92 protein-coding genes, 2 tRNA genes and 1 pseudogene (1 of these 95 running past the window's edge) are annotated in these 112,186 nt (G+C 66.1%); 54 read left to right on the top strand and 41 right to left on the bottom strand.

The window, feature by feature from the left end; translation table 11 throughout:
• The 3 genes and pseudogenes from GGR45_RS09940 to GGR45_RS09930 all read left to right on the top strand — a co-directional run.
• A pseudogene (locus tag GGR45_RS09940) lies at positions 1-159 on the top strand (electron transfer flavoprotein subunit alpha/FixB family protein); the annotation flags it as partial.
• A gap of 117 nt (positions 160-276) precedes the next feature.
• Complete coding sequence (locus tag GGR45_RS09935) at positions 277-732, top strand: hypothetical protein (protein WP_175311476.1); 456 nt, start codon at positions 277-279, stop codon at positions 730-732.
• Between the two features lie 73 nt (positions 733-805).
• Positions 806-1,855, top strand: coding sequence for a LacI family DNA-binding transcriptional regulator (locus GGR45_RS09930; protein ID WP_246358139.1), 1,050 nt, complete (start codon positions 806-808; stop codon positions 1,853-1,855).
• 115 nt (positions 1,856-1,970) lie between these two features.
• Here GGR45_RS09930 and GGR45_RS09925 read toward each other — a convergent pair whose 3' ends face one another.
• The 3 genes from GGR45_RS09925 to GGR45_RS09915 form a co-directional block, all read right to left on the bottom strand.
• Positions 1,971-3,098, bottom strand: a complete 1,128-nt coding sequence (locus tag GGR45_RS09925; RefSeq protein WP_175311475.1) for a glycoside hydrolase family 68 protein — start codon at positions 3,096-3,098, stop codon at positions 1,971-1,973.
• Positions 3,099-3,128: 30 nt separating this feature from the next.
• The gene (locus tag GGR45_RS09920) at positions 3,129-4,496 is read right to left on the bottom strand and encodes an MFS transporter (protein WP_175311474.1); all 1,368 of its coding nucleotides are present in this window, start codon (positions 4,494-4,496) and stop codon (positions 3,129-3,131) included.
• Between the two features lie 143 nt (positions 4,497-4,639).
• On the bottom strand, positions 4,640-4,957 hold the full coding sequence (locus GGR45_RS09915) for a metalloregulator ArsR/SmtB family transcription factor (RefSeq protein WP_175311473.1): 318 nt from the start codon (positions 4,955-4,957) through the stop codon (positions 4,640-4,642).
• Between the two features lie 84 nt (positions 4,958-5,041).
• Here GGR45_RS09915 and GGR45_RS09910 point away from each other — a divergent pair, with 84 nt between their 5' ends.
• Positions 5,042-5,950 (top strand): acyl-CoA desaturase, encoded by a 909-nt coding sequence (locus GGR45_RS09910; protein ID WP_175311472.1) that lies wholly within the window; start codon positions 5,042-5,044, stop codon positions 5,948-5,950.
• A 52-nt stretch (positions 5,951-6,002) separates the two neighbouring features.
• On the top strand, positions 6,003-6,446 hold the full coding sequence (locus GGR45_RS09905) for a hypothetical protein (RefSeq protein WP_175311471.1): 444 nt from the start codon (positions 6,003-6,005) through the stop codon (positions 6,444-6,446).
• 6 nt (positions 6,447-6,452) lie between these two features.
• Here the strand turns inward: GGR45_RS09905 and GGR45_RS09900 are convergent, their stop codons facing one another.
• Positions 6,453-8,651 carry a S9 family peptidase gene (locus tag GGR45_RS09900; RefSeq protein WP_246358138.1) on the bottom strand — a complete coding sequence of 733 codons (2,199 nt, stop codon included), beginning with the start codon at positions 8,649-8,651 and terminating at the stop codon, positions 6,453-6,455.
• A 203-nt stretch (positions 8,652-8,854) separates the two neighbouring features.
• Between GGR45_RS09900 and GGR45_RS09895 the strand changes: the two genes are divergently transcribed.
• Positions 8,855-10,216, top strand: a complete 1,362-nt coding sequence (locus GGR45_RS09895) for an FAD/NAD(P)-binding protein (RefSeq protein WP_175311470.1) — start codon at positions 8,855-8,857, stop codon at positions 10,214-10,216.
• A gap of 130 nt (positions 10,217-10,346) precedes the next feature.
• Here the strand turns inward: GGR45_RS09895 and GGR45_RS09890 are convergent, their stop codons facing one another.
• Positions 10,347-11,861 carry a tryptophan halogenase family protein gene (locus GGR45_RS09890; protein WP_175311469.1) on the bottom strand — a complete coding sequence of 505 codons (1,515 nt, stop codon included), beginning with the start codon at positions 11,859-11,861 and terminating at the stop codon, positions 10,347-10,349.
• Positions 11,862-12,093: 232 nt separating this feature from the next.
• Here GGR45_RS09890 and GGR45_RS09885 point away from each other — a divergent pair, with 232 nt between their 5' ends.
• Together GGR45_RS09885 and GGR45_RS09880 are read left to right on the top strand one after the other, a co-directional pair.
• A complete protein-coding gene (locus GGR45_RS09885) occupies positions 12,094-14,619 on the top strand; it encodes a TonB-dependent receptor domain-containing protein (RefSeq protein WP_175311468.1) in 2,526 nt (841 codons plus the stop codon).
• Between the two features lie 64 nt (positions 14,620-14,683).
• Positions 14,684-15,706, top strand: a complete 1,023-nt coding sequence (locus tag GGR45_RS09880) for a LacI family DNA-binding transcriptional regulator (protein ID WP_175311467.1) — start codon at positions 14,684-14,686, stop codon at positions 15,704-15,706.
• Positions 15,707-15,771: 65 nt separating this feature from the next.
• Here GGR45_RS09880 and GGR45_RS09875 read toward each other — a convergent pair whose 3' ends face one another.
• The gene (locus tag GGR45_RS09875) at positions 15,772-16,197 is read right to left on the bottom strand and encodes an organic hydroperoxide resistance protein (RefSeq protein WP_175311466.1); all 426 of its coding nucleotides are present in this window, start codon (positions 16,195-16,197) and stop codon (positions 15,772-15,774) included.
• A 110-nt stretch (positions 16,198-16,307) separates the two neighbouring features.
• Here GGR45_RS09875 and GGR45_RS09870 point away from each other — a divergent pair, with 110 nt between their 5' ends.
• Entirely contained in the window at positions 16,308-16,754 is a 447-nt protein-coding gene (locus GGR45_RS09870) for a MarR family winged helix-turn-helix transcriptional regulator (RefSeq protein WP_175311465.1), read from the top strand.
• Between the two features lie 148 nt (positions 16,755-16,902).
• Here the strand turns inward: GGR45_RS09870 and GGR45_RS09865 are convergent, their stop codons facing one another.
• The 3 genes from GGR45_RS09865 to GGR45_RS09855 all read right to left on the bottom strand — a co-directional run bounded on the left by GGR45_RS09865 (position 16,903) and on the right by GGR45_RS09855 (position 21,924).
• A complete protein-coding gene (locus tag GGR45_RS09865; protein WP_175311464.1) occupies positions 16,903-19,296 on the bottom strand; it encodes a hypothetical protein in 2,394 nt (797 codons plus the stop codon).
• 186 nt (positions 19,297-19,482) lie between these two features.
• Entirely contained in the window at positions 19,483-20,346 is an 864-nt protein-coding gene (yghU, locus tag GGR45_RS09860; RefSeq protein ID WP_175311463.1) for a glutathione-dependent disulfide-bond oxidoreductase, read from the bottom strand.
• A gap of 75 nt (positions 20,347-20,421) precedes the next feature.
• Complete coding sequence (locus GGR45_RS09855) at positions 20,422-21,924, bottom strand: ArnT family glycosyltransferase (RefSeq protein WP_217497952.1); 1,503 nt, start codon at positions 21,922-21,924, stop codon at positions 20,422-20,424.
• Positions 21,925-22,202: 278 nt separating this feature from the next.
• Between GGR45_RS09855 and GGR45_RS09850 the strand changes: the two genes are divergently transcribed.
• From GGR45_RS09850 to GGR45_RS09830, 5 genes are all read left to right on the top strand, one after another.
• Complete coding sequence (locus GGR45_RS09850) at positions 22,203-23,102, top strand: glycosyltransferase family 2 protein (RefSeq protein ID WP_217497951.1); 900 nt, start codon at positions 22,203-22,205, stop codon at positions 23,100-23,102.
• Positions 23,077-23,877, top strand: coding sequence for a ChbG/HpnK family deacetylase (locus GGR45_RS09845; protein ID WP_175311462.1), 801 nt, complete (start codon positions 23,077-23,079; stop codon positions 23,875-23,877). Before GGR45_RS09850 ends, GGR45_RS09845 begins: the two co-directional genes overlap by 26 nt.
• A gap of 43 nt (positions 23,878-23,920) precedes the next feature.
• Positions 23,921-24,442 (top strand): RNA polymerase sigma factor, encoded by a 522-nt coding sequence (locus GGR45_RS09840; protein ID WP_175311461.1) that lies wholly within the window; start codon positions 23,921-23,923, stop codon positions 24,440-24,442.
• Positions 24,439-25,374, top strand: a complete 936-nt coding sequence (locus GGR45_RS09835) for a FecR family protein (RefSeq protein WP_175311460.1) — start codon at positions 24,439-24,441, stop codon at positions 25,372-25,374. The genes GGR45_RS09840 and GGR45_RS09835 overlap by 4 nt, the downstream gene beginning before the upstream one ends.
• 85 nt (positions 25,375-25,459) lie before the next feature.
• Entirely contained in the window at positions 25,460-27,718 is a 2,259-nt protein-coding gene (locus GGR45_RS09830) for a TonB-dependent receptor (protein WP_343051169.1), read from the top strand.
• Here GGR45_RS09830 and GGR45_RS09825 read toward each other — a convergent pair.
• From GGR45_RS09825 to GGR45_RS09745, 17 genes are all read right to left on the bottom strand, one after another.
• Positions 27,696-28,592 (bottom strand): glycosyltransferase family 2 protein, encoded by an 897-nt coding sequence (locus GGR45_RS09825; protein ID WP_175311459.1) that lies wholly within the window; start codon positions 28,590-28,592, stop codon positions 27,696-27,698. The genes GGR45_RS09830 and GGR45_RS09825 overlap by 23 nt on opposite strands.
• Positions 28,589-29,500 carry a polysaccharide pyruvyl transferase family protein gene (locus GGR45_RS09820; protein ID WP_175311458.1) on the bottom strand — a complete coding sequence of 304 codons (912 nt, stop codon included), beginning with the start codon at positions 29,498-29,500 and terminating at the stop codon, positions 28,589-28,591. Before GGR45_RS09820 ends, GGR45_RS09825 begins: the two co-directional genes overlap by 4 nt.
• Positions 29,497-30,573: a glycosyltransferase gene (locus GGR45_RS09815; protein WP_175311457.1), complete on the bottom strand. Its 1,077-nt coding sequence runs from the start codon at positions 30,571-30,573 to the stop codon at positions 29,497-29,499. The genes GGR45_RS09820 and GGR45_RS09815 overlap by 4 nt, the downstream gene beginning before the upstream one ends.
• On the bottom strand, positions 30,570-31,484 hold the full coding sequence (locus GGR45_RS09810; protein WP_175311456.1) for a galactosyltransferase-related protein: 915 nt from the start codon (positions 31,482-31,484) through the stop codon (positions 30,570-30,572). Before GGR45_RS09810 ends, GGR45_RS09815 begins: the two co-directional genes overlap by 4 nt.
• Entirely contained in the window at positions 31,481-32,623 is a 1,143-nt protein-coding gene (locus tag GGR45_RS09805; protein WP_175311455.1) for a glycosyltransferase, read from the bottom strand. Before GGR45_RS09805 ends, GGR45_RS09810 begins: the two co-directional genes overlap by 4 nt.
• A complete protein-coding gene (locus GGR45_RS09800) occupies positions 32,620-34,635 on the bottom strand; it encodes an HAD-IIB family hydrolase (RefSeq protein ID WP_175311454.1) in 2,016 nt (671 codons plus the stop codon). The genes GGR45_RS09805 and GGR45_RS09800 overlap by 4 nt, the downstream gene beginning before the upstream one ends.
• 238 nt (positions 34,636-34,873) lie before the next feature.
• A complete protein-coding gene (locus GGR45_RS09795; RefSeq protein ID WP_175311453.1) occupies positions 34,874-35,929 on the bottom strand; it encodes a patatin-like phospholipase family protein in 1,056 nt (351 codons plus the stop codon).
• A 52-nt stretch (positions 35,930-35,981) separates the two neighbouring features.
• Positions 35,982-37,892: an alpha-L-fucosidase gene (locus tag GGR45_RS09790; RefSeq protein WP_175311452.1), complete on the bottom strand. Its 1,911-nt coding sequence runs from the start codon at positions 37,890-37,892 to the stop codon at positions 35,982-35,984.
• Between the two features lie 23 nt (positions 37,893-37,915).
• On the bottom strand, positions 37,916-40,228 hold the full coding sequence (locus GGR45_RS09785) for a GH92 family glycosyl hydrolase (RefSeq protein ID WP_175311451.1): 2,313 nt from the start codon (positions 40,226-40,228) through the stop codon (positions 37,916-37,918).
• Positions 40,225-41,649 carry a glycoside hydrolase family 125 protein gene (locus GGR45_RS09780; protein ID WP_175311450.1) on the bottom strand — a complete coding sequence of 475 codons (1,425 nt, stop codon included), beginning with the start codon at positions 41,647-41,649 and terminating at the stop codon, positions 40,225-40,227. Before GGR45_RS09780 ends, GGR45_RS09785 begins: the two co-directional genes overlap by 4 nt.
• A complete protein-coding gene (locus tag GGR45_RS09775; protein ID WP_175311449.1) occupies positions 41,646-44,162 on the bottom strand; it encodes a glycoside hydrolase family 3 C-terminal domain-containing protein in 2,517 nt (838 codons plus the stop codon). Before GGR45_RS09775 ends, GGR45_RS09780 begins: the two co-directional genes overlap by 4 nt.
• Positions 44,162-46,744 (bottom strand): beta-mannosidase, encoded by a 2,583-nt coding sequence (locus tag GGR45_RS09770; RefSeq protein WP_175311448.1) that lies wholly within the window; start codon positions 46,742-46,744, stop codon positions 44,162-44,164. The genes GGR45_RS09775 and GGR45_RS09770 overlap by 1 nt, the downstream gene beginning before the upstream one ends.
• 293 nt (positions 46,745-47,037) lie before the next feature.
• Positions 47,038-48,042 carry a DUF3667 domain-containing protein gene (locus GGR45_RS09765; protein WP_175311447.1) on the bottom strand — a complete coding sequence of 335 codons (1,005 nt, stop codon included), beginning with the start codon at positions 48,040-48,042 and terminating at the stop codon, positions 47,038-47,040.
• 76 nt (positions 48,043-48,118) lie between these two features.
• Positions 48,119-49,750 carry a Na+/H+ antiporter gene (locus GGR45_RS09760; RefSeq protein ID WP_175311446.1) on the bottom strand — a complete coding sequence of 544 codons (1,632 nt, stop codon included), beginning with the start codon at positions 49,748-49,750 and terminating at the stop codon, positions 48,119-48,121.
• 310 nt (positions 49,751-50,060) lie between these two features.
• Positions 50,061-51,089: a glycosyltransferase family 4 protein gene (locus GGR45_RS09755; protein ID WP_175311445.1), complete on the bottom strand. Its 1,029-nt coding sequence runs from the start codon at positions 51,087-51,089 to the stop codon at positions 50,061-50,063.
• 18 nt (positions 51,090-51,107) lie between these two features.
• Positions 51,108-51,995, bottom strand: a complete 888-nt coding sequence (locus GGR45_RS09750) for a UDP-2,3-diacylglucosamine diphosphatase (protein ID WP_175311444.1) — start codon at positions 51,993-51,995, stop codon at positions 51,108-51,110.
• Positions 51,996-52,285: 290 nt separating this feature from the next.
• Complete coding sequence (locus GGR45_RS09745) at positions 52,286-55,060, bottom strand: TonB-dependent receptor (RefSeq protein ID WP_246358137.1); 2,775 nt, start codon at positions 55,058-55,060, stop codon at positions 52,286-52,288.
• 284 nt (positions 55,061-55,344) lie between these two features.
• Between GGR45_RS09745 and GGR45_RS09740 the strand changes: the two genes are divergently transcribed.
• The 12 genes from GGR45_RS09740 (at position 55,345) to GGR45_RS09685 (ending at position 71,637) form a co-directional block, all read left to right on the top strand.
• Positions 55,345-56,091 (top strand): copper homeostasis protein CutC, encoded by a 747-nt coding sequence (locus GGR45_RS09740; RefSeq protein WP_175311443.1) that lies wholly within the window; start codon positions 55,345-55,347, stop codon positions 56,089-56,091.
• 116 nt (positions 56,092-56,207) lie between these two features.
• On the top strand, positions 56,208-56,945 hold the full coding sequence (locus tag GGR45_RS09735; RefSeq protein ID WP_175311501.1) for a GntR family transcriptional regulator: 738 nt from the start codon (positions 56,208-56,210) through the stop codon (positions 56,943-56,945).
• Positions 56,946-56,949: 4 nt separating this feature from the next.
• Complete coding sequence (locus GGR45_RS09730) at positions 56,950-57,978, top strand: SIS domain-containing protein (protein ID WP_175311502.1); 1,029 nt, start codon at positions 56,950-56,952, stop codon at positions 57,976-57,978.
• A complete protein-coding gene (nagA, locus tag GGR45_RS09725) occupies positions 57,975-59,114 on the top strand; it encodes an N-acetylglucosamine-6-phosphate deacetylase (protein WP_175311442.1) in 1,140 nt (379 codons plus the stop codon). The genes GGR45_RS09730 and nagA overlap by 4 nt, the downstream gene beginning before the upstream one ends.
• Positions 59,111-62,014 (top strand): beta-galactosidase GalA, encoded by a 2,904-nt coding sequence (gene galA / locus GGR45_RS09720; protein WP_175311441.1) that lies wholly within the window; start codon positions 59,111-59,113, stop codon positions 62,012-62,014. The genes nagA and galA overlap by 4 nt, the downstream gene beginning before the upstream one ends.
• A gap of 55 nt (positions 62,015-62,069) precedes the next feature.
• Positions 62,070-64,520, top strand: coding sequence for a phosphoenolpyruvate--protein phosphotransferase (ptsP, locus tag GGR45_RS09715; RefSeq protein WP_175311440.1), 2,451 nt, complete (start codon positions 62,070-62,072; stop codon positions 64,518-64,520).
• Positions 64,517-66,226 (top strand): N-acetylglucosamine-specific PTS transporter subunit IIBC, encoded by a 1,710-nt coding sequence (gene nagE, locus GGR45_RS09710; RefSeq protein ID WP_175311439.1) that lies wholly within the window; start codon positions 64,517-64,519, stop codon positions 66,224-66,226. Before ptsP ends, nagE begins: the two co-directional genes overlap by 4 nt.
• Positions 66,227-66,348: 122 nt before the next feature.
• A complete protein-coding gene (locus GGR45_RS09705; protein ID WP_246358136.1) occupies positions 66,349-67,134 on the top strand; it encodes an IclR family transcriptional regulator in 786 nt (261 codons plus the stop codon).
• A 141-nt stretch (positions 67,135-67,275) separates the two neighbouring features.
• Entirely contained in the window at positions 67,276-68,361 is a 1,086-nt protein-coding gene (locus GGR45_RS09700) for a DUF475 domain-containing protein (RefSeq protein ID WP_175311500.1), read from the top strand.
• A gap of 77 nt (positions 68,362-68,438) precedes the next feature.
• On the top strand, positions 68,439-69,230 hold the full coding sequence (locus GGR45_RS09695) for a Crp/Fnr family transcriptional regulator (protein ID WP_175311437.1): 792 nt from the start codon (positions 68,439-68,441) through the stop codon (positions 69,228-69,230).
• Complete coding sequence (locus GGR45_RS09690) at positions 69,227-69,427, top strand: hypothetical protein (protein ID WP_175311436.1); 201 nt, start codon at positions 69,227-69,229, stop codon at positions 69,425-69,427. The genes GGR45_RS09695 and GGR45_RS09690 overlap by 4 nt, the downstream gene beginning before the upstream one ends.
• A gap of 131 nt (positions 69,428-69,558) precedes the next feature.
• Positions 69,559-71,637: a M3 family metallopeptidase gene (locus tag GGR45_RS09685; RefSeq protein WP_246358135.1), complete on the top strand. Its 2,079-nt coding sequence runs from the start codon at positions 69,559-69,561 to the stop codon at positions 71,635-71,637.
• 128 nt (positions 71,638-71,765) lie between these two features.
• On the opposite strand, the gene GGR45_RS09680 is transcribed toward GGR45_RS09685, so the two are convergent.
• From GGR45_RS09680 to GGR45_RS09660, 5 genes are read right to left on the bottom strand one after another with little or no spacing between them, the layout of a single operon-like run.
• Complete coding sequence (locus GGR45_RS09680; RefSeq protein WP_175311434.1) at positions 71,766-73,844, bottom strand: glycoside hydrolase family 97 protein; 2,079 nt, start codon at positions 73,842-73,844, stop codon at positions 71,766-71,768.
• Positions 73,841-75,454 (bottom strand): alpha-glucosidase, encoded by a 1,614-nt coding sequence (locus tag GGR45_RS09675; RefSeq protein WP_175311433.1) that lies wholly within the window; start codon positions 75,452-75,454, stop codon positions 73,841-73,843. Before GGR45_RS09675 ends, GGR45_RS09680 begins: the two co-directional genes overlap by 4 nt.
• Positions 75,454-77,247 carry an alpha-amylase family glycosyl hydrolase gene (locus tag GGR45_RS09670; protein ID WP_175311432.1) on the bottom strand — a complete coding sequence of 598 codons (1,794 nt, stop codon included), beginning with the start codon at positions 77,245-77,247 and terminating at the stop codon, positions 75,454-75,456. Before GGR45_RS09670 ends, GGR45_RS09675 begins: the two co-directional genes overlap by 1 nt.
• Positions 77,244-78,785, bottom strand: coding sequence for a tryptophan halogenase family protein (locus tag GGR45_RS09665; protein ID WP_175311431.1), 1,542 nt, complete (start codon positions 78,783-78,785; stop codon positions 77,244-77,246). The genes GGR45_RS09670 and GGR45_RS09665 overlap by 4 nt, the downstream gene beginning before the upstream one ends.
• A 54-nt stretch (positions 78,786-78,839) precedes the next feature.
• Positions 78,840-81,578, bottom strand: a complete 2,739-nt coding sequence (locus tag GGR45_RS09660) for a TonB-dependent receptor (protein WP_175311430.1) — start codon at positions 81,576-81,578, stop codon at positions 78,840-78,842.
• A gap of 205 nt (positions 81,579-81,783) precedes the next feature.
• Here GGR45_RS09660 and GGR45_RS09655 point away from each other — a divergent pair, with 205 nt between their 5' ends.
• Entirely contained in the window at positions 81,784-82,815 is a 1,032-nt protein-coding gene (locus tag GGR45_RS09655) for a LacI family DNA-binding transcriptional regulator (protein WP_175311429.1), read from the top strand.
• Positions 82,816-82,845: 30 nt separating this feature from the next.
• The gene (locus tag GGR45_RS09650) at positions 82,846-84,327 is read left to right on the top strand and encodes an MFS transporter (RefSeq protein ID WP_175311428.1); all 1,482 of its coding nucleotides are present in this window, start codon (positions 82,846-82,848) and stop codon (positions 84,325-84,327) included.
• A 94-nt stretch (positions 84,328-84,421) separates the two neighbouring features.
• On the opposite strand, the gene GGR45_RS09645 is transcribed toward GGR45_RS09650, so the two are convergent.
• From GGR45_RS09645 to GGR45_RS09625, 5 genes are all read right to left on the bottom strand, one after another.
• Positions 84,422-85,717, bottom strand: a complete 1,296-nt coding sequence (locus tag GGR45_RS09645) for a sensor histidine kinase (RefSeq protein WP_175311499.1) — start codon at positions 85,715-85,717, stop codon at positions 84,422-84,424.
• A gap of 35 nt (positions 85,718-85,752) precedes the next feature.
• On the bottom strand, positions 85,753-86,472 hold the full coding sequence (locus GGR45_RS09640; RefSeq protein ID WP_042483248.1) for a response regulator: 720 nt from the start codon (positions 86,470-86,472) through the stop codon (positions 85,753-85,755).
• 85 nt (positions 86,473-86,557) lie between these two features.
• On the bottom strand, positions 86,558-87,073 hold the full coding sequence (locus GGR45_RS09635; protein ID WP_246358134.1) for an EF-hand domain-containing protein: 516 nt from the start codon (positions 87,071-87,073) through the stop codon (positions 86,558-86,560).
• A gap of 116 nt (positions 87,074-87,189) precedes the next feature.
• On the bottom strand, positions 87,190-88,431 hold the full coding sequence (locus GGR45_RS09630; protein WP_175311427.1) for a TetR/AcrR family transcriptional regulator: 1,242 nt from the start codon (positions 88,429-88,431) through the stop codon (positions 87,190-87,192).
• 166 nt (positions 88,432-88,597) lie between these two features.
• Positions 88,598-89,503, bottom strand: a complete 906-nt coding sequence (locus GGR45_RS09625; RefSeq protein ID WP_175311426.1) for an acyl-CoA thioesterase — start codon at positions 89,501-89,503, stop codon at positions 88,598-88,600.
• Between the two features lie 137 nt (positions 89,504-89,640).
• Between GGR45_RS09625 and GGR45_RS09620 the strand changes: the two genes are divergently transcribed.
• From GGR45_RS09620 to GGR45_RS09605, 4 genes are all read left to right on the top strand, one after another.
• The gene (locus tag GGR45_RS09620; RefSeq protein ID WP_175311425.1) at positions 89,641-89,817 is read left to right on the top strand and encodes a hypothetical protein; all 177 of its coding nucleotides are present in this window, start codon (positions 89,641-89,643) and stop codon (positions 89,815-89,817) included.
• 165 nt (positions 89,818-89,982) lie between these two features.
• Entirely contained in the window at positions 89,983-91,128 is a 1,146-nt protein-coding gene (locus GGR45_RS09615) for an AI-2E family transporter (RefSeq protein ID WP_246358146.1), read from the top strand.
• Positions 91,129-91,186: 58 nt separating this feature from the next.
• Positions 91,187-91,263 (top strand) — tRNA-Asp (locus GGR45_RS09610).
• A gap of 81 nt (positions 91,264-91,344) precedes the next feature.
• A tRNA-Asp gene (locus tag GGR45_RS09605) sits at positions 91,345-91,421 on the top strand.
• A gap of 170 nt (positions 91,422-91,591) precedes the next feature.
• On the opposite strand, the gene GGR45_RS09600 is transcribed toward GGR45_RS09605, so the two are convergent.
• The 4 genes from GGR45_RS09600 to GGR45_RS09585 form a co-directional block, all read right to left on the bottom strand.
• On the bottom strand, positions 91,592-91,795 hold the full coding sequence (locus GGR45_RS09600; protein ID WP_175311423.1) for a DUF2842 domain-containing protein: 204 nt from the start codon (positions 91,793-91,795) through the stop codon (positions 91,592-91,594).
• On the bottom strand, positions 91,792-92,325 hold the full coding sequence (locus GGR45_RS09595) for a 5-formyltetrahydrofolate cyclo-ligase (RefSeq protein WP_175311422.1): 534 nt from the start codon (positions 92,323-92,325) through the stop codon (positions 91,792-91,794). Before GGR45_RS09595 ends, GGR45_RS09600 begins: the two co-directional genes overlap by 4 nt.
• Positions 92,326-92,544: 219 nt before the next feature.
• On the bottom strand, positions 92,545-92,859 hold the full coding sequence (locus GGR45_RS09590) for a cell division protein ZapA (protein ID WP_175311421.1): 315 nt from the start codon (positions 92,857-92,859) through the stop codon (positions 92,545-92,547).
• Positions 92,859-93,056 (bottom strand): hypothetical protein, encoded by a 198-nt coding sequence (locus GGR45_RS09585; protein WP_175311420.1) that lies wholly within the window; start codon positions 93,054-93,056, stop codon positions 92,859-92,861. The genes GGR45_RS09590 and GGR45_RS09585 overlap by 1 nt, the downstream gene beginning before the upstream one ends.
• Before the next feature lie 188 nt (positions 93,057-93,244).
• Here GGR45_RS09585 and gap point away from each other — a divergent pair, with 188 nt between their 5' ends.
• From gap to GGR45_RS09570, 3 genes are read left to right on the top strand one after another with little or no spacing between them, the layout of a single operon-like run.
• Complete coding sequence (gene gap, locus GGR45_RS09580) at positions 93,245-94,255, top strand: type I glyceraldehyde-3-phosphate dehydrogenase (protein WP_175311419.1); 1,011 nt, start codon at positions 93,245-93,247, stop codon at positions 94,253-94,255.
• Entirely contained in the window at positions 94,255-94,731 is a 477-nt protein-coding gene (locus GGR45_RS09575) for an MOSC domain-containing protein (RefSeq protein ID WP_221235829.1), read from the top strand. The genes gap and GGR45_RS09575 overlap by 1 nt, the downstream gene beginning before the upstream one ends.
• Complete coding sequence (locus GGR45_RS09570) at positions 94,728-95,927, top strand: phosphoglycerate kinase (RefSeq protein WP_175311418.1); 1,200 nt, start codon at positions 94,728-94,730, stop codon at positions 95,925-95,927. Before GGR45_RS09575 ends, GGR45_RS09570 begins: the two co-directional genes overlap by 4 nt.
• Before the next feature lie 40 nt (positions 95,928-95,967).
• Here GGR45_RS09570 and GGR45_RS09565 read toward each other — a convergent pair whose 3' ends face one another.
• Complete coding sequence (locus GGR45_RS09565; RefSeq protein ID WP_175311417.1) at positions 95,968-96,486, bottom strand: TlpA family protein disulfide reductase; 519 nt, start codon at positions 96,484-96,486, stop codon at positions 95,968-95,970.
• A 123-nt stretch (positions 96,487-96,609) separates the two neighbouring features.
• On the opposite strand from GGR45_RS09565, the gene GGR45_RS09560 reads away from it, so the two are divergent.
• From GGR45_RS09560 to nuoL, 19 genes are all read left to right on the top strand, one after another.
• On the top strand, positions 96,610-96,855 hold the full coding sequence (locus GGR45_RS09560) for a ribbon-helix-helix protein, CopG family (RefSeq protein WP_175311416.1): 246 nt from the start codon (positions 96,610-96,612) through the stop codon (positions 96,853-96,855).
• The gene (locus tag GGR45_RS09555) at positions 96,852-97,178 is read left to right on the top strand and encodes a type II toxin-antitoxin system PemK/MazF family toxin (RefSeq protein ID WP_175311415.1); all 327 of its coding nucleotides are present in this window, start codon (positions 96,852-96,854) and stop codon (positions 97,176-97,178) included. Before GGR45_RS09560 ends, GGR45_RS09555 begins: the two co-directional genes overlap by 4 nt.
• 38 nt (positions 97,179-97,216) lie before the next feature.
• Complete coding sequence (locus GGR45_RS09550; protein ID WP_175311414.1) at positions 97,217-98,125, top strand: class I fructose-bisphosphate aldolase; 909 nt, start codon at positions 97,217-97,219, stop codon at positions 98,123-98,125.
• A gap of 104 nt (positions 98,126-98,229) precedes the next feature.
• Entirely contained in the window at positions 98,230-98,913 is a 684-nt protein-coding gene (gene thiE / locus GGR45_RS09545; RefSeq protein WP_175311413.1) for a thiamine phosphate synthase, read from the top strand.
• Positions 98,914-99,150: 237 nt separating this feature from the next.
• Complete coding sequence (locus tag GGR45_RS09535; protein WP_175311412.1) at positions 99,151-99,762, top strand: M23 family metallopeptidase; 612 nt, start codon at positions 99,151-99,153, stop codon at positions 99,760-99,762.
• Between the two features lie 72 nt (positions 99,763-99,834).
• Positions 99,835-100,398 carry an elongation factor P gene (gene efp, locus GGR45_RS09530; protein ID WP_007403968.1) on the top strand — a complete coding sequence of 188 codons (564 nt, stop codon included), beginning with the start codon at positions 99,835-99,837 and terminating at the stop codon, positions 100,396-100,398.
• 129 nt (positions 100,399-100,527) lie between these two features.
• Positions 100,528-101,340, top strand: a complete 813-nt coding sequence (locus GGR45_RS09525; protein WP_175311411.1) for an inositol monophosphatase family protein — start codon at positions 100,528-100,530, stop codon at positions 101,338-101,340.
• 193 nt (positions 101,341-101,533) lie between these two features.
• Positions 101,534-101,908 carry an NADH-quinone oxidoreductase subunit A gene (gene ndhC / locus GGR45_RS09520; RefSeq protein ID WP_056438114.1) on the top strand — a complete coding sequence of 125 codons (375 nt, stop codon included), beginning with the start codon at positions 101,534-101,536 and terminating at the stop codon, positions 101,906-101,908.
• The gene (locus GGR45_RS09515; protein ID WP_217497948.1) at positions 101,899-102,483 is read left to right on the top strand and encodes a NuoB/complex I 20 kDa subunit family protein; all 585 of its coding nucleotides are present in this window, start codon (positions 101,899-101,901) and stop codon (positions 102,481-102,483) included. Before ndhC ends, GGR45_RS09515 begins: the two co-directional genes overlap by 10 nt.
• Positions 102,480-103,316 carry an NADH-quinone oxidoreductase subunit C gene (locus tag GGR45_RS09510; RefSeq protein WP_175311410.1) on the top strand — a complete coding sequence of 279 codons (837 nt, stop codon included), beginning with the start codon at positions 102,480-102,482 and terminating at the stop codon, positions 103,314-103,316. The genes GGR45_RS09515 and GGR45_RS09510 overlap by 4 nt, the downstream gene beginning before the upstream one ends.
• The gene (locus GGR45_RS09505; protein ID WP_175311409.1) at positions 103,313-104,548 is read left to right on the top strand and encodes an NADH-quinone oxidoreductase subunit D; all 1,236 of its coding nucleotides are present in this window, start codon (positions 103,313-103,315) and stop codon (positions 104,546-104,548) included. The genes GGR45_RS09510 and GGR45_RS09505 overlap by 4 nt, the downstream gene beginning before the upstream one ends.
• On the top strand, positions 104,548-105,222 hold the full coding sequence (locus GGR45_RS09500; protein ID WP_175311408.1) for a complex I 24 kDa subunit family protein: 675 nt from the start codon (positions 104,548-104,550) through the stop codon (positions 105,220-105,222). The genes GGR45_RS09505 and GGR45_RS09500 overlap by 1 nt, the downstream gene beginning before the upstream one ends.
• Complete coding sequence (gene nuoF, locus GGR45_RS09495; protein WP_175311407.1) at positions 105,222-106,532, top strand: NADH-quinone oxidoreductase subunit NuoF; 1,311 nt, start codon at positions 105,222-105,224, stop codon at positions 106,530-106,532. Before GGR45_RS09500 ends, nuoF begins: the two co-directional genes overlap by 1 nt.
• Positions 106,532-108,550 carry an NADH-quinone oxidoreductase subunit NuoG gene (gene nuoG / locus GGR45_RS09490; protein WP_175311406.1) on the top strand — a complete coding sequence of 673 codons (2,019 nt, stop codon included), beginning with the start codon at positions 106,532-106,534 and terminating at the stop codon, positions 108,548-108,550. The genes nuoF and nuoG overlap by 1 nt, the downstream gene beginning before the upstream one ends.
• Complete coding sequence (gene nuoH, locus GGR45_RS09485; RefSeq protein ID WP_175311405.1) at positions 108,547-109,602, top strand: NADH-quinone oxidoreductase subunit NuoH; 1,056 nt, start codon at positions 108,547-108,549, stop codon at positions 109,600-109,602. Before nuoG ends, nuoH begins: the two co-directional genes overlap by 4 nt.
• Positions 109,599-110,084, top strand: a complete 486-nt coding sequence (nuoI, locus tag GGR45_RS09480; RefSeq protein ID WP_042483186.1) for an NADH-quinone oxidoreductase subunit NuoI — start codon at positions 109,599-109,601, stop codon at positions 110,082-110,084. The genes nuoH and nuoI overlap by 4 nt, the downstream gene beginning before the upstream one ends.
• Before the next feature lie 49 nt (positions 110,085-110,133).
• The gene (locus GGR45_RS09475; RefSeq protein WP_175311404.1) at positions 110,134-110,745 is read left to right on the top strand and encodes an NADH-quinone oxidoreductase subunit J; all 612 of its coding nucleotides are present in this window, start codon (positions 110,134-110,136) and stop codon (positions 110,743-110,745) included.
• The gene (gene nuoK, locus GGR45_RS09470; RefSeq protein ID WP_007404079.1) at positions 110,742-111,050 is read left to right on the top strand and encodes an NADH-quinone oxidoreductase subunit NuoK; all 309 of its coding nucleotides are present in this window, start codon (positions 110,742-110,744) and stop codon (positions 111,048-111,050) included. Before GGR45_RS09475 ends, nuoK begins: the two co-directional genes overlap by 4 nt.
• Positions 111,050-112,186, top strand: the 5' portion of a protein-coding gene (nuoL, locus tag GGR45_RS09465) for an NADH-quinone oxidoreductase subunit L (protein WP_175311496.1). Its footprint extends 1,008 nt past the window's final position; the window shows 1,137 of its 2,145 coding nt (coding positions 1-1,137); the start codon lies at positions 111,050-111,052; its stop codon lies beyond the right edge, outside the window. The genes nuoK and nuoL overlap by 1 nt, the downstream gene beginning before the upstream one ends.

Raw genomic sequence — 112,186 nt, 5'->3', positions numbered from 1 at the left:
GGTATCTCGGGTGCGATCCAGCATCTGGCGGGGATGAAGGATTCCAAGATCATCGTCGCGATCAACAAGGACGAGGACGCGCCGATCTTCCAGGTTGCCGATATCGGCCTGGTCGGCGACCTGTTCACCGTCGTACCCGAGCTGACCGACAAGGTCTGACCTCCTATCCCCACTCCGGCGCAGGCCGGGTGGGGCTTCATGGCCGCCGTGGGGCGGATTTTTAGCACGGAATTAAGAATCCCTGTCTAGCCTTCGTGCGCTTTAGTGGAGCGCCGTATGAAACCAGCCGAGCCACTCGCATTGAACCACAGCTGGCCCCTGTTTGAACGCGGCCTGCGTTTCGACCTGGGGTGTCTGGATGCGCCCGATTTAACGGGCGCCGAGCCAAATGATGCATGGCTGGTCGCGCGCGGCATGGGCCGCTGGTCATGCGATCTGGAGTCCGAAGGGTTGAATTGGTCGACGGGCGTCTATCGCCTGTTCGATTGGCCACAAGGCCGGTCTCCGGCGCGGCGGGACGTGTTGCCATTCTATCGGCCCGAGTCTCTGTCGGCGCTTGAACGGCTCCGATCCCATGCCATCCGGCATCGGCGGGGTTTCACCATCGATGCGCAAATCCACGCGTCGAGCGGGTCGCGTTGGCTGCGGGTCATCTGTGCGCCGCAATGCCAGGGCGGCCGAGTGGTAGCGCTACATGGCCTTAAAATGGACGTCAGCGCCCAATATTGTTAATCCATGTGAGGAAATTGCCGGAATTGTCTTTGGCTGCTTGTTAGCGCGCCGATGCTTTGGTTAGCATTCGCACATGACAGACAATATCATGGGGGGAGGCGATCGTCGGGTCCGGACGATCGCGGATCTGGCGCAGATGGCCGGGGTGTCGCCCGGCACCGTGTCCCGCGCCTTGGCGGGCAAGTCGCTGGTCAATTCCGAGACGCGCGCCCGTATCCAGGCGCTGGCCGACCAATATGGCTTTCGCCCCAATCAGATGGCCAGCCGCCTGCGCACGCGTCGCACCGGCGTGATCGGCATCGTCGTGCCGCTGGGGCATGACCGGCGCCAGCATTTGTCCGACCCGTTCTTCATGTCCATGCTGGGCTATCTGGCCGATGCGCTGACCGAAAACGGTTATGACGTGATGTTGTCCCGCGTGATTCCGGATGCCGCCGACTGGCTCGATCGGGTGGTCGATAGCGGCATGGTCGACGGCGTACTGCTGATCGGCCAGTCGAACCAATATGATGCGATCGAGCGGGTCGCCAGCCGCTATCGTCCGCTCGTCGCCTGGGGCGTGAACTTACCGGGTCAGGTCCATGCGGCGGTCGGTACCGACAACGCGAAAGGCGGCTATCTGGCGGGGCGGCGGCTGATCGAGCGGGGATGCCGTCGCATCGCCTTTCTGGGGGATATCGGCGCGCCCGAAATCCGCCAGCGTCATGACGGCGTCGCGCGCGCCATGGCCGACGCCGGATTGGAAGGCGGCCCCGTGCAGCTTGCCACCCATCTCGCCTCTGAGGTGATGGAGCAGGAAATCGCGGCCCATATCGACGCCTTGCTGGAACAGGGTGGCGGCGTCCTGCCAATCGACGGGATCGCCGCCGCCTCGGACATGATCGCGATGACGACCGTGCGGGCGCTCGCCGATCGCGCGATCGCGGTGCCCGAGACATTGCCGGTCATCGGCTATGACGACCTGCCGCTCGCTGCCCAGGCGGTTCCGCGCATCACCACCATTCGCCAGGATATCGCGGCCGGTGCTCGGGCGATGGTCGATGCGCTGTTCGCCCGAATCGGGGGAAGCGATGCAGGGTCGGTGGTGCTCGACCCCGAACTGGTGCTGCGCGAGACCGCCTGAGCGACAGTAGTACGCGCAGGGCCTGACGAAGGGGCGCCAACGGCGGCGGGCGTCGTCGGCTGACCCCTTCCACCAGCTTCCCTGATCCGCTGCCGGAGGGGGCATAGTCTCCCCGTCAGGCGATCTTTACGCGGTCGCCATCGAACACCAGGCGGAACCACGGCGCGGCCGTCCCGCCGAAGCGCGCACGGCGTAAGGGGACGTCGTCGCTCGCATCGCGGCCTTCCATGCCCCAGTAATCGACGAAGCTGATGACATCCCCTTCGCCCGTCACCCACCAGCAATAGGCCTGGGTGGGCTCCGCCACGGGGTTGCCTGCGACCAGCCCGGTGCCGTTGACCGGCCGCCACGGCCCTGCGAAGCGATCGGCGACCATCGCGTATAGCCCCGTCGGCGCATCCAGCCCTGGAGCGAAGCGCTTTGCCTGCGTCGACCAGAAGCAGTAATAAAGGCCGTCTTGCATGACGATATGGGGGCGTTCCAGCTCGCTGTTGACGCCCAGCGATTCGATCAGCGGCGGTTGGATCGTCCAGCGGTCGCCCTCGCGTTTGGCGACGCCGATCACGCCATCGATTTCCTGCTTTACCCAACCCGCCGAGCCGACGAACAGCAGATATTCCGCGCCGTCCGCCGGATCGCGGAAATAGCCAGGATCGCGGAAACCCTTGATGCCGCCATTTTCCGGCTCGGGCTGGTTAGCGACGATGTAATAATGGCCGTCCGCCGCGACGCTTTCCACCGGCTCGCTCCAGTCCTCGGTACGGGCGTCGTCGCCCTCGATGATGAAGCGGCCTTGCGTCTCGAACAGGCGCTGCTCGAATGTACGGGGCTGGCGATGCCGCCCGGAGGCGGTGAAATACATGGTGAGCGTCGTATCGTCTTCGCCCAGCACCGCCGAGCCCGACCATTCGCGACTGCCCGGTGTGAAGCCTTCGGCAAAGGTCTCGCCATGATCGCGCCAGCCATCCGCGCCGTAGCTGGTCAGGCGGATACGGGCTTCGTCATGGCGCATCTCGGGGTCGGCCAGGCGCGGGGTGGCGAGGAAGAACCACCAGCTTCGCTCGCCGAAAAGGGCCGTGCGCCCATCGGCATAGGCGATCTGCCACATGTCCCAAAGATCATGGGTCGGCAGGATCGGCAAGACGTCCGCGGCGGTAAAGACCGGCAGGCGAGCGTCAGTCTGCGCGGCGATCCCGACCAGCGCATCGGCCGACCAATGGGTGGGGGCAGGGGTGTCGGTCATGATACCTCGGGAAAGAACAGTCGGGGGGGATCAGGCTTGCGGAGCGGCGCCGAGCGGCAGCCCTTGCGCATTGCGGGCGCGCACCGAGTAGACGGACAGGGAGGCGAGCAACATCAACACGCCGCACAGGGTCAGCACATTGCGCGGGTCCCCGCCCAACCAGCTTTGATAGAAGAGCGGCAGCGTCACGCCGAAGATCAGCATCGGGATGACGATCATCATGTTGAAGATGCCCATATAGACGCCGGTGCGCTCCGGCGGGATCGAGCCCGCCAGGATGACATAGGGGTTGCCCATCATGCTGGCCCAGCCCAAGCCGATACCGATGGCGGGTAGGAACAGCATCGCCTTGCTGGTCATGTGCGGCATCGCGATCATGCCGATCCCGGTGATGACCAGGCAGATCGCGTGCAGCGGTGCGGCGCCGATCCGCCTGGCCAGCGGCACCATCGCGAAGGCCGCGACAAAAGCCACGCCGTTATAGAAGGCGGCGACCTCGCCATTGGTCAGCACGGCGGCATGGAAGCCCGACGAGGTGGCATCGGCCGTGCCGTATACCGAGCGGCCGATCGCGTAGATGACATAGTTCCAATAGGCCATCATCGCATACCATTGGAACAGGCTCATCAGCGCCAGTTTGCGCATCGGCAGCGGCATGGCGCGGATCGCATCGCCGATTTCCTTCAGCGTCGCGCCGATGCCCTTGGGCGCGGCGGCGATGCGCGCACGCTCATCGGGCGTCAGCGGCAGTTCGGGCACCCGCCGGATCGACCAGACGATGGTGACGAAGGACAGGACCGCACCGATCATGAACACCACGCGCGCGGTGTAGGGGATATTATGCCCGTCGACCCAGTCCGGGTTCATGCCCGCCCAGACCAGGATCGAGGGGGTGAGGAAGGCGAGCATCTGCGCCAGCCCGGTAAAGGCGCTCTGCGTCAGAAAGCCGACATTATGCTGCGCCCCGTCCAGTCGGTCGGAGACATAGGCGCGGTACGGCTCCATGGTGATGTTGTTGCCTGCGTCGAGAATCCACAGCAGCGACACCGCCATCAGCAGCGACGAGCTCAACGGCATGAAGAACAGCCCCAACGCGCACAGCACCGCCCCGATCAGGAAATAGGGCGTGCGCCGCCCCCAGCGGCTGTCTGTCCGGTCGCTCATCGCGCCGATCAGCGGCTGGATGAGGAGGCCCGTCATCGGCCCGGCGAGTTGAAGCAAGGGAATCTGTGCTTCTGACGCGCCGAGATAGCTGTAGATCGGCGCCATATTCCCCTGTTGCAGCCCGAAGCTGAATTGCAGGCCGAGGAAGCCCAGATTCATTTCCAGGATACGGGTCAGCGAAAGGCGGGGTTTGAACGGCACTCCAGTTCCGGCGGCGGGGGTGGACGGGGTCATGCAAGTCCTCTCGCACGCGGGGGTGGGCTCATAGTCTATCGCTGGCTTGCCGCGTGGAGGCCATCATGCCGTGCCGGGCCACAGATTGCAACAAACGATTGCAACGACGCTTGACGAGCTGCGTATGGCGATTTCATTGAGGGTTAGGGCGTTTCGTCATCCTTGCGCGCCAAGGCGGCGCTCTCGCGCTTCAGCGGGCGCGCGACCGGACAGACCTCCTGAACGAAGCCGTGCAGCGTGTTGGTCAGGCTTTCGGGCACCAATCGGTAGAAAACGAACTGGCCACGCTTTTCGCTAGAGACGAGGCCTGCCGACTCCAGGATCGACAGATGCTGCGAAATGGACGGCTTGGCCATGTCGAAGCGCGAGGCGATGTCGCCTGCACTCAATTCGGCATGGGCCAGATAGGCCAGGATACGGCGGCGGGCCGGGTTGGCGAGTGCCTCGAACACACGTTGCATGGTCTGATATTTAGGCAATTCGCTAAGCGTTGACAAATGCACGTTGGTAATTAGGAATATACCTAAGTATATAAGGATCGCTGCATGACCGGCCGTTCGACTGTCCGCATGATTGCCTTGCCCGACAGCAATGCCCGCGAAGGCCGGGTCCGATGGGCGCCGTCGCGTTCGCTCTGGATGATCGCCATGACGGGATCGGCTTTGGTTCTGGCACCGATCTATGTCACGCCGGGGGCGGTGCTGCTATGGTTGGCGACCTCGGCGGTAACGCTGTGCCTGGGCCATTCGATCGGATTGCACCGGCTGCTCATCCATCGCAGCTTCGCGGCACCGCTCTGGTTCGAGCGGGTGCTGGTCTATCTGGGTACGCTGGTCGGGATGGCGGGGCCGCTGGGCATGGTGCGTCTGCACGACATGCGCGACTGGGCGCAGCGGCAGGTGGAATGTCACGATCTGCACGCGCACCGTACGTCGTTGCTGCGCGATGCGTGGTGGCAGATGCATTGCCGACTGGACCTGACCCATCCGCCGCGTTTCGCGCCCGAAGCGCGGCTGCGCGACGATCGTTTCCTGGCGTGGCTGGAGGCGAGCTGGATGGCGCAACAGCTTCCATGGGCGCTGCTGTTTCTATGGGCAGGGGGCCAGCCATGGTTGATCTGGGGTGTGCCGGTGCGGGTGGCGGTCGGCGTGACCGGGCACTGGCTGGTCGGGCACATCACCCATCGGCATGGACCCCAGGGCTGGCGCATCGACGATGTCGCGGTGCAGGGCCACGACCTGCCCGCCGCCGCGCTCATCACCTTCGGCGAGGCGTGGCATGGCAACCACCATGCCTGGCCCGACTCCGCGCGGCTGGGGATCGAGCCGGGGCAGCATGATCCGGGCTGGTGGGTGCTGCTGGGTTTGCGCCGTATCGGGCTGGTCCACGATCTGAAGGAGCCGTCGATGCTGGTGCCGCGTAAGGGATTGCGGCGGGTGCCTGGGACGGAATGATCGCGCTTGTGTTTGTCCGCCCGCCTGCCGATCATCCGATTTCAGGAGGACCATGTCCGTGATGTTCGCTATCGTCAGTTTGCTGACCGCGCCGCCCACATCGTCAAAATCGGTCTGCGCGATAGGCCGGGCCGTATTGGCGGACATGCGGCCGTGGGGCGGGGACGAGAGTTATCTCGAAACCGATCCGGACCGCAGCGGCCTCATGAAGCTATGTCCCGATCTTCGCGACGCGCTGCCCAAGGGGTATCGCGCGGCGGATGCCGATGCCCGGTCCCGTGCCGATATCCACGCTCCGGTCCCGGGACCGCGCCCCGTCGCCGCCTATATCTACGCGGTCGGCTCGCCCGTGATGGCGGCCGACGGACGCTCGGCGACGGTGGAGATCGTGTGCACCTGCACCGGGCTGTGCGGCTCCGCATCACGGAGCCGCTACATCCGGACGCCTCAGGGCTGGCGGCGCCAGGGCAAGCCCCGGATGCTTTGGGTTTCCTGACCCCGCTCACCGGCCGCCGGGCGGCAGGTTCGTCTCCAGATAACGGGTCATCAGCGAATAGAGGTGGATGCTGGTGTTCTCGCCCTCATAGATGCCGTGGCTGCGGTCGGGATAGGCCATCATCGTGAACGGCTTGTTGAAGTGAATCAGCCGGTCGACCAGCTGGTCCTGATTCTGGTAATGGACATTGTCGTCCAGCGTGCCGTGGATCAGCAGCAGATTGCCCTTTAGTCGCTCGGCGAAGGTGATCGGCGAGCCGTTCTTGTACCCGTCCGCATTGTCCTGCGGCAGGCCCATGTAGCGTTCCTGATAGATGGTATCGTAGAGCTTCATGTCGGTGGGGCCTGCCACCGCGATGCCGGTCTTGTAGAGCTCGGGATAGCGGAAAAGCGCGTTCTGGGTCATCGCGCCGCCGCCGCTCCAGCCCCAGATGCCGATCCGGTCGGGATCGATATAGGGGCGCGTCGCCAGCATCGCCTTCACGCCCGCCGCATAGTCGGCGGAGGCGAGGATGCCGACCTGACGATAGATGACCTTGCGCCAGTCATGGCCGCGCGGGGTGGCGGTGCCGCGCGGATCGAGGCTGGCGACCAGATAGCCCTTTTGCGCCAGCATCCGGTGCCACAGCCCCTGCGCGCCTGCCCAGCGATCCGCGACCGTCTGGCCCCAGGGTTCGCCATAGACGAAGTAAAGGATCGGATAGCGCTTGGCCGGATCGAAGTGCGGCGGCTTGATGAGCCATCCGTCGAGCTGGGTGCCGCCGCCGATGTCGACACGAAAGAACTCGGTGGCGGGCAGGCCGGTATCTGTTAAGACCTTGGCCAGCGGCGCATTGGCGGCCAGCGTGCGCAGCGACTGCTGACGGGTCATGTCGAGCATGTCGGTGACCGGCGGCGCATCGAAACGCGAGACGGTGTGCAGTGCCCAATGCTCGCCCGGCGCGATGTCGTAGCTGTGGGTGCCCGGCTGGTTCGCAGGCGTCAGTCGCTCGACCTTGGGCGTGCCCGACAGGGTGGTGCGATAGAGATAACGCTGGGTCGGATTGTCGGGTGAGGCGATGAACCAGGCGTAACCCGCCTTCTCATCGACGTTCAGCAGCTCGACCACGTCGAACTTGCCCGGTGTACGCAGGGTCGCGCGGCCAGTCGCTCTGTCGATGGTGTAGAGGTGGCGCCAGCCGTCGCGCTCGGACAGCCATGTGAAGGCGCGCCCGCCGTTCAGCCATTCGGGCGCGACATTCGCCTCGACCCAGGCGGCGTCCCGCTCGACCATAATCGGCTTGACCGCACCGGTCGCAGGGTCACCGAGCAGGACGTTATACGTGTTCTGGAGGCGGTTGGATTGCTGGATGAACAGGGCGTCGGGTCCCCCCGCCCAGCTTATCTGCGGCACGTAGTTCTGGCGCGGATCGCCTGCCAGCTTGAACCAGCGGGTCGCGCCGTCGGCCAGGTCGATCACGCCGGTCGTCACTGCCGAATTGGTCGTCCCCGCCTTGGGATATTGCAGCGGGATCACCTGCGAATACTGTCCGCCGGTGTTCTTGATCATGTCGAAGGTGCCGACGCCCTTCGTGTCGAAACGCAGAAAGGCGATGCGTTTGGAGTCGGGACTCCATTCGAACGCGCGGTGGACGCTGAACTCCTCTTCATAGACCCAGTCGGCCAGCCCGTTGACGACGTAATCGTCGCCGTCCTTCGTCAGCGCGGTCGCCGGGCCGCCCGCGATCGGCTCGGCATAGATGTTGTTGCCCCGGACATAGGCGACGCGGCTGTTGTCGGGCGAAATGGTCGCATAAAGCAGCGTCGAAGGCGCGGCGTCGCCGCCGATCTTGTGCAGCCGCTTGGTGGTCGTGTCGTACAGCCAGTAATCCGACAGGGCATTGGTCCGGCGGAAGCGCTTGCCGTTGGTCTGGATCAGCAGCCAGCGATTGTCGGGCGACCATTCATAGTTGTCGATGCCCAGCGGCGCGCTCGCGCCCGGCGGGACCAGATCGGCGGCGGCGACCACCACCTGACGCTGTCCGTCGGCGATCGCATAGCGGACGATGTCCTGCCCGCCCTTGGGCGCGTCCTCGAGCGCGAGATAGCTTTCGCCGTCCTTGCCCCAGCGGCTGGAGCGAACATATTCGGTGCGCACCGCCTTGGAACCGAAAATCCCCTCAACTGACAAAGGAGCGGCGGTGACGGGAGCGGCGGTCTGGGCCATGAGCGGCACGGCCAGCGCAAGTGAGGATAGGGAAACCAAAAGCCCGGTAACTCGCCAGCACGACCGCATCGACCCGTCCACTCCCATCATGACCAAGCCAGCGTAACGACCCGATCCGAGATCGTATACTGAAATCTACGTGAAGATTGGCCGCTGGACGACTAGAGCAAAGGCATGGCGATCACGAAGGAATGGGTCGGTTGATGGATGCAGGGATAGAGCATGTCGCGATCGTCGGCGGCGGCTTTGCGGGCACGTTGCTGGCCATCAATCTGGTGCGCCATGGCGGTCCGCGCGCGACGTTGATCGAACGGCGGGCCAATCAGCTGGCGCGCGGCGTCGCCTATAGCGCGGCCCATGCCGATCACCTGCTGAACGTACGCGCGGCCAATATGAGCGCGCTGCGTGACGATCCCGACCATTTTGTCCGCTGGCTGGTCGCGCGCGGTTCGGGGGACGCAAAGACCTTCGTGCCACGTCGTGTGTACGGCGATTATCTGCGCGATCTGCTGATGGAAACGATCGCGGCCGATCCGGCGCGGCTGACGCTGGCGAGCGGGGAGGTGGTGGCGCTCCACCAGGCGGGGCAGGGCTATGGCCTCGACCCGGCCGAGGGAGGGACGCTGACGGCCGATGCGGTGGTGCTGGCGCTCGGCAATCTGCCGCCGCACACGCCGCCGGGGATCGATCCGGCGGCTTTGGCGGAAGGATGCTATCGCGAGGACCCCTGGGCGGGCGACATTGCCGAGGGCCTAGGGGCGGACGACCGCGTGCTGCTGGTCGGCAGCGGGCTGACCGCGATCGATGCGGCGCTGCTGCTCGACGCGAGCGGGTTTGGCGGGCGCACGATCGCCATTTCCCGCCGCGGGCTGGTCCCTCGCCGTCATGCCGAGACGCCGCCGGCCACGCCGCTTCGCGAACGGCCCGCCGCCAGTCTGTCCGCACTGGTCCGGCATGTGCGTTGCGCCGCGCAGGAGCAGGGCTGGCGCGGGGCGGTCGATGCGCTGCGGCCGGTGACGCAGATGATGTGGGGCGCGGCGGACGGCGCGACGCGCGCGCGTTTCCTCCGGCATGTGCGGCCCTATTGGGACGTCCACCGCCACCGCCTGGCCCCGTCGGTTGCGGATCGGGTCGAAGCGTTGATGGAGGCGGGGCGGCTGTCGGTCGCGGGCGGCAAGCTGGTGCGGGTAGAGCCGGACGGCGATGGGGCGATCGTCCACTGGCGCCCGCGTGGGACCGATGGCGTCGAGGCGCTGCGCGTCGCGCGGATCGTCAACTGTACGGGGCCGCAGGGTGACCTGCTGCGGTCGCAGGAATCGTTGATCCGGCAGTTGCTGGCTGAGGGCATGATCCGGCCCGATGCGCTGCGCATCGGGCTGGAGGTCGATGCACAGAGCCATGTCGTCGCGGGCGATGGTGGCGTGGCCGAGCGGCTCTATTGCATCGGCCCGATGACGCGCGGCGGGCTGTGGGAAGTGGTGGCGGTGCCGGACCTTCGCCAACAGAATTGGGAACTCGCGCGGCGGCTGGCGCACGCGCAATGGGTCGGCGGCGAGGGGCTGTAAAATCCTCCCCGTCACGGGGAGGGGGACCGCCGCGAAGCGGTGGTGGAGGGGGCGTGCCTCAACGGGCGTCCCTTGCCGGAGCCCCCCTCCGTCAGCGCTTCGCGCTGCCACCTCCCCGGCACGGGGAGGATCAAGTGGTCGCCCCGATCTTCTTTAGCCAGTCCCCATGGCTCGGCATCGAGTCCGCCATCTGCCCGATCGCGCTCGCCAGCTTCGCCACGAACGTGCGGCTCTGCGCCGCGTCCCCATAAGCCAAGAGCGGGTCCATCCCCTGCGGCATGTTGAACTGCCCGATATGCACCGCCGCCCAGCTCGCCGGGCCGAACAGGTCCATGTCGCGCGCGACCAGCCGTCCGCTTTCGCGGAAATGGGCGATCTTCATCGCCAGCGTGTCCGGTATCGGCATCGCCGCGCATTCGCGCCATAGCGGCGCATCGGTCCGCTGGTTCAGCTTGTAATGCAGGATCAGAAAGTCGCGGATGCGCTTATATTCGGTGATCGCGACCCGGTTATATTCCTCGATCCCGGACGAAGCGAAGGCCCGCGTCGGGAAATAGGCGAGCAGCTTGGCGATGCCCGCCTGGATCAGGTGGATGCTGGTCGATTCCAGCGGCTCCATGAACCCGCTCGACAGACCGATGGCGACGACATTGCGGTTCCACATGAGCTTGCGCCGCCCGGTGGTGAACCGCAGGAACCGGGGATCCCCCAGCGCCTCGCCATCCAAATTCGCCATCAGCGTCGCGGCGGCCTCATCGTCCGAGATATGGCGGCTGCAATAGACATAGCCATTGCCTGTCCGGTGCTGGAGCGGGATGCGCCATTGCCACCCCGCCGCGCGCGCGGTCGAGCGGGTATAGGGCGTCAGCCCGTCGCCGCCGGTCACACACGGCATCGCCACCGCCCGGTCGCAGGGCAGCCAGTGCGTCCACTCCTCATAACCGGTGCCCAGCGCCTCTTCGATCAGCAGCCCGCGAAAGCCCGAACAGTCGACGAACAGGTCCGCCGCCAGCACGCGGCCATCCGCCAGAGTAACCGAAGCGACATGACCGCGCGCCGCCTCCAGCGCGTGGCCCGCGATCTTCCCCTCGACCCGTGCCACCCCGCGTGCCTCGGCATAGCGGCGCAGGAACCGCGCATAGAGCCCGGCATCGAAATGATAGGCATAGTCGAAGGTCGAGGCGACGCTGCGCGGATCGGCCATCGGTGTGGCGAACCGTCCGCGCTGGGCGGCGCCCCAGGCCATGGACAGATCGTCGAACGCGATGCCGGTGTCGGAGCCACCCGCCGCCAGCCAATGTTGATGCACCGCGACCAGATCAAAGGATTTGCCGTGGGTGCCGAAGGGGTGGAAATAGCGATGCCCCTCGCGGCCCCAGCCGATAAACTCGATACCGAGCTTGAAGCTGCCCTTCGTCTCGCGCAGGAATTCGGCCTCGTCGATGCCCAATGTCTGGTTGAACAGGCGGATCGGCGGGATGGTCGCCTCACCTACCCCGACCGTGCCGATCGCATCCGACTCGACCAGCGTGATCGCCAGCCCGCGCGGGGCGGCATGGGCGAGTGCGGCGGCGGCCATCCAACCGGCCGTGCCGCCGCCGACGATCAGGACCGATCGGATCGCGTCGGGGGGGCTGTCATTCATGCGGTCATCCTCCATGTCATCGCCGCGCTTCGCGCCCGGTCGGTCTCGAATTCGGCCTATCATGCAGGGGGCGGCGATCCTATCATCCGCCCCGGCGAGCAGGCATGTGTTTTTCCGATCACACTGATCAACGATTTTTGCAATGGTTTGCAAAAGGAGATTGCAAACGATTGTTTGTGTGATACGGATACTGCACGACATCCCGGAAACCGGGGCGAATCAGGAGAGGGATATGACGACGAGCGTTCTGCGGTCCTGCGGATCCATGGCAGCCTTGGCCATCGCGCTGGTGAGCGCACCGGCCTTTGCGCAAACGGCGCAGGCTCCGGCCCCGGCGGCGCAGGAGGGTGCCACCCCGGACGCCGGCGCTTCCAGCGAGGATATCGTCGTCACCGCGACCAGCGGCGAGCGGTCGCGCTTCCGCAGCTCCATCTCGGTATCGCAGGTCAGCCAGGAGGCGATCCAGAACTTCACGCCGCGTTCGACCGCCGAAATCCTGCGCAACATCCCCGGCCTTCAGCCCAGCGATACGGCGGGTCCGGGCGGCAATGCCAATATCGGCGTGCGCGGCATCCCGGTGTCGACCGGCGGTTCGGAATATGTCTCGCTGCAGGAAGACGGCCTGCCCGACGTCCTGTTCGGCGACATCAACTTCGGCAATAACGACTATTGGCTGCGTTTCGACCAGAACATCAAGACGGTCGAGGCAGTGCGCGGCGGTTCGGCCTCGACCTTCGCCAGCCAGGCGCCGGGCGCGGTCATCAACTTCATCAGCAAGACCGGCGATGTAGAGGGCGGCCAGATCGCCTATTCCAACGGCCTGGGCTTTCGCGAACACCGTGTCGATTTCGACTATGGCGGCCCGATCGACGACACGACGCGCTTCCATGTCGGCGGCTATGCGCGCAACGGCGGCGGCTACACCAACGAGAATTTCAATATCCTGCGCGGTTATCAGATCAAGGCGAACATCACCAAGGATCTGCCCGACAATCGCGGCTTCGTGCGGTTGTATTTCAAGCGGCTGGACGAACAGGCGCCCACCAACACCACCACGCCTACGCTGGCCACGCTGGACGGCAACCGGGTGACGGGCTTCACGCCGCTGCCCAATTTCGACGGGCGTTCGGGTTCGGCCTATACGGTCTATAACCGCAACTTCCAGTATCTCGACTATGACAATGGCGGCGTGAAGTCGGCCGAGGTGCAGGGCATCCACCCGCGCGTCACCGGGATCAGCGGCCAGCTTCATTACGACTTCACCGACAATATCTCGCTGGACAACACGATCCGCTATCAGTGGATCAGCGGTAATTTCACCACGCAGTTCATCAACGTCCAGACGCTGACCGGCAATGGCGGTCTGATCGGTTCGACCGTCAATGGCCAGACGGTGGGTTCGGTCCGCTATGCGGCGGGGCCGAATACGGGGCAGCTGTTCACCGGGCCGTATGTGAACAACAATCCCAACATCAACACCGTCATGAAGAACATGGACAATTTCGCCAACAACCTGACGCTGAACGGCAAGTTCGACGTCGGGCCGGGCAAGGCGCGGCTGACCGCCGGTGTGTTCGTGATGCGGCAGAACATCGTCCAGGACTGGCACGTCAACCGTCAGTATAGCGAGCTGAAGGGCGAGAATGCCGCGCCGCTCGACCTGTTCTCGACCACGGGCACGCAACTGACGGCGGCGGGCCAGGCGGGTTTCAACGACAATTGGGGTAGCTGCTGTGCACGGCGGGTCGACCTGACCTACACCGATGTCGCGCCCTTCCTGCAGGCGGGCTACGAGGTCGGCGGCCTGAACCTGGACGCGTCGGTCCGTTATGACAGCGTGCATGGCGAGGGCACCGCGCAGGGCGGCGTCGCCGGCCCCACGACCCGTGTGTCGGACGCGCTGGGTTCGGCGCTGATCCCCTCGCTGGTGCTCAGCCCGACTGCGGAGAAGATCAACTATACCGATGGTTATTTCAGCTGGTCGGTGGGTGCACTCTACGCCTTTGACAGCCACACCAGCGTCTTTGCCCGTGCCAGCCGGGGCGGCCGCTTCAACGCCGATCGCCGTGTCCTGTCGGGCAATTTCAATGCCGACGGCTCGCTGAATGCACAGGGGCAGGCGACCTCGGTCAACTTCCTCAACCAGCAGGAAATCGGCCTGAAGCAGCGCGGCGGCCTATATGGTGCGTCCTACTCGGTCGAGATCACCGGTTTCCATTCGACCCTGACCGAGAATAATTACGACTTCACCCGGATCAACAATCCGGCGCCGAACAACAATCCGAACATCTCGAACGGCTATCGCTCCTACGGTATCGAGTTCACCAGCCGCGTGACCTATGGCGACTTCCACCTGGCGGTTGATGCGACCTATGCGAACTCGAAGATCACCAGCAGCGCGACGCCCGCGCTGGTCGGCAACAAGCCCGGCGGTCTGCCGGACTTCCTGTTCGTCGTCTCGCCCTCCTATGATGCGGGTCCGGTCGCGTTCGGCGTCAGCATGAACGGCCAGACCAGCACCAAGTCGGACGACTTCAACCTCTACACGATCAAGGGTTCGACCTTCTTCAACGGCTTCATCACCGTGCGGCCGATGGACAAGCTGGAGCTGGGCCTGAACGCCAACAACATCTTCGACAAGCTGGGCTTCCGTGGGGGCGGTGGCATCTTCCCGGTCCTGTCGGCGACGCAAGGCGTGTTCAACAACACAGCGCTGTACGGGCGCACGGTGACGGCCTCGGTCCGCTACCGCTTCTGATCCCAGCTCCCCTTGGGGCGGGTGCCAATGGCATCCGCCCCGTTTTTCGTTCAGGAGGACGGCCATGACCCAATCGGCCCCGCCCGCCCGAACCTTGAAGGACATTGCCCGGCTGGCGGGCGTGTCGCCCGGCACCGTCAGTCGCGCGCTGGCGGGCAAGAGCGTCGTCAATGCCGAGACGCGCCAGCGGATCGAAGCGCTGGCCGCCGAGCATAATTTCCAGATCAACCAGATGGCCCGCCGCCTGCGCGCGCAGCGGACCGGCGTGATCGGCGTCGCCATCCCGCTGGGCCATGAACGGCGCCAGCGTCTTTCCGACCCCTTCTTCATGACCTTGCTCGGCCATCTCGCCGACGAACTGGCGGCGCGTGACCATGACGTGATGCTGTCGCGGATCATCCCGGACGATGACGACTGGCTGTCGCGCATTACCCGATCGGGGATGGTCGACGGCGTATTGCTGATCGGCCAGTCGGATCAGCTATCGGTCATCGACGCTGTCGCCGAGACCTATCTGCCGCTCGTCGTCTGGGGCAGTACCATGCCCGGCCAGCATCACTGCGCGGTCGGGGTCGACAACCGACTGGGCGGCCGTCTGGCGGGCGAGCATCTCATCGCCACGGGCCGCCGCCGGATCGCCTTCATGGGTGAGGTCCGCACGCTGGAACTGGCGCAGCGCCATGCCGGGCTGTGCGAGGCGATGGCCGAGGCCGGTCTGCCGCCGCCGCAGCAACTGGATGTCGCCCTCGCGCCCGAACTGATGCCCGGCCAGATCGAGGGCAATCTGGCGCGGATGACGCGGGAGGGGCAGGGGATCGACGGTATCGTCGCGGCATCGGACATGATCGCGCTGGCGACGATGGCGGCGCTGGTCGCCGGGGGCCGGTCTGTGCCCGGCGATGTCTCCGTCACGGGTTTCGACGACCTGCCGCTGGCAGAGCGCGCCATTCCGCGACTGACCACGATCCGACAGGATCTGGAGGCGGGGGCCAAGGCGATGGTCGAGGCGCTGTTCGCGCGGCTGGAGGGGACGGCGGCACCGGGGCTGGAAATGCCGCCGCGCCTGATTATCCGCGATTCCGCCTGACACAATCGGCGCAGTCTGAGGGAGATCAGACCGCGCCGATAAGGTTCAGGGAGTATGTGCGAACGTCAGGCGAGCGTCAGGCCGACATCCACATTGCCGCGCGTGGCATTCGAGTAGGGGCAGATCTGATGCGCCGCCTCGACCAGCTTCTCGGCTTCGGCGCGATCGACGCCCGGCAGCTCGACGGTCAGATCGGCGGTGATGCCGAAGCCACCCGCGGCGCGCGGACCGATACCGACTTTGGCCGACACCGCGACGTTATCGGGAATCTTCACCTTCAACTGCTGGCCCGCCACCTTCAGCGCGCCGATGAAGCAGGCCGAATAGCCCGCCGCGAACAGCTGTTCGGGGTTGGTGCCGTCGCCGCCCGCGCCGCCCAATTCCTTCGGCGTCGACAGCTTGACGTCGAGCGCCCCGTCCGCCGTGCTCGCATGACCGTCACGGCCACCCGTCGCGCGGGCCTGGGTCTGATACTTTACGTCGATAGCCATGGTTGTAACTCCAATAATTGTTATCGCGATACAGATATATGCGGTCGCACTGGGCTTGTCCAGCGCTTCTTTTATCGCGATATGTTTTTCGCCCTTATAGGAGATGGCGAATGTCGGCCCCCTGGCCGCTCGACGAACAGCTGTGCTTTGCGGTCTATGCCGCCAACATGGCGATCCAGCGCAGCTACAAACCGATGCTCGACCGGCTCGGCCTGACCTATCCGCAATATCTCGCGCTGCATGTGCTGTGGGAAGAGGATGGGCGGACGATCGGCGCGATCGCGCAGCGGCTGTCGCTGGAGTCCAGTACGGTCACGCCGCTGGTCAAGCGGTTGGAGGCGGCGGGGCTGCTGATGCGCGAGCGCGATCCTCAGGACGAACGGCAGGTCCGGGTGCGGCTGACGCCGGTTGGCCACGACATGCGCGATCGCTGCGGCTGTCTAGGCGAGGATCTGATCACCCGCTCGGGCATGGGTGTCGATGACCTTCGGGCGTTGAAGGATGAGGTTCAATCGCTGCGCCGGGCGCTTGAGCGGCGCGAGCCCGCGGCGGCGTGATCCTCTACGGTCATCCGCTGTTCTTCTGGGACGAAAGGCAAAGATCGCGTCGCCGGGATAGGCAGCCCCTCCGCTTGGCGTGAACGCATATCGGTGGGGAACGCCATCTCCGTTCGGCCTCCGTGAAGGCGAAGGGCCAGCGATTCTCCTACGGTTTCTGTGCGACGGCAAAGACCACCGCCGGAGCATCGCGCAGCGTGATGTACAGCAACCCGTTCTGCGGTGGCGGTACCGTCAACCGGGCCGCCGTAAAGCCCGGCGGAACGCTCACCGCCCCGGCCATGTCGGCGTTCGCCGCCACCCGGTCGATCAGGAACAGATCGCTTCCCGCCATCTGGCACCCATCCGCCGCACAGGTGATCGCATCGATCCCCGGCAGGCGTACCAAAGTGGCAAGAGGGCTCCAGTCACCCTTGATGCCGCCGCGCACGATCCGGTAACGGAGCGCTCCCGCCGCGGCCGGACCCAGCCGTGCCGGGTCGAGCATTGCAACTGCGACGTCGGGGGCAGACAGCCTGACGTCGCGTCCCCCTTCCAGGGTAACCGACGGGCCAGCGTCGGGGGCGGCGACTTCGATCGCATCGGTCGGGTCCAGCCGCGTTCCCTCGACCGCGCGGATCGAGAAGGTAAGGCGGCTATGGTCGGGCAGCACGTTCTCATCACGCGTGGCAAGCGTGACGGCCCCGGTGGCGCCCTTCGGTGTCAGGCTGCGCGCGATCAACGTGGCAAAGGGGCGGGGCGGGGCGGCGGTGATCGGCACCAATAGGGTTCGCCCATCGCTCAGCCGGACCTTCGCGCTGTTACCCGCAGGCAGGCGCCCATCGGCGGCGGTGACGATCAGCCGGTCGGTATCGGCCTCGCGGGTCAGGCCATCGGGCGAGAGGCGGACATCACCGATCTCGACTCCGGCAATCTCGTCCAGCCGCTGCCCGGTCAGCGTGGCGAAGCGATCCCCTTTGGCCAGGGTCACCGCGTCGATCCGGCTGGCCGGCGAAAAGGCGCGTAAGGAGACGCTGCGCGGGGCCTCGTCGCCAATCTGCTGCACCTCCAGCGTCACATCACCCGCACGCGCGGATTTCAGAGGCAGGGTCACGGTGATGCCGTCGCCCCCGCGCAGGGTGAAGGATACGGGCTGCGGCGCGCCCGAACCGGTGCGCATCGTCACGCCGGTCACGCAGGCCGCGGCTGGGCCGGTCAGCGCGACGCTATTGTCGCGGCCGACGACCAGGCTCTGCCCGCTATCCTCGGCCCGCCAGTCACCGCTGCCGGGGAATTGCAGCGTGAAGCTCGGCCCCTCGAAACTGTCGAACCCCCAATCTCCGTGCAGCTTGGCGGACACCTTGCCCGACAATGTGCCAGCGGGCAGCGCTTCGGTCAGGACATAGCCGCCGCGATCGGCGCGGGCGCGGACGGGCAGATCGATCCGCTTGCCATCGGCGGCGGAGATCGACACCGTCATGTTGCGGGCAAAGGCGGTTGAATAGATCAGCGGCGCGCCCTCCACCGGCAGGACCAGACCGGGTCGCGCGCCGCAGAGCGGCACGTCGCCGGTCACACGCAGGCGCGGCGGGCTGACCGCGTCGATGGCGGGCATGGCGGCGACCAGCACCGACTTGGGCTTCGCGAAAGACGGCGCGGCGTTGAGCAGCAGGGACATCCGGTCGCCGTCGCGGGTCGCCAGCGTCGGCAGATAGCCGAATTGCGGATTGCCGAACGCGCCGAACACCCGCGCAATGTCCCGGATGACGCCGATATAGGGGCTGTAATAACCCAACCCCGCCTCGCGGGTATAGCTGACCTGCAAGGCCAGGTCGGTCGGCGCGCCGATCAATGTGTCGGTCATCGAGCTGCTATGAATGTCGGCCAGCACCAGATTATCCTGGTTTTCGAGCAGACACGCCGCCTGCAACTCGATCACCTTGGCCAGGCAGTCGGGATTCAGCTTGATCGCCAAGCTGTTGGACAGAGCGGGCGCCAGGGTGCGCAGGAACTCCGGATGGCTGTTTTCCTGCGCCCGGATCGCCGCGACAAAGGCGTTCAGTCGCGAGCGGTCGAGCGAGGCCTGGTTCAGGTCCTGGACCGCGCGGACGAACTCGCCCGGCCGATCGCGCACGGCATCGACGATGGTGCCCGATGCGCCGCCCGTCTCCGGCACCATGAACAACGCCATTTGTCGCGCGCCTTTGGGCACGGTCAGGGTCAGGCGGCGATCCTTGTCCTTGGACTTCCAGGTTTCGGCCGACTTCACCCAGTCCTTGGGCGGTGGATTGGTCGCGCCGCTCAGGAAGGCGGAGAACAGGATATAATGCGCCCGCTGATCGCGCGGCAGGTCCGCCTCGATCGTCAGGCGGTCGCCGGTGGCAAGGTTGGGCACCTCGGCGATGGGCAGCGTCCGGTCGCCGCGCGTGACCGAAATGCGCAAGCCGGGGCCGGGCAGGTCGAAGGGCGCAGGATCGGCGGCGCAAAGCGGACCTTCGACCAGGGCGGCCGCTGTGAGCGCAAGCGCCATCACCGGGCGTGAAAAGAAGGAGCGGGGAAGCATGGCAAGGACTTAAGGCGCAGACGGCGGCACGGATCAACCCATTCGCGGCAGATGACATGCGGACGTCATGCTCATTCATCCCCATCTCGCATGGGGAGGGGGATCAGCCGCAGGCCGGTGGAGGGGCGCCACGGCTTGCCCCTCCACCACCGTTCCCCAAGCACAGCTATGGGAGGAATTGGCTATTCAGCCCAGCTTGTCCGCCGTCTTCGTATCGAAATCGCTGGCGTCATGCCGCTCACGCAACTGCTCGGACGGCTCGCCGAAGGTGCGGTTCACCATTTTGCCGCGCCGCACCGCAGGCCGCGCCGCGATGTCACGCGCCCAGCGCAGGACATGGGTATATTCCTGTACCTGAAGGAACTCCGCCGCCTCATAGAGGTGGCCGAGAACGAGCTGCCCATACCAGGGCCAGATCGCCATGTCGGCGATGCTGTAGGCGTCGCCCGCGACAAAGGCGTTGTGCTCCAGCTGGCGGTTCAGCACGTCGAGCTGGCGCTTGGCCTCCATCGCATAGCGGTTGATCGCATATTCGATCTTCACCGGCGCATAGGCGTAGAAGTGGCCGAAACCGCCGCCCAGGAACGGCGCGCTGCCCATCTGCCAGAACAACCAGGACATGACGCGCGCCCTGGCCGCCGGATCGGTCGGCAGGAACGCGCCGAAGCTCTCGGCCAGGTGCGTCATGATGGCACCGGATTCGAAAATGGCGAGCGGCTCGCCGCCACGCCGGTCGACCAGCGCCGGGATCTTGGAATTGGGATTGATCGCGACGAAGCCGCTGCCGAACTGGTCGCCATCGGCGATGCTGATGAGCCAGGCGTCATATTCGGCGCCCGAATGACCGGCGGCGAGCAGTTCTTCCAGCAATATCGTGACCTTCACCCCATTGGGCGTGCCCATCGAATAGAGCTGGAGCGGATGCTTGCCGACCGGCAACGCCTTGTCATGCGTCGCCCCTGCGATCGGCCGGTTGATGGCGGCGAAGCGGCCGCCGCTCTCCTTGTCCCATGTCCAGATCGCGGGCGGGGTATAGGCGTCGTCGCTCATCTGCTTGTCGCTCCAGCTTTGTCCGGCGCGGGAGATGGGGCGGACCAGACAGCAAAACAACCGCGGCCATGCCCCTTATTTCCGGGGCAGGACAGGCAAGTCGCGACGGACATAGAGCAGTTCGTGCCGGCCCTCGCGGGGCACGGAGAGGACCAGGCGATAGGCGGTAGCCAGCGCTCGGTCGACCGCTGCCTCGGTTGCGACGTTCCACGGCGAGAGGGGATCGTCCATCGTCACGATCGCGGGCGGGCGGCGGGCCAGGATGCGCGCGACCTCGGCGCTCTCGTCGATCCCGATCGCGCCCCGCTCGGCCTCATAGGCCAGCGAGGAGGGGAAGGCATAAGCCGTTGGAATACAGCCGCCCGACAGGTGGTAGAGGCTGGAATCGCCGGCAAAGACATAAGGACATTCGCGGCCGTCCACCGCCGCCATCACTTGCGCCATGCGGCGGATGCCGTCGCCTTCGCTGGGGTCGTTGGTCGCGGAATGAAAGCCGAGCAGACCACCCCCGATGATGAACACCCCGACCACGGCTCTGCGCCGTAACGCAAAGGCGGGAGCGGCGGCCAGCGCGAGCGGCGCAACCAGGGGCAGCGCATAATGGTCGAAAAACGCCCCGATCATCGCAAAGGCAATGATCGCGAAGCCAAGCCAGATGCGGGTCAGCGTCAGCTCGGGACGCTTCGGCCCCTTGCAGAAGGCGAAGACGGCGCAGGCGATCAGCGGCAGCAGCTGTCCCCCGATCCCCGCGAGGCGCGCGACGATCTTCGCCGCCGGATAGCCCCGTCGCAGCATGATCGAGGTGAAATTGGCAAACCAGAAGGCATCGAACGCCTGCCCGCCGCGCCACCAGAAATGCAGGACGACCAACGCGGTAGGCAGCAGCCCCAACGCCAGCCAGGTGAGCGCCGCCAGCACCATGACAGCGATGCGCCCGCCCGCCCGCCGAAGATACCAGAGATGCGCAAGGCCGAAAAATGCTCCCTCGACCAAGGGCGTATATTTGATCTGGATCGCGATACCCGCCAACAGGCAGGCGGCTGCCCCGTTGGCGACGATCGCGCCGACCGCGCGCCGCTCCGCCAGGCGCGGCAACTCCAGCGTCAGTACGGCGGCCGCGGTCATCGCCAGATTGTAGAAGACCGGCGACTGGCCGCTGCCCCCGCTGAGCAGCGGCAGCCACAGGATATAGGCCGCGCCAGCCGCCAGCCCCGCCGGAAAGCTCAGTTCCATGCGCCGCGCAGCCAGCCAGATCAGCCATCCGGTCGCGGCGGTGCAGACGGTTCCGACCAACTGATAGGCCAGAAACCCGTCGCCGGGCAGCAGGCGGAAGGCGGCGAACAGGAGGAACAGCCCCGGCGGCTTACGATCCCACAGGTCGATATAGAGGCGCGCACCATGCAGGATGCGGTCGCCCACCAGCAGATAATATTGCTCGTCGACATGCGCGACCGGATTGCCGAAGTCGCGCATCCGGGTGAGCAGCGCAAAGATCAGCAGGAGCAGCGCCACGCCGATCGGCCGGTCGAGGAGCCGCCCGAGCCGGGTCGGTATGAGGGTGGCGGAGCGGGCGGGCATTATATCCGTCATCACGAACCATATTGGAGGATGGGCGGCGGGCGGAGCGGAATCCTGCGGAACGAGCCCGGTGTGAACCCGCCCATGTCATCGACGCAGGCGCCTTCGCAAAGAAAATCGACATGGTTCCCGCCGGGTGAAAATTTTTTTCTCGCGATGTGCGGTTAGGCGGACGGCGCGGCGTCCTAGCCATGAAACACCCCGATTGCAGGGCACGCGCCGCCGGGCGGGGCTTCGGCAACGGGGTGGCTTGGACGTTTTATGGACGGGGTGGGGTAATGCTGCTCGATGCGGAAGGCGCGGCCTGGCGGAATGCCATAGCTTGTGCCCAGGCTGGGAAGACGGAACGCGCAGGCGCCTATGTCGCGCCGTGCTGGACCGTGGTCGTGCCCTTCTTCAACGAGGAGCGGGATATAGCGGCCACGCTGGAAAGCCTGGCGGCGCAGACCGTGCGTTTTCGCCTCGTCCTGGTCGACAATGGCTCGCTCGACGCCAGCGCGCGGGTGGCGACCGAAACCTGTGAGCGGCTGGGCCTCGACCATATCCTGTTGCACCAGAGCCTGCCCGGCAAGATCAACGCGCTGCATCTCGGTCTCGACCATGTCTATACGCGCTTCGTCGCGACGTGCGATGCCGACACCTTTTACCCGGCCGATTATCTGGCGCAGGCGCAAGCCCTGCTGGAGCGGCCGGGCTGTGTCGTGGCCGGAGCCTATTTCATCGCCCCGAACGACGGTGAGGCGGAGCGACGGCGCGAATCTGCTGCGATCCGGCTGGCCGCGCGTTTCCTTCCGCGTCAGTGCCATGCGGGCGGGGCGGGGCAGGCATTCCGGACCGAGGCGCTGAAGGCGGCGGGCGGTTTTGACGCGCGGCGCTGGAACTATGTGCTGGAAGATCATGAGGTCATTCACCGCGTCATGCGCCACGGCACCATGGCCTATGCCGACGGCTTCTGGTGCGTGCCCTCCGACCGCGAGCGCGACCGGGACTCGATCCGCTGGACGCTGACCGAGCGGCTGGTCTACAGCATCGCCGCGCCGTTCGCCGGGGACTGGTTCTTCTATGACTTCCTGGCCAAGCGGCTGCGTGCCCGGCGGCTCACCACGGAGCGGATGCGCGAGCGGGCCTATCAGCAACTGGCGGGAGTGGTGGGTGAACCGGCTTATTCTCTGCGCTGACGATTTCGCCTTTTCGACCGAAGACAGTCTGGTCATCGCCGAGTTGCTGCGCTCGGGAAAACTGAACGCCACAAGCTGCATGACCCTTCGTCCGAACTGGATGGAGGACAGCGTGATGCTGCGATCCGTGCCGCAAGGCGCGCAGATCGGCCTGCACCTGACCCTGACCGAGGAAGCGCCAATTCACCCCAATGGCTTTACCCGGGACGGGGTGATGCCGGGGATTGATCCGTTGACCCGGTTGGCGGCGCGCGGGGCGCTCGACCCGGCCGAGATTACCCGCGAAGTGGAGGCGCAGTTCGACCGGTTCGAGGCGGCGATGGGAAGGCCGCCCGCCTTTGTCGACGGGCATCAGCATTCGCACGCGCTGCCCGGCGTCCGCCCGATCGTGCTGGCGATCACGCGGCGACGGGCGCCTGAAGCCTGGGTGCGGACGTGCGAGGACCGGCTTGCGGGTCTGCTCGGGCGGCCGTGGCGCGGCAAGGCGATCGGCAGCGCCTATCACTCACGGGGGCTGGGCCGCGCAGCGGAAAAGGCGGGCTTGCGCTGCAATCGGGGGTTTGCAGGCCATTACGGGTTTGACGGGCGCTTTGCCGAGGCGTTGCCGAGGTTCCTAGACCATGGCGGGCCGGAGCATCTGGTCATGTGCCATCCTGGCGCGGGCAGGCGCGCTGGCGATGTGATAGCGGCGGCGCGGCGCGACGAAGCCGATGTCTTGCGCACCGTTGCGGTTTCGGACATGGCGGCGCAACGCGGGTTGGCCTTTGCCGCCTGATACGAGGGCGGTCTTGGGTAGCGAGGGTCTGGAAGGCCGGTTCATGGACGCCCGCCCGCTGCTGCGCCGTCTGCTGGCCGCCCGGCTCGGCTCGTCCGATGAGGTGGAGGACGCGCTTCAGGATTTGTGGCTGCGCGTGGCGGGGCTCGACGCCGAACAGATCGACCAGCCCATTCCCTTTCTATGCCGCATGGCGACCAACCTGGCGACCGACCGCCGCATCGCCGCCGCCCGGCGCGGCGCGCGCGATGGCGCATGGGAGAAGATCCAGCCTCAGCCCGCCGAATATGCCGATCCCGAACGCATCGCGTCGGGCCGTAGCGAGCTGGCGCAGGCCCACGCGCTGATCGCCCGGATGCCGGAACGGATGCGCGAAGCCTTCACCCTGTTCCGCTTCGAGGAGCGGCCGCAACGCGACATTGCCGAGCATATGGGGATCACGGTCAGCGCCGTCGAAAAGCTGCTGCGCCGCGCCTATCAGTTTTTGCACGAAAATCGTGAGGTCGAGGGTGCGGATCGGACGCGCTGGCGTCGTCCTGGCAGCGGAAGGAGCGGGGACGAGTGACGCGGGAGGAGCAAGCGATCGACTGGCATATCCGGCAGCGCGACATGAGCGCGGCCGAATGGGATGCCTTTGCGACCTGGCTGGAGGACAGTCCGGAGAATGCGCGCGCCTATGACTTGGTGGCGATGGCCGATGCACGACTGACCGCGCCGGCTGCCGAACCCGACATGGCGGCACTCGAAGCGCCGCTGGCGGCCAATGACAACGGGGGATGGGGTCGTTGGTGGCTGGCAGGCGGCGTGGCGGCGGCCGTCGCTCTGCTTACCGGACCGGTGCTGCTGAATCGACGTCCCGATATCCGAATCGAGCAGACGCGGGCGGGTGAGACGCGGGCGATCGCGCTGAACGACGGAACACGGGTCGAGCTGGCGGGGGGATCGCGGCTTCGGCTCGACCGCAACGACCCGCGCGTCGCGACGCTCGACACGGGACAGGCACTGTTCCGGGTTCGCCACGACGCCTCCGCTCCTTTCGAACTGCACTCGGGCAAGGTCGTTATCCGCGACCTGGGGACCGTCTTCAACGTCCGGCGTGAGGGGGCTCGGCTGGACGTGACCGTCGCGGAAGGGGCGGTCGCGCTGACGCCGCCGGGGCAGGAAATGCAGTTGACCGCCGGACAGGGCGCGCGGATCGACGAGGCGCGCCATATGCTGCGTCGCGTCCAGGTCGACCCGGCGATGGTGGGCGGCTGGCGTCACGGTATCCTGGACCTGGACGGCGACACGGTCGACACGATTGCTGCACGATTGCAATCCGCCTATGGCATGCGGGTCGTGGTGGAGGGGCCGCTGGCGAAGCGCAGCGTTACCGGGTTGGTCCGGATGACGGGCGACGCCGGCCAGGACGTTCCGCGTTTTGCGAAGCTGATCGGAGCGGAGTGGCGCCAGAGCGGTGGGGACTGGATCTTGCGGGCGTCGGACGGGGTTCATTGAACGCGGCCTGTTGGCCGTGGCCGTCCTTGCCATGCCTGCCGCCGGCCGGGGGCAAACGACTATCAGTGCGGGGGGGCGGCGGATCGTGCTCGCTCCCGCGACGCTTGACTTCGCTCTGCGCGAGCTGGCGCGGCAGGGCGGCATCACCGTCGTCGCCACTGATCCCAGGCTGCGCGAGGTACGCACCCGCGCGCTGACCACCGGCGCGCCGCCGGCCAGAGCCTTGGCGCAGTTGCTGCGCGGCACGGGCTACCACGCCGTTCCGGTCGATGCCGCCAGCTTCCGTATCGTCGGGACGCCGCGCCGCCCGCCCATCGACCGCAACCTCCCGCGTCGGGCTGCCCCACCGTCTCCCGTCGGTGGCAGTAGCGATATCATCGTCACGGCGAGCAAACAGGGAACCGAACTGGCGCGCTACCCGGGCAGCGTGTCGGTGGTCGGGCGGGGCGTCGCGCTGCCCAATGGATCGATCGACCTCAGCGATGTCGCAGGCCAGACGCCGATCCTTCAGACGACCGCGCTGGGGCCGGGACGCAACAAGCTGTTCATTCGCGGGATCGCCGACAGCAGCTTCAACGGCGCGACCGAGTCCACCGCCAGCCTCTATCTCGACGATGTGCAGATCGCCTTTGCCGGACCCGATCCGGGGCTGAAGCTGTATGACATCGCCGAGGTCGAGATTGCCGAGGGGCCGCAAGGGGCGCTGCATGGCTCGGGGGCGATCGGGGGCATCATCCGGCTGACGTCCCATCCGGTGTCGCTCACCCGAGATGGCGGACGGATCGAATGGGGTGGGGCGCTGACCGGGGGCGGGTCACCGAGCACCGACATGGCCGCCGTCGCCAATAAGGTCCTGCTGCCGGACAGGCTGGGCATCCGGCTGGTCGGCTATCATGCGGTCGATGGCGGCTATATCGATAATCTGCGCAGCCATGCGCGGAACATCAATCGCGTGTTGACCAGCGGGTTGCGGGGAACGCTGCGCTGGGATGTCGGGGGTGGCTGGCGCGCCGAGCTGGGTGGCGGCACCCAGTCGATCGTGTCGCGCGACGCGCAATATGTCATGAGTGAGGACGTGCTGGCCAGCCGCTCGGCCATCCCCCAGCCGTCATGGAGCGACATGCAATTCGGGCGCCTGTTGCTGTCCAAGGAATGGGCCAGCGGACTGCAATTCGTCTCCGCCACCGGCCTGGTCGGGGGCTCGTCGTTCGAGCAGTTCGACGCCAGCACCCTTTTGCCGCATGGATCCTATCAGCTGAACAGCAGCAAGACCCTGTTCTCGCATGAAAGTCGGTTGTCGCGGCGGCTGGCGGGCGGCGGTTCGTGGGTGATCGGCGTCAATCTGGTTTCGGACCAGTCGGTGATGGGGCGGTCGTTGACTCTTCGCCAGGGCGTCAGGCCGGTGATCGGCGTCACCAACGTCACCCGCAGCGGGGCGATCTTTGCCGAAGCGACCCACCCGCTGACCGACAGGCTGTGGCTGACATTGGGCGGGCGCGTTACGGGCGCGCGAGTCGATGGCGAACCGTCGATCACGCCGCGCTCGAAGAATTTCGTGCGGGGCCGCTCGACCACGCGCGTCGATCCGACCTTCGGCTTTTCCTGGCTGCTGGGCGGCGACTGGACCTTGTTCGGCCGCTATCAATCGGGCTTCCGCACCGGCGGTCTGGCGGTGGCGGCAGGAATAGGCCGGGTCGCGAATTTCGAGTCGGACTCAATCCAGATGGTCGAGGCGGGGCTGCGGCATGTCCGGCGCGGCGCCACCGGACTGTCCGCCTCAATCAGCGTGTCACATGCGCAATGGAACGCCATCCAGGCTGATCTGCTCAACCGGGCAGGGCAGCCGGTAACCAGCAATATCGGCAACGCCCGGATCGACGCGCTGGAGGGCTGGATCGAATGGGTGCCGCAGCGGGACTGGCATCTGACCGGCGCGCTGTTCGTCACCGACAATGAAGTCACTGGCAAGGCCGCCGCGCTCAGTCGCGCCAGCAACCGTCGCCTTCCGGAAACGCCTAGCATCTCAGCGCGGATGGGGCTGGTCCATGACGTTCCGCTGGGGCGCGACACGGTGGTGTCGGCGCGGGGGGAACTGGCCTTTGTCGGTCCCTCGGTACTGGGCGTGGGCGACATGCTCGACGTGCGTCAGGGGGGATATGGCGTCGCCAATCTGGGGTTGATCGCCCGGCGGGGGCGTTATGCGCTGGCGCTGACGCTCGACAACCTGCTGGACGACCGGGGCAATCGCTTTGCCTATGGCAATCCGTTCCTGCTCGGGCGGCGCAACGTCTCGACGCCGCTGCGACCGCGGACGGTGGGCATCAGGCTGAGCGCGGACTTGTGAGCGCGGCGCGGGCATAGGCCGCAAGGCCTGCCAGCACATGGCGCAGCCGAAAGGCGTGGAAATGCCGGATCATCGGCACCGGCCCCTCAAAGCGATCGCGCAGATTGCGTATATCCTGCACCAGCCATCGGCGGACCCGGCGGTCGGTTCTGATATGCTTGGCGTAGAGCGCTCCGTCGCCAAAGCCATAGCCTGCCAGCAGCGCCACGGCCTCCCCCTCGTGGCGGCGGCCATGATGATGGTCGACCACGAAGCCGGGGTCGTAGCGTATGGGGATGCCCAGGGCCTGGGCACGGAGCAGAAAGTCCGTATCCTCGGCCGCGCGGAACGGCGCACCTGCTCCGAAACGCTCGTCGAACGGTCCGACGGCGTGGCGGACATCGACGGTAAAGGCCAGATTGGCGCCCATGACGAAGCCGCCGGGAAATAGGCCTGGCTCCGCGATCATCGGATGATCCTCCAGCTTGACGGTCAGCATAAGGTCGTCGGGATCGCCCAGCAGGATGCGCCCGCCGATGATGACGGGGGCGGGCTGTCTGGCAAAGACCTGTGCGAGCCGGGCGAAATAGTCGGGATGCAGCACGCAATCATCATCGGTCATCGCGACGATCCGCCCGCGCGCCGCCCGTAGCGCCATATTGCGTGCGCGGGCGAGACCGGGCAGCGGCTCGGACAACAGCCGCACGGTGAAGGGGCGGTCGATGGCCCAGTGCCGGATGACGGCCGCCGTGGCATCGGTCGAACCGTTATCGACCAAGATCAGCTCGATCCGGCCATCGGGCCATTGCCCTGCGGCCGCCTCGACCGAAGCGAGCAGGGTGGCCAGGCTGCGGCTGCGATTGCGGGTACAGATCAACAGGCTGATGTCGATCATCCCGCCACCAGCTCCGCCGCTGCCTGCGACGAACGCGCCTGTCGGACGAGCCGGCTGCGCTGCGTCCAGGCGGCGATATAGGCGCCGACCTTGCCGTAGTCATTGTCGAGCACGACATGCGGGATGCCCAGCAACAGGGCCAGGATATGGCCGTGCAGCCGATCGGTGACGATCAGCTCGCCCCGCGCCAATAGTCGCAGCCCGCGTTCGACCCGGGCCTGCGCTCGTGCGGTCGGCGAGGTTTCGGTGAGCCGCGGTTCCTCGAGCCAATCGAGCGCCACCGCGCCGGACGAGGCGAGCAACGGCGCGTCGTCGCGCGCCGCGCGTTCGGCGTCGGAGCGCAACAGCATCAGGACGCGGCAATCCGCCGCCAGCGGGCGCTTGATGCTCCCCAGGCCGAAGGCGGAATCGGGCGCCAGCGTGCTGGAGCAATCGAAGTGCCTGCGCGCCAGGTTCAGACTGGCGTTGTCGCGGACGTGAAGGTGGAAATCCGGATGGCGCCCGACGAGCGCGGCAAAATGGTCGCGATTTGTTGGATCGCGGAAGTGGATCGACTGAGGTAGCTGGACGATCCGGCGATCGGGAAACCGTTCGATCAGATATTCCCGAAAATGCTGATGATGCGGCCAGATATCTCCCAGATTGCCGCCGCCATGGATCAGGATCGGGCCGGTTGGGCAGGCCGCGCGAAAGGCGGCTTCGTCGAAATCGTCCCAACGCGCCATATAGGCGGGAGCGCCCGCACCGATGGCGTCGAGCAAGGCGATCTCACCGAGCCAGATGGCGCTGTCGCCGACATTGGGATGGTCGGGATAATCGACCAGTGCATAGGGCGGTCCGGGCGTGACATGGCGGCGATACAGGTCGAGAAGCGCCTTCCGCTGCGCTTCGATTACAGTTTCGCTCACGCCGCGATGGCGCTTGGCACGGCGGCGCGCACGCTGGCGTACAAAGCCTCGCAGCGATCCAGCCAGAGGTCGCGGGCGAAATGCGTCTCCACCCGGCGACGGGCTACGCCGCGCGGGATCGTCATGGCGCGGGTCATGGCGTCGGCGAGCGCGTCAACATCCCCGGCCGGCGCGACGCATCCGGCTTCGCCGACCACTTCGCGCGCGGCGCCGGAATCCAGGGCCGCGACGGGAAGGCCGCACGCCATCGCCTCGATCGCGACCAGCCCGAACGGCTCGTCCCAGCACGGGGTGAACAGAAATATCGATGCGCGGCCTAATTCGCGTGCGAGGGCCGCCCCGTCCAGATGCCCGCCATAGCGGATGCCGCCGCCCAGCCGCGGCTCGACCTCGGCGGCGAAATAGTCCGGGTCCTCGATCGCACCGAACAGGGTCAGCGCCACGCCTGCCGCCCGCGCTGCGACTATGGCCAGGTGGGTGCCCTTGTTCGGCGTGATCCGGCCGCACCAGACCGCCTCGCCATTACCCTGTTCGACAAAGGGCCAGGCGGCGAGGTCGATCGCATTGTGCAGCACCGACGCCTCGGGCGGCGCGCCGTCCGGCCACCAGGCTTTCAACTGACTGGACGAGGTAACGGTCAGGCGGTGGGTCGGTGCGGGGCTGGCCGCGACGAAATGGTGGAGCGCGTCATAGGGCGGTACATGGAGCGATGTGACGGTCGGCACCCGTGTGGTCCGGCGCAGCTCCAAGGGAAAGCGGTGCAGACTGTTGTTGTGTACCACGTCGAATCCGCCGCGGGCGATCCGGTCGCAGGCGGCGGCATAGCCCGCATCGACATGGGCGATCAGCTCGGGCTTGCCGCGATGCTCCGCCCAGGGAAAAACCGCCTCATAATGGACCGGCAGGACGGGATCGATGGCAAAGCGCGGGTCGCTGTCGCCGCTGGCGAACAGCACCACTTCATGCCCGCGCGCCGCCAGCCCCTCGGCCAGATACCAGCCATGCGCCTCCATGCCCCCTAAAAAGGGCTGGCGGATCGGCTGGCGGACATGCGCGAGCAGCGCGATCCTCATGCCGCTGCGCGCGCCTCGGCGGCGCGTTCCTCCAGCAGGCGGATGACGCTGGCGGTATTGGCATAGGGTTGGTGGCTCTGCTGCCCGGTCAGCGCCAGATCGCGCTCGTCGGGGCGGCGCACGATGCGGATCGGACGACCCGGCGTGTCGTCGATCAGCCCCATCAGGCGAAAGGCATGCAACCAGTGCCCCATGGTACGATAACCCCATTTCGCCTCGAACAGCTCGGCATTGCGCACCACGCTATCGATATGATGGACCGGCGGCATGTGGTGGGGGTGATATTGGTGATAGGCCAGCCCGCCCTTGATCCAGGCGATCGGGACGCCCGCCTGGGCGACCAGCTTGCCGAAATCGGTATCCTCGCCACCATAGCCGGCATAGCGTTCATCAAAGCCACCGGTGGCCAGGAATGTGGCGCGGCGCATCGCGAAATTGAGCGACCAGAAGCAGCGATAATCCTCGCAGCGTTCGATCCCTTGCGAAGGCGGTCCGCGCCGGTCGGAGTGGCGAACGGCGACCCGCGCGAATTCCTCGCAGCGCCAGTCTCCCTGCGTGGCGCCGCCGGGCAGGTACATGACCTCGCCCATCAACAGCCCGTCCTCCTCAGTCAGGAAGCGGTCGTAATCGGCGACCAGATCGGGGGTCGGAATGCAGTCCATGTCGAGAAAGACCAGCTTGTCGCCCACCGCAGCCTTGGCCGCCGCATTGCGCGCGGCGGCCAGCGGCAGGTGAGGGCCTGACACCATCATCTGGCGGATGGGGAAGGTCGCCTCGGGCAGGTCATAGGGCGTGTCCTGAATGACCGCGACGATCAACTCGGTGGGCTGCATCGTCTGGCGGGCAAGGCCGGTCACGACGTTGCGGAGGTGATCGGGGCGGCCCCCGGCGAGCGTGACGACCGAGATCATGAAGGGGCTCCGGTGGACTGGGGAAGGGAATGGTTCATCTCGACCGGCCAGAGCCGCGCGGACAGCGCCTCCAGCCAGTCGGCGGCGGCTTGAGCGGGCGCGTCGGCGATCATCGCGCGCTGCACGGCGGGGCGGTGCTGGTTGCGGGTTTCGGCCAACGCCTCGCTCCATGCCTGGGCGGAGGAGGGCAGATGTGGACGGACACAGGCGGCCCCGGCGGCGGCCAGCGCCTGTGCTTTGCGGTGCTGTTCGTCGAAATAGCGCCATTCGGGAATGGCAAGCCAGGGCCGGGCGGCGGCCAATATCTGCTGGCAGGTGGTATTGCCGGTCGAGGCGATGACCAGGTCGGCGGCGGCGACATGGTCGGCCGGATTGTCGACCCAGCCGCGATGCTCGATATTGGCAGGCTCGGTCGCGTGCCAGTCACGGGCGACCGGGCCGATGGTGATCCACCGCGCCTCCGGTCGGCTGCGGGCACCCACCCCGAGCGGCGCCTGAGCGAAACCACCGCCGCCGCCGCCCGACAGGACCAGGATCATCTCTTCATCCGGCCCGACCCCGATCCGCTGGCGCGCCAGTTCGCGTTCCGGAATGCGGGTATCGACGCCGAGCCCGCCGACGAAACAGGTCTTGGCGCGCATGGCGGCGTTCCATTCGGGCTGGGCCAGCGCTTCGTCAAATGCGGCGAGCAGCCCGGCTGCCCCGTCATAGGCAGCGCGGTGCCCGGCATCGCTGCGATCGCCATGCTGAAGGATCTTCACATGCGGGACCGAGCAGATGCGCGACAGTTGCGCGATCTCGGCCGACACGTCGCAGATCATCAGCGCGGGGTCGGCGCTGTCGAACCAGTTCGCGAGCACCGCCATGGCATGGCGGATGCCGGGCCAGCCCAGCGGCGCGCAGTGCAGCGTGTCGGGTGTCGGCACCGCGTCCATCGTCCCCGCCTCCAGCCCGGTCGGCTCGAACAGGGAGGGGACGGTGACGATCTCGACCTGCGGTGGCAGCGGGGGGAAGATGTCGTCCCGGGCGCAGAAGATGGTAACCGGGCGTTCGGGGGGCAGTGCGTTCACGATGGCGGCGCAGCGTTCGGCATGGCCGCGCCCCTGATGATGAACGAAATAGCCGAAGGGACGGCTCATGCCGCCGTTGCCCGGGTCGGCATCGGCGTGGTCAGGCCCAGCCGCTCCAGCCCCTCCATCACGCCATTGGCATGGTGCGCCGTGACGCGCAGCAGCCCGTCGCGCTCGGGCAGGTCGGCCAGTTCATGTCCGGCATTGCCCACCACGATGGCATGGCCGCAGGCGCGCAGCATGTCGACATCGTTGCCGCTGTCTCCGGCCGCAACGCACGCGCCCATCGGCAGGTCGAGCCGCCGAGCATAGGCCGCCACCGCCGCCGCCTTTCCACCCAGCGGCGCCAGCACGTCGATCAGTCGTCCGTGCGAGAAGACCGTCTTGGCGGCGATGCCCTGGTCGGCCAGCGTCTCGCGCACGCGCGCGGCATCCTCGGCCGTGCCGAAATAGCTGACCTTGTGCGGCCCTGCGGTGTCGCGCGGCTGGGGACGCAGGCGCAAGGGTTTGAGCGCGCTGACCACCGCCTTGCGGTTCCATCCCTCGTCGAGACGCGCGGCAAAGGCGGGGCATTCCTGCCATCCGCGCTGTCCCTTCAGCATGATGCGCGTGCCGACATCCGTGATGAAGGCATCGGGTTCGGGCAGTCCCCATTGCGACAGGATGATCCGCGCCATCGCGAAGGAACGGCCGGTCGCCACGACGAAAGGCAGATCGCTCGCCTGACGCCAGGTGGCGAAGTCATGCGCGCCGACGCGGCATCCCGTCAGCGTATGGTCGATATCGCTGGCAAGCAGGCCGGGGGTACGCGGCAAACTGGCATAAAGCGCGGTCGATTCCATGGCGTAGCGATCCCAGGCATAGAAGGTGGAGCCCGATCGACCGCTGGCGCTCATCCGCGCATGGGTATCGGGATCGGACAGGATGGAGAGGCAGACTCGGGCGATGGCCTCCTCGTCGCGCGGCTCGACCAGCAGGCCGTGGCCGAGCGCGGCGACGATCTCGCTGGGACCGCCATGACGGGTCGCGACCACGGGCACGCCTGCCGCCGCCGCTTCGATCAGAGTCAGGCCAAAGGGCTCGTGCAGTGCGGCATTGACGAACACGCCGCCTGCGGCGGCCCGCTCGTACAGCGCCGCGACGTCGTGCCCGTCGTGACGCGGCGGCAGCGCAAGGCGGCCGCGAAGTTGGGGCGTTTCGGCCAGCGCCAGCAGCTCGGCCAGCACGCCGCGCTCCTCGGCCGATCCGGGACCGTCATGCTGGCCCGCCAGGATGACCAGATTGGCCGCGTCGCGAAGCTCTGGCGAGGCGGCATAGGCGCGGGCGAGCGCGCCCAGATTCTTCTTGGCGACGGGCCTCGCGATGGCGAGCATGATGGGCTTGGCCGGATCGTCGAGGAACGCGTCGAGCCGCTCGGCGAGCGTAGCGCCGTCAGGCTGCCTCCGGTCATGGGTGGGCACGCCCGGTGCGATCCTGTGGATGCGCCCGCGGCCTGCGATACCATAAGCATGGACCTGCCGCTCGGCCTCGTCCTCGGTCGAGACGATCAGCGCATCGGCGGCGGCGATCGCGGTTCGCTCGGCGGCGATGCGGCCGTCCAGCGCAGGCGAGGGGCCATGATGGCGACGCTTGTCGATGCCCAGCGCATGGGGCGTATAGACGAACGGGACGGCAAAGCGCCGCCGCGCTTCCGCGGCTACGGCGGCGGCGTCGGAGAAATGCGCGTGAATCACATCGGGCAGGCGCGGCAATCGGGCGAGGTGCGCGCAGAATGCCTCGGTAAAGGCAGCCATATCTTCCGCCAGGGCGTCCTTTTCCAGGTAGCGGCGGTTGGCCGTCGCGACCCGGTCGATGGTCAGCTTGGATGAAAGCCGCTCGATCGCGCGGGCATGATCCAGGGAAAGACCGGGCTCTTCGAACAGGCGGGTGACGATCGAAACTTGATCAACATCAATAGTCTTGGCCTGGGCGGTGGCGGCGTCCAGGATATAAGCGATATGGCCGCCCGTATCGGCTGTGATGCCATAATGGACAGGCGGAGATTTCAGACAGCCGCCAAGTGCCAGATGCAGGATAAACAATCTCGCCCCTTTCGTTATGGAGCGACAACGTCATAAATATTGATTGGCTCCCGGTCGGATGGCGGAAAGATCGCAGTCGATCGACACAAGCCGGAACACAGTCCATAACTATATTGATCGAGATCAATGCGGCGGACCTGGACGCACGGGCGGCGCGCTCTGCCATCCGTCCTTTGACACTCTGCGCGCGCTCGCCGCCCGGATTGCTAAAAAGGCGGAAAGCACCGGCAAAGGCATGTCAGCGCCGCAGCATGTCCTCGGCCAATCCATGGAAAGACGACGCATGGCCGAGCATGTCGCGGTTCTCCTCCAGCCATTGTCCGGCCTGGGTTTGGCCCAGCGCGCGCAGATCCTGAAGCACCGACCAGCGGGTGTCGACCTTGCTCGTCCCCGAGCGTCCGGCCAGTTCGGGCGGCGGCGAGAGCAGGTGAAGGTTGACCCGGGCGATCGCTTGCATCCGGGGATCGCGCGAGGGTTCGGCGCGGGCGACATCCTGGATTTCGGACAGTGCGCGCAGATCGCGGCGGAGACAGGCATTGAAGCTGATGTCACTGACCCGGCGCATGACGTCGCCGACCGATCCGCCGACATCCTCGACGGTGAAGGGCGTGATCTGGACGATCACCAGATCCGTGGCGCCGATCGCTTCGGACAGCATCGGCTCCAGCGCGGGGTTGGCGGTAAAACCGCCGTCCCAATATTCCTCGCCTTCGATCTCGACCGCCGCGAACAACTCAGGGAGGCAGGCGGAGGCCATCAGTGCGTCGAGCGTCACGTTCTGGCCGGTGAACAGCCGTGCCGACCCGCTGGCGATATGGGTCGCCGCGACATAGAAGGGCAGCTGGGCCTGGCGGGCAAGCAGGTCCAGATCGATGCTCTCCTCGACCGCCCGGCGAAGCGCGCTCATGTCACGCACCCCCGGCAGGAAGGGCGCGACATAGCGGCTGGAGAGCTTGGCGATGTCCAGCGACTTGCGCAGCCACGGCTCGAAAAATGGCCCGCCTAGCGCCCCGACATCGAGCGGGGCGAGCGGCGACGCGTCGGCCACGTTTCCCCATAGCCGCTCCAGCGCCGCTTTCGCCCCGACCGCGCCTTGGGTCATATAACCCGATACGACCGCTGCGCCGTTGATCGCCCCGGCGCTGGCGCCGCTGACCCCGACAAGCTCTATGTTCTCATCCAGCAGGCGCTCGATCACGCCCCAGCCATAGGCGCCATGTGCGCCGCCGCCCTGAAGGGCCAGTGCGACGCGGGGGCGGTGCGGCCTCGCGGTGGGATCGTGACGGTCGGACATGCCATCCCCTTTGTGCGTAATCTATGCTGCAACGCACAAAGGGGCAGTTGGATCAGCGCTTGGTGAAGCCGCCGATACCAGCGATCGCCATTTTCGCGGCGGGCTTGGACATTTCCGCGAAGGTCAACCGCAGATAGCGGACCGGCCGCACACTGGTGAAGGGCAGGCGCTGGGTCGACAGCGCATAGGCGATGTTCGAGAACTCGCCGGCTCCCGCTGGCGTCCAGCTTTTCCCGTCCACGCTCGTTTCCACGACATAGCCGCGCGGCGGGGCGGCATCGACCATGACCTGGCGCGACGGCGTCAGGCTGAAGCCGGCGACGTCGCGGACCTGCCCCATATCGACGGTGACGCTGGCGGGCTTACCCGGCACCGGTGCGGGCTGCACCCATATGGTCTTGGCGTCATTGTCGAGCAGCTTTTCGGCGCCCGGCGCGGTGGCCGAGACGATTTTCCAATCGGTTGTCGCCAGCACCGTGGGATCGCTCGAAACGATGGCGGGAACGGGGACCGGCGCAACGCTCTTGAACAGCGAGACCTCGCTGATCGCCGGGCAGACCGGAGCGTCGACGATGCGCAGGCGGACGCGGCGCGCGGTGATCGGCTGGGGCAGGCGGATGATCCGTTGCGCGCTGATGCACTCATGCTCGGCGAGCTGCTGCCATGTGCCGTTCACCTCGGCATCGACCGCGAAGCGGGTGACGCGCACGCCCAGCGGCAGATATTCGCGGATGCGGATCAGGTCGAAGCTGCGGTTCGGCGGCAGATCGAGCGTCAGGCTGGGCGTGGTGACGCCGTCCGGCGCGGACCAATAGGTGTCGCGTTGGCCGTCCAGCACCCTGGCGGCCTCATACCCCTTGCCGCGCACATGACTGGCGCTCGCCACCGACCCTTGCGCCAGATCGGTCGCGAAGCTGGCGCGGATCGCATCGCCGAAGCTCTTCAGGATCTTTACGTCCTGGTCGGGAATGCGGCCGCGCCGGTCGGGCGGCAGGTTGAGGTTCATGTTGGTGCCGCGCGCGACCGAGGTGTCGAAATAGCCGACGAGATTCTCCGGGCTGCGGACCTTGGAGTCCTCGTCCGCGTGATAGAACCAGCCGGGCCGGATCGAGGTGTTGGTCTCGGCGGGCCACCAGAGCGGAGCGCCGCGCACGCCCGAATTGCCCTCCGACTGGACGTAAGGATGGTTGGGCATGGTCGGCCAGCAGGGATCGCCCGCAATCCCGTCCTCATTGCCGACCCAGCGAATGTCCGCGCCCAGCGGATCGAAGGTGCAGGCCATCGGCTGATACTGGTGGACCAGCGCGATGATCGAGGGCCAGTTATAATATTTGGGCGCGTCGATCTGCCGCGTCTCGCGCGCGCCGCCGTAATAGCCGTCGCCGCCATTGGCCCCATCGAACCAGAATTCGAACAGCTCGCCATAGCCGGTGCACAGCTCGACCACCTGTTTGCGGAAATAGTCGACATAGGACGGGCGGCCATAATCGGCGCGGTTGCGGTCCCAGGGCGAAAGATAGATGCCGAAGGCGAGCCCGGCGCGCTTGCAGGCGTCCGACATCTCGCGAACGATGTCGCCCTGGCCGTTCTTGTACGGCGAGTTGCGGATGCAATGCTCGGTCAGCTTCGTGGGCCACAGGCAGAAGCCGTCGTGATGCTTCGCCGTCAGGATGATGCCCTTGAGATTGCCCGCCTTGGCCGCGGCGACGATCTGGTCCGCGCTGAAATCGCTGGGATTGAACATCTTGGGGTCTTCATCGCCATAGCCCCATTCCTTATCGGTGAAGGTGTTCATGGCGAAGTGGATGAAGGCGTACTGCTCGCGCTGGTGCCAACGCCACTGCCGCGCCGAGGGGATCGCGCCATAAGGCGCGGGCGCCCCCGCCCCCTTTTGCGCGAAGGCGGGCGCGGCGGAGGCGACGAGCCCGGAGGCGATAACGGCGCGGCGGGAGAAATCGGTCATCTTGGGATCGGCTCCGGGAGGGATCAGGCGGGCTGGTGGTCGAAGGAGGGTGGCCGGTCCTTGGGATCGCGGCCGAAGGCGGGATTGGGCTTGGCCCCCATGGTGAAGGACAGGGTGCCGCCCTTCGCCAGCGTGGCATGGTCGATCCAGCTCTTCGTCCAGGGGCGACCGTTCCACGTCACCGACTGGACGTAGGGCGTGTCCGGGCCATTGCCCTTCGCCTCGACGACCAGCATCTTATTGCCGCCGACCGTCACCTGCGCCCGGTCGAACAGCGGACCACCAAAGACATAGGCGCCGCTGACCGGATCGACCGGATAGAAGCCGAGCGCGGAGAACAGGAACCACGCGCTCATCTGGCCGCAATCGTCATTGCCGATGATGCCGTCTGGCGCGTTCTTGTACATCTCGGTCAGCAGGCGGCGGACCATCCTCTGGGTTTTCCAAGGCGCGCCGACATAGGCGTAGAGATAGGCCGCATGCTGGTCCGGCTCGTTGCCATGCGCATATTGGCCGACCAGCCCCGAAATATCGGGCGGCGCATTCTTGGGCAGCGTCGAGGGCGCGGAGAACAGCTCATCCAGCTTGGCCTCGAACTTGGCATCGCCGCCCATGTGGCGGATCAGGCCGTAAATGTCGTGCTGGTTGAGGAAGGTCGCCTGCCAACCATTGGCCTCGGTATAGTCGCGCCACCAGGGCTTGGGCATGTGGCCGAGCTGGACGGGATCGTAATCCTTCCACCAGCTGCCGTCGTTGAAGCGCGGGCGGGCGAAGCCGATCGAGCCGTCGATGACGTTGCGCCAATTGCCCGAGCGCTTGAGCAGGCGATCGGCCTCCGCCGTTTTGCCGACGCGACGTGCGATGTGTGACGCGGCCCAGTCGTCATAGGCATATTCCTGGGTCCGGCTGACGCTTTCGAACCAGATATCGGCAGGGACATAGCCCTTGGCGTCGTACAGGTCGCGGCCCTTGCTATTGTCCATGTCGGGTGCGGAGAAGTCGAAGCTGCGCTTGGCGATGCCGGGCCAGGCGGCGGCATAGTCGGCGGGAATGCCCTTCACCATCGCCTCGGCCATGATCGGCGTGCCGTGCCAGCCGATCATCACGCCGGTCTCCTTGCCCTGCAGCGTCCAGACCGGCGGGCCATAGGCGCTCTGCTGGGTCTGGCGGATGATGTCGTCGACCAGCTTCTTGGCCTGGGCGGGCTGGGTCAGGATCAGCCAGGGGTGGAGCGCGCGGTACGTGTCCCAGGTGGAGAAGGTGCTGTAGGCGAACTGCCCGGCGGGGGCGGTGTGCACCTGACCGTCCAGCCCGACATAGCGCCCGTTCACGTCGGAGAAGAGCGTCGGCGCGACCAGCGTGTGGTAGTTGGCCGAGGCCATGATCGCCTGCTGGTCCGGCGTCCCGCCCTCGACCCGGACGCCGCCGAGCGTCTCGGCCCAGCGGGTCATGGCGGCGCGGCGGGTACGGTCGAAGTCCCAGTGCTTGGCCTCGGCCGCCAGGTTTGCCTTGGCCCCCGCCACATCGACCGCCGAGATTCCGCAGCGGATCAGCAAAGGCGCATCGCCCAGTTCGTCGAAGAACAGCGCGGCCTTCAACCGGTTGCCCTTGACGGCGGTGCCGTTCGCGGGCGCATCGCCATCGCCGTAAAGCTGGATGCGGGCAGGCTTTTTCGACAGCTGCATCGCAAAGAAGATGCGCCGCCCCTTGGCCCAGCGGAACACGCGGCGGGTGCCGGTGATCGTGCCGTCGGGCTCGATGGTCAACTCGGCATCGGTGATGAGCGGCTTGGCGTCGCTCTTATCGAGGACCAGATGCGACAGGTCGACCAGCACATGGCCCGGCCCCTTGGGGTAGGTGTAGCGGTGCCAGCCGGTCCGCTCGGTCACGGTGAGTTCGGCGAGGACACCGGACTCCAGCTTGACCCGGTAATAACCTGGTTCGGCCTGCTCGTCCGAATAACGCTGGCGATAGCCTTCATCCGGGTTGGATAGCGGTCCCGCGACCAGCTTCAGTTCGCCGCGCGTCGGCACGACCAGCACGTCCAGCATGTCGCCGATGCCGGTGCCCGACAAATGGGTATGGCTGAACCCCATGATCGAGCTGTCGCCGTGATGATAGCCCGAACAGGTGTCCCAACGCTCGACATCGGTGTCGGGGCTGAGCTGCACCATGCCGAAGGGCAGGACCGCGCCAGGATAGGTATGGCCGTCACCGCCCGTTCCGATGAACAGATTGGGGCGCGCGGCGGCCATGGGTACGGCGGCGCTGAGGCTGCCGATCGGCAGGCTGGCAAGCGCGGTTCCGGCGAGGAGTGAGCGGCGGGTCAAAATCATGCAAACGTCTCCCGCAGAACCTGCGGCCGGGTGGCTGCGACATGGACGACCAATTCGCCAAACAGGCCGTTGGCCCAGGCAAACCAGTCGCGTGTGAACTTGGTGGGATCGTCGATATCGACCCCTTCGTGGATGAAGCCCGTACCGCCCTGCGACCCGCGCAGCATGGACAGGCTGGCGCGAAGCAGCGCAGGGTCCGTCGAGGTCAGCGCGCGGACGATGACCGACATCGGCCAGACCTGGCCCGGCCCGGTATGCGGGCCGCCGATGCCGGTCAGCGCCTTGCCCTCGAAATACCAGGGATTGTCCTTGCTCCAGCACGCCGCGAGCGTCCGCTGCCACAGCGGATCGGTCGCATCGACGCAGCCGAGATAGGCCATGCCGGACAGCGAGGGGACGTTGGCGTCGTCCATGAAGACGGCATTGCCGTAACCATCCACCTCGAACGCCCAGACCCGCTCGCCGCTTGGCAGCGTCATGGTGCCGAACTGCTTCAGCGCAGCCTCGACCTCGGCGGCGAGCGCGGTGGCGTCCTGCGCCAGTGCAGGCTCACCGACCGCGTTCGACAGCGCGGCGAGTTCGCGCAACGTCGTCATCGCGAACAGATTGGCGGGGACGAACTGACCGTAGAGGCAGGCATCGTCGGACGGGCGGAAGCCCGAATGGATCATGCCGTTGGGCCGCGTGGGCAGGCCGGTACCGCGATAGAGCGTTTCGGTCGGCTCCGGCGCGGAGCGGCGGAAGCGGTAGGGGCCGGGGCCGTCCTTGCGCTGCTGCTCGCGGAAGGTCTTTACGATTGCCTGCGCGGAGGCTTTCCACTCGGCATCGAAGGGGGTGGTGTCGCCCGTCTCGCGCCAATAGCCATAGGCCAGCCGGATCGCGTAGCAGAGCGAACCGATCTCCCACTTCCGCTCGGCGACGCCGGGTTTCATTTCGGTGTCGTCGTGCAGCGCCCAGCTCAGGTTGGTCTTGGCGTTCGGGTCCTGCATGAAGGCGTTGGCATAGGGGTCGATCAGGATCGACCGTGCCTGCCGCCCGATCAGCCCGCGGAACAGCCGCCCCAGCGCCGGATCGCGCTTCACCAGATGCAGATAGGGCCGCAACTGCGCCGCCGAATCCCGCAGCCACAGGCAGGGAATGTCGCCGGTGATGACGAACGCATCGGGCTTGCCGCCGACCTCGCCCAGCGACAGCACCGTGGTGTCGAGCGTGTTCGGATAGCAGTTGCCGAACATCCAGCGCACCGTCGGGTCGGCGATCAACTTCGAAACACGCGTGATCTCCGCCTCGACCGCCTTGGACACGAAGCGCCGTTCGGCGACCGGTGGGCGCTTCGTAACCAGCGACGGGACAGCGGCGAAGGCGGGGGTGGCGGCCAACGCCGCGCCCCCCGCGATCAGTTCACGACGGTTCGGAGTCATTTCGGCAGGTCCTGCGCCGTGCCGGTCACGGTGAACTGGGTCCACTGGCCTGCGCCGTCACCCGGTTGGCCGCCGCCGATATAGAGCTTGTACGTGCCCGGCAGGATGCGGCGGGTGCCGTCGCGCCACACCTGGCTCATCAGGCGCGGATCGATGGTGAAGCGCGCCGTCCCTGCCTGACCGGGCTTGAGCGCGACACGGGTGAAGCCGACCAACTGGCGTTGCAGCACCGGGTCGGTCAGCACCAGTTTCTCGTCGGTGGCGGGCGGGACCAGATAGGCCTGAGTCACTTCCTCACCGGCGCGCTGGCCGATATTGCGCAGCTGCACCGCGACATCGACCGGCTGGCCGACCGCGACACTGGCGGTGACGGTCGGCTGGCCATAGTCGAACTTGGTATAGCTCAGGCCATGGCCGAAGCCCCAGGCGGGCTTGCCGGTGAAGTAGCGATAGGTCCGCTCCTTCATGCCGTAATCGGCGAAGGCGGGCAGGTCGGCGGTCGAGTGATAAATGGTGACGGGCAGGCGGCCCGACGGGTTCACGTCACCGGCCAGGATCTCGGCCAGCGCGGTGCCGCCCTCGGTGCCCGGATAGAAGGCCGCCAGCGTCGCGGCGGGCTTGAAGTCGCCCAGCGACACCGCCGAGCCGGATATGATGACCGCGACCACCGGCTTGCCGGTCGCCTGAAGCGCGGCGAGCAGATTGCGCTGCGGTTCGGGCAGGACGATTTCTGTGCGGTCGCCGCCCGCGAAACCGGGGACCGAGACGCCCAGCGCCTCGCCCTCCAGATCGGGCGACAGGCCGACCACCGCGATCAGCACGTCGGCGGTCCCGGCGACCTTCAAGGCTTCTGCGGTCAGCGCCTCGGCGGGGGGCAGCCATTGCAGGCGGAGGCCCTCGTCACCGCCCTTATGATCGATCTCGACGCGGATACGGCGCGGGGCCGATCCGTCGATCGTGGTTTCCAGTTTCTTGCCGCCGATCACATCGTCCACGACCAGCTGGTCGTCAATATAGAGCTTCACCGCGTCATGCGCGGGGCAGGCGTGCCAGCAGGCGGGACCGTCGAGCCGCAGCTTGTACTGACCCGGACCCGGCGGGGTCAGCGTGCCGGTCCAGCGACGCTGGAAGGGCGCGGTCTTGGTATAGTTGAAGTCGATACGGCGATCCTGACCGGCGGCGGTCCACTGGCCGTTCGCGCCCATCGTCTCGACGCCCAAGCCGGTCTTGCCGTTCGCCGACAGCGCGGTTTCGGGGACGCCGACGAACGCGCCCTCGGCCAGCACCGAGCCTTGCGCATAGCGGACATCGCGGCCGAACTTCGCGCGGATGCCGTCGAGCGGGGTGACGGGGTTGATCGCGGTGCCGTGATAATTGCCCTCCAGCACGCCCAGGTCATCCGCATCCGCGCCGAACACCGCGACCTTCTTGCCCTTGAGCGGCAGCATGTCGTTCGGATTGTCGAGCAGGATGATGCCCTTGCGCGCCGTCTCCAACGCCAGTGCGCGATGGGCGGCGCTGCCCACCTCGCTCGCCTTGATCCGGTTCCACGGCGAATTCACGGTCAGCATCCGCCGCACCGCCAGCGCGCGGGCCAGCGCGGTGTCGATCTCGCCCTCGGTAATCAGGCCGCGCTTCAACGCTTCGGGCAGTGCGCGATAGGTATTGCCGCAGTTGAGGTCGGTGCCCGCCCGCAGTGCCGCCGCCGCAGCAGCGGGCGCGTCGGGCTGGGCATGATGGAACATCCAGATATTGCCGACCGCATCGCAGTCCGACACGACGAGGCCGTTGAAACCCCAGTCGGTGCGCAGCCGCTGGGTCAGCAACATCGGGTTGGCGCAGACCGGCGTGCCGTGGATCGCGTTGTATGCGCACATCAGCGACAGCGCCTTGCCCTCGGTCACGGTCGCGCGGAAGGCGGGGAGGTAGGTCGCCTCCAGGTCGCGCGGGGACACCATCACATCGAAGCTGTCGCGCCCGCCCTCGGGGCCGGAGTGCACCGCCATATGCTTGACGGTGGCGATGACCTTCGGGTGCTTCAGGTCGGGACCCTGAAGACCACGCACGAAGGCGATGCCGATCCGGCTGGTGAGGAAGGGGTCCTCGCCATAGGTTTCCTGGCCACGGCCCCAGCGCGGATCGCGGAAGATGTTGATGTTGGGCGACCAGATGGTCAGGCCCTGATACAGGCCCCGATCGGCGTTCAGCGGCCGCGAATTGAACTTCGCCCGCGCTTCGACCGCGACGACATCGCCGACCTTCCAGATCAGATCGGTGTCCCAGGTCGCGGCCATGCCCATCGCCTGCGGGAAGACGGTCGACGGCCCGTTGCGCGCGATGCCGTGCAGCCCCTCGCTCCACCAGTCATAGGCGGGCAGGTTCAGCGCCGGCTCGGCCGGGGCCTCGTTGACCAGCTGCGCCGCCTTTTGCGCGATGGTCAGCTTCTGCGCCTCCGGGGGAAGCGCGGGGGTGGCGGCCTGACCGGCGGCGGCGAGGAGGAGAAAGGGGATCACTAGGCGTCCTTCGGACCGAGGGTGTAGATTTTGAGCTCGCGCGCCAGAGTGGCGGCGTCCGCGTCGCTCTGGATGGTGAGCGTGATGGTCTCGCCGGGCAACAGGTCGAAGCCGTCATCGGACGGTTCGGCGCCGATGATGCCGAAATTGACCTGTACCTGCCGCGCGATGTTGCGCGCGGTCAGCGTCAGCTGCTTGCCCGCCCAGCGCGCGGTGATACCCGGCACCGGGTAGAGCATGTCGCGCGGGACCTTTCGCTCGACGATCTGGCGCGCGATGACCTTGTCGCCGTCGAACAGTTCGGCGACGCCGTAGCTGCTCTCGGGCGCGGCCCCGGCGAACAGCGTCGCGTCGGGGATCGTCGCGACGTCGCTGGCGGACGCGGCGGCCATGGTCACGCTGCCCGATTGCGAGCCGAGCTTGCGGCCGTCCATGCCGTATCCGGTGACGCGCCAGCCGAGCGGCTTGGGCGCCGTGGCGTCGGACACCAGCGCGATCCGCGTGGCGCCGGGCTTGGTTTCCGCCACGATCGTCTGTGGCGCGAAGAAGCGGCGGACCTCATGCTGCAGCATCTTGTCATGCCCGGTCCAGTCGATGCTCGACCAGCTGATCGCGGGCCAGCTGTCGTTGAGCTGCCAGTAGAGCGAACCCAGCGTCACCGGGCGGCAGGCGCGATGGTGACGCGCGGCAAGTCCAATGGCGCGGGCCTGCATCGCCTGGGACAGATAGACCAGATCGGCGAAGTCGCGCGGGGTCCGGTAATATTGCTTCAGGTAGAAGGTGATGCGGTCATTGCCTTCGCCGGCCAGGAACTTCTGGTGCGCCTTCATCACCGGGCTGTCGATGCGGAAGTCCGCCGGGTCGGCAAAGGTCGCGATGGTCGACAGGTCCGGGAAGGCCTGGAAGCCATATTCCGACATGAAGCGCGGGCAGCTATCCGTGTAGCGCTCGATCGGCTTGGAGCCCGACCAGACATCCCAGAAATGGCGGTCGCCGTCCTTGTCGGTGTCGGTCGGCCCCTCATAGTCGGTCGAGGGCGATCCGGGCCAATAGGGGATGCCGGGCGAATTCTTGATGACGGCATCGCGCAGCACGCGGTCGAACAGCACGGCCATGCCGGTGCCGATCCGCTCCTGCTCGTCGGGGCCGACCGCCTTTTTGAACGCCTTGCGATCCGACCAGTTTTCCCAGCCCGACAGCACTTCGTTATTGCCCGCCCAGATGACCAGCGAGGGATGCGATTGCAGGCGGGCGACCTGTTCCTCGGCCTCGATACGGACGTTCTCGCGGAACTGGGCATCGGGGGGCGTGACCGCGCCGCCGAACATGAAGTCCTGCCACACCATCAGGCCCAGCTCGTCGGCGGCGTCGTAGAAGCTGTGCTCGGGATAATAGCCGCCGCCCCAGATGCGGACCATGTTCATGTTCGCGGCCGCCGCCTTCTCCAGCAACTGGCGCTCGGCCGTAGGCGATACGCGCGACGGGAAGGCATCGAACGGGATGACGTTGGTCCCCTTGGCGAAGATGACGTTGCCGTTGATCTTCAGCCCGAAGCTGCCGTCCTTGCGGACGAGTTCGACGGTGCGCAGGCCGGTGCGCTTCTCAACCGCGTCTGCGCCCGCCAGCGCCGCGTTCACGGTGTAGAGCGGATGCGCGCCAAAGCCGATCGGCTGCCAGCGCTGTGGGCGGGTGATCGCGACGGGGACGACGACATCGTTCTCGCCCGGCTGGAGCGCGACGTCGCGGCGGACGCGGATGCGCTTACCGTCGGGGCCAGTGACCGTCACGTCCATGCGGCCGGTCTGCGCTCGGTCGGCAACGATCGAGGCACGGGCGAGGATGCGCGCCTCGGCATCGGTCAGCGCTTCCTGCTCGATGCGCAGCTTGTCGATGCGCGCGGCGTCCCACGCCTCCAGACGGGCGGGGCGCCAGATGCCGATATCGACGATGCGCGGTGCCCAATCCCACCCGTACTGGTATTTGGGCTTGCGGATATAGGGCGAGGTCTGCTTGCCCTTCGGCTCGTCGCCATAGGGCGAGTCATATTCGCCGGGCAGCGGGTTCTTTTCGGCCAGCACCATCGGCTGGAGCGTCTTGATCGGCGAGGCGAAGGTGACGACGATCTCGTTCGCGCCTGCCTTCAGCAGCGGCTTGGCATCGGCGCGCCAGCGGCGATGGGCGTTGTCCGCCGACAACAGGCGCCGGCCGTTGACCGTGACGGTCGCAAAGGTGTCCAGCCCGTCGAACACTAGGTCGAGGTGATCGCGGCGCAGCATCTCGGGCGTCACGTCCAGGTTGGTGCGATATTGCCACCCGGTCAGGCCCGCCCATTGGATCGGTGCCTCGTTCGCGCCCTTATAGGGGTCGGGGACCAGATGCGCGGCGATCAGATCCTGCTGGACGCTGCCCGGCACCGACGCGGTCAGCCAGTTCGCCGCCTGGGGATGCGCGCGCGCGGCGTCGACATCCTTCGGATCGATCCGCACCTGCCAGCGGTCGAGCGTCGCCACCGTCTTGGGCGCGGCCAGCGCAGGCACAGGAAGGGCGAGCGCGGCCAGGATCAGACCGAGACGATGTTTCACAGCGATTTCCCCGAAAACGGCATCGCTGCGTCAGGGCGGAACGCCCCCACGCAGGATACAGGATTATGGCGTCGAACAGGATCGGGCGTGCGGGGCGGACGCGTGACGATGGCAGGGCAGGTCCCCGATAGTGCCAGGCTCATTCTCGCCATCCGTCACCCCCGTCATCCACCGGCTTGTCGTGCGCCGGTATTCTCATGGTATGTTTTGGTATCATGGCGTGGTGAACCGGGGGCGTCCACCCATTTTCTGGGGTCGAGCCTACCGCGCCAAGCCTGCAATGGATTGGTGGGTCAATGCGCTATGCCCAGCGCCAGCAGGCCGATGATCCAGATCAACAGCACGGTCGCCGCCATGACCGAGACGATCAGGGTCATCAGCAGCCCGGATATCACGCCCAAATGATAGGCGCCGCGAATCTGGAGAAATAGATGCACCGGAAAGGCGAGCATCAACAGAGCAACGCCGTTCAGATGGGCCAGCTTCGTCCACAGGATCATCACGACCATCAGCAGGCTGACGAAGCTGAGCGAATAGGTGACGAACACCGCATGGTCGAACATCGCCAACCCACGCTTCCACAGGAAGAACAGCCGCATGAACGGCATCGACAACAGGATCAGCGCCCAGGAGAATTTATAGCCGTTCGCCTCCATCTTGAAGAGGAGGAATTCGGGGTCGCGAATGGCATGGGCGATCTTGGCGTCGAGCGATTTCCAGCCGGTGATGACCTGTTCCTGATGCTCGCCATGGCCGGAGCCCGTTTCTGCCCCGCCGCCCAGCGCCATCGCGGTGAAGTCGATGCTACGCTTCTGCTCGACCAGCTTTGCTCGCTCGGCATCGAGCGTGGCGGTGTTGCGGCCGGTCGCGACAGCTGCGGTGCGCTCGCGGTCTATCCCTGCGATACGCTGGTCGACCTTTGCGACTTCGGCGCGCAGCTCCATCGCGGCATCCTGGGTGCCGGGGGGATGGAAGGTGCCGAACCCGCCGAGTACCGAATAGGCGACGTAGAGCAGAAAGACGCTGAACAGATACAGAGCCAGCGGCGACAGGAAACGCCGCCGCTCGCCCGCGATATAGCGACGGGTCAGCTCGCCGGGGCGGGTGACGAGCATGGCCATCGTCCGCCATACCTGCCCCTCGATATGCAGGACGCCGTGGCTGAAATCATGCCACCACGCGCCGAGCGTGCGGTGGATGTGCGACGACTGGCCGCAGCTATGGCAATAATGGCCGACCAGCGAAGTCCCGCAATTCAGACAGGTTTTCGCGTCTTCTCCCGGAAATCCGACCTGCACCTTGCCCCCTTTGTCGATGCCATCCCCATGGACGAAACACGACAATTCGCGATCTGGCGCAAGACCAAAGATGGGTTCAGCTCTGGGCTGACAGGCGGGTGTCGACCAGATCGAGTTCGCGGCCCAACCGCTGCGCCGTGTCGGATCCGATCGCACGGCTGTTGAGCAGGTCGAACACGACCCGCCGCTCGGCCCGGATCGCGGCCAGTCGCATCCGGCGCTCCACGTCCTCGAACCGGCGGGCATCAGAGTCGAAGTCGCCCTCCAGCGTGTCGATCCGGCTGCGATAGCCGTCCATCAGGCGCGAGGCGATCTCGACATATTGGTCGGCATCGTCACGCCCTTCGGCCATTTCGTGCTGGAGCCGCTCCAGCTCGGCGATGGCGGCCTTGGCAGCGGCGACGCGGGTATGGTCCAACTCGCTCATGCCGTCCTGAACGGGCAGGGCGAGACCGCGCAACAGCAGCGGCAGGGTCAGGCTGGCGATGACCAGCGAAGACAGAATGACGCCGCACGCCAGGAAGATGACCAGATCGCGTGCCGGAAATGGCGTGCCGTCGCCCAGCGTCAGCGGCAGGGTCAGCGCACCGGCCAGCGTGATCGCCCCGCGCGCGCCTGCCACCGACATGGCGGTGATGACCCGGCGCGGCGGGCTGGCCCGGCCCGGCGTCCCGCGCTGCCGGAACAGGGTCAGCCGCAGCGCAACCCAAGTCCAGGCGAAGCGCAGTGCCCCCAGCCCGGCGACGATCGCCAGCACATAAAGGCCCAACCACCATAGCGAGGCGTGGCCGGTCAGCATGACCGTGGCCCGCGCGCCCGCGAACACCTGCGGCAGCTGCTCGCCCAGCAGTACGAAGATGATGCCGTTCAGCGTGAATTGCAGCATGTCCCAGACTGCCTGGCGCCGGATGCGGGTCGCGGCCTTCACCCCGGACGAAACATTGGTGAAGGACATGGCGATACCCGCCGCCGCCGCCGCCAGCACGCCCGAGCTTTCGACATGCTCGGCAACCAGATAGGCCGCAAACGGGATCAGCAGGCTGACCAGGATGTTCGATCCGCTGTCATCGCCGAAACGCCGGGCGAACAGGCTCTTGGCGGTGATCGTGCCCCAGGCGATGGCGACGCCCAGCCCGACGCCGGAAACCGCCATCCATGCAAACGTCATTCCGGCATGGGTCAGCGAAAAGGCCCCGGTCAGCGCGGCGGCGACCGCGAAGCGCAGGCAGACCAGACCCGAGGCATCGTTGAGCAGCGATTCGCCCTCCAGGATGTGCATCATCCGCTTGGGGATCGGCACCTTCTGCGCGATGGCGGACACCGCGATCGGGTCGGTCGGCGACACCACGGCCGCCAGCGCGAAGGCGACCGCATAGGGCATGGCCGGGATCATCCAGTGGATGAACAGCCCCATGCCCAGCACCGTCAGGAACACCAGGCCCAGCGCCAGCCCTAGGATTGCGCCCGCGTCGCGAAACAACTCGTCCTTCGGAATGCGCCAGCCGTCGAGGAACAGGAGCGGCGGCACGAAGAGCAGGAAGAAAATCTCCGGGTCCAGTTCGACTCTGATCTGTGCGATCCCGCCCAGCACCGCGCCGAGCGCGATCTGGACAAGCGGGCGGGGCAGCGCTGAGGGCAACAGGCGGGATACGACCCCGCTCAACACCACGGCGAGGAGCAGAAAGAGGCTAAGCGTTACGATGTCCAATCGGGGACCTTTCGGGTGCAGCGGTTGGAGTGGCCGTGGCGACAAGGCGGCACGACCGGCATATCAGCGACTGGCGAGGGGCAAGGCCGATGCGAATCGCGCGAAGCTGCAGCATGACATGTGGGGCAAGGGGCGTTCAACCCGTTCAACAAGTTTTGTCGGTTGATCTGCGTGAAACCGATCCTCCCCGGCACGGGGAGGGGACCGCCGCAAAGCGGTGGTGGAGGGGGGATGGCCGCACGGGACGTCCTCTGTGGAAGCTTCCTTCCGTCAGCGCTACGCGCTGCCACCTCCCCGTATCGGGGAGGATCTATGCCGCCGCTTTCAGGTTCCGGTCCATCGGGGCGAGGGCGGAGAGGAATTGCTCCGCGCTGGCTCGCCATGAAAAGCCCTGCCCGTAGGCCGCGCAAGTGCCACGATCGAGTATCAGCGCAGCCGCGATCGCCCGGTCCAGCGCCTCGTCCATCACGCCGACTTCGGAGGCAAGCACATCAATCGGCCCCTGTACCGGCAGCGCGGCGACCGGCGTGCCGCAGGCCAGCGCCTCGATCATCACCAGACCGAACGTATCGGTTCGGCTGGGGAACACAAATACGTCCGCCGCGCGGTAGATGGCGGCCAAGTCCTCACCGAACTTTGCGCCCAGAAAGTGGACGTCGGGATAGTGTTCCGCCAGCGCCGCGCGGGCCGGGCCGTCGCCGACCACGACCTTGGTTCCGGGCGTGCGTGTATTCAGAAAGGCGGCGATGTTCTTCTCGACCGCGACGCGGCCTGCATAAAGCTGAACCGGGCCGGGCAGTCCGGCGACCATCGCATCGCGCCGCCCTTCGGGGCGGAATAGCGCGGTGTCGACGCCGCGGCCCCAATGCCGGTTCTGCGGCAGGCCATGTGACGCCAGGGTTGCGGCCACGCTGGGCGTCGAGGCCAGGATCGCGGCGGAGGGCGCGTGAAACCAGCGGACATAGCGCCAGACGAATTCGGGGCTGACCGCCTTCACCCGCGCCGCCACATAGTCGGGGAACTGGGTGTGATAGGCGGTGGTGAAGGGCAGGCCATGGCCCAGGCACCAGCGCCGCGCGAGCAGGCCAAGCGGGCCTTCGGTGGCGATATGGACAGCATCGGGCGCAAACCCGCTCAGCGCCCGCCCGACTGCACCGGGGGCGGGCAGGGCGAGGCGGATTTCGGGATAGGTCGGGCAGGGGACCGAGGCGAACAGCTCGGGCGACAAGACGTTGACCGTATGGCCCATCGCGCGCAGCTCGGCGGTCACCGATTGCAGGGTGCGAACCACGCCGTTGACCTGGGGGCTCCAGGCGTCAGTAACGATCGCGATCTGCATGACCTTGATCCTTTCGCGTCAGGCGGCGATGGCGGCGGCGACGATCGGCTTGCTCCGCCGCGCTTCCATCTCGTCGCCCCAGTGCAGTATTTCCATCGTCCCGTCGAAATGTTCGACCAGCGCGGTGCAGCCCTCCACCCAGTCGCCGTCATTATAATAAGTGACGCCGCCGATCTCGCGGATTTCGGCGGTGTGGATATGGCCGCATACCACGCCATCGACGCCGCGTGCGCCCGCCGCATGGGCGACGACTTCCTCGAAATGCGAGATGAAGGCGACGGCGTTCTTCACCTTGGCCTTGGCATGTTTGGACAGCGACCAATAGGGGCGCTTCATCCACCGCCGGACGATGTTCACCCAGCGGTTCACCTCCATCAGCGCGGTGTAGGCGAAGTCGCCGACATGGGCGAGCCAGCGATGCGCCAGCGTGATCGCGTCGAACTCGTCGCCGTGCAGGATGAGAAGGCGGCGGCCGTCCGCCGTCTCATGGATCGCCTTGCGACAGATGGCGATGCCGCCGAAATCCATGCCGGTGAACTGGCGGAAGATCTCGTCATGGTTGCCGGGGATATAAACGACGCGCGTGCCGCGCTTGGCACGCTTCAGCAGGCGCCAGACCACGTCGTTATGCGCGGCGGGCCAGTAGAATTTCTTCTTCAGCCGCCAGCCGTCGATCATGTCGCCGACCAGATACATGGTCTCGCTGTCGACATGATCCAGAAAGTCGATCAGCATTTCCGCATTGCAGCCGCGCGTGCCGAGATGGACGTCCGAAATCCAGATGGTTCGATAGCGGCGGCGCTCATGGCCTTCCGGCTCCGGCGTCACCGGCGCGCGGGGGATGAAGTCGAGGATGGCGGCGTCTTCGTGTAGCGAGCCCTCGATCGGAATGCTGGTCATCGGCATCGTCGGTACCCCACGCTTGGCGTTCCGGATGGCATAGGCGTCATCTGTTACGCCTGCGTCGCAGATCGGTGACAGGCGCGCAGCATTTCGGTGACTCCTTGAAGTCACCGGACCTGAACAGCCCGCCGATCCGTGGGAGCGGCGGGCTGTTCGATAACCTTCGTGTGTCTCACGCCCCTCCCGAAGGCGGGAGGGGATGGGGGAGGGCAAGCCGCAAGTGCCAGTCTCGGTGAGACTCCATGCCCTCCCCTCGGTCCCCTCCCGCTTGCGGGAGGGGATGCAGAAGGCGCTTAGAAACGCACCGCGACCGAGGCGGCATAGGTCCGGCCGTTCTTGTAGAAGGCGGTCGGGCGATCGCGCGTCGCGTTATACTGGTAATAGGTCTCGTCGAGCAGGTTCTGTGCGTTGACGCTCAGCGTGATCTCCTTGGTCAAGTTCACACCCGCCGAGAAGTCCAACTGGCTGTACGGCGCCACCATTTCGCGCGAGTTCAGACGACCGATGGTGCGGAAATAGCTCGAACGATAATTATAGCTCAGGCGCGCCTGGAAGATCCCGCTTTCGAAATAGGGGATCACATTGACGGTGTGCCGCGACAGATAGGGCAGGTTCAGTTCCGCACCGCTCGAGTCAACCGACGAGGTCGAGCTGTCCTGGTACGAATAATTCGCCTGGATGCCGAAGCCGCCCCAGATTTCGGTCTGCCCCGACACCAGCGCACCGTTGACCTTCGCCTTGCCGCCGTTGATCGGCTGGTTGACGTTATAGGTCGTCAGGCGGTTCTGCAGCGAGTTGAAGAACACGGCATTGGTGCGCGTGTTGATGATGTAGTTCGAGATGTCGCGACGGAAGAGTTCGACCGCGATCAGCGAGCCTGCGCGCGGATACCATTCCGCCGTGAGTTCGTAGTTGGTCGACTCATAGGGCTTCAGGTTCGGGTTGCCGCCACCGCCATCGAGCGTGATGTCGTTGAGCGAGGTCGCGGCCGCCAGATCCTGATAGCGCGGGCGCGAGATCACCCGTGCGACCGAGCCGCGTACCAGGAACTCCGGCGTGATCGAATAGGCGATGTTCACGCTGGGCAGGAACTTCAGATAATCGGTGGTAGTGGTGGTCGGCACCGGCACCGGGTTCACCGTGTTGGCCAGCGTCACCGCATAGTTGGACTTGTCGCGGGTATAGACCAGGCGACCGCCGATATTGCCGCGCAGGCCACCTTCTTGGAAATTGGCCTGGACATAGGACGCGACGACCGTCTCGCGCACCTTGGTCGACGCGCCGATCTTGTTGACCAGCGGGCTGTTGATCGAATTCGCGAGAATGTCGATCACCGCCTGCTCGGGCAGGTTCAGATACTGGGTCGCATTGCCCATGCCGCCGCTGCCGTCGAAGACGCCGCCCGGCGTGACGAGGGTGGTGACGCCCAGCTGGTTGGCGGTCTGCGAGCTGGTCTTGTAGGTGTTGATACCGCGACCATCCACACGGTTGACATGGTCGGTCACGCGGCTGCCGATCAGGATCTGCTTGAACGGACCGAACTCGACCGGGATGGTGGCGTCATAGCCGCCGAAGATGTCGCGGTCGGTGGTGACGCTATAGTCCAAGCCGCCGATCTGCGCGCCGATCAGCTGCTGGCCGTTGACGACGACCGGACGGCCTTCGATCTGCGCCGGATTGTTGTTCGGGTTGGTGAAATAGTTGGCCGGGTTGGTCAGATCGCCCGTGAAGTTCACCGTCGCCGAGGTCGGGGTGAAGGCATAGTTGAACGGCAGCTTGGTCTGCACGTTGAACAGATATTCGGGATTGCGCCCGCCGGTCGCCTTCGACCAGCCGCCCGCGAAGCTGATCTTCGCGCCGTCATCGCCTTCCCAATCGGCGAAGAAGTTGAGGTTGTCGGTTTTCAGCTTGGTCTTGCGGACCAGCGTGTCGAGCTGGGCCGACTGGCTCGGCGCGGCGGCGAAGCTGGCCGAGTTGACCACGCCGTTGGCGACATTGGCAGTCTGCAACACGCTGCCGGTCCAGGCGACCGGAATGGTGTACATCGACTGGCTGTAGTTGTTGTAATTGCCGTCGATGTGCAGCCCGTTCAGGGTCAGCGTCAGGTTCGAGGCCGGGCGATACTGCACGGTGCCCGACACGCTGGCGCGCTCGCGGGTCTGCTGGAAATAGGCATAGTTGATGCCGAAGGGGGCGACCGCACTGATGAGGTCGTTCTTGGTGCCGCCGGTGACGGTGGCGTTCGGGTTGAGCAGGATGCCCTGGCCCGACGCGTCACGGCGCACGGAGCCGTCGGCGTTCTTCTGGAAGAAGTCGGCGCCGCTCTGATAACCGAAGAACTCGACGCCCGCGCGGGTCAACGCCTGCTTGTCATAGGTCGCGGCGACCAGAAAGCCGAAATTGTCCGCTTCATTATGCCAGCTGTACAGACCCGAACCGCGGATATTCCCCTTCTCGGAACGGTCATTGTACGTATAGCCGCCGGAGGCGAAGATCGAATTGGGCTTCAGGTCGAGCGGACGACGGGTGCGCACGATGACGGTGCCGCCCAGGCTGCCTTCCTCGATGCGCGGTTCCGGCGACTTGTAGACTTCGAGCCGGTCGACCAGTTCGGGGGCGAGCAGCGAATAGTTGAAGGTGCGGCTGGACGGATCATTGTCGTTGCCGCCCCAATCGGCCGAGGCGAGCGCATGGCCGTCGAGCAGCATGCGGTTCAGCGCGGGGTCGGTGCCGAGAATGGCGACCTTTTCGCCCTCGCCGAAGCGGCGGTCGATGCTGACGCCCGGAATGTGTGACAGCGATTCCGCGACATTGCGGTCGGGGAATTTGCCCACGTCTTCGGCGGTGATCACGTCGACGACGGCATTGGCCTCGCGCTTGACGTTGATCGCGTTGCGCAGGCTGGAGCGGATGCCGGTGACGACGATGTCGCCGCTATCGGCCTGGTCGCTGCCCGAAGCGGTCTGCGCGGGCGCGTCAGCCGGCTGATTCGGCGCCTGCGCAAAGGCTGTGCCGTGAACCCCGGCGAGCGCGGTCGCCGTCAGGATCATGCTGCGGAAGCTCAACATGTTCAAATCCCCCAAAATATTCCCCGCTCCACCGGGCGTCCCCTTATGATTGGTTATGGGGTGGCTGGTGGTATCCTCCCCCGCCGGCATTTTATATCATATGCCAAAGCTACCAACGTGTAACCAAAATGACATTGGTCCGTAAACGGAAAAATGTGACGTTGGCGTCATGAGACCATTGGGCTGGCGCATTGTCAGGTGTGCTGCTTAAATGACACCTGTTCTGAGGTTCTGCGCGGCGAAGGTCTCGTGGCGCGGATCGAATGTGCCGGGGGAGGTTCAAGATGGTCATGTCACCGGTCCGGGCCGGTACGCCGCTTTTGGAAATCTGCGTCGACGATGCGGATGGCGTGGCCGCAGTCGTGGCGGCAGGAGGCGACCGGATCGAATTGTGCGGTGCGCTGGGGTTGGGCGGATTGACGCCCTCGGCGGCCTTGGTGGCTCATGCGGTGGCGTCGGGCGTTCCGGTTCATGCGATGGTCCGGCCGCGCGACGGCGATTTTCGTTATGATGCCGCCGATGTCGCACTCGCCACCGACGAGATTCGGCGGCTGGCGACGATGGGCGTGGCGGGGGTCGTGGTGGGAGCCATGGCCGACGACAAGCGGCTCGACCTTGATATTCTGGCGCGCTGGCGGGACGCGGCGGCCGGGATCGCGATCGTGCTTCACCGTGCGATCGACCTGGTTGCCGATCCAGTGGCGGCGGTCGAGCAGGCGACGGCGCTGGGCTATGACCATGTCCTCACATCCGGCGGGGCGGCGACGGCGCTGGAGGGGGCGGACGTGATTGCCCAAATGGTGATGGCGGCGCGTGGGCGACTGTCGATCATCGCGGGATCGGGCGTTTCGGCGGACAATGTCGCCACCCTGATCGCCCGGACCGGGGTCGATGCGGTCCACGCGTCGGCCAGCGTGCGAGAGGATTGGGGGGATTCGCGAGTGCTTGCCATGGGCTTCGCCGCAGGTCCGAGGCGCCGGACGAGCGTGGATCGCATCGCGGCGATCCGACGTGGAATTGGGGAAGGATAAAAGCCAATGTATGCCAAATATAATACCTATTGCCCCGTTGGTTTTGCTGCGATAAGCCTGTTGGCGAAGCGGGGCGTGGCATGAGCGACGCCCGGGCAAAGGGGGATGGCGCGGCCATGACATTCTCGGCGCAGGTCGGCTCCTTCCGAAAGGGGAACCCCGCGCCGCTATACCTCCAGCTCCAGCAGCTGTTGCGCGATGCGATCACCAGCAACGTGCTGGCCGAGGATGACGCCATCCCCGCCGAGCGCGATCTGGCGATCGAATATGACGTGTCGCGGATCACGGTGCGCAAGGCGATTGGCGGGCTGGTCGAGGAGGGGCTGCTGACCCGCAGGCGCGGCGCCGGGACCTTCGTTGCGGGGCGGGTCGAGAAGAGCTTTTCCAAGCTCTCATCCTTCTCCGAGGACATGATCGCGCGCGGTCGCACGCCGAGCAGCCAGTGGGTCAGCCGCGCGCCAGGCACCGTCACGCCCGAGGAAGCGCTGTCGCTGGGCCTGTCGCCGGGCGCCCCGGTCTATCGCTTCCAGCGCGTACGCTTCGCCGACGATGTGCCGATGGCGATCGAGATTTCGACCATCGCGGGGTTCGCGCTGCCGTCGATCGAGGCGGTCGACCGCTCGCTCTATGCCGCGCTCGAACGCGCGGGCAACCGGCCGGTGCGCGCGCTCCAGCGGCTGCGCGCAGTGCCGTTTGGCGCGGACCATGCCCGGATGCTCGACGTCGATCCCGGTCATGCGGGGCTGTTGATCGAGCGGCGCGGATTTCTACGCGATGGACGGGCGGTGGAATATACCCAGTCCTTCTATCGCGGCGATGCCTATGATTTCGTCGCGGAGTTAACCGATGTCTGATGTGATGACCGCCGGTAGTGCGGGGACCAGCACCCTGATGGGAGCAGAAGCGGGGGAGGCGCCCGAGGCGATCGCCCGGCTGCTCGCGCGCAATGCGCCGACCGTCCAGGCGCTGGCCGAGCGGCTGCGTGCCGCCCCGCCGCCGGTGATCGTCACTATCGCCCGCGGGTCGTCGGATCACGCCGCGACCTATGGCAAATATATTCTGGAGACCAAGACCGGCGTGCCGGTGTCGTCGGCCGCCCCCTCGGTCGCCTCGATCTTCGAGACGCCGATGAAGGTGCGAGGCGCCCTGGTCATCGCCATTTCGCAGTCGGGGCGCAGCCCGGACCTGCTGGCGACGGTCGAGGCGTACCGCGCGGGCGGCGCGCATATCGTCGCGCTGGTCAATGACGAGGAGTCGCCGCTGGCGACCGGCGCCGACACCTTCCTGCCGCTGTCGGCTGGACCGGAAAGGGCCGTTGCCGCGACGAAGTCCTGCCTGACCGCGCTGGCGGGTCTGGCGCAGCTCGCCGCCGCCTGGGCAGGGGACGAGGCGCTGGAGGCCGCGCTGGCCGATCTGCCCGGTCAGGTCGAACAGGCGCTCGGCCTCGACTGGTCGCCTGCGGTCGAGGGCTTGCGCGACGTCGGCCAGATGTTCGTGCTGGGTCGTGGTTACGGCTACGGCGTAGCGCAGGAAGCGGCGCTGAAGCTCAAGGAAACCTGCTCGATCCAGGCCGAGCCGTTCAGCGCGGCCGAAGTGCGGCACGGCCCGATGCGGATCGTGGAGCCCGGCTATTCGGTGCTCGGCTTCGCCACCTCGGACGTGGCAGGCGAGGACGTGAAGGCGGTGGCCGACCAGTTTGCGGGACGCGGTGCCATGCCGTTCGTCGCGGGGCAGGGCGGCGCGCTGCCGATGGTCGCCGGGCATCCCGCGCTGGAGCCGATCGCGATGCTGGCCAGCTTCTACCGCATGGTCGAGGCGCTCGCGCTTGCCCGTGGCATGGACCCAGACTCGCCGCCGCATCTTCAGAAAGTGACCCGCACGCTATGACCCGCTTCCGTTTCGTCAACGGCCATGTCGCGACCCAGGGCGGCGTCCTGCCCGGTGCGGAGATCACCGTCGACGGCGATCGTATCGCCTCTATCGGCGCGGTGGAGGGTTCGTCGGATACGATCGACCTGAACGGTGGCTGGGTCGTCCCCGGTTACATCGACACGCAGGTCAATGGCGGCGGCGGCGTGCTGTTCAACGATCGCCTCGACGTGGACGGCATCGCGACCATGGCGGCGGCCCATGCGGCCTATGGCACCACCGCGATGCTGCCGACGCTGGTCAGCGAGACGCCCGACAAGATCGCGCGCGCGCTCGACGCGATCGACGAGGCGATCGAGGCCAAGGTGCCCGGCATCGTCGGCATTCATGTCGAAGGGCCGGTCCTGAACCCGGCACGCAAGGGCATCCACGATCCGACGCGCTTCCGCGACCTGGACGAGGAGATGGTCGCCGTCCTGACCCGCCCGCGTCGGGGTAAGGTCATGCTGACCGTCGCGCCCGAGCGGGTGCCGGTCGCGACCCTTCGCCGGCTAATCGAAGCGGGCGTGCTGGTCAGCGCGGGCCATAGCGAGGCGAGCTATGAACAGGCGATGGCGGCGTTCGATGTCGGGCTGTCCGGCGTCACCCACCTCTACAATGCGATGCCTGCCATGCAGCAACGCGTGCCGGGGCTGGCGGGTGCGACGCTCGACGATCCGCGTCCCTATAGCGGCCTCATCATCGACGGTTTCCACGTCTCCGCACCGATGCTGCGGCTGGCGCTGAAGGCGCGGCCGTTCGAGAAGCTGATGCTCGTCACCGATGCGATGCCGTCGGTCGGCGCGGTCGATAAGGATTTCGTCCTTCACGGCCGTCATATCGACGTCTCTGGCGGCAAGTGCACCTATGCCGACGGGACGCTGGCGGGCTCTGACCTCGATATGGGATTGGCGCTCGCCAATGCGGTCGAGCAACTGCGCATCACGGTCGATCAGGCGGCGGCGATGGCGGCGACCCATCCGGCGGCGTTCCTGGGCCTGTCCGACGAGCGCGGGGCACTGGCCAAGGGGTTGCGCGCCGATTGGGTGGTGCTCGACGCATCGCTGAAGCCGGTCGAGACGCGCATCGCTTCGGCGGAGCCGGTCGCGGCATGAATGTCGCGCGCCGCGACCTGCTGCTGGGCAGCGCGGTGGTCGGGCTGGCGGGTGGCCTAGCGCCGATCCCGGCCTTCGCCGCCAGTCGCCGCCCGGCGGACGGCGCGGGCGCGCTTCCCATGCCCGAGCCGGTCGATCAGCTCCCTCCTGCGCTGCCGGTCCAGGATGCCGCGCGCGTCCTGATGGATCGCGGCTGGCTGTTCCACGAAGGCGATATCGAGCCTGCGCCGCTCGACACGCACAACGCCACCTATCTCTCGGTCAAGGCCGGCAATGCGCGCGGCGCGGCGGCGGTCGATTATGACGACAGCGACTGGCAGGCGGTCGACCTGCCGCACGACTGGGCGTCGTTCCAGCCCTTCGTAAAGACCGCCAATGTCGCGCAAGGCTATCGCCCGCGCGGGATCGGCTGGTATCGCCGCAGCTTCCGGCTGGACCCGGCTTTGCGCGGTCGCCGGATCGAGCTGGAGTTCGGCGGCATCGCGACCTTTGCGACGATCTGGGTCAATGGCAGCGTCGTCTCGCACAATTTCTCCGGCTATAATGCCGTCCGCATCGACATGACCCCGTTCGCGCGCTTCGGGGACGAGGCCAATGTCGTCGCCGTCCGCGTCGATGCGGAGGCGATGGAGGGCTGGTGGTATGAGGGCGCCGGGCTCTACCGCCATGTCTGGCTGGGCGATTATGCGCCCGTCTCGATCGCGACCGACGGCGTGCACTGCGATCCGCGCAAGGCCGATGGCCGCTGGCATGTTCCCGTCGTCGCCACGCTGACCAGCATCGCGCCCGCCGACAGCGCGGTGACGGTCGAGGCGCGGCTGCTCGATCCGCAGGGCAAGATTGTCGCGCAGGGGCAGGCCCAGGCGACCGTTCCGACTTTCGACCAGGCCACCGCGGCGCTGGACCTGCCCGTGGCCGAGCCGATGCTCTGGTCGGTCGAGCGACCCACGCTCTACACGCTCGACGTGCGGCTGCTGCGCGACGGACAGGTGGCGGACGAGCGGCGGGTGCCGATCGGCTTCCGCACGATCCGTTTCGACGCCGCGCAGGGCTTTTTCCTCAACGACCGGCCCGTCAAGCTGAAGGGCGTCTGCCTGCATCAGGATCATGCGGGCGTCGGCACCGCCATCCCCGATGCGCTGCTCGGCTGGCGGCTAGAGCGGCTGAAGGCGATGGGCTGCAACGCCATCCGGTCGAGCCACAATGCGCCGACGCCGGAGCTGCTCGATTGGTGTGACCGGCTGGGCCTGCTGGTGATGAACGAGAACCGGCAGTTCAATCCCGCGCCCGAATATCGCGCGCAGCTGGAATGGCTGGTCCGGCGTGACCGCAATCACCCTAGCGTCATCATGTGGTCGGTGTTCAACGAGGAACCGATGCAGGGCACCCCCGCAGGCGTGGCGATGGTCCAGCGCATGGCGCACTGGGTCCGCGCGCTCGACGACAGCCGCCCGGTGACTGCGGCGATGAACGGCGCGTTTTTCAATCCGGTCAATGTCGCGCAGGTCGTCGATGTGACCGGGTTCAATTACTATCAGGGCGATTACGACCGCTATCACCAGCTGAACCCGGCCAAGCCGATGACCAGCTCGGAGGATACCAGCGCCTTCATGACGCGCGGCGCGTTCGAGAGCGATCCGGCGCGGCACATCGCGTCGAGTTACGACGTCGAGGCGGCGAGCTGGGGCGACACGCATCGCGGCGCGTGGAAGAAGATCGCCGAGCGCGCCTTTGTCGCGGGCGGCTTCGTATGGACCGGCTTCGACTATCATGGCGAGCCGACGCCCTATGAATGGCCGACCATCGCCAGCTTTTTCGGCATCCTGGATCTGTGCGGTTTCCCCAAGGTCGCCTTCGACATCCACCGCGCCGCCTGGGTCGATGACGCACCCGTGGTTGCGATCGCGCCGCACTGGAGCTGGCCGGGTCGCGAGGGCAAGCCGACCAAGGTCATGGTCCTGTCCAATGCGGAGCGGATCGTCCTGCGCCTGAACGGCAAGACGGTGGGCGAGGCGGCGGTCGACCGGCTGATGGGCAATGAATGGACCGTGCCTTACGCACCGGGCCGGATCGAGGCGATCGCCTATCGCGGCGGCCGCGAGGTCGCGCGCGCCGCACATGAGACGGTCGGCGCGCCGGTCGCGTTGCGACTGACCCCGGCGCGCACCGTGATGGCGGGCGATACCGAGGACGCGCAGGCGATCACCATCGATGCGGTCGACGCCAAGGGACGGCATGTGCCAGCCGCCAATCTGATGACCCGCTTCACCATTGAGGGCGGGGCGATCATCGGCGTCGGCAATGGCGATCCCAACAGCCATGAGTCCGAAAAGGGCAATCAGCGCTCTCTGTTCAACGGCTTGGCCCAGATGATCGTGCGGCCCGATACCGGGCGCGGGCGGATCGTCATCCGAGCCACCGCCGATGGGTTGAAACCGGCGACGTTGAAGCTCGACCGGCTGGGCGTGGCACCGCGCGCGCAAGTCGCAGTGATGAACGGCGACATGGACGTGCGCGAATGGCGGCGCTCGCCGCTATTGGCGACCAAGCCTTCGCCCGACCTCGCCCCCGCCGCCAGCGATAATAATGGCTGGGCCTTTGTCCAGGCGGGTACGCCGACCCCGGCGGAAGGCGCGGGCTGGCGCGTCTATCGCTCGGTCGTCACGCCCCGGCGGGCGGTGGCGGCGCGCGGTGGCGAGCTGCGACTGGCCTCGGTGGGCGGCATGGCGAGCCTGTGGATCGACGGCACGCTGGTCGCCGAAAAGCGCGATCCCAAGCCCGGCCCGATGACGGCAACGCTGCCCTCGGGCGCGGGCAAGCGGACGATTGCGCTGATCGTCGCGGGGCTGGGCAATATCGATAGCGGCCTGCTGGGCCGGGTGACGATCCGGCCGCGCTGACCGCGCGTGGGATCGGTCACGGGGAAGGAATGCAGTTTGGCGAAAGTGACGTGCGATGAGTGACTTGACCGTTTTTGCGCCCCTGGCAGGCTGGGTGACGCCGCTGGCCCAGGTGCCGGACCCGGTCTTCGCCGAGAAGATGCTGGGCGATGGCGTGGCGATCGATCCGGTCAACGACGCGCTATGTGCCCCCTGCGACGCAACCGTGCTGACGGTGCACGAGGCGGGTCATGCGGTGACGCTGCGCAGCACCGACGGCTATGAACTGATCTGCCATATCGGCGTCGATACCGTCTCGCTGGGCGGCAAGGGGCTGACGCCGCAGGTGCGTGCGGGGGCCAAGGTCTTGGCGGGGCAGCCACTGATCCGCTTCGACCTCGACTATCTGGTCCAGAACGCACCCGCCGTCGTCACGCCGATCATTGTCGCCGATGCCACACGCTATGCCGTCGAGCCGATCGCCAAGGGGCTGGTCGCGGTCGGCGATCCGCTGTTGCGCGTCGTGCCGCTGGGCGGCGAGGCGGTCGAGGCCGATACCGGCGGCGAGACACTGATCGAGGAAACGGTCGTGGCGCTCTCGCACGGCCTGCACGCCCGTCCCGCCGCGCGGCTGGTCGAGGCGGTGCGGCGGCACGATGCGCGCGTCACCCTTCATCATGGGGACCGCCACGCCTCGGCATTGAGTGCGGTCGGCCTGCTCGGGCTCGGTCTGGGCCATGGTACGACCGTGCGGATCGAGGCAAGCGGGGCGCAGGCCGCCGCCGCCATGGCTGCGGTCATCGCCTTCCTGAACGACGCCACGCCTGAGGAAACCCCGGTCGACGCGCCCGAGCCGGTGCGCGGCGAGGGGCCGGGGCTGGGCGGGGTTCCCGCCGCGCCGGGCCTTGCAGTCGGGCCGATCCACCGGCTGACCCGCGCCGCCATTCCGGTCGAAACGCTGGCGGGGACGGTCGAGGAAGAGCGCGCGCGTCTGACGCACGCGCTGGACACGGTGCGCAAGGGATTGGAGCAGGCCGCCGCCGCCGGTGGCGCGCGGGGCGGGGTGATGGCCGCGCACGGCGCGATGCTCGCCGACCCGACGCTGACAGACGCCGCGCTGGCCGCGATCGGCCGGGGTCTGAGCGCGGGCGTCGCTTGGCAAGAGGCGATCGCCGAACAGGTCGCGGTCCTGTTGTCGAGCGGCGACCGCCGTATTGCGGAGCGCGCCGATGATCTGCGCGATCTGGAACGCCATGTCCTCGCAGCAATGGCGGGCCTGCCTATCGAGGGGCCGAGCGTACCGACCGGTGCGATTTTGGTCGCCGAGGACCTGCTGCCGAGCCAGGTCGCCGCACTCGATGCCGCCGTTGTGGCGGGCATCGCGCTGGTCAAGGGCGGGCCGACCTCGCACGCGGCGATCCTGGCGGCAGGCATGGGCCTGCCCATGGCGGTCGCATTCGGCGAGCCGCTGGCAGCGCTGGAAGACGGCCGGGTGATCGTGCTCGACGCCGATCGCGGCCTGATCGACCCCGAACCCGATGCCGAGGCGCAGGCCGAGGCGGAGGACACCATCGCCCGCCGGAAGGCCGAGATGGAGGCCGCCCGCACCGCTCAGGGACCGTGCCGCATGGCGGACGGCACCCGGATCGAGATGTTCGCCAATCTCGGCTCGGTCGCCGATGCCGAGGTGGCGGTGGCCGAGGGCGCGGAGGGCTGTGGCCTGCTGCGCACCGAATTCCTGTTCCTGGAACGCGCGACCGCGCCCACCCGCGACGAACAGGCCCGCGATTATCAGGCGATCGCCGATGCGCTGGGCGACCGGCCGATGATCGTCCGGCTGCTCGATGTCGGAGGCGACAAGCCCGCGCCGTACATGGACCTGCCCGTCGAGGAGAACCCGGCGCTGGGCCTGCGCGGCATTCGCGTGTCGCTGGCCGATCCGCAGCTGTTGGAGGATCAGGTCGCCGCGATCCTGGCGGTCCGTCAGCCGTGCCGGATCATGGCGCCGATGGTCGCCAGCCTGTCCGAGCTGGAGGCGGTCCGCGCGGTGGTCGAGCGGCAGGGCGGAAAGGCCGAGGTCGGCGTCATGATCGAGACCCCGGCGGCCGCGATTTCCGCCGATATTCTCGCGCGTAAGGCCGATTTCTTCTCGATCGGTACGAACGACCTGACCCAGTACACACTGGCCATGGACCGCGGCAACGCGGCGGTGGCGGCGGGGGTCGACGGGCTTCATCCGGCGGTGCTGCGTCTGATCGGCACGACCTGCGACGGCGCGGTGCGGCATGATACCCCAGTCGGCGTCTGTGGCTCGCTGGCCGCCGATCGTCTCGCGGTGCCGATCCTGCTTGGCCTGGGCGTCACCGAATTGTCGGTGCCCCCGGCGCGGGTGGCGGCGATCAAGGCGCTGGTCGGCAAGCTAGACATGGTGAAATGCCGGGCCGCCGCGATTGCCGCGCTGGCGCTTCCTTCGGCGGCGGCGGTCCGCGCGCATATCACCACCATGCTTCAGGAGATCGGCGCATGAGTTCGCCCATGGCCACCATCCAATCGCTCGGGCGGGCGCTCATGCTGCCCATCGCGGTGCTGCCGGTCGCGGGCCTGTTGCTGCGTCTGGGCCAGCCGGACATGCTGAACATCGCCTTCATGGCGAATGCGGGCAATGCGATCTTCGACAATCTCGGGCTGTTGTTCGCGGTCGGCGTCGCCACCGCCTTTGCCCGCGACGGCAATGGCGCGGCGGCACTGGCGGGCATCACCTGCTACCTCGTCACCATCAAGGGTGCGGAGACGCTGATCGTGCCGCCCGCCGGGACGGGGGCAGGGCTCGTCAAGGACGTTGCCGCGACGGTAGAGGCGGCGTGGCGCGCCAAGTCGGTTCACCGGTTCGACGTGCCGGTCGGTATCGTCGCGGGACTCATCGGCGGCAACTTCTACAACCGTTTTGCCACCATCAAGATGCCGGAATATCTGGCGTTCTTCGGCGGTCGTCGCTTCGTACCGATCATCTCGGGTATTGCGGGCCTGGGGCTGGCCGCATTGCTGGGCGTGGCGTTCGGGCCGGTCAATACGGGCATCGATGCGATGAGCCAGGGCATAGTCCAGGCAGGTGGCCTGGGGCTGTTCGCGTTCGGCGTGCTGAACCGCCTGCTGGTCGTCACCGGCCTGCATCACATCCTGAACACCGTCGCCTATTTCGTGGTCGGCGATTATCACGGCAAGACCGGCGACCTGACCCGCTTCTTCGCGGGCGATCCAACGGCGGGTGCGTTCATGAGCGGGTTCTTCCCCGTCATGATGTTCGGCCTGCCCGCCGCGTGTCTGGCCATGTATCACGAGGCGCTGCCGGAGCGGAAAAAGGCGGTCGGCGGCATGTTGTTCAGCCTGGCGCTGATGTCGTTCCTGACCGGCGTGACCGAGCCGATCGAGTTCAGTTTCATGTTCCTCGCCCCGGTCCTCTACGCCTTCCACGCGATCCTGACCGGCGTTTCCGAGGCCTTGATGAACGCGCTGGGCGTGCGGATGGGCTATACCTTTTCGGCCGGTTTGTTCGATTATGTCATCAATTTCGGCAAGGCGACCAAGCCGCTGATGCTGCTGCCGATCGGCGCGGTCTATGCGCTGCTCTATTACGCCGTGTTCCGCTTCGCGATCCGCCGCTGGAACCTCCAGACGCCGGGCCGCGAGGTCGAGGCGGTGGCGGAGGGCGAAGCCACCGAGGCCGCCGGTGGTCGCGGCGCCTCCTTCGTCGCGGCGATGGGGGGCAGCACGAACCTCAGCGAGATCGCGGCCTGCACCACCCGCCTGCGCCTCATCGTGGTCGATCCGGCGCAGGTCGACGAGCCTGCGCTCAAGCGGCTCGGCGCGCGGGGCATCCTGCGCCCGTCGGCCAGCGGCGTCCAGGTCGTGCTGGGGCCGGTCGCCGATACGGTCGCGATGGAAATGCGCGCGGCGATCGAGACAGGACCGATCGCCGCTACGGCCCAGAGGCGCGCTCCGGCCGCGATCTCGTCGGTCCAGACTGCCCATGCCCCGGTCGCCGTCGACGCCAGCCTGCCGGACGTGCTGGTCCGGGCGATGGGCGGCGCAGACAATATCCTTTCGGCCAGTCGTCATGCCGGGCGGTGGCGTGTCACTCTGGTCGACCCGAGCCTTCAGACGGCGGCGCCAGGGGAGGAGGCCCGCGCCATCGCCCAGGTCGGCCCGAATATCGTCCACGTCCTGATCGATTAAATTGCCGTAATCCGGTTGTTAAGTATATTGCCGGTCATTACGCAGACTATATGGCCGGACATATCGGCTAACGAGGATGGATGACGATCGCGCTGCGCCGCCGATCGCGACGGAGGGAATTTTTGGCCAGCCAACCGCCGGGACTTTTGGACGATAAGCGGCTCTACCGCGCTCCGGCGCTGGAAAAAGGGCTCGACATATTGGAGCTTCTGGCCGCCGAAGACCATCCGCTGACGATGAGCGCCATCGTCACCCGTTTGGGCCGGTCCACGGGCGAGCTGTTCCGGATGATCCAGGTTTTGGAGCATCGGGGTTATGTGGCACAGGGGGCTGACGGTTATGTCATGACCCCGCGCCTGTTCCATCTCGGGCTGAAGCGTCCGCCAGTGCGCAGCCTGATGGAGCAGGCGCTGCCCGAAATGCGGCTGCTCGCCGACCGAATCGGTCAGTCCTGCTATCTCGCCATTCCGTCCGGTGCAGCCTCGTCGGTCATCGCGCGGACGGAGGCCAATACCACGGTCGGCTTTTCGGTACGCGTCGGCTATCGCCGCCCGATCCACGAAACCCCCTCGGGGCAGGTTCTTTATGCCTTTCAGACCCAGCAGACGCAACGCGAATGGGACGGACTGTTCGATCCTCCCTTGTCCGATCAGGCCCGCAACGACCTGATCGCCACCGCCGACATGCTTCGCGGCCAGGGTTTCGCGCGGACGGATAGCGCCGAAATGCCCGGCATGGTGGAGCTGGCCGTACCGATCATACGCGGCGATCGGGCCGTCGCCGTGCTGACCGTGCCGTTCATCCGTATCATCGATGCGGCGGTCGATGTCGACCAGGCGCTGGCCGAGCTTCGCGCGACGGCGACGCGTATCTCCGAACAGCTGATCGGCAACGACGCGCGCATCTGATCCCCGGCTTGTCCCCTGGCCTCTTCGCGGCGATAGGGGCGCTGCCCGATTGAACAAATCCGACGAGCCGGACTTTAGTCCCGATCGCGGAAGCACCGAAGCGTGCGGTCGATCGGACAGGTACGGGGGATCATAAGAGTGCTGCTGAAATACTATAAGGGTTCGCTCCTGTTCACGCTGCTCTGTCTGGCGCTGGCCGCCTGGCTGGGCTTTCAGAGCACGGGGACGTTGCCGGGAACCCTCGGCATCCTGTGGATCGTGCTGGTCCTGGGCGTGCTGGAAGTGTCGCTGTCCTTCGACAACGCGGTCGTCAACGCGACCGTGTTGCGCGACATGGACGACAAGTGGCGCCACCGCTTCCTGACCTGGGGCATTTTGATCGCCGTGTTCGGAATGCGCATCGTCTTTCCGCTCGCCATCGTCGCCATCGCCGCGCATCTGGGGCCGATCGAGGCGGTGAAGCTCGCCGCGGGCGATCCGGTCCGTTACGAACAGATCATCACCTCCGCCCATGTCGGCATTTCGGGCTTTGGCGGCAGCTTCCTGGCGATGGTCGGCCTGAACTTCTTCCTCGACGACGAGAAGGAGGAGCACTGGCTGCCGGTGATCGAACGCCCGCTGTCCGCGCTACGGGACATTTCGGGGCTGGCGACGGGTATCGTGCTGCTGGCGCTATACGTCATTTCGCAGTTCATCCCGGCGGAGGAGGCGATGACCTTCATCACCTCCGGCATTTTCGGCCTGCTGACCTATATCGCCGTCCATGCGATCGGCGTGATGCTGGGAAGCGACGGCGACGCGGTGACGGGCGCGGCGGCGCGGTCGGGCTTTGCCGCGTTCCTCTATCTTGAGGTGCTTGACGCCAGCTTCTCGTTCGATGGCGTGATCGGCGCGTTCGCTCTGTCGAACAACCTGTTCATCATCGCGCTGGGCTTGGGCATTGGGGCGATGTTCGTCCGTTCCATGACGATCATGCTGGTCGATCACGGTACGCTCGCGCAATATCGCTATCTGGAGCACGGGGCGTTCTACGCCATCGTCGCACTCGCCGCGATCATGCTGCTGTCGGTGCGTTTCCATATCCCGGAGACGATTACCGGCCTGATCGGCGCGACGCTGATCGGTCTGGCCTTCTGGGCTTCGGTGCGCAGCAACCGCAAGGCGCCGGAAGGCATCTCGCATGGCGGCGATCCGGTGCGGGCGGCGGGCAAGCCGATCGGCGACTGACCGACGATCGTGTCGCTTGCGGAACACTTTGCCCGTGCGGGGGATTTCCCTTCCGAACGCTGGGCGAGGGACGAGACATGCCGGTTTCCGCAATCGATACGCTGCCTGAGCAGAGACGCCCCGACGATCGGCCGCGCCTGACCGAATTGTTCCTGAAGGGGCGAGGGCGTGACACCATGACGCCCGAGGATGCCGCGACGCTGGAGGACAGCATCGAGGAGGTTCGCACCATCCCCGCCCGCACCATCGTGATCCGCCGTGACGAGCGGGTGCGGCACAGCAGCCTTCTGCTCGAAGGCGTGATGTGCCGCTATATGGACGACCGGCAGGGCAATCGCCAGATCGTCGCCTTTCACGTGCCCGGCGATTTCGTCGATCTGCACGGCTTTGCGATGCGGCATCTGGATCACGATGTCGCGACGCTGACCCCGGTGCGGGTCGCGCTGGCGGGGCATGACCGGCTGGAGCGGATCGTGGCGAGCTATCCCCGGCTGACCCGGTTGCTGTGGTTCTCGACCCTGCTGGACGCGGCGATGCACCGCGAATGGGTGTTCCGACTGGGACGGCTGGAGGCGGATGGCCGCGTGGCGCATCTGTTCTGCGAACTTCATGCGCGGCTCGCCATGGTCGATCTCGTGCGGGAAGGGGCGTTCCGCTTCCCGGTGACCCAGATCGATCTGGCGGAGGCGGCGGGGATCACGCCGGTCCATCTCAATCGCGTCCTGCGGTCGCTGCGCGAACGGGGCCTGATGACCTTCCGCAGCGGAGAAGTGCACATCCTGGACCTCGACATGCTGACGGCGCTGGCCGATTTCGATCCCAGCTATCTTTATGGCGGCGGCCCGACATTGGAAAAGCAGGGCGCATGACCAGGCCCCGGAATCCCGGTAGCGCATGTCACGGCGTACATGACGAGGCCGGCGTAGCGACGGCGGAGTGCGGGATCGTCATGCTCGACGGACCCAATGGCGTGGCGGTGGCGATGACTCCGGCCGCCGCGCGCGCCACCGGCGAAGGGCTGGTGGCGGCGGCCCACCGGGCGGAGGTGCAGGGAGGCGTCGATTAAGCGACCCGGCACGAGACTTTACCCGCCGGCACACGGGGTTATGGTGATGACGCGCCTTTCATGACCGGGAGTTCACATTGCGTCATCTGTCCCTCGCCGCCGCTCTGGCGGCTCTTTTGAGCACGTCCGCCATGGCGTCTCCACCCCAGCTGGCGCAGGCGCCCGCCGCCAATCCGCTGCTTGCGCCATGGACCGGCCCCTATGGTGGCGTTCCCCCCTGGGACAAGGTAAAGCCCGAGCTGTTCCCGGCGGCGTTCGAGGCCGCGCTGGCCGAGCGCAAACAGGACTATGATCGGATCGCCAACAACCCGGCCAAGCCGACCTTCGCCAACACCTTCGTGCCGATGCAGAATGCCGGGCAGACTCTGAACCGCGTGATGACGCTGTTCGGGGTGATGACCGGCAACATGAACACCCCCGCCTATCAGGCGCTTGACCGCGAATGGTCGCCCAAGCTGTCCAAGGCGTCGGACGAGATCACGTTCAACCCCAAGCTGTTCGCGCGGATCGAGGCGATCTACAAAGCGCGCGACACGAGCGGCCTGGACGCGCAGCAGAAGCGGCTGGTCACGCGCACCTATGACAGTTTCGTGCGGCAGGGGGCCAAGCTGACCCCGGCGCAAAAGGAAGAACTGTCCGCCTTCAACCAGAATCTCGCGATCAACTTCAGCGAGTTTTCGCAGCGGTTGCTGGCGGACGAGGGCACCGCGATCATCGTCACCGACGAGGCACGCCTCACGGGCTTGCCCGACAGCGTGAAGGCGGTCGCCAAGGCGGCGGCGGCCGAGCGCGGACAACAGGGCTGGGCGATCGTCAATACCCGGTCGGCCGTCGATCCGGTGCTGACCTTCGCCACCGACCGGGCGTTGCGCGAGCAGGTGTGGCGCGCCTTCACCAAACGCGGCGACAATGGCGATATCAACGATACCAAGGCGACCATCGCCCGCATCGTCCGCCTGCGCGCCAACCGCGCGCATCTGTTGGGCTTCAAGACCCATGCCGACTGGCGGATGCAGGACACGATGGCCAAGACCCCGGCGGCGGCGATGGACCTGATGATGCGCGTCTGGCCCGCCGCCAAGGCGCGCGTCGCCGAGGAAGTCCGCGACATGCAGGCGATCGCCGACGCCTCTGCTGCCAAGGGGGAAGGGGCGAAGATCACCATCGAGCCCTGGGACTATCGCTTCTATCAGGAGAAGGTCCGCAAGAGCCGCTACGACCTCGATCAGGCCGAGCTGAAGCCGTATTTCGAGCTGAACAACATCATCCAGGGTTCGCTCTATGCCGCGAACCGGCTCTACGGACTGGAGTTCAAGGAGATAACCGGCACGGTCCCGGTGTTCGAGCCGAACATGCGCGTCTGGCATGTGACGCGGGGCGGCAAGGAAGTCGGCCTGTTCTACCGCGACGATTTCGCGCGGACCGGCAAGCGCTCGGGGGCTTGGGCCAATACCTATCGCGGCCAGCGCAACCTGCCACCGGTGCAGACGGTCCTGTCGTCGAACAACAACAACTTTGCCAAGGGTGCGAAGGGCGAACCCGTCCTCATCAGCCTGGATGATGCCGAGACGCTGTTCCACGAATTCGGCCATGCCATCCATGCGATGCTCCAGAACGTCACCTATCCGGGGCTGGCGGGCACGCCGCGCGACTTCGTGGAATATCCCAGCCAGGTGAACGAGCATTGGCTGCTCACCCGCGATGTGCTCGATAAGTACGCGCGCCACTACAAGACCGGCCAGCCCATGCCGCAGGCGCTGCTCGACAAGATCAAGGCGTCGGAAACCTTCAACCAGGGGTTTGCGACCACCGAATATCTGTCCTCGGCGATTCTGGACATGAAGCTGCACACGATCCCCGACGGGATCGTCGATCCGGCCGCGTTCGAGGCGACGACCCTGCGCGAGATCGGGATGCCGAAGGAGTTGGTGATGCGGCACCGTCTGCCGCAGTTCAATCACCTGTTCTCGTCGGACAGCTATTCGGCGGGTTATTACAGCTATCTCTGGTCGGAGACGATGGACGCGGACACCTTCGCCGCGTTCGAGGAAGCGGGCAGCCCATGGGACAAGGCGACGGCGGACCGCTTCGCCAAGATCCTGCTGTCGACCGGCAATGAAACCGATCGCGCCGAAGCGTATCGCGCATTCCGGGGCCGCGACCCGGACGTGAACGCGCTGCTGAAGCAACGCGGTTTCCCGACGAAGTAAAAATTCCTCCCCGATAGGGGGAGGGGGACCATCCGCAGGATGGTGGAGGGGTGCCGCGCTCTCGATCGCGGGACACCCCTCCGTCAGGCCTCCGGCCTGCCACCTCCCCTTGCAGGGAAGGAACAGGGTTACAGCGCCTTCAACCGGATCGCCTGGCCGCCGCCGGGGGCGAGGGACAGGGTGAGGGCGTCGCCCCTCTTAACCCGCTTGGTCTCAAACGCGATCGAATGGCGAGCCTCGGTCGCATAGGTCGCGCCGGGGCCGTCCTTATAGACCTGCGCCTCATACACCTTGCCCGGCTCCAGAAAGTCGAGCGTCACGGTCAGGTCGCGCGCATTCTCGTCGGTGATCGAGCCGACATACCAGTCGCGGCTCTTCCGGTCCCGCCGCGCGAAGGTGACGTAGTCGCCGACCTCGCCGTTCAGGACGCGGCTGTCCTCCCAGTCCACCGGCACGTCCGCGATGAAGCGGAAAGCCTGCGGGTATTTGGCGTAATTCTCCGGCGTGTCGGCGGCCATCTGCACCGGCGAATAGAGCACGACATACAGCGCCAGCTGCTTGGCGATGGTCGACTGGATCGGGCTGTTGTCGCTGCCGGTCAGGCTGAGCACGCCGGGCGTGAAGTCCATCGGCCCTTCTAGCATCCGGGTGAAGGCCAGGTTGACCTCATGCTCGGGCGGGTTCTTGCCCGGCCAGGCGTTATATTCCATCCCCCGCGAACCTTCGCGCGCCAGCCAGTTGGGATAGGTACGGCGCAGGCCGGTATCCTTGACCGGCTCATGGCTATCGATCGACACCTTATACTTGGCGGCGGCCTGAAGGACGCGGAGATAGTGGTTCACCATCCATTGGCCCTCATGCCATTCGCGCGACACCGAGCCGTCCGCATTGACCCGCTCGATCTGACCCGCATCGGCGACATAGCCGGTCTTGACGACATGCTCGCCATGATCGGCAGCGAATTTAAAAGCCGGGTCGAACTGGCTCTCATAATGGCTGACCGCGCCGCCCGTTTCGTGATGGCCTATCAGCGAGACGCCCTTCGACTTGGCATATTTCGCCAGCGCATCGGCGTCGAAATCCTCCGCCGGGGTCGCGAACTGCATCGCCGAGCCGTTGCCCGCCCAGTCGCCGTCCCAGCCGATATTCCACCCCTCGACCAGCACGCCGGGGATGCCGTATTTGGACGCGAAGTCGATATAGGTCTTCACATTCGCGGTCGTGGCACCGTGGCGCGGGCCGCGTGCCCAGCTCCATTCGCCCTTGATCATCTTCCACCAGACGCCGACGAACTTGCCCGGCTTGACCCAGCTGACGTCGCCCAGCGTGTTGGGCTCGTTCAGGTTGAGCATCAGGTGGCTCATATAGAGGCCACCCGCATCCGGCGCGATCAGGAAGGTGCGCCAGGGCGTCGTCCAGGCGCCCGTCTTCACGACCTTGGGCGCGCCCGAGCCGGGGGTGAGGACTGCCTTGAAGCTGTTCCCCTCGGTCTTCATGACGGCCATGCTGGCATAGTCGACCAGCGCCGCCTCATGGATGGCGATATGGGTGCCGTCGTCCAGCTTCATCGTGATCGGCGTCGCCGCCGTCCCGACCGCGTTAATCGGAGTGCGGTTGTAGAGATATTCCTCGCGGTTCCACAGGAAGGCGGGCTTCCACCATGCGGTGCCGCCTTGCGCGATGTTGAACTCGGTCAGCTCCTCGGCGATGTTTGCGTGCGGCAAAGCCTGCTGCTCGGGAAATTCGTAGCGGAAGCCGACGCCGTCATCCTGCACCCGGAACACCACGTCATAACGACGGTGGAGTGCGCTCGACTCCATCAGGCGGACGCGCATCTCGCGGTGATTGTCGCGGATGGTGCGCCACTCGCCCCAGGGCTGGGTCCAGCTGGTGTCTGACTTGGCATGGGCGACCGATTCGATCTTCAAGCCGCGCTCGATCTTGGGCGCGTCGGTAAACATCATGCCCAGCCGCGAGGGCTCCACGATCGCCTTGCCGTTGCGCGCGATCATATAAACGGCGCGCCCGTCATTGTCGGTCGAGACCTGGACGGTGATCTGGCCGTCGGGCGAGGTTTCGATCGCATCGGGCTGTCCGGCAGGCTTGGCGAATTTGAACGTCTCGTTGACCGCCGGATCGGCGGGGCCGTTCTGGGCCTGGGCCGCGCTGGCGATGAGGCCGAGCCCCAAGGCAATGGTCGTCTTCATGCAGTCATCTCCCGGATCGCCGCCCCGAACGCGCCCAGGCGTTCGTCGGTGGCGCTATTGATCTGGACCAGCACCCGCTGCCCACGCGGCAGGGCAGGGGGCAGGGGCACGGGCGTGTCGCCCAGATTGAACAGGCAGAGCAGGCGCTGATCGCCTTCGCGCCGCTCGAAGGCGAGCAGCTGGTCATCGGCGTGGAGCAGCGTCAGATCGCCGACCGCCAGCGCGGGCGTCTCGGCCCGCATCCGGACGAGGCGACGGGTGAGGTTCAGCAGCGAGTCCGGGTCGCCCTCCTGGCGATTGACCGCCAGTGCGGCGTGATCCGGCCCGACCGGCAACCACGGCTCGGCATCCGAGAAACCTCCGTTGATCGCGTTGCTGCTCCACGGCATCGGCGTGCGCACCCCGTCGCGCGACAGGGTCAGCGGCCAGTTGGCGATCGCCTCCGGATCGACCAGCCGCTCGAACGGCACATCGACCTGGGTCAGCCCCAGTTCCTCGCCCTGATAGACAAAGGCATTGCCGCGCAAGGTAAGCAGCAACAGCATCTTCATCCGCGCAAAGGCATCGCGGTGTTCGGGCGTCGTCCAGCGCGACACCGCACGCGGCGCGTCATGGTTCTCGAACGCCCAGCTCGGCCAGCCGACACCCGGCTCGGCAGGCCATTTCGCCAGCGCCTCGGCGACGATGCGCGGGGTCAGCCGGTCGGCATAGAGGAAGTCGAAGCCATAAGCGGTGTTCAGCCGATGGTCCCCGGCGGTGAACAGCTTCATCTCGCGATCCGCCTCGTCGCCGCCGACTTCGGCGACGGTGAATCGGTCGCCATAGTTGTCCAGCGTGGCGCGGATACGCTCCAGGAACGGCACGATGTCGGCATGGCTCTGATTGTAGAGCTTCAGCTGGAAGTCGAACGGCCGGGTGCGCGTCTTCCCCGTATCCGGCGCGGGCGGATTATCGCGCATCGTCGGCTCGTGCATCATGAAGTTGATCGCATCGAGCCGGAAGCCGTCCACCCCCCGGTCCAGCCAGAACCGCGCAGTCGCCAGCAACTCGGCCTGTACGTCCGGGTGATGGACGTGGAGCTGCGGCTGCTCCTTCAGGAAATTGTGCAGATAATATTGTCCGCGCCGCGCGTCCCAGGTCCAGGCGGGGCCGCCGAACACCGACTGCCAGTTCGAGGGTGGCGAGCCGTCAGGCTTGGCATCGGCCCAGACATACCAGTCGGCGCGGGCATTGGTGCGGCTGGCGCGGCTTTCGGCGAACCAGGGATGCTCGTCGGAGGTGTGGCTGTACACCTGGTCGATGACGACCTTCAGCCCCAGTTCGTGCGCGCGGGCGACCAGCGCGTCGAAATCGGCCAGCGTGCCGAAGATCGGATCGACATCGCGGTAATCCGCCACGTCATAGCCGAAATCCTTCATCGGCGAGGTAAAGAAGGGCGACAGCCAGATCGCGTCGACGCCCAGGCTGGCGACATGGTCCAGCCGCGCGGTGATGCCGGGCAGGTCACCGATTCCGTCGCCATTGCTGTCGGCAAAGCTACGCGGGTAAATCTGATAGATCACCGCGCCCTTCCACCAGGGGCGGGCGGCGGTGGGGATAGTCTGGGTCATCAACGGCTCTCCGCCGCGCAGACGGCATAGCCGAAGGCGGGCAATTCCAGCATCAGGCTCCCCGGCGCGGCGGCGCGGGGCGCGCAGGTTCCCGCCATGGTCGCGAACCGCTCCGACACCGTTTCGACCTGCACGGCCTGGGTGATGGGCCGGGCAGAGGTGTTGAAGGCGATCACATATTCACGCCCCGTGGCGGGATCGAAACGGGAGACGGCGAACAGGCCCGGCGCATCGCCGCGCGCCCGGATCACCTGACGACCCCGCGTCAGGGCGGGATTGGTGGTGCGCAGCCGGGCGAGCGCCGCGATCTCGCGATAGACCGGGTGGCTGGTCACGAGGCTGTCGGTCGCGGTCGTCTTCGTCGTGCCGACGAGCTTGTTGTCGTTATAGCTGGCGACCTTGCTGGCGAACATGTCCTCGCGCGCGTCCTGGTCGTTGCCGTCGCCCGCGAACCCCTGTTCGTCACCCGAATAGATGGTCGGCACGCCGCGCAAGGTCAGTAACATCGCATGGCCGAGTTCGACCCGCTTCAGGATTTCCTCGTCGGAGGCGTTGGGGTTCGCCGCCCGCACGTCGCGCGCAAAGCGGCCATGGTCGTGATTGCCAAGAAAGGTCGGCAAGATGTCCGCCGTCGCCTCGCCCTTGGCATAGAGGACATCGCCCTCGAACAGGTTGGAAAGGACGCGCGTCGGCTTGTTCTCGGCGACCGTCTGGATCACCGCGTTCATGAAGGCGAAGTCGAGGACCGCCGGATAGTCCGCGATCTTCGTCCAGCGCGCGAGCGCCCCCGGCTCCATCCCCGCCGTGACCTCGCCGAAGATGTGGAAGTTGGGGATGCCCTTGGCCTTGGCGCGGCTGAGCATCGCGGGCACGAAGCGGCGCCAGAATTCGGGGTTCACATGCTTGGCGGTGTCGATGCGGAAGCCGTCGACCCCGAACCGGTCGATCCAGCTGCCGTAAATGTCGATCATGCCCGTGATGACGCGAGGGTTCTCGGTATAGAGATCGTCCAGCCCGGAAAAATCGCCGGTGGTCGAGCTCTCATCCTCGAAGCTCGTATTGCCGCGATTGTGGTAATAGATCGGGTCGTTGAGCCAGGCGGGGGTCTTGGCGTTCTTCTCCGCCGCCGGGACGTAGGGGGTATAGGCGTAATTGGGGTCGGTCAGCTTCGCGAAGTTTGCCGCCGTCTGCACATCGTCGCCCAGAAAGCCCGGATTGATCGCCGAGCCGTTCACTCCGCCGCGCCGCTGATAGGGGTAGGTCGCGCGGTCGCGATACGGGCAGGGCGAGCCTTCGGCGCACTCGCGATACTGGATTACGTCGGCGGTGTGATTGACGATGATGTCCATATAGACCTTCATCCCCCGGCCATGCGCCGCCGCGATGAAATCGCGCAGATCCCCCTCGCTGCCCAGATGCGGGTCGACCGTCGTGAAGTCGGTGATCCAGTATCCGTGATAGCCTGCGCTCTCCTGCCCCTTGGCACCCTGCACGGGCTTGTTCTTGAAGATCGGCCCCAGCCAGATCGCAGTCGCGCCCAGCCCCTGGATATAGGCGAGCCGCTTGGTCAGCCCCTTCAGGTCGCCGCCATGGTAGAAGCCCTTGTGCGCCGGATCGAAGCCGGTGGTCAGCGGGCCGCCCTGCAACCCGCCGCGATCGTTTGAGGGATCGCCATTCTCGAACCGGTCGGGCAGGACGAAATAGATGACCTCGTCCTGCGGCAGCCGTTGCCGATAATCCTGTGCGGCCAGCGGCGTGGCGGTGGCGAGCAGCGCGAGCAGCAGCTTTTTCATGCGGGAACCTTCTGAACGGGGACGGCGCAATGCGCCGCGATAAAGGCGTCATGCGTCGGCAGGCGGGCGGCAACCTGCGCGGCGTGACGCCGGGTAAGGGACAGGAAATCGTCGAGCTCATGCGCCGACAGCGCATCGGCGAGCGCGTGATGTCCGGCGGGCAGAATGCCCTGTCCGATCATCACTTGCACCCAGGCTGCCTCCGCGAACAGCTCCTCGCCTTCGCGGCGGAACCGGCCATTGGCGCGGAACAGCGCGATCCGCGCGGCCAGGCTCTCGGGCAGCGGCACCGCGCGCCGCTCGGCCCAGAAGGGCTCGTTCCGGGCGTTGGCATGGTAATGGAGGATCAGGAAATCGCGAACGGCCTGCCATTCGGCCGCCGTCTCGGCGTTGTAGGCGTCGAGCTCGACGGGCTGGAGCATAGGGGCGGGCCAATAGTCCAGCAGGCGTGCGATCCCCGACTGGATCAGGTGAATGCTGGTCGATTCGAGCGGCTCCAGGAATCCCGCCGCCAGGCCAAGCGCAACGCAATTGCCCACCCAGGCACGCCGCCGCCGCCCCGTGGTGAAGCGTAAGGCGCGCGGATCGCCCAGCGCCTGGCGACCGAGCGCTGTCAGCAACCGGTCGGTGGCCTCGTCCTCCGACAGATGGCGGCTGTCATAGACGAGGCCATTGCCGGTGCGATGCTGAAGCGGGATACGCCAACGCCACCCGGCCCCGTGCGCGATCGCGCGGGTATAAGGGGGCAGGGGGCTGGCCCGCTCTCCCGCCACGGCCAGTGCGCGATCGCAGGGCAAATGCTCCGACCAGTCATCGAACGGCTCGGCCAGCGTCTCACCGATCAGCAGCGCGCGAAAGCCCGAACAGTCGATGAAGAGGTCGCCCGGCTCGCGGTGCCCCCCTTCCAGCGCGACATGATCGATCCGCCCCGCCGTGTCGCGGGCGACCGAGGCGATCTTACCCTCGATCCGCACCACACCCATTGCCTCGGCATGGCGGCGCAGTAGCGCGGCGTACAGGCTGGCGTCGAAATGATAGGCCCAGGCCAATCCGCTGGGCAGGTCGGGGCGGCCCGGTTCGGGCGCAAAGCGGCCAGCCATCGCGGCTTGCGCGCTCGCCATATGCCCCCAAAGCGAGGCGGGATTGGCTGCCCCGCCGCCGCGCAGCCAATAATGGTGGAACGGCACCAGCCCCAGGCCACGCCCGATGCTGCCAAACGCATGAAGATAGCCGCTGCCTTCGCCCGACCAGCCTTCGAACCGGATGCCCAGTTTGAAACTGCCATGGGTGGCGCGCAGGAACTCGGCCTCGTCCAGTCCGAGCATCTGGTTGAACAGGCGAATGCCGGGGATGGTCGCCTCGCCCACCCCGACCGTGCCGATCGCGTCGGACTCGATCAGCGTGATGCGCGTGGAGGCCGGCACGAACCGCGCCAGCGCCGCGGCCGCCATCCACCCGGCGGTGCCGCCGCCGACGATCACCACGCGCTGTCTGACGGCCGGGCGCGCGATACGGTCTGTCGAGGGGGAGGCTTCCATGCGGCGTCTCACGATACCCGCGCCGATCGCTCGACCGGCGCGGGGGTAGGGGCATCAGAAGCGATAGGTGAACCCGGCCAGGAAGCGGCGGCCATAGCTCTGATAGTCGATCACCTCGTCGCGGCGACCGGCATTGGTGGTGACGAACGGCGTGTCGGTCAGGTTCTGGCCCTGGACGAACAGCGACAGGCCCTTCAGCGCGCCATCCTGGAAGTCATAGCCGATCTGCCCGTCGATGATGGTCTCATCGATCGCGCGGCGGCGGACGCGGTTGGCGCCGAAGCCTGACAACTCACCGACAAAGGTCGAGCGGTAGCGTACCGACCCACGGACATTCAGGCCCCATTTTTCGAAAAAGGCGGTGCCGTTCGCCACCCAGCGCGAATAGCCCGGAATATCCTCCGGATCGCCACCGGGCGTCGGCGTGATCTCGGTCTTGGTATAGGACCCGCCGCCCGTCAGACCGAAGCCGTCAAGGAAACCGACGACCTGACCGAGTGGCAGCGTTCCGGCCAGCTCGACGCCATAAATCTTGCCGCCGGTGCCGTTGATCGGCCGGGTGATGCGCCCCTGAAGCGGGACGCCGGCAGGAATTGCCGCGGGCAGGGGCAGGCCGGTATAGTCGTAGTTCTGCTCAAGATTGTAAACGAAGCTCTTGAGATCCTTGTAAAAGCCCTGCGCCGCCAGATAGCCGCGCGTGCCGAAATATTTCTCCACTGTCACGTCGTAGGAGTTGGAGCGGATCGGGCGGAGATAGGGATTGCCACCATTGCCCGAAATGATGCCCTGCGCCGCATCGAAGCCATAGGACAGCGCGACGCGCATGTCGTCGAAGCGCGGCCGCATCATCTGGCGCGCTGCCGCCACCCGGAATACCCAGTCGCTCGGCAGACGCAGCGACAGATTGGCGCTGGGCAGGATGTCCCAATAATCATCGCCTTGGACGATGTTGGTATAGCCGGTGCCGTTATATATCAGCCCGCGCGACTTTTGTTCGGTGCCGACCGCTTGCACGCCGATATTGCCGGTCAGTTCCGCCGCGCCCAGCTGCGCCTTCAGATCCGCCTGAAGATAGGCGGTCATCAGATGCTCGGTGGTGGTATAGGCCTTGGCGGGCACATCGGGGCTGGTGTTGGGCGTCAGCACGATCACGCCACCCGCGAGCAGCGCGCGCGGATCATAGCTGAGCATCGGGCCAAGGCCCAGATAGGTCAGGTCGGTCGGTGCCTGGCGATATTGCTGCGGCAGCGGCGCGATGGTCGCCCCGTTCGGCAAGGTCACGAAGGACTCGTTGGGCGCCAGCGACTTGGCGTGATCGGTATAGTTCAGGCCAAAGCGAAGCGCGCTGACGATCGGCGTCTCGACCTCGCGCTCGATCTCGACCCGGTACTGCTTGATCTCGTCGGTGATCTTGCGGTCGTTGAAATAGCCGGCCTGTCGGGTCGAGCCACCCCAGCCCAGCGGATCGGTCAGCTGGATAAGGTTGGGATCGGAATAGTTGAGCGTCGGCTTGAAGACCGTGCCGGTGCGTCCCGTGGTGAAGCCGATGGTATCGGTCGCGCCATTGCCCTGGCCATATCCGGTGCCGCTATAGGTCTCCAGCGTGATTTCGTCCCGATCGGTGCGCGAATAGCTGAGATCGATGAATGCGCTCCAGCCGTCATCGCCCTTGTACTTGCCGTTATAGCCGAACGAATAGAGCTTGGCCTTGCGCTGGAACGAGTCGTTGCGGACCACGCCTTCGACGCGATTGAACGTGCCCGAAGTGACGAGGCCGTTGTTGACGACGGCGTTGGTCAGCGACGTGCCCGATCCCCATTGCAGCGGCAGCTCGATACCGCGCTTGATCTGGTCGTCGTTAAAGTCGGAATAGAAGCCGTCGAGCGTGCTGGTGAAGGTGTCGCTCATCCGCCACTGCACCGTGCCCGACAGGCCCAGCCGCTTCAGCGTGGTCGAGGTGACATAGGATTTGGAGCCGCCGATGACGTCGACCGGCTGGCCGCCGACCGTCGTCTGGGCGTAGCCCCAGGCATTGCCTTCCTGAATCTGGTACGGTTCGTTCAGGTAGCTGGCCGACAGCGCGACGCCGATCGTGTCGTCCGCAAACTGGTCGACATAGGTGGCGCTGGCGCGATAGCCGAAGTCCTTCGAGCCCGCATTCAGCTTGCCGATATCGGCATAGGTGCCGCGCGCACCGATCGAGACGACGCGCTTGCCATAGTCGAGCGGGCGGATCGTCTTCAGGTCGACCGTGCCCGACAGGCCCTGGCCGATCAATCCGGCATTGGCGGTCTTGTAGATCAGGACCTGGTTAACGACCTCGGCCGGATACTGGTCATATTCGACCGCGCGGTTGTCGCCGGTCGAGGTCTGTTCACGCCCGTTGAGTAGCGTGGTCGAGAAGTCGGGCGCGAAGCCGCGGATCGATATGGCGTTGGACCGGCCGTTCACCCGCTGCGACGTGACGCCGGGCAAGCGGGCGATCGACTCGGCGATCGAAGCATCGGGCAGCTTGCCGATATCCTCGGCCGAGACGGACTCGACGACCAGATCGCGGTTCTTCTTCTCGGCGACGGCGTTTTCCAGCGCGGCGCGGAAGCCGGTGACGACGATATCACCGGGCTCGGACTCGGCCTGCGCCTGCTGCGCTGTGGTATCGGGGCTGGTGGGCGCGGGCACGATGGTGGTGGTCTGCGCCATGACCGGCGCGGCGATGACCATGGCCAGCGTGCTGACCCCGAGCTTCAGGAATGAACGCGCGGCATCGGCCGGCGCCACTGGGCGAACCGTCATGAAATCCCCTCCGAGAAACCCCGTCTTCGTTCAAAGGACGGGTATGGTTGTTGCCCCTCATGTGAAATGGCGCGCGACGAAAAGGAATAATGCCGCATACGTATTCAATGCGGCCGGATCGGCCTGTTGCATTATTACGACAGCGCTTCCGCTTAACCCGCGTCATAAAAGCCGGTAAGCGAAGCGGAGAGGAGGAAGCACAGGTTTGACCGGTCCGCGAAAGCCCACGTCGTTCGACATCGCGCAAATGGCGGGCGTATCGCAGCCGACCGTCAGCCGTGCGCTGCGCGGAAGCCCCTCGGTCAGCGCGGCCACACGCGCGCGCATCGAAGCGATCGCCAAGACCCTGAACTATACGGTCGACCGGGCCGCCTCCAATCTGCGTAGCGGACAGACGCGGACGCTGGCGCTGCTGCTGTTCCGCGATCCCTCGCCGGGGCGGACGCTCATCAATCCATTCTTTCTCGGCATGTTGGGCTCGATCATGGAGAGCTGTGCGGAGGTCGGTTATGATCTGCTGGTCTCGTTCCAGAACCCGACGAGCAATTGGCAGGCCGATTATGAGGACAGCCACCGCGCCGACGGTCTGATCCTGCTGGGCTATGGAGACTATGCCGATTATCGCGAGCAGTTGGAAAAACTGGTCGCGCGCGGCACGCATTTCGTGCGCTGGGGCTCGGTCGCACCGGGCCAGCCGGGGCTGACGATCGGTTGCGACAATCATGCGGGCGCGCTGGCGGCGACGCGGCATCTGGTGGCGCAGGGACGCCAGCGGATCGCGTTCCTGGGCGACGCCACCGACCATTATCCTGAATTTCACGACCGTTATCGCGGCTATTGCGATGCGCTGTTGGAAGCAGGTTTGCCCTGCGACCCGACGCTTCAGGTCGGCGCGATCTCCAGCGAGGAGGAGGGCGAGCGTGCCGCGCGCGAATTGCTGGCACGCAGGGTCGCGTTCGACGGCATCATGGCGGCCAGCGACCTAATCGCGCTTGCGGCGATGCGGGTACTTGCCGAAGCGGGGTTGCATGTGCCCGCCGACGTGTCGCTGGTCGGGTTCGACGATATCCCGGCGGCCAGCTTCGCGCATCCGCCTCTCAGCACCGTAGTTCAGGATGCGGCGGCGGCCGGACGGCTGCTGGTCCGCGCGCTGCTGGCCGATATCATGGGCAAGCCGCCACCGCCCCGCCTGCTCCCCGCGACATTGGTCGTGCGCGGGTCCAGCATAAGACCATAATCATAACATAACAAAGGTTTGGGAGAGATCATGGACAAGCCGCGTCAAGGCTTTTGGGGGTTGTGGAACACCTCGTTCGGCTTTTTCGGCATCCAGATCGGCTTTGCCCTGCAAAATGCCAATGTCAGCCGCATCTTCCAGTCGCTGGGAACGGCCGAGAAGGACCTTGCCTTCCTGTGGATCGCGGCACCGCTGACCGGGCTGCTCGTCCAGCCCTTAATCGGACACTATAGCGACCGGACCTGGGGGCGGTTCGGGCGGCGGCGGCCCTATTTCCTGGCCGGAGCCGTGCTGGCGACGCTGGCGCTGGTGGGGATGCCCAATGCGGGCGGGCTGCTGGCGGCGGCGCTGCTGCTATGGCTGCTCGACGCCTCGCTCAACATCTCGATGGAGCCGTTCCGTGCCTTTGTCGGCGACATGCTGCCCGGGCGCCAGCGCACGGCGGGTTACGCATTTCAGACCGGATTTATCGGGGCCGGGGCGGTTCTGGGGTCGCTCGCCCCCATGCTGCTGACCGACGTCTTTCACGTCGCCAATGTCGCGAGTCCGGGCGAGGTGCCGCCGTCGGTCCGCTATGGCTTTTACATCGGGGCGGCGGCGCTGTTCGTCGCAGTTCTGTGGACGGTCCTGACCACCCGCGAATATTCACCGGAGCAACTCGCCGCCTTTGCCGAGAGCGACGGCGGGCAGGCGGGACGTCGCGATACGGTATCCAACGACCGTATCGGGCTTGCCCCGCTATGGATTGCGGGCGGCGCGCTGGTCGTGGCGCTGGTGGGAAGGCTGGGGCTCGACAAGCCGGTCTATCTGCTGGGCGGTGGGCTGATCGCCTTTGGCCTTGCGCGGATCGTCAGCGCATTGCTGGTGCGGGGCGGCCGCGGGAATAACGCACTCAGCCAAATCCTTGCCGATCTGGCGGCGATGCCCGCGACGATGAAGCGGCTGGCGCTAGTCCAGTTCTTCACCTGGTCGGCGCTGTTCATCATGTGGATCTACACCACGCCGATCGTTACCGAGCGGGTCTTCCATGCCCGCAACGCGACCAGCAGCGCGTTCAACGAGGGCGCGAACTGGGTCGGCGTGTTGTTCGCGGTCTATAGTGGGGTCGCCACGCTCTGGGCCTTTGCGCTGCCACCACTGGCAAGGGCGATCGGGCGGCGCAACACGCATGTTCTGGGATTGGTGTGCGGGGCGGCGGGCTTCGCGTCCTTGCTGGTGATCCGCGACGCCTGGTGGCTGATGGGATCGATGGTCTTGGTCGGTATCGCCTGGGCGTCGATCCTGACCATGCCCTATGCGATCCTGTCGGCGGCGCTGCCAGCGGAAAAGCTGGGTATTTACATGGGGTTGTTCAATATATTTATCGTGCTGCCACAGCTGATCGTGTCGTCGGTCATGGGCGCGGTGGTCAGCCATTTCTTCCCGCAGGATGTGGTGTGGACGATGGCCATCGCCGCCGGCGTGATGGGGCTGGCCGCGCTCGCGATGCTGCGGGTCGAGAACTGCGCCTGATCCTCTTCCGTACGCGGAGGGGGATCGCCACCGAGGACGTCCGCTGCGCAAGCCCCTCCGTCAGATCTTCGGCCTGCCCCGGTATCGAGGAGGATTATCGCGGCAATGTGATTGTTGCGGCCAATCCGCCTTCGGGCCGGTTGGTGAGGCGGATGTCGCCGCCCGCCTCGCGGACGATCGAGCGGGCGAGCGCCAAGCCCAGCCCGACCCCGCCCGTGTCACGGTTGCGGGACGTCTCCAACCGGGTAAAGGGATCGAACACCGTCTCCAACTGGTCCTCGGCGATGCCGGGGCCTTGGTCGGCGACGATGATCGCGACATGCCCGGGCCTCGCATCGATGCGGACATCAGCGGCATGGCCATATTTTACCGCATTCTCGATCAGGTTGCGCACCGCGCGCCGCATCAGCGAGGGGCGCAGCTTCAGGCGCAGCCGCCCGGTTTCCTCGAAGCTGACATCCTGCCCCAGATCGTGGAAGTCGGCGACCACCGCATCCACCAGCGCGTTCAAGTCGACATCGGTTTCCGCCTCGCTGGGCCGCCCCATGCGGGCGAGCGAGAGGATATCCTCCAGCGTCTTGTTCATCTCGGCGATGGTATCGGCCATGCGCAGCCGGTCCTGCTCGTCCTCCACCGACTCGATCCGCACCCTGAGCGCGGCGAGTGGCGTGCGCAGGTCGTGCCCGATCGCACCGAGCATCCGGTCCTTTTCCTCCAGCATCGCCCCGATGCGCAGGCGTAGCGCGTTGAACGCCGCAATCAGGCCGGACACGTCGAGCGGCCCCTGTTCGGGGATGGGCTCACCCGGTACGCGCGGGTCAAAGCGTTCGGCGGCACGGGTCAGGTCGCGTAAAGGCCGCGAGATACGCCGCCCGATCCATAGCACCGGCAGAAGGATGACGCCGTAGAGGATCAGCGTTTGAAAGAACAAACGCCACACCAGAAACAGGCCCTCGCGCGGCCACCCGGCACGCGTGACGAACCATCCCAGCTTGGGTGTCTCGACCGCGATCAGAATTTCGTCGACCGGATGGCGGTTGCGGTCGAAGCGACGGCGCGGCCAGTCGAAATCGGACGTGTTGAACGGACGCACGCCGGTCACGACCTGCCGGACCGGATGGCCCAGTTCCTTCATCCCTTCGCGCACGGTCGATTCCACGGCGGCGACGCGCGGCAGGCCCGCCTCGACCGGGTTGCCCGGCACGCGGCGTACCCGGCCGCGATCGGCGCCCGGGCCGCGCCCCATCGCGCTTCGCTCGATCGCGTCGTTGAGCCGTGCCACGGCAGGCCCCGTCACCTGTTCGAGGATCAGCGACCGCCGTTCACCAAGCAATAGGGTGAAGCTGATCGCCTGCGCCACGAACAGCGCGATGGCGAGCAGCAGCGCCATCTGCGCGGCCAGCCGACGCGGCCAGAAGCGCAGCTTCACAGGCGGGTGACTTCAGCGGCGAGCGTATAGCCGCCGCCCCAAACCGTCTTGATGATTTCGGGCGACTTTGGGTCCGCCTCGATCTTGCGGCGCAGGCGGCTGACCTGGTTGTCGATCGCCCGGTCGAAGGCGGCGGCCTCGCGCCCCTGGGTCAGGTCAAGCAACTGGTCGCGGGTCAGCACCTGGCGCGGGCGGCTGACGAGCGCGAGGAGCAGGTTATATTCGCCGGTCGAAAGCATCACGGAAACCCCTTCGCGGTCGACCAGCGAGCGTTCACCCGACTTCAGCACCCAACCGGCAAAGGCATAGGAGCCGCTGTCCGGTGCATGATGGCGCGCGCCGCCTGCCTGTGTCCGGCGCAGCACCACCTTGACGCGGGTGGCCAGCTCGCGGGGGGAAAAGGGCTTCACGACATAATCGTCCGCCCCCATCTCCAGACCTACGATCCGATCGGTTTCCTCGGCACGCGCGGTGAGCAGGATGACCGGCACCTCGCTGGTCGCGGCGATATGGCGGCACAAGGAAAGGCCGTCCTCGCCGGGCATCATGATGTCCAGGATGACGAGGTCGATCGCATAGGCGGCCAGCCGCGTGCGCGCCGAGGCGGCGTCACCCGCCTGAGTCACGCGAAACCCCTGTTTGGTCAGATAGACGGCCAGCGGCTCGCGGATCGAACGCTCATCATCGACGAGCAGCAAATGCGGCGTTTCGGACATGGGATCGGGGTCTAGCATAGCGGTCGCAGGCAGCAAAAGGGACGGGATTCCATAGAATGACCCGTCCCCTCGGCTCGCGGCTCGGTCAGTCGGCGTCGGACGACGACGGCGTCTGGTTCGGGCTGGAGGGGTTCATGCCGCCGCGATGGCGACCGCCCCAGCGCAGCGCCGCGCGTTCGGTTGCGTCGATCTTCCCGTCATGATTGGTATCGAGCCGGTCGAACATCGCGGCCGCGCGGGCACGGAAGGCGTCGGCGGTGATCGGCTGGCGCGGGCTGCGACCGGGTTGGTTGCCGACGCCGCGGCGGGCGGCCTGTTCGGCACGCCGCTGCTCGCGATAGGCACGCATCTCGTCGGGCGTGACGGTGCCGTCGTGATTGGCATCCATCGCGGCAAAGCGCTGATCGGCCGCAGCAAGCGCGGCAGCGCGGGTGATGTTGCCGCTCGCATCGGGCTGCACGCCCATCATACTGCCGCGCATTCCGCCGGTCGGGGACGGCGCACCGGCCTGGGCCTGAGCCTGCGCGTGGGCGGCGGTCACGGTCAGCATGGTGGCGCCCAGAAGCAGGGCGGGGGATAGGCCGATCAAGGTCTTTCGCATGGCGTGGGCGTCCTCTTTGCGGCGGGGTTGAGTCCCCGCCGAACGATCACCTTTCTGGACCCCGGCTGTCGCCCGTTCATGTCGAGCCGCCTCCGCATTTGTCGCAAATTGTGTGCTTAGCGCAGGAGCCGGTCGTCGAACATGCCGTACAGGATGGTTGAGGCGTAGAGCGCGATGGCATGCGGGCGCTCCATCGTCCCGGCCCATTTGCGCATGTCGAACGCGGCGTTCTGGATCGCCATCAGCGCCTGGGCGGCGATCAGCGCATCGACCGGGCGCATCGACCCTTCGCTGACCCCGTCCATGATCGTGCCCGCATAGCGCCGCGCGATCCGGTTGGACCGTTCGACCATGGCGGCGCGGACATCGCCTGGCAGGCTGGCGAGCGCGGTGGTGCGCAGCAGGGGGCCACGCTCGGCGAACTGGATGTCGAGCAAGGTGGCAATCGCGCTCGACAGCCGGTGCCAATGGCTGCCCCCGGCTGCATCGGCCAGTTGCTGTGCGGCCGTGATCGTATCAAAGCTTCGGCGATAGCAGGCCGTGACCAGATCGTCCTTGGCGTCAAGATGGTGGTAGAAGCTGCCCTTGGTCACGTTCAGCTCGGATGCGATCCGCTGCACGCTGGCGCCGCGATAGCCCAACTGGTTGATCAGCCGCGTCGCCGCCAGCAGGAATGCCTCGCGTCCCGGCTCGCCCCCGCGCGCTCCCTGCGCATCCAGGTCCAGCATGGTGGGGGACCAGGCCGACCCGGGGGCGGCTACGCCATGGGTCAGCACGTCGAGCAGCCGTTCCTCGACGCGGGCATATTGGTCGGGCTCGTAGCGGACCAGCCACATCGGTAGCCAGAAGGTGTTCTCGAGCAGGACATGGGCGCGTGCGCCATGGAGATCGGTATGGGCACGGCTGGGCGCGGGACCCCAGAGGCTCCGGGTGGCGCGGAACACTTTCTGCCATCCAGCCATCAACCGGCCGCGGATCGGCTCCTCCATCGCGCGCAGGTCGGACAGGACGGCGAAGGGCGTTTCCTCGCCACGCTCGATCCGGGCGAGCCGCGCCATGTTGATCGACAGATAGCGCGCGACGCGGGCCTGCGGCGTCGGCTCCTCGGCGGCTTCGGACAGCATGTCGAGGAGCCGCTCCAGCGTATGCTCGAACGCCGCCGCCGCCAGTTCCTCCTTGCGGCGGAAGTAATAGGTGACGCTGGTCGTGTTCAGGCCGACGCGCCGCGCGACATCGGCGAAGGTCATGCCCTTGGCGGATTGCTCGTTGATGACCTGCGCCGCCGCTGCCAGGATGGCGTCGCGCTTTTGCAGATAGCGGTCGGTATTCCGCCCCTCACCGACGGACGTCGCCGCCATGCTTTCCTTCCTCCGACATCATCGGCCGCCGCGCGGGCGATCGCTTTTGTTTAGAGGCGAAAGCCTTGCCCGTCACCGTCAATTCGTCGTTTTGTCCGGGGGAACCGACGATATTTCCGAGGTTATCCAAAAGGCGGTATGCCCGATCAGGTCATATGCGGGGCGGTCAATCCCCGGCGACAGACTTGCGAAGCCGGATCAGCCCCTCCTGAGCGACGCTGGCGACCAGCCGACCATCGCGGGAGAAAATGCGGCCTCGATTGAACCCGCGCGCATGGCCAGCCCAGGGGCTGTCGGTCGTGTAGAGTAGCCACTCGTCGGCGCGAAACGGTTCGTGCAGCCACAGTGCATGGTCGAGGCTGGCGGTTTGCATATCGTGGATCAGCCAGTTGATCCCATGCGGCAGCGTGGACGTGCCGAGCAGCGCGAAATCGCTGGCATAGGCCAGGATCGCCCGGTGGAGTGCGGGATCGTCGCCGATCGGCGCGACCAGCCGGAACCAGATCGCCTGGACCGGCTCGCGCGGTTCGGGGGCGAGCAACTGGCGCGGGTCGACCGTCCGCAGCTCGATCGGTCGGGGATGTTCCAGAAAGGCGCGGATCGGCGCCGGGACCTGCGTCCCCAGCGAGTCTAGCAGCTCGCGTTCCGATGGCAGCGAATCCGGCGCGGGAACGTCGGGCATCGCATCCTGATGGTGCATCCCATCTTCGGGCGTCTGGAACGAGCAGGCCATGTTGAGGATCGGCTTGCCCTTCTGCATCGCGATCACCCGGCGGGTGGCGAAGCTGCGCCCCTCAAAATCGCGCTCGACCCGATAGGTGATCGGGAAACGCTCGTCGCCGGGGCGCATGAAATAGGCGTGGAGCGAATGCGCCGTCTTTGGCGCGTCGGTCGATCGCTGCGCGGCCTGGAGCGCCTGGGCAATGACCTGTCCACCGAAGACCCGGCCCTCGCCGCCGGGACGCCGGGCACCGCGATAGAGGTCGGTGTCGATCTCCTCGACGTTCAACAGCGCGACCAGGCCCTGGGCAAGCTGGTCGGAAGAAAAACGGGGGCGGGTGTCGGAATCCATAACCGGATGATGCTGCACGTTGACGTAAACGTCAATGACTCGGTCGCCCCTTGAGGATGCGGCTCCAACCAAAAGATGCTTTTACGCCGTTGGGGCGCCCGCTACACAGGCGGCGACGATCTGGCTGGGAGCAGGTGATGGACGGTTTGAATGAAGATGGCGTCTCGGAGCGCGCCGAACTACATTTCCTGGCAGCGTTGACCGAGGAATTGATGCGTCACCTGATGGAGGCGGGGGTGCTCAGCCGCACCCAGCTCCAGTCGATCGAAAATGCGGTGGCCGAGCGCACCGGCGGCATTCCCCGCGCCTGGTAAGGCGGCAGAACTCACTCACATGACATAAACGTCATGAAATGGCGGCGTTAGCGGCTTTCCTGCATCGGGAAAGCCGCTAACGTGACCGTCATGAGTGACGTGCAAGACGACCTGGTCGACAAGGCCTATCCGGCGGGCGATTCGATCCTGGGGACGCCGGTGGGCATGGGGCCGCGCGATGCGGTGCGGATCGCGATGCGCCGGGACCGGCTGCTCGCCGGGCTGACCCTGACCGCGGGCGCGGGGTTCATCCTGGCCTTGCCCTTCGCCCTGCGCGAGGGGGCCGAATTCTTCCTGCCGCTCACCACCGCTTTGGTCATCGCCATCGCATTGGTCCCCATCCTCGAATGGCTGGAGCGGCGACGCGTGCCTTCGGCGCTGGCCGCGCTGATCTGCGTGATTCTGTTTCTGGTCGTCGCAAACGTCGCGCTGGCTGCGATCATCGTGCCCGCGACCGACTTTTTCCGTCTGCTGCCCAGCCGGATCGGGCGCATCCAGGACAATCTGGCGCCGCTGCTCGATCTCTATTCCAGCCTGGAGCGCTACGCGAACAAGGCATTGCGACAGATCGCCTCCACCCCGATCCGCCAACCGCAGACTGCCGCCGTCTCGCCCCCCAGCTCGATCCTGGAACTGGCGGCGACCTCGGCGCCGGGGCTGATCGTCCAGTTCCTGTTTGGCGTCCTCGTCGTGTTCTTCGTCTTGTCGGGCTGGACCCGGATGCGCAAGGAGACGATCCGCGGGCGGACGAGCTTCGACGGTGCGATGGCGACCGCGCGGGTCATCCAGGAGGTGGTGGACGACGTCTCGGCCTATCTGGGCACTATCACGATCATCAACCTGGCGCTGGGCGGCGCGGTGGCGGGGGCGCTGTCGCTGTTCGGGATGCCCTATCCGCTGATGTGGGGCGGCATCGTCGCGCTGCTCAACTACATCCCCTATTTCGGGCCGGTGATCGGCGCGCTGCTCCTGGCGGTGGGCGGCCTCATGACATTCAGCGACATCTGGCTCGCGCTGGCGCCCCCCGCGATCATGTATGGAATGCACCTGATCGAGGCGAACCTCATCACCCCGTTAATCGTCGGGCATCGTCTGACCATCAGTCCGGTCCTCATCCTGATCTCGCTGAGCTTCTGGGGATGGGTATGGGGGACGGTCGGCGCGCTACTGGCGGTGCCGCTGCTGATCATCCTCCAGACCATCCTCAAAGCCGCAGGAAAACCCGACATTGCAGGCTTCCTGTTCGAGCATGGAACGCTCACCCATCTCGACCGCGAAACCGACCCGGTGGACGTTCCGCAAGAAAGTTGAAAATGAGGCGTTGACAGGGTCGGGAGGCTCGCCTAGTTGGCGCGCCTCGACGCTTTCAGCGGGTGTAGCTCAGTTGGTTAGAGCGCCGGCCTGTCACGCCGGAGGTCGCGGGTTCGAGCCCCGTCACTCGCGCCATTTCCCTTGGGAATGGCTGAAAATATCGAAATCCCCGAAAGGGCCGATGCCGATGCAGATTGGCATATCATGGCTTTCTAAGCGGGTGTAGCTCAGTTGGTTAGAGCGCCGGCCTGTCACGCCGGAGGTCGCGGGTTCGAGCCCCGTCACTCGCGCCATCCTTCGGGATGGCGCTCCTGTTTTCAGCACCGATATGTTTCATTAGGCCGCGCTTCGGTTTGGCGCGAACCAGCCTTGGCATATGCGCCGATTGCTTCCGGAACATCCAGCTCCGAACATCCCGCCGCCGTTCGGCCTGAGCGCAGGCGAAGGCTACGCGACAACGCCTCTAGCTTCGTCCGCCCTCCATCCAGCGCAGAAGCGGCTTCATCGGCGTGATCCACACGATCCCCGCGACGACATAGAAGACCAGCTGCAACACCCAGTGCCACTGGCCGACCACGCCCGACAGGCTGGCGACCAGCGCCGCCCAAGCGATGATGATCGCGACGATCAGCAGCATTCCGGCGGGTTTGCGCCAGCTGGGTGTCATGGAACAATCCATTCCGATTCGGTGGCGATGGCGTGGAGCGGCACGTCCCAGCTGTCGGGTACCATGTCCTCCACCTCCTGCACGCTCCAGGCGATGCCGACACGCCAGGCGTCGGGGTTGGCCGCAAAGGCACGGTCGTAATGTCCTGCCCCCTGTCCCAGTCGATTGCCGCGCCGGTCGAAGCCCACAAGAGGCGTCAGGATGATGTCGGGGCGGCATTCGGGCGCATCGGCGGCGGGCTGGTCCAGGCCGAAGGCGCCGACGCTCAGATCCTCGCCGTCAGCCCAAGTCAGGAAGCGGATCGGGCTGGCGCGGTCGGTGACATGGGGCAGGGCGATCGTCGCGCCCGCATGGAGCGCCGCCTCGACCCATAGGGCCGGGTCCGCCTCCGCGCCCAGGGGGCGATAGGCCGCGATAACCTGATGGGGGAAAAGGCGGTCGAGAAAGGGCCGCGCCACCGGCAGGAGGCCGGGACCATGCGCATCGCGGACGCTTCGCAACCGGGCGCGCAGGGCGCGTTTGTCGATCATGTCAGAAAAAAGCGGGTGGCGGGACCGCCATGGCCGTTTGCCGTAATATCCACCGACGCCCAATACGTCAGGTGGGGACCATGTACGTCGGACCAGGGTCCGGGCAGGGACAGCCCCCTTGGATGAAGAATAGCCTCAGGGATTATCGTGGCTCGTACCGGGCAGAGCCCGCCGCCGACCCATGTAGGCAAGGCCGTCGCGTTACTCAAGAGCTTGATCCTAGCCAAGGTGGCCGCGATCCTCCGGGTCCAGTGCGTCGGCCAGCGCCTCCAGCCGCTCGGCGATGCGGGCCAGCGCCGCCTCGCTCACTGCCGCGCCCGCCGGCGGGCGGCGTTCGGCTTCCTCCAGCGCATCGGCCAACATGAGCGCGACGAACAGCAGCGCCCGCTCGCCATTGTGGCCGCCCGAGGCCCGCAGGGCCGCTGGCCAGCGCTGGTCCAGCATCTGGCCCAGCATCCGGACGCGCGCTTCGCCGCCCTCCTGGCAATAGACGGTATGGGGCCGATCGCCGACCAGGATCGTCACCTCGGCCATCAGGCGGCGCTCCCCCGGCTGATGACGTCGTCGAGCGCGCTCACCGCCTCGGCCATGCGCGCCTTCAGCGCGGCGTGACGGCGGGCCAGCGCATCCTCCTTGGCGGCACGGGTTCGGATCGCCCGTTCGATGCGGGCGATGGCATGGTCGATCCGTTCGACGGAGGAAAGGACGTCGTCGGCAATAGGTTCGGGCATGAAAGGGGCTTAGCAGGCTGGTCCCATGCGGCAACCCGGAATTGGACGATACGGCGCGCTCGGGCGGTTGACAGACACCCGCGCGGCTCCGAAAGGCGTGGCGCGAATGATGGAATCACCCGATGATCCATCCAACCGGGGGCGGTGCCGTCCAAGGCACGGCCCGAAAAAGACAGGAGCTTGCTGGCATGACGGTCAAGGTTGCAATCAACGGTTTCGGTCGCATCGGCCGTCTGGTCGCGCGTGCGATCCTCGAGCGCGGCGGTGACTCCCTCGAACTGGTGGCGATCAACGATCTCGCCGACGCCAAGTCCAACGCCTGGCTGTTCAGCCGCGATAGCGTCCATGGCCGTTACCCGGGCGAAGTGACCGCAGAGGGTAACGACATCGTGATCGACGGCAAGCATATCCGCGTCACCGCCGAGCGCGATCCGGCCAACCTGCCGCACAAGGAACTGGGCGTCGATCTGGTCCTGGAGTGCACCGGCTTCTTCACCGACAAGGCGTCGTGCGAGAAGCACATCGCGGCGGGCGCCAAGAAGGTGCTGATTTCGGCCCCGGGCAAGAATGTCGATCTGACCGTCGTCTACGGCGTCAACCATGACAAGCTGTCGGCCGAGCACACCATCGTGTCGAACGCGTCGTGCACCACCAACTGCCTGGCGCCGGTCGCCAAGGTGCTGAACGATGCGATCGGGATCGAGCGTGGCCTGATGACCACGGTCCACGCCTATACCAACGACCAGAAGATCCTCGACCAGATCCACCCCGACCTGCGCCGCGCCCGCGCCGCCGCCATGTCGATGATCCCGACCACCACCGGCGCGGCCCGCGCGGTGGGCGAGGTGCTGCCCGAGCTGAAGGGCAAGCTGGACGGTTCGGCCATCCGCGTGCCGGTGCCTGACGTCAGCCTGGTCGACCTGACCTTCACCCCGGCGCGTGACACGACCAAGGAAGAGGTCAACGCGATCCTGAAGGCGGCGTCGGAAGACGGCGCGCTCAAGGGCGTGCTGGTCTTCTCGGACGAGCCGCTGGTGTCGATCGACCTGATGCACTCGCCGCAATCCTCGACCGTCGACAGCCTGGAGACGGCGGTGATCGACGGCAAGCTGGTGCGCGTCGTGTCGTGGTACGACAATGAGTGGGGCTTCTCGAACCGCATGGTCGATACCGCGACCGCGATGGCGAAGTTCCTCTGATGACCGACGGGCGGGTGATGACCGGGCGTCTGGCCGGCATCGCTCGCCGGGCCGTCCCCAAGGGGCCGATGGAGGTGCTGGACACCGCATCGGTCACCTTGGCGGGTGGCGTTGAAGGCGATGTTCGGGGCCGGATCAAGCCCGGCGGGCGTGGGCGGCGCCAAGTGACGCTGATGGAGAGTCGCGACTGGGACGCCGCGATGGCGGCGATCGACCGCGATATTCCCTGGCAGGAACGCCGCGCGAACCTGCTGATCGAGGATTTCGATCTTCCCCAGAGTCCGGGCGTCCGGCTTCGTATCGGATCCGTCCTTCTTCAAATCACCATGGAATGCGATCCGTGCCACCGCATGGACGCGATCGCCGATGGATTGCAGGCGGCGCTTCGCCCCGACTGGCGCGGGGGCGCCTGCGCCCGCGTGATCGAGGGCGGCACCATCCACATCGGCGATACAATCAGGATCGAGGAATCATGACCAAGGCCTTTAAGACGCTCGATGATATGGGCGATGTCCAGGGCAAGCGCGTGCTCGTCCGCGAGGATCTGAACGTGCCGATGGCCGATGGTCGCGTGACCGACGACACCCGCCTGCGCGCGACGATCGCGACCGTGACCGAACTGGCCGACAGGGGCGCGATCGTCCTGATCCTCGCGCATTTCGGCCGCCCCAAGGGGCAGCGCAATCCCGACTATTCGCTGGCGATGCTGACCCGGCCGTACAGCGATGTGCTGGGCCGTCCGGTGCGTTTCATCGACGACGTCGCGGGCGAGGCGGCGGAAGCCGCGGTGGCGACGCTGAACCCCGGCGATATCGCGATCCTGGAGAACACACGGTTCCACGCCGGTGAGGAAAAGAACGACCCCGAACTGGCGGCGCAGATCGCCAGGCTGGGCGATTTCTACGTCAACGATGCCTTTTCCGCCGCACACCGCGCGCACGTCTCGACCGAAGGGCTGGCGCGCCAGCTCCCGGCGTTCGCCGGTCGGGCGATGGAGGCCGAACTCGACGCGCTGGAAAAGGCGCTCGGCAACCCCGAGCACCCCGTCGCGGCCGTGGTCGGCGGCGCGAAGGTGTCGACCAAGCTCGCCGTGCTCAAGCATCTGGTCGGCAAGGTCGATCACCTCATCATCGGCGGCGGCATGGCCAACACCTTCCTCGCCGCGCGCGGCGTCGATGTGGGCAAGTCGCTGTGCGAGCATGACCTGACCGGCACCGCCGAGGACATCCTCGACGCCGCCGACAAGGCGGGCTGCACCGTACATCTGCCATACGACGTGGTCGTGGCCAAGGAGTTCAAGCCGAACCCCGAGACGCGTACCGTCAACGTCCACGAAGTCGCCGCCGACGAGATGATCCTCGACCTTGGCCCCAATGCCGTCGAGGCGCTGGGCGATGTGCTCAAGAACTGTCGGACCTTGGTCTGGAACGGCCCGCTCGGCGCGTTCGAGACGCCGCCCTTCGACAAGGCGACCGTCGCGCTCGCCAAGACGGCGGCGGCGCTGACCCAGGATGGCAGCCTCGTGTCGGTCGCGGGCGGTGGCGACACCGTCGCCGCGCTCAACCAGGCGGGCGTGGGGACGCAGTTCACCTTCGTCTCGACGGCGGGCGGCGCGTTCCTGGAATGGATGGAGGGGCAGGACCTGCCCGGCGTTGCCGCGCTGACGATGTAATCTCCGATCCTCCCCCTTGCAGGGGAGGAAGCCTACACGACTACGACCCCGTCGCCGCTGGCGGCGGGGTTTCCTTCAACAGCGGAACCAGAAGCCGGTTGAGATCGTCGATATCGAACGCCGCCGCCTTGGCGTAACGCACCCGCCCGCTGCGATCGATGATATAGTTGGTCGGAACCGCGCCCAGCGTCGCATAAGGTCCCTTGATCCGAAGCGCCGAAGGGATGGCCATCGCGGCGAACAGCGGTTTCAGCTGGTACAGAGGCAGGGAGTCCTCGGTCGCCACCGCGAACACCTGCAAGCCATGCTTGCCCTGAATGCGATAATATTGGTCGAGCAGCGGCAGTTCGGCCCGGCAAGGCCCGCACCACGTCGCCCAGAAATTCAGCACCACCACCTGGCCCTGCAAATCGGCTAGCCGGACATGCGTGCCGTCGATCAGCGTCAGGTCGAAATCAGGCGCCATTTCGCCCATCTTGGGTGCGGATTTCGCAACCGCCGAAGACGCGGCAGGCACGATCGCCAGTGCCACGACCGCCGCCATACGAAACCAGGCCATCTGCATACTGCCCCCCTAAGCTGCCCCATTGCAGGATGATCCGCCGCAGATCGGTTGGTCAAGAGCGCTTGATCCCACTTGTCCTAGTTGCTAGGTTAAACGCGTTAAACGAAGGAAGTGGTGATGCTCGGCGTCCGCCTCGATACCGAATTGGAAGAGCGGCTGGCGGCCGTCGCGCGCACGCAGGGGCGCAGCAAAAGCGATATCGCCCGCGAAGCCGTGCGCCGCTATGTCGATCTGCACGACGAAGCCTATCGCCGGGAGGCGCGCCGCCAGTCGACCCGTGCGTCGAAGCGCGACACGCCCGAGGATTTCGTCTTCTGGAACACACTGGCCAAGGAGACGCCACCGTCGGAGGAGAGCGCTTGAAGATTTCTCATGCCGCCATCGTGCTGGCGACGACGGGCGAGGGGGGCGATCACCGCCCGTTCCTGGTCGTCCAGTCGGACCTATATAACGAGACGCACAACACCATCACCGTCTGCCCGATGACCTCGGTCGTCGGCGGCGAGGCGCTGTTCCGCGTCGCCTTTTCCCCGCGTGAGCATACCGGCTTGACCGTCGAGTGCGAGGTGCAGGTGGACAAGATCCTGTCCATCCCACGCAATCATATCGTCAAAGTCATCGGCCATGCTTCGCCCACCCGGATGGAGCAGGTCGATCAGGCGCTGCGCCGCTGGCTGATGCTCTGAACCCTTACTCAAGACCCGTATTGATCTGGAGAGACCCGATGACCCCGACCGTGAAGGCCATTCTCGACAAATATGAAGGCACGCCCGCCGCGGTGAAGGCCAATCTCGCCCGCATCCTGATGCAGGGCAAGCTGGGCGGCACCGGCAAGCTCATCATCCTGCCGGTCGACCAGGGCTTCGAGCATGGCCCGGCGCGCAGCTTTGCGGTCAACCCGCCGGCCTATGACCCGCATTACCATTTCCAGCTGGCGATCGACGCCGGGCTGTCGGCCTATGCCGCGCCGCTGGGGATGCTGGAGGCGGGGGCCGACACCTTCGCGGGCCAGATCCCGACCATCCTGAAGATCAACAGCTCGAACAGCTGGGGCACCTCGATCACGCAGGCCGTAACGGGCAGCGTGCAGGACGCGGTGCGGCTGGGCTGCTCGGCGATCGGCTTTACCATCTATCCGGGCTCGGACGGCATTTTCGATGCGATGGACCAGATCGCGATCCTGTCGGCCGAAGCGCGCGAGGCTGGCCTCGCCACCGTCATCTGGAGCTATCCGCGCGGCGGCAAGCTGAGCAAGGACGGCGAACTGGCGCTCGACGTCGGCGCCTATGCCGCGCACATGGCGGCGCTGCTCGGCGCGCACATCATCAAGGTGAAGCTACCCAGCGACCATATCGAACAGGCCGAGGCCAAGAAGGTCTATGAGGGCACCGACTGGTCCAACCAGGCCGACCGCGTGCGCCATGTGGTCCAGTCGAGCTTTGCGGGCCGCCGCATCGTCGTCTTCTCGGGCGGCGCGGCCAAGGGCGCGGATGCCGTCTATCAGGACGCGCGCGACATTCGTGACGGTGGCGGCAACGGCTCGATCATCGGCCGCAACACCTTCCAGCGCCCGCGCGACGAGGCGCTGGCGATGCTCGACAAGCTGATCGCGATCTACAAGAACGAAGAATAAGTTCTTGCTAGGGCTGGGCGTTCCGGTTGGGGAACCGGGACGCCCATTCCTTATGGCGTACCGCACAGGTGACGGACGCCGCGTCAGGCGCTAGGGGAAGGGCCATGACGCTTGATGACGATCCCCTCGGCCCGCTCGACCCCAATTTCGCCGCGGCCTTTACCCGCGATGTGCGGCGCCCGCCATGCCAGCTCTACCTGATCTCGCCGCTCGACGTGACGGGTGGTTTCGCCGACCGTCTGGCGCGTGCGCTCGATGCCGGGCCGGTCGCGGCCTTCCAGTTCCGCGTCAAGGATATGGACCAGCACGCCGCCGCCAAGCTGGCCGAACCGCTCCAGCGTATCTGCGCCGACCGCGAGGTGGCCTTCATCGTCAATGACAGCATCAGCCTGGCCAAGCGGCTGGGCGCGGACGGCGTGCATCTGGGCCAGGACGATGGCGACGCGCGTGAGGCCCGCGACGTGCTTGGCCCCTCGGTGCAGATCGGCGTGACCTGCCATGACAGCCGCCACCTCGCGATGGAAGCGGGTGAGGCCGGTGCGGACTATGTCGCCTTCGGTGCCTTTTATCCGACGACGACCAAGGAGACCAAGCATCGGCCGGAGCCCGTGATCCTGTCCTGGTGGTCCGCGCTGTTCGAGTTGCCTTGCGTTGCGATCGGGGGGATCACCCCCGCCAACGCCCCGCCGCTGGTCGAGGCGGGGGCGGACTTCCTTGCCGTATCGGGTGGCGTATGGAACGGCGACGAGGCGACGGCGGTCAAGGCATTTGCCGAGTTGCTGGCTTAAGGCTCCGCCTCGCGCATCCGTTGCGGATCGGAAACAAGCGTCCGCCCTTCGCGTTTATCCTGGCATCGATCCACGGGTCCAAGGAGCGGGCGTGAAGAGACTGGCAATCGCCATGGGCGGTGGAGTGGCAATGGCGCTGATCGCGGTCGCCACTCATCCGGCATCCGATCGGACGCGAGAGGTTACGCGGTCTCCACTGGCACCCCATATCGTCAGCGCGCCGAGAGCTGTGCCGCAATGAGGCGTGGCGGGGGCAGGGGGCCGCTGTCGCGCTTCGGTTGGGTGATGTTGACGCTGATCGTGGCCGCGGTCGGCGGTTTCCTGTCGATGCTGTCCTTCGGCCCAGGCGAAGTCGTCGTTCCCGATATCGCGGCCCCGGCCAAACAGGCGGCGGCGGGAAGCGCCGCGTCGCTCATCATGCCGATCGCCCATTATCCCGTCGCCTCCCTCCATCACGATTGGGGTGATCCGCGCGAGGGCGGCAAGCGCAGGCATCAGGGGCTGGACCTGATCGCCCCGGCCGGAACCCCCGTGGTTGCCGCACTGCCTGGCACGATTGAAAAGCTGTTCGACAGCGATCGCGGCGGCCATACCCTTTATATCCGCTCGCGCGACGGTCGCTGGGGCCTCTATTATGCGCCTCTGAAGGGCTATGCTCCGGGCCTGGCCGAGGGGCAGCGGGTGGATCAAGGGCAGATCGTCGGCTATGTCGGCGACAGCGGCAATGCCGGCGCGGGCAATACGCATCTGCATTTCGCGGTCAGCTGGATGCGCGCCGGGGACAAGTGGTGGCAGGGCGAGCCGGTCGACCCCTATCCGCTGCTTGCCGGAAAGACCGCTTCGAGGTAAAGCGGCGCCTCGGACCGCCGGGCCGCTTCCATGCCCCGGCATCCTTCGCTCTTTCCAGCAGGTTGAAGACCCATGAAGATCAGCGGCGTGGACATTCGTCCCGGCAACATCATCGAGTATGAAGGCGGCATCTGGCGCGCCGTGAAGATTCAGCACACCCAGCCCGGCAAGGGCGGTGCGTATATGCAGGTCGAGATGAAGAACCTCATCGACGGCCGCAAGACCAATGTTCGCTTCCGCTCCGCCGAGACGGTCGAGCGCGTCCGCCTGGATACCAAGGACTTCCAGTTCCTGTTCGCGGAAGGCGACGACCTGACCTTCATGGACAAGGAAAGCTATGAGCAGATCACGCTGCCGCGCGACCTGCTGGGCGATGCCGCGGCCTTCCTGCAGGACGGCATGGACGTGGTGATGGAACTGCACGAGGAAAAGCCGATCTCGGTCCAGCTTCCCGATCAGATCGAAGCCACCATCGTCGAGGCCGACGCCGTGGTGAAGGGACAGACCGCTTCGTCCTCGTACAAGCCCGCCATCCTAGACAATGGCGTGCGCGTGATGGTGCCGCCGCACATCGCGAGCGGCACGCGCATCGTCGTCGACGTGTACGAACAGACCTACGTCCGCCGCGCGGACTGACGGCCCACGGCGGATGACCGGCGCGATATAAGCGCGACCCCGTCATCCGCCGTCCCGGCCCGTCGTTCGCGGCGGGCCTTTTCAATTGGAGCGCCCTGGGCAAGCAGCGGCGCGATCGAAAGGACGATCATGGCCTCGCACTCCGGGCTTCTCACCATCATGGAACGCGCCGCGCGCAAGGCCGCCCCGCGTCTGCGCCGCGACTTCAACGAGGTCCAGCACCTCCAGGTCAGCCGCAAGGGTCCTGCCGACTTCGTGTCGATGGCCGACAAGCGTGCCGAGGAAACCGTCTTCGAGGAACTGAAGAAGGCGCGCCCCGACTGGAACTTCCTCATGGAGGAGGGCGGCGAGATCAAGGGCGATCCGTCCAAGCCGCGCTTCATCATCGACCCGCTCGACGGCACCTCGAACTTCCTGCACGGCATCCCGCACTTCGCCATCTCGATCGCGGTCGAAGAGTCGCTGGCGAACGGCAAGCGCGAAGTGACGACCGGCCTGATCTATCAGCCGCTGACCGACGAGAGCTTCTGGGCCGAAAAGGGCCGGGGCGCCTGGTTGCAGGACGGCCGCCTGCGCGTGTCGTCGCGTCGCGATCTGTCCGAGGCGCTGATCGCGACCGGCATTCCGTTCCTGGGTCATGGCGATTTCGTCCAGTGGAGCCGCATTTTCGGTGCGATCGCGCCGCAGGTCGCCGGTATCCGCCGCTTCGGCTCGGCCGCGCTCGACCTCGCTTGGGTCGCGGCGGGCCGTTACGACGGCTTCTGGGAATCGGGCTTGAAGCCCTGGGACGCAGCGGCGGGCATGTTGCTGGTGCGAGAAGCCGGTGGTTTCGTCAGCGACTTCCGCGGCAGCGACAAGTCGCTCGACCGCGGCGAATATCTGGCGGCGAACGAGGGTCTGCATTCCAAGCTTCACAAGCTGCTGGCCAACGCGCTGCGTTAAGATTTGGAGGAATTTAAGCGCAATGGCGGTTCGCCATTGCGCTTAACCCTCTCTGATACCATCTGAAATCCTGTCGGATGAGGTGAATGGCACGGTTCAGTTGCGATTCATTCTCATGCCTCCGCTGGCTTGCTCCGGCCGACCCATCGGCCTAAAGCCATCCGCATCCAGTTCCGCATCTGCGAGAGAAAACTTGGTCGATCTGTCGCAATATCTGCCGATCCTCCTGTTCCTGGGCGTTGCCCTGGTTCTGTCGACGGCTTTCGTGTTTCTGCCCATGCTCGTGGCGCGCCTGACGGGTGCGCATAAGCCCAATGAGCAGAAGCTGTCCGAATATGAATGCGGCTTCCCCGCGTTCGAAGACCCGCGCAGCCAGTTCGACGTGCGGTTCTACCTCGTCGCCATCCTGTTCATCATCTTCGATCTGGAAGCGGCATTTCTCTATCCCTGGGCGGTCAGCGTCTTCAGCCTCGGCTGGACCGCCTGGTTTTCGATGATGATCTTCATCGGCGAGCTCGCGCTGGGTCTCGTCTATGCGTGGAAGAAGGGAGCGTTGGATTGGGAGTAAATCTTCACTCCGGTCCGGTTGAGTTCAAGCCGCAGGCCCATGGCGGATCCGTCCATGATGGCCAGGCCGTCATTCAGCCCGATCAGGGCTTTTTCGACGGGTTGAACGGCGAACTGACCGACAAGGGCTTCCTCGTCACCTCGACCGAGGAGCTGTTCCAATGGGCGCGCACCGGCTCGCTCTGGTGGATGACCTTCGGTCTGGCGTGCTGCGCGGTGGAGATGATCCACGTCAACATGCCGCGTTACGACATGGAGCGCTTCGGTGCCGCGCCGCGCGCATCGCCGCGCCAGTCGGACGTGATGATCGTGGCGGGGACGCTGTGCAACAAGATGGCTCCGGCGCTGCGTCGTGTGTACGACCAGATGTCGAACCCGAAATATGTCATCTCGATGGGCAGCTGCGCCAATGGCGGCGGCTATTATCACTACAGCTATTCGGTGGTGCGCGGCTGTGACCGGATCGTGCCCGTGGACATCTATGTCCCCGGTTGCCCGCCGACCGCCGAAGCGCTGCTGTACGGCGTGATGCAGCTGCAGCGGAAGATCCGCCGCGCCGGGAGCATCGAACGGTGAGGGCGCCTGCTCCCCGTTTCGCCGCGAATGACGGCGTGATCGATGCGGCGCGCGCCGCGCTTGGCCCCTGGCTGGTCGATGCGCGCGAGCATGTCGGCGAGGTTGCGCTGATCGTCGACCGGGCCAACCTGGTGCCGGCGATGACCGCGCTGCGCGATACCAAGGGGCTGGAATATCAGCAGCTCATGGAAATCGCCGGCGTCGACTACCCGGAGCGCGACAAGCGGTTCGAGGTGGTCTATTGCCTGCTGTCGCTGACCCGCAACCACCGCCTGCACGTCCATGTCTGCACCGATGAGGACAGGCCGGTTCCATCGGTGACGGGCCTGTGGCCCGTCGCGGGCTGGCTGGAGCGTGAGGTCTATGACCTGTACGGCGTGCTGTTCTCGGGCAATAGCGATCTGCGTCGCATCCTGACCGATTATGGTTTCCGCGGCCATCCGCTGCGCAAGGACTTTCCGCTGACGGGCTATACCGAGCTGCGTTACTCGGAAGAAGAAAAGCGCGTCGTCTATGAGCCGGTGAAGCTGGCGCAGGACTTCCGCAATTTCGACTTCCAGAGCCCGTGGGAAGGCGCCGAATACGTCCTTCCGGGTGACGAGAAGGGGGCTCAGGCGCAGGGCAAGGGCGCGCAGACCCCGGCGAGTGCCGATGCGGTGAAGAAGGCCGATGCGGCGCCGGACAAGACGGCGCCCGCCAACGCGCCCGAAACCAAGACCACCGAAAGCCCCAAGCAGACGGGCGCGGGCGAACCGCATCCGGGCAACAAGGCCGAGGACAAGCCCAAGAACCCCGACGTGGTGCCGACCAAGGGCGGAGGACAGAATCAGTGAGCGACTACGTCGACGAACTGCTCCACAAGACGGATGCGGCCGACCCGACCACGGGTGACGTGTCGATCCAGAACTACACGATCAACTTCGGCCCGCAGCATCCGGCGGCGCATGGCGTGCTTCGCCTCGTCATGGAGCTGGACGGCGAGATCGTCGAGCGGATCGATCCGCATGTCGGCCTGCTGCATCGCGGCACCGAGAAGCTGATCGAATACAAGACCTATTCGCAGGCGCTGCCCTATTTCGATCGCCTCGACTATTGCTCGCCGATGTGCATGGAACACAGCTATGTGCTGGCGGTCGAGAAGCTGCTCGATCTCGAAGTGCCGCTGCGCGCGCAATATCTGCGGACCTTCTTCGCCGAGCTGACGCGCATTTCCAATCACATGCTCAATCTGGGCAGCCATGTGATGGACGTCGGCGCGATGACGCCGAACCTGTGGCTGTTCGAGATCCGCGAAGACTGCATGAACTTCTATGAGCGGGCCTCGGGCGCGCGCATGCATGCGAATTACTTCCGCGTCGGCGGCGTCCATCAGGACGTGCCGCTTAAGCTGCTGACCGATATCGCCGACTGGCTCGACACCCGTCTGCCGCGTCTGTTCGAGGACGCGATCAGCCTCGTCGCCAACAACCGCATCTTCAAGCAGCGTAATGTCGACATCGCGGTGGTGAACCGTGAAGACGCGATCAAGTGGGGCTTCTCCGGCCCGATGATCCGCGGCTCCGGCATTCCGTGGGATCTGCGCAAGTCGCAGCCCTATGACGCCTATGACAAGGTTGACTTCGACGTGCCGGTCGGCACCAGCGGCGACTGCTATGACCGTTTCATGGTGCGCGTGGAGGAAGTGCGCCAGTCGGCCCGGATCATGAAGCAGTGCCTGGCGCAGATGCCCGAAGGTCCGGTGCTCGCCACCGACCGCAAGGTCACGCCGCCTAAGCGCGGTGAGATGAAGCGCTCGATGGAAGCGCTGATCCACCACTTCAAGCTGTATACCGAAGGGTATCACGTTCCCGCCGGTGAGGTGTATGTCGCGACCGAAAGCCCCAAGGGCGAGTTCGGCGTGTATCTCGTCTCCGACGGATCGAACAAACCCTATCGCTGCAAGATCCGCCCGACCGCGTTCAGCCATCTGCAGGCCATGGAATTCATGTCCAAGGGGCACATGCTGGCCGACACGACCGCGATCCTGGGCGCGATGGACATCGTTTTTGGTGAATGTGACCGCTAATGGCTGACGCACCCAACATCCCCGACGAGGCGGAAGTCCGCGCCCGCTGGGGCAATTTCGCCTGGACCGACGAGAACCAGAAGAAGGCGAACGAGATCCTCGCGCGCTATCCGAAGGGGCGCGAACAGTCCTGCTCGATCCCGTTCCTCGATCTCGCCCAGCGTCAGGTCGGTGCGGAGACGCAGACGCAAGGCTGGCTGCCGGTTCCGGTAATCGAGTTCGTCGCGCGTCAGCTCGGTGTCGCCTATATGCGCATCTACGAGGTCGCGACCTTCTACACGATGTTCAACCTTGCGCCGGTCGGTCGCTATCACGTCCAGGTGTGCGGCACGACGCCGTGCATGCTGCGCGGGTCGGACGACGTGCTGGCGGCGTGCAAGAACAAGGGGCTGATCAAAGGCAAGACCACGCCTGACGGCCTGTTCACGCTGACCGAGGTCGAGTGCATGGGCAATTGCGCCTCGGCACCGATGGTCCAGATCAACGACGACAATTACGAGGATCTGGATTACGACCGCACGGTCACGATTCTGGAGGCGCTGGCCCGTGGCGAGAGCCCCAAGACCGGCACGCAGGAGCCGGGTCGCCATACGGTCGAGCCGCTGGGCGGTCCGACCACGCTGACCGCCATGGTCGGCGACAATCACGACTATCGCGGGGAGTGGGGCGCATAATGCTCGCTGACAAGGACCGCATTTTCACCAATCTCTACGGCTATCAGCCGTGGAACGTCGACGCGGCGATGAAGCGTGGCGATTGGGACAATACCAAGGCGCTGCTCGAGCTGGGCCAGGACAAGATCATCGACGTCATCAAGGCGTCGGGTCTGCGTGGGCGCGGCGGGGCGGGCTTCCCGACCGGCATGAAGTGGAGCTTCATGCCCAAGGAACCGCGCCCCGACCGGCCGAGCTTCCTGGTCATCAACGCCGACGAGTCCGAGCCGGGTTCGTGCAAGGACCGCGAGATCATCCGTCACGATCCGCACAAGCTGATCGAGGGCGCGCTGGTCGCGGGCTTCGCGATGCGCGCGCGGGCGGCCTATATCTATATCCGCGGCGAATATATCCGCGAGGCGGAGACGCTGTTCGCGGCGGTCGCCGAGGCTTATGACCGGGGCTTACTGGGCAAGAACGCCTGCGGCTCGGGTTACGACTTCGACGTGTTCGTCCATCGCGGCGCGGGTGCGTATATCTGCGGCGAAGAGACCGCGATGATCGAAAGCCTGGAGGGCAAGAAGGGCCAGCCGCGCCTGAAGCCGCCTTTCCCGGCGGGTGCGGGCCTCTATGGTTGCCCGACCACGGTCAACAATGTCGAGTCGATCGCGGTCGCGCCGACGATCCTGCGGCGCGGGGCCGAGTGGTTCTCCTCCTTCGGGCGCGAGAACAACAAGGGCACCAAGCTCTTCCAGATTTCCGGCCATGTCGACCGCCCCTGCGTGGTCGAGGAAAGCATGTCGATCAGCTTCCGGGAGCTGATCGAGAAGCATTGCGGCGGTATCCGGGGCGGTTGGGACAATCTGCTGGCGGTGATTCCGGGCGGGTCGTCGGTGCCTTTGGTGCCCGCCGCCGAGATCATGGACGCGCCGATGGATTTTGACGGCCTGAAGGCGGTCGGATCGGGTCTCGGCACGGCGGCCGTGATCGTCATGGACAAGTCGACCGACATCGTCCGCGCGATCAGCCGTCTGTCCTACTTCTACAAGCATGAGAGCTGCGGCCAGTGCACGCCGTGCCGTGAAGGCACCGGCTGGATGTGGCGGGTGATGGAGCGGATGCGCACCGGCGATGCCGACGTGTCCGAGATTGACACGCTGTTCCAGGTGACGAAGCAGGTCGAAGGCCACACCATCTGTGCGCTCGGCGACGCGGCGGCCTGGCCGATCCAGGGCCTGATCCGCCACTTCCGCCCGGAGATGGAACGCCGCATTCGCGAACGCAAAGGCGAGACGGGCGGCAACGCCCCGATGATGGAAGCTGCCGAATAATGCCTAAGGTCAAAGTCGACGGCGTCGAGATCGAGGTGCCGCAGGGCGCCACCGTGCTCCAGGCCTGTGAGCTGGCGGGCAAGGAAATCCCGCGCTTCTGCTATCACGAGCGGCTGTCCATCGCGGGCAATTGTCGCATGTGCCTGGTCGAGGTGAAGCCTGGGCCTCCCAAGCCGCAGGCGTCTTGCGCGCTTCCGGCGGCGGACAATCAGGAAATCTTCACCACCACCCCGATGGTGAAGGCCGCGCGCGAAGGCGTGATGGAATTCCTGCTAATCAACCACCCGCTGGACTGCCCGATCTGCGATCAGGGCGGCGAGTGCGACCTGCAGGACCAGTCCATGGCCTATGGCAAGGGCCATAGCCGCTATGACGAGAACAAGCGGGCCGTCACCGAGAAGTACATGGGTCCGATCGTCAAGACGGTCATGACCCGCTGCATTCAGTGCACCCGCTGCGTCCGCTTCGCCGAAGAGGTCGCGGGCGTGGAGGAGATCGGCGCGATCTATCGCGGCGAGAACATGCAGATCACGTCCTATCTCGAACAGGCCGTGTCGAGCGAACTGTCGGGCAATGTCGTCGACCTGTGCCCGGTGGGCGCGCTGACGTCCAAGCCCTATGCGTTCGAGGCGCGTCCCTGGGAGCTGACGAAGACGCTCGCCATCGATGTAATGGACGCGGTCGGCACCAATATCCGCCTCGACAGCCGGGGTCGGCAGGTGCTGCGCTGCGTGCCGCGCATCAACGACGAGGTGAACGAGGAGTGGGCGAGCGACAAGACGCGTCATGCGATCGACGGGCTGGTCCGTCGTCGCCTCGACCGTCCGTTCATCCGCCGCGACGGCAAGCTGGTCCCTGCCACCTGGGACGAGGCGTTCGCCGCGATCCGTGACGTGAATGCAGGTTCGAGCGTCGCCGCGATCGCTGGTGATCTGGTTGATTGCGAGACGATGTTCGCGGCACGCGCGCTGCTCGCCAAGATGGGTTCGAGCCTGCTCGAAGGTCGTCAGACCGGCATGGATTACGACACGTCGAGCCTGGCTGCGGTCAACTTCAACACGACCATCGCGGGCGTCGAGCGCGCCGATGCGATCCTGCTGATCGGCACCAATCTGCGCTGGGAAGCGCCGCTGGTGAACACCCGTATCCGCAAGGCGATCAAGAAGGGCGCCAAGGTCTTCGCGATTGGCCCCGAGACCGACCTGACCTACAAGGTCGAGTGGCTGGGCGCCGACCTGTCGGTGCTCGGCAACCTGCCCGAGGGCGTCACCGAGCTGTTCGGCAAGGCCGCGCGTCCGATGGTGATCGTCGGTGGCGCGGCGCTGAAGGGTGCGCATGGCGCGAGCCTGAAGCTGGTCGACCAGTTCAATCTGGTACGCACGCTGGAGGATGGTTCGGCCTGGAACGGCTATAATGTCGTTCACATGGCGGCATCCCGTATGGGCGGCCTGATGCTCGGTTATGCGCAGAAGGGCGGCATCGCCGACGTGGTTTCGGCCGCGCCGAAGCTGGCCTTCTTCCTGGGCGCTGACGAGGTCGACTTCGCCAAGTTCGCCGGCAGCTTCAAGGTGTTCGTCGGCCATCATGGCGACAAGGGTGCGCATCACGCCGATGTCATCCTGCCGGGCGCGACCTTTGCCGAGAAGTCGGGCACCTGGGTCAATCTGGAAGGCCGGGTGCAGCGCGGCGACCGTGCGGTGTTCGCACCGGGCGACGCGCGCGACGACTGGACGATTTTCCGTGCGCTGTCCGAAGTGCTGGGCCAGACCCTGCCGTTCGACACGCTGGAAGAGCTGCGCGCCGCGATGGCCGCAGAGGTTCCCGCGCTGGGCCAGGTCGGCCTCGTGACCTTCGACTGGGCCGCGCCGTCGCTGAACGCGACCGCGTCCGGCACGCTCGACGGTTATCCGATCAAGGACTTCTACCTCACCAATGCGATCTGCCGCGCCAGCCCGACGATGCAGCGCTGCTCGGCCGAACTGGTCCATGGTGAGAGCTATGCGGAGGCAGCGGAGTGACCGCGTTTTTCAACACGACGCTCGGCCTTCCTTATGGCTGGGCGTGGGGTATCGCGACGCTGGTCGGGATTCTGGCGATCGCGCTGCCGTTGATGCTGGCGGTGGCGATGGTCATCTATGTCGACCGCAAGATCTGGGCGGCGATGGCGCTGCGCCGGGGTCCGAACGTGGTCGGCCCCTTCGGTCTGCTCCAGTCGTTCGCCGACGGCCTGAAGGTTTTCCTTCAGGAAACCATCGTTCCGGCCGCCGCCAATCGCGGGCTGTTCCTGCTGGCGCCGATCATCACCTTCACGGTCGCGCTGATTGTGTGGGCGGTGGTGCCTTTCCAGCCGGGCGTGGTCGTCGCCGACATCAATGTCGGCCTGCTCTATGTTCTCGCCGCCTCGTCGCTGGGCGTATACGGCGTGATCCTGTCGGGCTGGGCGTCGAACTCGAAATACCCCTTCTACTCGGCGCTTCGTGCGGCCGCGCAGATGGTGTCCTATGAAGTCGCGATCGGCTTCATCCTGATTTCGGTCGTGATGTGGGCGGGCAGCTTCAACCTGACCGCGATCGTCGAGGCGCAGAAGAGCGTGCTGGGGATTCCGGTCAACGGCTTCTTCCTGAACCCGCTGCTGTTCCCGATGGCGGTGATGTTCTTCATCTCGGCGCTGGCCGAGACTCAGCGTGCGCCGTTCGACCTGACCGAAGCGGAGTCGGAACTCGTCGCCGGCTACCAGACCGAGTACAGCTCGATGTCGTTCGCGCTGTTCTGGCTGGGTGAATATGCCAACGTCATCCTGATGTGCGCGTTGAACGCGATCCTGTTCTGGGGTGGCTATCTGCCGCCGTTCGACTGGGCGCCGCTTTACGCCGTGCCGGGCATCATCTGGCTGCTGCTGAAGATGTGCTTCTTCTTCTTCGTCTTTTCCTGGGTGAAGGCGACCGTGCCGCGCTATCGGTACGACCAGCTGATGCGGCTGGGCTGGAAGGTGTTCCTGCCGGTGTCGCTGTTCTGGGTATTCTTGGTGTCTGGCGTGCTGATGTATGCGCGCGTGGGAGTTCCGGCATGAGCGTCGCTCAGTACGTCAAGGCCTTTACGCTGTGGGAGTTTGTGAAGGGCCATGCGCTGACCCTTCGCTACTTCTTCAAGCCGAAGGCGACGATCAACTATCCGTTCGAGAAGAACCCCATCTCTCCGCGCTTTCGGGGCGAGCACGCGCTGCGTCGCTATCCCAATGGCGAGGAGCGGTGCATCGCGTGCAAGCTGTGCGAGGCGATCTGCCCCGCTCAGGCGATCACGATCGAGGCGGAACCCCGCGACGACGGCAGCCGCCGCACGACGCGTTACGACATCGACATGACCAAGTGCATCTATTGCGGGCTGTGCCAGGAGGCCTGCCCCGTAGACGCGATCGTCGAAGGTCCGAACTTCGAATTTTCGACCGAGACCCGCGAAGAGCTGATCTACGACAAGTCGAAGTTGCTCGATAACGGTGACCGCTGGGAAAGCGCGATCGCGGCGAACCTTGCCGCCGATGCGCCGTACCGTTAAAGCCCGCGACCAACGGTTCGGGGCGGACAGAAAAGGGGCCTGACAGGCAGTGATACAGGCTATCGCCTTCTATATTTTCGCGACCGTGGTGATCGTGTCCGCAGGGCTCACGATCGCGTCGCGCAATCCGGTGCACTCGGTCATGTGGCTGATCCTGGCGTTCTTCAACGCCGCGGGCCTCATGGTGCTGTGCGGGGCCGAGTTCATCGCGATGCTGCTCGTCATCGTCTATGTGGGCGCGGTCGCGGTGCTGTTCCTCTTCGTCGTCATGATGCTCGATATCGAGGTCGCGGCGATGCGGGCGGGCTTTGCGCGCTATCTGCCGCTGGGCCTGGCACTCGCCGTCGCGCTGCTGGCCGAGGTCATCATCGCGTTCCAGGCGTGGAGCGTCGGAGGCGTGCAGCTGGCGGCCCGTGCGGCCCCGATCGCGCCGGAGGTGTCCAACATCCAGGCGATCGGCAACCTGCTGTATACGCGCTATCTGTTCATCTTCGAGGGGGCGGGCCTGGTCCTGCTCGTCGCGATGATCGGCGCAATCGTGCTCACGCATCGCAAGCGGGGCGGTGTCCGGCCGCAGAACATCGCCAAGCAGAATGCGCGTCAGCCGCATGAGGCGGTCCGCAACATCAATCAGCCCATCGGGCAGGGGGTGGAACTGTGACGATCGGTCTCGTCCATTATCTGGTCGTTGCAGCGATCCTGTTCACCATGGGGGTGCTGGGTATCTTCCTCAATCGGAAGAACCTGATCGTCATCCTCATGGCGATCGAGCTCATCCTGCTCGCCGTGAACCTGAACCTCGTCGCCTTCTCGGCCGCGCTTCAGGATCTGGTGGGTCAGGTCTTCGCCATGTTCGTGCTGACCGTGGCCGCCGGTGAATCGGCGATCGGTCTGGCGATCCTGGTCATCTATTTCCGTGGCCGCGGCACCATCGCGGTCGACGACGTCAACCGGATGAAGGGGTAATCGGGTTGATCCTCGCTATCGTCTTCCTGCCGTTGCTGGCCGCCGCCATTGCGGGGTTCGGCAACAAGGCCATCGGGAACGTGCCCGCCAAGGTCGTCACGACCGGCGCGCTGTTCATCTCCTGTGCGCTGTCCTGGCCGATCTTCATCGGTTATCTGACCGGTGCCAATGCCGCCACCGTCACGCCGGTGCTCCACTGGATCACCAGCGGCGACATGGTCGTTGACTGGTCGCTGCGCGTCGACTCGCTGACCGCGATCATGCTGGTGGTCATCACCAGCGTATCGGCGCTCGTCCACCTCTATAGCTGGGGCTATATGAGCGAGGAGCCGGATCAGCCGCGCTTCTTCGCCTATCTCTGCCTCTTTACCTTCGCGATGCTGATGCTCGTGACGGCGGACAATCTGGTCCAGATGTTCTTCGGCTGGGAAGGCGTGGGTCTTGCGTCCTACCTCCTGATCGGTTTCTGGTTCCGCAAGCCTTCGGCCAATGCGGCCGCGATCAAGGCGTTCGTCGTCAACCGCGTCGGCGATCTTGGCTTCATGCTCGGCATTTTCGGCACCTTCCTGGTGTTCAAGACCGTCTCGATCCCCGAGATCCTGGCGGCCGCGCCGACCATGGCGGGATCCACCATCGGCTTCCTCGGCTATCGTTTCGACACGATGACCGTGCTCTGCCTGCTGCTGTTCGTCGGCGCGATGGGCAAGTCGGCGCAGCTCGGTCTGCACACCTGGCTGCCGGACGCGATGGAAGGCCCGACCCCGGTGTCGGCGCTGATCCACGCGGCGACCATGGTGACGGCGGGCGTGTTCATGGTGTGCCGCCTGTCGCCGATGTTCGAAACCTCGCCGACCGCGCTGGGCGTCATCACCGTCATCGGTGCCATGACCTGCTTCTTCGCCGCGACCGTCGGCACGGTGCAGACTGACATCAAGCGCGTAATCGCCTATTCGACCTGTTCGCAGCTCGGTTACATGTTCTTCGCGGCCGGCGTCGGCGCCTATGGCGCGGCGATGTTCCACCTGTTCACGCACGCCTTCTTCAAGGCGCTGTTGTTCCTGGGCGCGGGCTCGGTGATCCATGCGATGCACCATGAGCAGGACATGCGCTATTATGGCGGTCTGCGTCGCCACATC

The organism is Sphingomonas zeae (genome assembly GCF_014197135.1).
In the GTDB taxonomy this organism is placed as follows: Bacteria; Pseudomonadota; Alphaproteobacteria; order Sphingomonadales; family Sphingomonadaceae; genus Sphingomonas; species Sphingomonas zeae.
The sequence above is the reverse complement of the archived record's forward strand: the minus strand, read 5'-3'. Positions and strand labels throughout refer to the sequence as shown.

Coding starts and splice junctions, on each gene's coding strand:
- GGR45_RS09935 (WP_175311476.1), top strand. CDS start 277: ATGAAACCAGCCGAGCCACTCGCATTGAACCACAGCTGGCCCCTGTTT.
- GGR45_RS09930 (WP_246358139.1), top strand. CDS start 806: ATGACAGACAATATCATGGGGGGAGGCGATCGTCGGGTCCGGACGATC.
- GGR45_RS09925 (WP_175311475.1), bottom strand. CDS start 3,098: ATGACCGACACCCCTGCCCCCACCCATTGGTCGGCCGATGCGCTGGTC.
- GGR45_RS09920 (WP_175311474.1), bottom strand. CDS start 4,496: ATGACCCCGTCCACCCCCGCCGCCGGAACTGGAGTGCCGTTCAAACCC.
- GGR45_RS09915 (WP_175311473.1), bottom strand. CDS start 4,957: ATGCAACGTGTGTTCGAGGCACTCGCCAACCCGGCCCGCCGCCGTATC.
- GGR45_RS09910 (WP_175311472.1), top strand. CDS start 5,042: ATGACCGGCCGTTCGACTGTCCGCATGATTGCCTTGCCCGACAGCAAT.
- GGR45_RS09905 (WP_175311471.1), top strand. CDS start 6,003: ATGTCCGTGATGTTCGCTATCGTCAGTTTGCTGACCGCGCCGCCCACA.
- GGR45_RS09900 (WP_246358138.1), bottom strand. CDS start 8,651: ATGGCCCAGACCGCCGCTCCCGTCACCGCCGCTCCTTTGTCAGTTGAG.
- GGR45_RS09895 (WP_175311470.1), top strand. CDS start 8,855: ATGGATGCAGGGATAGAGCATGTCGCGATCGTCGGCGGCGGCTTTGCG.
- GGR45_RS09890 (WP_175311469.1), bottom strand. CDS start 11,861: ATGAATGACAGCCCCCCCGACGCGATCCGATCGGTCCTGATCGTCGGC.
- GGR45_RS09885 (WP_175311468.1), top strand. CDS start 12,094: ATGACGACGAGCGTTCTGCGGTCCTGCGGATCCATGGCAGCCTTGGCC.
- GGR45_RS09880 (WP_175311467.1), top strand. CDS start 14,684: ATGACCCAATCGGCCCCGCCCGCCCGAACCTTGAAGGACATTGCCCGG.
- GGR45_RS09875 (WP_175311466.1), bottom strand. CDS start 16,197: ATGGCTATCGACGTAAAGTATCAGACCCAGGCCCGCGCGACGGGTGGC.
- GGR45_RS09870 (WP_175311465.1), top strand. CDS start 16,308: ATGTCGGCCCCCTGGCCGCTCGACGAACAGCTGTGCTTTGCGGTCTAT.
- GGR45_RS09865 (WP_175311464.1), bottom strand. CDS start 19,296: ATGCTTCCCCGCTCCTTCTTTTCACGCCCGGTGATGGCGCTTGCGCTC.
- yghU (WP_175311463.1), bottom strand. CDS start 20,346: ATGAGCGACGACGCCTATACCCCGCCCGCGATCTGGACATGGGACAAG.
- GGR45_RS09855 (WP_217497952.1), bottom strand. CDS start 21,924: ATGCCCGCCCGCTCCGCCACCCTCATACCGACCCGGCTCGGGCGGCTC.
- GGR45_RS09850 (WP_217497951.1), top strand. CDS start 22,203: ATGCTGCTCGATGCGGAAGGCGCGGCCTGGCGGAATGCCATAGCTTGT.
- GGR45_RS09840 (WP_175311461.1), top strand. CDS start 23,921: ATGGACGCCCGCCCGCTGCTGCGCCGTCTGCTGGCCGCCCGGCTCGGC.
- GGR45_RS09825 (WP_175311459.1), bottom strand. CDS start 28,592: ATGATCGACATCAGCCTGTTGATCTGTACCCGCAATCGCAGCCGCAGC.
- GGR45_RS09815 (WP_175311457.1), bottom strand. CDS start 30,573: ATGAGGATCGCGCTGCTCGCGCATGTCCGCCAGCCGATCCGCCAGCCC.
- GGR45_RS09810 (WP_175311456.1), bottom strand. CDS start 31,484: ATGATCTCGGTCGTCACGCTCGCCGGGGGCCGCCCCGATCACCTCCGC.
- GGR45_RS09805 (WP_175311455.1), bottom strand. CDS start 32,623: ATGAGCCGTCCCTTCGGCTATTTCGTTCATCATCAGGGGCGCGGCCAT.
- GGR45_RS09795 (WP_175311453.1), bottom strand. CDS start 35,929: ATGTCCGACCGTCACGATCCCACCGCGAGGCCGCACCGCCCCCGCGTC.
- GGR45_RS09790 (WP_175311452.1), bottom strand. CDS start 37,892: ATGACCGATTTCTCCCGCCGCGCCGTTATCGCCTCCGGGCTCGTCGCC.
- GGR45_RS09785 (WP_175311451.1), bottom strand. CDS start 40,228: ATGATTTTGACCCGCCGCTCACTCCTCGCCGGAACCGCGCTTGCCAGC.
- GGR45_RS09780 (WP_175311450.1), bottom strand. CDS start 41,649: ATGACTCCGAACCGTCGTGAACTGATCGCGGGGGGCGCGGCGTTGGCC.
- GGR45_RS09755 (WP_175311445.1), bottom strand. CDS start 51,089: ATGCAGATCGCGATCGTTACTGACGCCTGGAGCCCCCAGGTCAACGGC.
- GGR45_RS09750 (WP_175311444.1), bottom strand. CDS start 51,995: ATGCCGATGACCAGCATTCCGATCGAGGGCTCGCTACACGAAGACGCC.
- GGR45_RS09745 (WP_246358137.1), bottom strand. CDS start 55,060: ATGTTGAGCTTCCGCAGCATGATCCTGACGGCGACCGCGCTCGCCGGG.
- GGR45_RS09740 (WP_175311443.1), top strand. CDS start 55,345: ATGGTCATGTCACCGGTCCGGGCCGGTACGCCGCTTTTGGAAATCTGC.
- GGR45_RS09735 (WP_175311501.1), top strand. CDS start 56,208: ATGACATTCTCGGCGCAGGTCGGCTCCTTCCGAAAGGGGAACCCCGCG.
- GGR45_RS09730 (WP_175311502.1), top strand. CDS start 56,950: ATGACCGCCGGTAGTGCGGGGACCAGCACCCTGATGGGAGCAGAAGCG.
- nagA (WP_175311442.1), top strand. CDS start 57,975: ATGACCCGCTTCCGTTTCGTCAACGGCCATGTCGCGACCCAGGGCGGC.
- galA (WP_175311441.1), top strand. CDS start 59,111: ATGAATGTCGCGCGCCGCGACCTGCTGCTGGGCAGCGCGGTGGTCGGG.
- ptsP (WP_175311440.1), top strand. CDS start 62,070: ATGAGTGACTTGACCGTTTTTGCGCCCCTGGCAGGCTGGGTGACGCCG.
- nagE (WP_175311439.1), top strand. CDS start 64,517: ATGAGTTCGCCCATGGCCACCATCCAATCGCTCGGGCGGGCGCTCATG.
- GGR45_RS09695 (WP_175311437.1), top strand. CDS start 68,439: ATGCCGGTTTCCGCAATCGATACGCTGCCTGAGCAGAGACGCCCCGAC.
- GGR45_RS09690 (WP_175311436.1), top strand. CDS start 69,227: ATGACCAGGCCCCGGAATCCCGGTAGCGCATGTCACGGCGTACATGAC.
- GGR45_RS09685 (WP_246358135.1), top strand. CDS start 69,559: ATGGCGTCTCCACCCCAGCTGGCGCAGGCGCCCGCCGCCAATCCGCTG.
- GGR45_RS09680 (WP_175311434.1), bottom strand. CDS start 73,844: ATGAAGACGACCATTGCCTTGGGGCTCGGCCTCATCGCCAGCGCGGCC.
- GGR45_RS09675 (WP_175311433.1), bottom strand. CDS start 75,454: ATGACCCAGACTATCCCCACCGCCGCCCGCCCCTGGTGGAAGGGCGCG.
- GGR45_RS09670 (WP_175311432.1), bottom strand. CDS start 77,247: ATGAAAAAGCTGCTGCTCGCGCTGCTCGCCACCGCCACGCCGCTGGCC.
- GGR45_RS09665 (WP_175311431.1), bottom strand. CDS start 78,785: ATGGAAGCCTCCCCCTCGACAGACCGTATCGCGCGCCCGGCCGTCAGA.
- GGR45_RS09660 (WP_175311430.1), bottom strand. CDS start 81,578: ATGACGGTTCGCCCAGTGGCGCCGGCCGATGCCGCGCGTTCATTCCTG.
- GGR45_RS09650 (WP_175311428.1), top strand. CDS start 82,846: ATGGACAAGCCGCGTCAAGGCTTTTGGGGGTTGTGGAACACCTCGTTC.
- GGR45_RS09645 (WP_175311499.1), bottom strand. CDS start 85,717: ATGGCGCTGCTGCTCGCCATCGCGCTGTTCGTGGCGCAGGCGATCAGC.
- GGR45_RS09640 (WP_042483248.1), bottom strand. CDS start 86,472: ATGTCCGAAACGCCGCATTTGCTGCTCGTCGATGATGAGCGTTCGATC.
- GGR45_RS09635 (WP_246358134.1), bottom strand. CDS start 87,073: ATGCGAAAGACCTTGATCGGCCTATCCCCCGCCCTGCTTCTGGGCGCC.
- GGR45_RS09630 (WP_175311427.1), bottom strand. CDS start 88,431: ATGGCGGCGACGTCCGTCGGTGAGGGGCGGAATACCGACCGCTATCTG.
- GGR45_RS09625 (WP_175311426.1), bottom strand. CDS start 89,503: ATGGATTCCGACACCCGCCCCCGTTTTTCTTCCGACCAGCTTGCCCAG.
- GGR45_RS09620 (WP_175311425.1), top strand. CDS start 89,641: ATGGACGGTTTGAATGAAGATGGCGTCTCGGAGCGCGCCGAACTACAT.
- GGR45_RS09615 (WP_246358146.1), top strand. CDS start 89,983: ATGGGGCCGCGCGATGCGGTGCGGATCGCGATGCGCCGGGACCGGCTG.
- GGR45_RS09600 (WP_175311423.1), bottom strand. CDS start 91,795: ATGACACCCAGCTGGCGCAAACCCGCCGGAATGCTGCTGATCGTCGCG.
- GGR45_RS09595 (WP_175311422.1), bottom strand. CDS start 92,325: ATGATCGACAAACGCGCCCTGCGCGCCCGGTTGCGAAGCGTCCGCGAT.
- GGR45_RS09590 (WP_175311421.1), bottom strand. CDS start 92,859: ATGGCCGAGGTGACGATCCTGGTCGGCGATCGGCCCCATACCGTCTAT.
- GGR45_RS09585 (WP_175311420.1), bottom strand. CDS start 93,056: ATGCCCGAACCTATTGCCGACGACGTCCTTTCCTCCGTCGAACGGATC.
- gap (WP_175311419.1), top strand. CDS start 93,245: ATGACGGTCAAGGTTGCAATCAACGGTTTCGGTCGCATCGGCCGTCTG.
- GGR45_RS09575 (WP_221235829.1), top strand. CDS start 94,255: ATGACCGACGGGCGGGTGATGACCGGGCGTCTGGCCGGCATCGCTCGC.
- GGR45_RS09570 (WP_175311418.1), top strand. CDS start 94,728: ATGACCAAGGCCTTTAAGACGCTCGATGATATGGGCGATGTCCAGGGC.
- GGR45_RS09565 (WP_175311417.1), bottom strand. CDS start 96,486: ATGGCCTGGTTTCGTATGGCGGCGGTCGTGGCACTGGCGATCGTGCCT.
- GGR45_RS09560 (WP_175311416.1), top strand. CDS start 96,610: ATGCTCGGCGTCCGCCTCGATACCGAATTGGAAGAGCGGCTGGCGGCC.
- GGR45_RS09550 (WP_175311414.1), top strand. CDS start 97,217: ATGACCCCGACCGTGAAGGCCATTCTCGACAAATATGAAGGCACGCCC.
- thiE (WP_175311413.1), top strand. CDS start 98,230: ATGACGCTTGATGACGATCCCCTCGGCCCGCTCGACCCCAATTTCGCC.
- GGR45_RS09535 (WP_175311412.1), top strand. CDS start 99,151: ATGAGGCGTGGCGGGGGCAGGGGGCCGCTGTCGCGCTTCGGTTGGGTG.
- efp (WP_007403968.1), top strand. CDS start 99,835: ATGAAGATCAGCGGCGTGGACATTCGTCCCGGCAACATCATCGAGTAT.
- GGR45_RS09525 (WP_175311411.1), top strand. CDS start 100,528: ATGGCCTCGCACTCCGGGCTTCTCACCATCATGGAACGCGCCGCGCGC.
- GGR45_RS09500 (WP_175311408.1), top strand. CDS start 104,548: ATGGCTGACGCACCCAACATCCCCGACGAGGCGGAAGTCCGCGCCCGC.
- nuoF (WP_175311407.1), top strand. CDS start 105,222: ATGCTCGCTGACAAGGACCGCATTTTCACCAATCTCTACGGCTATCAG.
- nuoG (WP_175311406.1), top strand. CDS start 106,532: ATGCCTAAGGTCAAAGTCGACGGCGTCGAGATCGAGGTGCCGCAGGGC.
- nuoI (WP_042483186.1), top strand. CDS start 109,599: ATGAGCGTCGCTCAGTACGTCAAGGCCTTTACGCTGTGGGAGTTTGTG.